The organism is Pelomonas sp. V22 (genome assembly GCF_030014915.1).
Classification (GTDB): Bacteria; Pseudomonadota; Gammaproteobacteria; order Burkholderiales; family Burkholderiaceae_C; genus JAUASW01.
Window position 1 is genome coordinate 224749 of the sequence record NZ_JAGIXS010000006.1, and the last position, 112854, is coordinate 337602.

101 protein-coding genes, 2 tRNA genes and 1 riboswitch (2 of these 104 cut by a window edge) are annotated in these 112854 nt (G+C 67.3%); of the genes, 54 read left to right on the forward strand and 49 right to left on the reverse strand.

What is annotated here, in order from left to right:
* The 9 genes from J7U46_RS18665 to J7U46_RS18705 all read right to left on the reverse strand — a co-directional run.
* On the reverse strand, positions 1 to 1022 hold the 5' portion of the coding sequence (locus J7U46_RS18665) for a GspE/PulE family protein (protein ID WP_282828535.1). 688 nt of this gene lie to the left of the window's left edge; 1022 of the gene's 1710 nt are visible here — the first part of the coding sequence; it begins with the start codon at positions 1020 to 1022; the stop codon falls past the left edge of the window.
* 16 nt (positions 1023 to 1038) lie between these two features.
* Positions 1039 to 2622: a pilus (MSHA type) biogenesis protein MshL gene (mshL, locus tag J7U46_RS18670; protein WP_282828538.1), complete on the reverse strand. Its 1584-nt coding sequence runs from the start codon at positions 2620 to 2622 to the stop codon at positions 1039 to 1041.
* Positions 2619 to 2999 carry an MSHA biogenesis protein MshK gene (locus J7U46_RS18675; protein ID WP_282828540.1) on the reverse strand — a complete coding sequence of 127 codons (381 nt, stop codon included), beginning with the start codon at positions 2997 to 2999 and terminating at the stop codon, positions 2619 to 2621. The genes mshL and J7U46_RS18675 overlap by 4 nt, the downstream gene beginning before the upstream one ends.
* Complete coding sequence (locus J7U46_RS18680) at positions 2984 to 3631, reverse strand: hypothetical protein (protein ID WP_282828543.1); 648 nt, start codon at positions 3629 to 3631, stop codon at positions 2984 to 2986. The genes J7U46_RS18675 and J7U46_RS18680 overlap by 16 nt, the downstream gene beginning before the upstream one ends.
* Positions 3628 to 4236, reverse strand: a complete 609-nt coding sequence (locus J7U46_RS18685; RefSeq protein ID WP_282828545.1) for a PilN domain-containing protein — start codon at positions 4234 to 4236, stop codon at positions 3628 to 3630. The genes J7U46_RS18680 and J7U46_RS18685 overlap by 4 nt, the downstream gene beginning before the upstream one ends.
* A complete protein-coding gene (locus J7U46_RS18690; RefSeq protein WP_282828547.1) occupies positions 4233 to 5168 on the reverse strand; it encodes a hypothetical protein in 936 nt (311 codons plus the stop codon). Before J7U46_RS18690 ends, J7U46_RS18685 begins: the two co-directional genes overlap by 4 nt.
* Before the next feature lie 140 nt (positions 5169 to 5308).
* Positions 5309 to 7549 (reverse strand): EAL domain-containing protein, encoded by a 2241-nt coding sequence (locus tag J7U46_RS18695; RefSeq protein WP_282828549.1) that lies wholly within the window; start codon positions 7547 to 7549, stop codon positions 5309 to 5311.
* A 230-nt stretch (positions 7550 to 7779) separates the two neighbouring features.
* Positions 7780 to 10104, reverse strand: a complete 2325-nt coding sequence (locus J7U46_RS18700) for a YgiQ family radical SAM protein (protein WP_282828550.1) — start codon at positions 10102 to 10104, stop codon at positions 7780 to 7782.
* Positions 10105 to 10192: 88 nt separating this feature from the next.
* The gene (locus J7U46_RS18705; RefSeq protein ID WP_282828552.1) at positions 10193 to 10903 is read right to left on the reverse strand and encodes a TetR family transcriptional regulator; all 711 of its coding nucleotides are present in this window, start codon (positions 10901 to 10903) and stop codon (positions 10193 to 10195) included.
* A 293-nt stretch (positions 10904 to 11196) separates the two neighbouring features.
* On the opposite strand from J7U46_RS18705, the gene J7U46_RS18710 reads away from it, so the two are divergent.
* From J7U46_RS18710 to J7U46_RS18720, 3 genes are read left to right on the forward strand one after another with little or no spacing between them, the layout of a single operon-like run.
* On the forward strand, positions 11197 to 12291 hold the full coding sequence (locus J7U46_RS18710) for an efflux RND transporter periplasmic adaptor subunit (protein ID WP_282828789.1): 1095 nt from the start codon (positions 11197 to 11199) through the stop codon (positions 12289 to 12291).
* A 21-nt stretch (positions 12292 to 12312) separates the two neighbouring features.
* A complete protein-coding gene (locus J7U46_RS18715) occupies positions 12313 to 15462 on the forward strand; it encodes an efflux RND transporter permease subunit (RefSeq protein WP_282828554.1) in 3150 nt (1049 codons plus the stop codon).
* A 1-nt stretch (position 15463) separates the two neighbouring features.
* The gene (locus J7U46_RS18720) at positions 15464 to 16840 is read left to right on the forward strand and encodes an efflux transporter outer membrane subunit (protein ID WP_282828557.1); all 1377 of its coding nucleotides are present in this window, start codon (positions 15464 to 15466) and stop codon (positions 16838 to 16840) included.
* A 76-nt stretch (positions 16841 to 16916) separates the two neighbouring features.
* On the opposite strand, the gene J7U46_RS18725 is transcribed toward J7U46_RS18720, so the two are convergent.
* From J7U46_RS18725 to J7U46_RS18735, 3 genes are all read right to left on the reverse strand, one after another.
* Positions 16917 to 17132, reverse strand: coding sequence for a hypothetical protein (locus tag J7U46_RS18725; RefSeq protein WP_282828559.1), 216 nt, complete (start codon positions 17130 to 17132; stop codon positions 16917 to 16919).
* 194 nt (positions 17133 to 17326) lie between these two features.
* Entirely contained in the window at positions 17327 to 17533 is a 207-nt protein-coding gene (locus J7U46_RS18730) for a cold-shock protein (RefSeq protein ID WP_282828791.1), read from the reverse strand.
* Positions 17534 to 17755: 222 nt separating this feature from the next.
* Positions 17756 to 19957, reverse strand: a complete 2202-nt coding sequence (locus J7U46_RS18735) for a molybdopterin-dependent oxidoreductase (RefSeq protein ID WP_282828561.1) — start codon at positions 19955 to 19957, stop codon at positions 17756 to 17758.
* A 216-nt stretch (positions 19958 to 20173) separates the two neighbouring features.
* Between J7U46_RS18735 and J7U46_RS18740 the strand changes: the two genes are divergently transcribed.
* A complete protein-coding gene (locus J7U46_RS18740; protein ID WP_282828563.1) occupies positions 20174 to 21166 on the forward strand; it encodes a HEAT repeat domain-containing protein in 993 nt (330 codons plus the stop codon).
* 41 nt (positions 21167 to 21207) lie between these two features.
* Here J7U46_RS18740 and J7U46_RS18745 read toward each other — a convergent pair whose 3' ends face one another.
* Positions 21208 to 21741 (reverse strand): protein tyrosine phosphatase family protein, encoded by a 534-nt coding sequence (locus tag J7U46_RS18745; RefSeq protein ID WP_282828565.1) that lies wholly within the window; start codon positions 21739 to 21741, stop codon positions 21208 to 21210.
* 146 nt (positions 21742 to 21887) lie between these two features.
* Between J7U46_RS18745 and J7U46_RS18750 the strand changes: the two genes are divergently transcribed.
* On the forward strand, positions 21888 to 22268 hold the full coding sequence (locus J7U46_RS18750) for a DUF3060 domain-containing protein (RefSeq protein WP_282828567.1): 381 nt from the start codon (positions 21888 to 21890) through the stop codon (positions 22266 to 22268).
* 15 nt (positions 22269 to 22283) lie between these two features.
* On the opposite strand, the gene J7U46_RS18755 is transcribed toward J7U46_RS18750, so the two are convergent.
* The 4 genes from J7U46_RS18755 to J7U46_RS18770 form a co-directional block, all read right to left on the reverse strand.
* Entirely contained in the window at positions 22284 to 23057 is a 774-nt protein-coding gene (locus J7U46_RS18755; RefSeq protein WP_282828569.1) for a LytTR family DNA-binding domain-containing protein, read from the reverse strand.
* 14 nt (positions 23058 to 23071) lie between these two features.
* Entirely contained in the window at positions 23072 to 24148 is a 1077-nt protein-coding gene (locus J7U46_RS18760; protein ID WP_282828571.1) for a histidine kinase, read from the reverse strand.
* Positions 24145 to 25275, reverse strand: coding sequence for a histidine kinase (locus J7U46_RS18765; RefSeq protein WP_282828573.1), 1131 nt, complete (start codon positions 25273 to 25275; stop codon positions 24145 to 24147). Before J7U46_RS18765 ends, J7U46_RS18760 begins: the two co-directional genes overlap by 4 nt.
* A 90-nt stretch (positions 25276 to 25365) precedes the next feature.
* The gene (locus J7U46_RS18770; RefSeq protein WP_282828575.1) at positions 25366 to 26442 is read right to left on the reverse strand and encodes an MBL fold metallo-hydrolase; all 1077 of its coding nucleotides are present in this window, start codon (positions 26440 to 26442) and stop codon (positions 25366 to 25368) included.
* A gap of 77 nt (positions 26443 to 26519) precedes the next feature.
* On the opposite strand from J7U46_RS18770, the gene J7U46_RS18775 reads away from it, so the two are divergent.
* Together J7U46_RS18775 and J7U46_RS18780 are read left to right on the forward strand one after the other, a co-directional pair.
* Complete coding sequence (locus J7U46_RS18775) at positions 26520 to 27176, forward strand: TetR/AcrR family transcriptional regulator (protein WP_282828576.1); 657 nt, start codon at positions 26520 to 26522, stop codon at positions 27174 to 27176.
* Entirely contained in the window at positions 27173 to 27769 is a 597-nt protein-coding gene (locus J7U46_RS18780) for a DUF1134 domain-containing protein (protein WP_282828577.1), read from the forward strand. The genes J7U46_RS18775 and J7U46_RS18780 overlap by 4 nt, the downstream gene beginning before the upstream one ends.
* Before the next feature lie 140 nt (positions 27770 to 27909).
* Here the strand turns inward: J7U46_RS18780 and J7U46_RS18785 are convergent, their stop codons facing one another.
* Together J7U46_RS18785 and J7U46_RS18790 are read right to left on the reverse strand one after the other, a co-directional pair.
* Complete coding sequence (locus tag J7U46_RS18785) at positions 27910 to 29466, reverse strand: sensor domain-containing diguanylate cyclase (RefSeq protein ID WP_282828578.1); 1557 nt, start codon at positions 29464 to 29466, stop codon at positions 27910 to 27912.
* 96 nt (positions 29467 to 29562) lie between these two features.
* Positions 29563 to 30255, reverse strand: coding sequence for a diguanylate cyclase (locus J7U46_RS18790; protein ID WP_282828580.1), 693 nt, complete (start codon positions 30253 to 30255; stop codon positions 29563 to 29565).
* A gap of 101 nt (positions 30256 to 30356) precedes the next feature.
* On the opposite strand from J7U46_RS18790, the gene J7U46_RS18795 reads away from it, so the two are divergent.
* The 7 genes from J7U46_RS18795 (at position 30357) to J7U46_RS18825 (ending at position 47780) form a co-directional block, all read left to right on the forward strand.
* The gene (locus tag J7U46_RS18795; protein ID WP_282828582.1) at positions 30357 to 32945 is read left to right on the forward strand and encodes a diguanylate cyclase; all 2589 of its coding nucleotides are present in this window, start codon (positions 30357 to 30359) and stop codon (positions 32943 to 32945) included.
* Positions 32946 to 33091: 146 nt separating this feature from the next.
* Positions 33092 to 37363: a GAF domain-containing protein gene (locus tag J7U46_RS18800; protein WP_282828584.1), complete on the forward strand. Its 4272-nt coding sequence runs from the start codon at positions 33092 to 33094 to the stop codon at positions 37361 to 37363.
* Positions 37353 to 44627 carry a GAF domain-containing protein gene (locus tag J7U46_RS18805; protein WP_282828586.1) on the forward strand — a complete coding sequence of 2425 codons (7275 nt, stop codon included), beginning with the start codon at positions 37353 to 37355 and terminating at the stop codon, positions 44625 to 44627. Before J7U46_RS18800 ends, J7U46_RS18805 begins: the two co-directional genes overlap by 11 nt.
* A 17-nt stretch (positions 44628 to 44644) precedes the next feature.
* Positions 44645 to 44989 (forward strand): Hpt domain-containing protein, encoded by a 345-nt coding sequence (locus J7U46_RS18810; RefSeq protein ID WP_282828588.1) that lies wholly within the window; start codon positions 44645 to 44647, stop codon positions 44987 to 44989.
* Entirely contained in the window at positions 44982 to 46016 is a 1035-nt protein-coding gene (locus tag J7U46_RS18815) for an adenylate/guanylate cyclase domain-containing protein (protein WP_282828589.1), read from the forward strand. Before J7U46_RS18810 ends, J7U46_RS18815 begins: the two co-directional genes overlap by 8 nt.
* A gap of 70 nt (positions 46017 to 46086) precedes the next feature.
* A complete protein-coding gene (locus J7U46_RS18820) occupies positions 46087 to 46731 on the forward strand; it encodes a cyclic nucleotide-binding domain-containing protein (protein WP_282828591.1) in 645 nt (214 codons plus the stop codon).
* A complete protein-coding gene (locus tag J7U46_RS18825) occupies positions 46728 to 47780 on the forward strand; it encodes a YCF48-related protein (RefSeq protein ID WP_282828593.1) in 1053 nt (350 codons plus the stop codon). Before J7U46_RS18820 ends, J7U46_RS18825 begins: the two co-directional genes overlap by 4 nt.
* Before the next feature lie 3 nt (positions 47781 to 47783).
* On the opposite strand, the gene J7U46_RS18830 is transcribed toward J7U46_RS18825, so the two are convergent.
* Entirely contained in the window at positions 47784 to 49499 is a 1716-nt protein-coding gene (locus tag J7U46_RS18830; RefSeq protein WP_282828595.1) for a hypothetical protein, read from the reverse strand.
* 96 nt (positions 49500 to 49595) lie between these two features.
* On the opposite strand from J7U46_RS18830, the gene J7U46_RS18835 reads away from it, so the two are divergent.
* From J7U46_RS18835 to J7U46_RS18855, 5 genes are all read left to right on the forward strand, one after another.
* The gene (locus J7U46_RS18835; RefSeq protein ID WP_282828597.1) at positions 49596 to 50867 is read left to right on the forward strand and encodes an MFS transporter; all 1272 of its coding nucleotides are present in this window, start codon (positions 49596 to 49598) and stop codon (positions 50865 to 50867) included.
* Positions 50868 to 50926: 59 nt separating this feature from the next.
* Positions 50927 to 51685, forward strand: a complete 759-nt coding sequence (locus J7U46_RS18840; protein ID WP_282828599.1) for an ABC transporter ATP-binding protein — start codon at positions 50927 to 50929, stop codon at positions 51683 to 51685.
* Positions 51682 to 53214: a hypothetical protein gene (locus J7U46_RS18845; protein WP_282828601.1), complete on the forward strand. Its 1533-nt coding sequence runs from the start codon at positions 51682 to 51684 to the stop codon at positions 53212 to 53214. The genes J7U46_RS18840 and J7U46_RS18845 overlap by 4 nt, the downstream gene beginning before the upstream one ends.
* Before the next feature lie 11 nt (positions 53215 to 53225).
* Positions 53226 to 53525: a hypothetical protein gene (locus J7U46_RS18850; protein ID WP_282828603.1), complete on the forward strand. Its 300-nt coding sequence runs from the start codon at positions 53226 to 53228 to the stop codon at positions 53523 to 53525.
* Between the two features lie 98 nt (positions 53526 to 53623).
* Positions 53624 to 54382: a hypothetical protein gene (locus J7U46_RS18855; protein ID WP_282828605.1), complete on the forward strand. Its 759-nt coding sequence runs from the start codon at positions 53624 to 53626 to the stop codon at positions 54380 to 54382.
* 5 nt (positions 54383 to 54387) lie between these two features.
* Here the strand turns inward: J7U46_RS18855 and J7U46_RS18860 are convergent, their stop codons facing one another.
* A complete protein-coding gene (locus J7U46_RS18860) occupies positions 54388 to 54936 on the reverse strand; it encodes a DUF1415 domain-containing protein (RefSeq protein WP_282828607.1) in 549 nt (182 codons plus the stop codon).
* A gap of 142 nt (positions 54937 to 55078) precedes the next feature.
* The gene (locus J7U46_RS18865; protein WP_282828610.1) at positions 55079 to 56263 is read right to left on the reverse strand and encodes a M20 aminoacylase family protein; all 1185 of its coding nucleotides are present in this window, start codon (positions 56261 to 56263) and stop codon (positions 55079 to 55081) included.
* Positions 56264 to 56412: 149 nt separating this feature from the next.
* Here J7U46_RS18865 and J7U46_RS18870 point away from each other — a divergent pair, with 149 nt between their 5' ends.
* From J7U46_RS18870 to J7U46_RS18880, 3 genes are read left to right on the forward strand one after another with little or no spacing between them, the layout of a single operon-like run.
* Positions 56413 to 58449: a molybdopterin oxidoreductase family protein gene (locus J7U46_RS18870; protein ID WP_282828612.1), complete on the forward strand. Its 2037-nt coding sequence runs from the start codon at positions 56413 to 56415 to the stop codon at positions 58447 to 58449.
* Positions 58446 to 59492 (forward strand): aminopeptidase, encoded by a 1047-nt coding sequence (locus tag J7U46_RS18875; RefSeq protein ID WP_282828614.1) that lies wholly within the window; start codon positions 58446 to 58448, stop codon positions 59490 to 59492. The genes J7U46_RS18870 and J7U46_RS18875 overlap by 4 nt, the downstream gene beginning before the upstream one ends.
* Before the next feature lie 22 nt (positions 59493 to 59514).
* Positions 59515 to 59838, forward strand: a complete 324-nt coding sequence (locus J7U46_RS18880; protein ID WP_282828617.1) for a polyhydroxyalkanoic acid system family protein — start codon at positions 59515 to 59517, stop codon at positions 59836 to 59838.
* A gap of 29 nt (positions 59839 to 59867) precedes the next feature.
* Here the strand turns inward: J7U46_RS18880 and J7U46_RS18885 are convergent, their stop codons facing one another.
* On the reverse strand, positions 59868 to 60119 hold the full coding sequence (locus tag J7U46_RS18885) for an acyl-CoA-binding protein (RefSeq protein ID WP_282828618.1): 252 nt from the start codon (positions 60117 to 60119) through the stop codon (positions 59868 to 59870).
* A 139-nt stretch (positions 60120 to 60258) separates the two neighbouring features.
* Between J7U46_RS18885 and J7U46_RS18890 the strand changes: the two genes are divergently transcribed.
* Positions 60259 to 61662, forward strand: coding sequence for a wax ester/triacylglycerol synthase family O-acyltransferase (locus J7U46_RS18890; RefSeq protein ID WP_282828621.1), 1404 nt, complete (start codon positions 60259 to 60261; stop codon positions 61660 to 61662).
* 67 nt (positions 61663 to 61729) lie between these two features.
* Here the strand turns inward: J7U46_RS18890 and J7U46_RS18895 are convergent, their stop codons facing one another.
* The 3 genes from J7U46_RS18895 to J7U46_RS18905 form a co-directional block, all read right to left on the reverse strand.
* Complete coding sequence (locus tag J7U46_RS18895; protein ID WP_282828623.1) at positions 61730 to 62074, reverse strand: hypothetical protein; 345 nt, start codon at positions 62072 to 62074, stop codon at positions 61730 to 61732.
* A gap of 167 nt (positions 62075 to 62241) precedes the next feature.
* Positions 62242 to 63015, reverse strand: a complete 774-nt coding sequence (locus tag J7U46_RS18900; RefSeq protein ID WP_282828624.1) for a hypothetical protein — start codon at positions 63013 to 63015, stop codon at positions 62242 to 62244.
* Between the two features lie 19 nt (positions 63016 to 63034).
* Positions 63035 to 63691, reverse strand: coding sequence for a TetR/AcrR family transcriptional regulator (locus J7U46_RS18905; RefSeq protein ID WP_282828626.1), 657 nt, complete (start codon positions 63689 to 63691; stop codon positions 63035 to 63037).
* A gap of 92 nt (positions 63692 to 63783) precedes the next feature.
* Here J7U46_RS18905 and J7U46_RS18910 point away from each other — a divergent pair, with 92 nt between their 5' ends.
* From J7U46_RS18910 to J7U46_RS18985, 16 genes are all read left to right on the forward strand, one after another.
* Positions 63784 to 64689: an ABC transporter ATP-binding protein gene (locus J7U46_RS18910; RefSeq protein WP_282828628.1), complete on the forward strand. Its 906-nt coding sequence runs from the start codon at positions 63784 to 63786 to the stop codon at positions 64687 to 64689.
* Positions 64686 to 65456 (forward strand): ABC transporter permease, encoded by a 771-nt coding sequence (locus tag J7U46_RS18915; RefSeq protein ID WP_282828630.1) that lies wholly within the window; start codon positions 64686 to 64688, stop codon positions 65454 to 65456. Before J7U46_RS18910 ends, J7U46_RS18915 begins: the two co-directional genes overlap by 4 nt.
* Before the next feature lie 62 nt (positions 65457 to 65518).
* On the forward strand, positions 65519 to 65776 hold the full coding sequence (locus J7U46_RS18920) for a BolA/IbaG family iron-sulfur metabolism protein (protein WP_282828632.1): 258 nt from the start codon (positions 65519 to 65521) through the stop codon (positions 65774 to 65776).
* On the forward strand, positions 65773 to 66411 hold the full coding sequence (gene hisG / locus J7U46_RS18925; RefSeq protein ID WP_282828634.1) for an ATP phosphoribosyltransferase: 639 nt from the start codon (positions 65773 to 65775) through the stop codon (positions 66409 to 66411). Before J7U46_RS18920 ends, hisG begins: the two co-directional genes overlap by 4 nt.
* Positions 66408 to 67715, forward strand: a complete 1308-nt coding sequence (hisD, locus tag J7U46_RS18930; RefSeq protein ID WP_282828636.1) for a histidinol dehydrogenase — start codon at positions 66408 to 66410, stop codon at positions 67713 to 67715. The genes hisG and hisD overlap by 4 nt, the downstream gene beginning before the upstream one ends.
* 80 nt (positions 67716 to 67795) lie before the next feature.
* Positions 67796 to 69343: a methyl-accepting chemotaxis protein gene (locus tag J7U46_RS18935; RefSeq protein WP_282828637.1), complete on the forward strand. Its 1548-nt coding sequence runs from the start codon at positions 67796 to 67798 to the stop codon at positions 69341 to 69343.
* Positions 69344 to 69404: 61 nt separating this feature from the next.
* Complete coding sequence (locus tag J7U46_RS18940; protein WP_282828639.1) at positions 69405 to 69623, forward strand: CopG family transcriptional regulator; 219 nt, start codon at positions 69405 to 69407, stop codon at positions 69621 to 69623.
* Positions 69620 to 70066 (forward strand): PIN domain-containing protein, encoded by a 447-nt coding sequence (locus tag J7U46_RS18945; protein ID WP_282828640.1) that lies wholly within the window; start codon positions 69620 to 69622, stop codon positions 70064 to 70066. The genes J7U46_RS18940 and J7U46_RS18945 overlap by 4 nt, the downstream gene beginning before the upstream one ends.
* Before the next feature lies 1 nt (position 70067).
* Positions 70068 to 71138 (forward strand): histidinol-phosphate transaminase, encoded by a 1071-nt coding sequence (gene hisC / locus J7U46_RS18950; RefSeq protein ID WP_282828642.1) that lies wholly within the window; start codon positions 70068 to 70070, stop codon positions 71136 to 71138.
* Entirely contained in the window at positions 71135 to 71734 is a 600-nt protein-coding gene (gene hisB / locus J7U46_RS18955) for an imidazoleglycerol-phosphate dehydratase HisB (protein WP_282828644.1), read from the forward strand. The genes hisC and hisB overlap by 4 nt, the downstream gene beginning before the upstream one ends.
* A gap of 1 nt (position 71735) precedes the next feature.
* Positions 71736 to 72386 (forward strand): imidazole glycerol phosphate synthase subunit HisH, encoded by a 651-nt coding sequence (gene hisH / locus J7U46_RS18960; RefSeq protein WP_282828646.1) that lies wholly within the window; start codon positions 71736 to 71738, stop codon positions 72384 to 72386.
* An 83-nt stretch (positions 72387 to 72469) separates the two neighbouring features.
* Positions 72470 to 73219, forward strand: coding sequence for a 1-(5-phosphoribosyl)-5-[(5-phosphoribosylamino)methylideneamino]imidazole-4-carboxamide isomerase (gene hisA / locus J7U46_RS18965; RefSeq protein ID WP_282828648.1), 750 nt, complete (start codon positions 72470 to 72472; stop codon positions 73217 to 73219).
* Complete coding sequence (hisF, locus tag J7U46_RS18970; RefSeq protein ID WP_282828650.1) at positions 73219 to 73980, forward strand: imidazole glycerol phosphate synthase subunit HisF; 762 nt, start codon at positions 73219 to 73221, stop codon at positions 73978 to 73980. The genes hisA and hisF overlap by 1 nt, the downstream gene beginning before the upstream one ends.
* Positions 73977 to 74522 (forward strand): 16S rRNA (guanine(966)-N(2))-methyltransferase RsmD, encoded by a 546-nt coding sequence (gene rsmD, locus J7U46_RS18975; RefSeq protein ID WP_282828652.1) that lies wholly within the window; start codon positions 73977 to 73979, stop codon positions 74520 to 74522. Before hisF ends, rsmD begins: the two co-directional genes overlap by 4 nt.
* A gap of 9 nt (positions 74523 to 74531) precedes the next feature.
* The gene (gene coaD / locus J7U46_RS18980) at positions 74532 to 75038 is read left to right on the forward strand and encodes a pantetheine-phosphate adenylyltransferase (protein ID WP_282828654.1); all 507 of its coding nucleotides are present in this window, start codon (positions 74532 to 74534) and stop codon (positions 75036 to 75038) included.
* A gap of 4 nt (positions 75039 to 75042) precedes the next feature.
* Entirely contained in the window at positions 75043 to 75294 is a 252-nt protein-coding gene (locus tag J7U46_RS18985; protein ID WP_282828656.1) for a YfhL family 4Fe-4S dicluster ferredoxin, read from the forward strand.
* Between the two features lie 18 nt (positions 75295 to 75312).
* Here the strand turns inward: J7U46_RS18985 and J7U46_RS18990 are convergent, their stop codons facing one another.
* The 15 genes from J7U46_RS18990 to J7U46_RS19060 all read right to left on the reverse strand — a co-directional run bounded on the left by J7U46_RS18990 (position 75313) and on the right by J7U46_RS19060 (position 90888).
* Positions 75313 to 76875 carry a DUF3369 domain-containing protein gene (locus J7U46_RS18990; RefSeq protein ID WP_282828658.1) on the reverse strand — a complete coding sequence of 521 codons (1563 nt, stop codon included), beginning with the start codon at positions 76873 to 76875 and terminating at the stop codon, positions 75313 to 75315.
* Between the two features lie 67 nt (positions 76876 to 76942).
* Positions 76943 to 78397, reverse strand: coding sequence for a cobyric acid synthase (locus tag J7U46_RS18995; protein WP_282828660.1), 1455 nt, complete (start codon positions 78395 to 78397; stop codon positions 76943 to 76945).
* Positions 78394 to 79707 (reverse strand): cobyrinate a,c-diamide synthase, encoded by a 1314-nt coding sequence (locus tag J7U46_RS19000; RefSeq protein ID WP_282828662.1) that lies wholly within the window; start codon positions 79705 to 79707, stop codon positions 78394 to 78396. The genes J7U46_RS18995 and J7U46_RS19000 overlap by 4 nt, the downstream gene beginning before the upstream one ends.
* A complete protein-coding gene (locus tag J7U46_RS19005) occupies positions 79700 to 80506 on the reverse strand; it encodes an ABC transporter ATP-binding protein (RefSeq protein WP_282828664.1) in 807 nt (268 codons plus the stop codon). Before J7U46_RS19005 ends, J7U46_RS19000 begins: the two co-directional genes overlap by 8 nt.
* Positions 80503 to 81495: an iron ABC transporter permease gene (locus tag J7U46_RS19010; protein WP_282828666.1), complete on the reverse strand. Its 993-nt coding sequence runs from the start codon at positions 81493 to 81495 to the stop codon at positions 80503 to 80505. Before J7U46_RS19010 ends, J7U46_RS19005 begins: the two co-directional genes overlap by 4 nt.
* A gap of 10 nt (positions 81496 to 81505) precedes the next feature.
* Positions 81506 to 82396: a helical backbone metal receptor gene (locus J7U46_RS19015; protein ID WP_282828668.1), complete on the reverse strand. Its 891-nt coding sequence runs from the start codon at positions 82394 to 82396 to the stop codon at positions 81506 to 81508.
* Positions 82397 to 82420: 24 nt separating this feature from the next.
* Positions 82421 to 84319, reverse strand: coding sequence for a TonB-dependent receptor (locus J7U46_RS19020; RefSeq protein ID WP_282828671.1), 1899 nt, complete (start codon positions 84317 to 84319; stop codon positions 82421 to 82423).
* A 78-nt stretch (positions 84320 to 84397) separates the two neighbouring features.
* Positions 84398 to 84636: riboswitch (cobalamin riboswitch) on the reverse strand.
* A complete protein-coding gene (locus J7U46_RS19025) occupies positions 84632 to 85096 on the reverse strand; it encodes a hypothetical protein (RefSeq protein WP_282828673.1) in 465 nt (154 codons plus the stop codon). (Overlaps the previous riboswitch by 5 nt.)
* Positions 85093 to 85758, reverse strand: coding sequence for an aminoacyl-tRNA hydrolase (gene pth / locus J7U46_RS19030; RefSeq protein WP_282828675.1), 666 nt, complete (start codon positions 85756 to 85758; stop codon positions 85093 to 85095). The genes J7U46_RS19025 and pth overlap by 4 nt, the downstream gene beginning before the upstream one ends.
* A gap of 84 nt (positions 85759 to 85842) precedes the next feature.
* The gene (locus tag J7U46_RS19035) at positions 85843 to 86469 is read right to left on the reverse strand and encodes a 50S ribosomal protein L25/general stress protein Ctc (RefSeq protein ID WP_282828677.1); all 627 of its coding nucleotides are present in this window, start codon (positions 86467 to 86469) and stop codon (positions 85843 to 85845) included.
* A gap of 109 nt (positions 86470 to 86578) precedes the next feature.
* Entirely contained in the window at positions 86579 to 87541 is a 963-nt protein-coding gene (locus J7U46_RS19040) for a ribose-phosphate pyrophosphokinase (protein WP_282828679.1), read from the reverse strand.
* A 66-nt stretch (positions 87542 to 87607) separates the two neighbouring features.
* Positions 87608 to 87684 (reverse strand) — tRNA-Gln (locus tag J7U46_RS19045).
* Positions 87685 to 87723: 39 nt separating this feature from the next.
* Positions 87724 to 88605, reverse strand: coding sequence for a 4-(cytidine 5'-diphospho)-2-C-methyl-D-erythritol kinase (ispE, locus tag J7U46_RS19050; protein WP_282828681.1), 882 nt, complete (start codon positions 88603 to 88605; stop codon positions 87724 to 87726).
* A gap of 4 nt (positions 88606 to 88609) precedes the next feature.
* Positions 88610 to 89158, reverse strand: a complete 549-nt coding sequence (locus J7U46_RS19055) for an outer membrane lipoprotein LolB (protein WP_282828683.1) — start codon at positions 89156 to 89158, stop codon at positions 88610 to 88612.
* The gene (locus J7U46_RS19060; protein WP_282828685.1) at positions 89158 to 90888 is read right to left on the reverse strand and encodes a tetratricopeptide repeat protein; all 1731 of its coding nucleotides are present in this window, start codon (positions 90886 to 90888) and stop codon (positions 89158 to 89160) included. Before J7U46_RS19060 ends, J7U46_RS19055 begins: the two co-directional genes overlap by 1 nt.
* A gap of 79 nt (positions 90889 to 90967) precedes the next feature.
* Between J7U46_RS19060 and mutM the strand changes: the two genes are divergently transcribed.
* Genes mutM through J7U46_RS19075 form a run of 3 tightly spaced genes read left to right on the forward strand, consistent with a single transcriptional unit; the run spans position 90968 to position 93141 of the window.
* On the forward strand, positions 90968 to 91783 hold the full coding sequence (gene mutM / locus J7U46_RS19065; RefSeq protein ID WP_282828687.1) for a bifunctional DNA-formamidopyrimidine glycosylase/DNA-(apurinic or apyrimidinic site) lyase: 816 nt from the start codon (positions 90968 to 90970) through the stop codon (positions 91781 to 91783).
* Positions 91784 to 91788: 5 nt separating this feature from the next.
* Positions 91789 to 92817 carry an A/G-specific adenine glycosylase gene (mutY, locus tag J7U46_RS19070; protein ID WP_282828689.1) on the forward strand — a complete coding sequence of 343 codons (1029 nt, stop codon included), beginning with the start codon at positions 91789 to 91791 and terminating at the stop codon, positions 92815 to 92817.
* A 15-nt stretch (positions 92818 to 92832) separates the two neighbouring features.
* Complete coding sequence (locus tag J7U46_RS19075) at positions 92833 to 93141, forward strand: hypothetical protein (protein WP_282828691.1); 309 nt, start codon at positions 92833 to 92835, stop codon at positions 93139 to 93141.
* Between the two features lie 4 nt (positions 93142 to 93145).
* On the opposite strand, the gene rapZ is transcribed toward J7U46_RS19075, so the two are convergent.
* The 3 genes from rapZ to J7U46_RS19090 are packed head-to-tail and all read right to left on the reverse strand — an operon-like array spanning position 93146 to position 96617.
* Positions 93146 to 94066: an RNase adapter RapZ gene (gene rapZ, locus J7U46_RS19080; RefSeq protein ID WP_282828694.1), complete on the reverse strand. Its 921-nt coding sequence runs from the start codon at positions 94064 to 94066 to the stop codon at positions 93146 to 93148.
* Positions 94063 to 95742, reverse strand: coding sequence for a DNA repair protein RecN (recN, locus tag J7U46_RS19085; RefSeq protein ID WP_282828695.1), 1680 nt, complete (start codon positions 95740 to 95742; stop codon positions 94063 to 94065). The genes rapZ and recN overlap by 4 nt, the downstream gene beginning before the upstream one ends.
* Positions 95742 to 96617, reverse strand: coding sequence for an NAD kinase (locus J7U46_RS19090; RefSeq protein WP_282828696.1), 876 nt, complete (start codon positions 96615 to 96617; stop codon positions 95742 to 95744). Before J7U46_RS19090 ends, recN begins: the two co-directional genes overlap by 1 nt.
* Before the next feature lie 68 nt (positions 96618 to 96685).
* Between J7U46_RS19090 and hrcA the strand changes: the two genes are divergently transcribed.
* From hrcA to J7U46_RS19105, 3 genes are all read left to right on the forward strand, one after another.
* Positions 96686 to 97705 carry a heat-inducible transcriptional repressor HrcA gene (gene hrcA / locus J7U46_RS19095; protein ID WP_282828698.1) on the forward strand — a complete coding sequence of 340 codons (1020 nt, stop codon included), beginning with the start codon at positions 96686 to 96688 and terminating at the stop codon, positions 97703 to 97705.
* A 36-nt stretch (positions 97706 to 97741) separates the two neighbouring features.
* A tRNA-Ile gene (locus J7U46_RS19100) sits at positions 97742 to 97818 on the forward strand.
* A gap of 30 nt (positions 97819 to 97848) precedes the next feature.
* Positions 97849 to 98724: a rhodanese-like domain-containing protein gene (locus tag J7U46_RS19105; protein WP_282828700.1), complete on the forward strand. Its 876-nt coding sequence runs from the start codon at positions 97849 to 97851 to the stop codon at positions 98722 to 98724.
* A 49-nt stretch (positions 98725 to 98773) separates the two neighbouring features.
* On the opposite strand, the gene J7U46_RS19110 is transcribed toward J7U46_RS19105, so the two are convergent.
* From J7U46_RS19110 to J7U46_RS19120, 3 genes are all read right to left on the reverse strand, one after another.
* Positions 98774 to 100039, reverse strand: a complete 1266-nt coding sequence (locus J7U46_RS19110) for a 6-phosphofructokinase (protein ID WP_282828703.1) — start codon at positions 100037 to 100039, stop codon at positions 98774 to 98776.
* A gap of 71 nt (positions 100040 to 100110) precedes the next feature.
* Positions 100111 to 100602, reverse strand: a complete 492-nt coding sequence (locus J7U46_RS19115; RefSeq protein ID WP_282828704.1) for a glycine zipper domain-containing protein — start codon at positions 100600 to 100602, stop codon at positions 100111 to 100113.
* 89 nt (positions 100603 to 100691) lie between these two features.
* Positions 100692 to 101249, reverse strand: a complete 558-nt coding sequence (locus tag J7U46_RS19120; protein ID WP_282828706.1) for an HNH endonuclease — start codon at positions 101247 to 101249, stop codon at positions 100692 to 100694.
* Positions 101250 to 101541: 292 nt separating this feature from the next.
* On the opposite strand from J7U46_RS19120, the gene J7U46_RS19125 reads away from it, so the two are divergent.
* From J7U46_RS19125 to J7U46_RS19160, 8 genes are all read left to right on the forward strand, one after another.
* A complete protein-coding gene (locus J7U46_RS19125; protein ID WP_282828793.1) occupies positions 101542 to 102249 on the forward strand; it encodes a TetR/AcrR family transcriptional regulator in 708 nt (235 codons plus the stop codon).
* 27 nt (positions 102250 to 102276) lie between these two features.
* Entirely contained in the window at positions 102277 to 104067 is a 1791-nt protein-coding gene (locus tag J7U46_RS19130; RefSeq protein ID WP_282828708.1) for an acyl-CoA dehydrogenase C-terminal domain-containing protein, read from the forward strand.
* A gap of 87 nt (positions 104068 to 104154) precedes the next feature.
* Positions 104155 to 104589 (forward strand): DUF2147 domain-containing protein, encoded by a 435-nt coding sequence (locus tag J7U46_RS19135; RefSeq protein WP_282828710.1) that lies wholly within the window; start codon positions 104155 to 104157, stop codon positions 104587 to 104589.
* Between the two features lie 32 nt (positions 104590 to 104621).
* The gene (locus J7U46_RS19140) at positions 104622 to 107018 is read left to right on the forward strand and encodes a 3-hydroxyacyl-CoA dehydrogenase/enoyl-CoA hydratase family protein (RefSeq protein WP_282828712.1); all 2397 of its coding nucleotides are present in this window, start codon (positions 104622 to 104624) and stop codon (positions 107016 to 107018) included.
* Positions 107019 to 107044: 26 nt separating this feature from the next.
* Positions 107045 to 108259: an acetyl-CoA C-acyltransferase gene (locus J7U46_RS19145; RefSeq protein WP_282828714.1), complete on the forward strand. Its 1215-nt coding sequence runs from the start codon at positions 107045 to 107047 to the stop codon at positions 108257 to 108259.
* A 27-nt stretch (positions 108260 to 108286) separates the two neighbouring features.
* Positions 108287 to 108808, forward strand: coding sequence for a DUF1569 domain-containing protein (locus tag J7U46_RS19150; protein ID WP_282828716.1), 522 nt, complete (start codon positions 108287 to 108289; stop codon positions 108806 to 108808).
* A 37-nt stretch (positions 108809 to 108845) separates the two neighbouring features.
* A complete protein-coding gene (locus J7U46_RS19155) occupies positions 108846 to 109610 on the forward strand; it encodes an enoyl-CoA hydratase (protein WP_282828718.1) in 765 nt (254 codons plus the stop codon).
* Positions 109611 to 109691: 81 nt separating this feature from the next.
* Positions 109692 to 110429 carry an SGNH/GDSL hydrolase family protein gene (locus J7U46_RS19160; RefSeq protein WP_282828720.1) on the forward strand — a complete coding sequence of 246 codons (738 nt, stop codon included), beginning with the start codon at positions 109692 to 109694 and terminating at the stop codon, positions 110427 to 110429.
* On the opposite strand, the gene J7U46_RS19165 is transcribed toward J7U46_RS19160, so the two are convergent.
* Together J7U46_RS19165 and J7U46_RS19170 are read right to left on the reverse strand one after the other, a co-directional pair.
* Entirely contained in the window at positions 110405 to 111532 is a 1128-nt protein-coding gene (locus J7U46_RS19165) for an FAD-binding oxidoreductase (RefSeq protein ID WP_282828722.1), read from the reverse strand. The genes J7U46_RS19160 and J7U46_RS19165 overlap by 25 nt on opposite strands.
* Positions 111525 to 111926 carry an acyl-CoA thioesterase gene (locus J7U46_RS19170; protein WP_282828724.1) on the reverse strand — a complete coding sequence of 134 codons (402 nt, stop codon included), beginning with the start codon at positions 111924 to 111926 and terminating at the stop codon, positions 111525 to 111527. The genes J7U46_RS19165 and J7U46_RS19170 overlap by 8 nt, the downstream gene beginning before the upstream one ends.
* A gap of 95 nt (positions 111927 to 112021) precedes the next feature.
* Here J7U46_RS19170 and J7U46_RS19175 point away from each other — a divergent pair, with 95 nt between their 5' ends.
* A protein-coding gene (locus J7U46_RS19175) for an ABC transporter ATP-binding protein/permease (RefSeq protein ID WP_282828726.1) crosses the window boundary here: on the forward strand, positions 112022 to 112854 show its 5' portion. Its footprint extends 1012 nt past the window's final position; 833 of the gene's 1845 nt are visible here — the first part of the coding sequence; it begins with the start codon at positions 112022 to 112024; its stop codon lies beyond the right edge, outside the window.

Consider the following 112854-nt stretch of genomic DNA (forward strand, 5'->3'; position numbering starts at 1 on the left):
AGCTCGTTCAGCGCCGCGTACAGCGTGGTGGTCTTGCCGCTGCCGGTGGGGCCGGTGACCAGCACCATGCCGCTGGGTTTGTGGATGGCCCGGTGGATGGCCTGCGCCACATGCGGCGGCAGGTTCAGCGCCGGCAGGCTCAAGAGGCCGCCGCTCTGGCTGAGCAAGCGCATGACGACGGACTCGCCGTACTGCGTGGGCATGGTCGAGAGGCGCACGTCGACCGCGCCGCTTTTGAGCTTGACCGCAAAGCGGCCATCCTGCGGCAGGCGGCGCTCGGAGATGTCGAGGCCCGACATCAGCTTCAGCCGCAGCGCCACAGCGCCGGCGATCTTGGGGTCGGCCTCGGTCTGCACATGCAGCACGCCGTCGATGCGGTAACGGATGCGCAGGTGCTTTTCCTGCGGCTCGATGTGGATGTCTGACGCGCGCACGCGCAGCGCCTCCTCGAACATCGAGAGCAAGAGGCGCACGACCGGCGCGTCTTCGGCGGCGGTTGCGTTCAGCCCCAGCAGGTCGCCGAGGTCCACCTCGACGCTGGCCAGCTCGGTACCCAGCTGCTTGGCGAGGCCAGCGATCTCGCCGGCACCCTGGTAGGCCGCGTCCATGGCGGCCAGCAGCGGTGTCTCGGCCACGACCACGAGGTCGAACTCGCGTTTGAGCAGGCGGCTGAGCTCGTCGTAGGCATTGATGTCGCTCGGGTCGGCCATGCCGACCATCACGATGCCGCCGCTTTCCTGCAAGGGCAGGGCGCGCAGGCGGCGGGCCTGCACTTCGGGCAACAGGCGGGCGATCTCGGGCCGCACGGTGCGGCGCGCCAGGTCGACGAAGGGAATGCGCAGCTGCTTGCCCAGGGCCTGGGCGATCTGCTCCTCGGTGACCCAGCCGTTGTCGATGATGACGCGGCCCAGCTTGCGGCCGCTGCTGCGCTGGGCCGCCAGCGCCTCGTCGAGCTGCTGGGCCGTGATCAGCGCCTGCTGGACCAGCAGGTCGCCGAGGCGGACTCGTTCGGGACGCGGCATGGCGGGGTTCTCTCGCTTACTCGGTCCGGGGCGTGGCGGGCGTGAGCTGCGGCGCCTCGGGCCAGGTGCTGCCGTCGGCCGCGATGATGGTGGGCTTCATCAGGATCACCAGCTCGCGCTTCTTGTTGACGTCGGCGCTCTGGCGGAACAGGCCGCCGATCAGCGGGATCTTTGAGATGCCGGGCATGCCGCTGCGGTCGGTGCTGGTGATCTGCTGCATCAGGCCGCCGATGGCCACGATCTGGCCGTCGCGCACGCGCACGATGGAATCGGTCTCGTTGACCGAGGACGAGGCCAGCGGTAGCCGGTAGGCGCCGAGCGTGCCGAGGTCCAGGTTCTTGGTGCGCTCGGTCACCGTGCTGATGGCCGGATGCACGTGCAGCATCACATTGCCTTCGTCGTCGATCTGCGGTGTCACGTCGAGCGCGATGCCGCTGAAGAAGGGCGTGAGTATCAGCGAGGGCGAGGCGACGGAGTTGCCGTTGTTGCCGGTCTGCGTGGTGGTGGTGGTGAGGCCGGTGACGAAGAGCTCGTCGGTGCCGACCTTGAGCACGGCCTTCTGGTTGTTCAGCGTGGCGATGCGCGGGCTGGAGAGCACATGGGCCTTGCCCTGCGACTCCAGGAAGTTCAGGAGCGAGCTGAAGTTGCGCGTTTGCAGCGCGAGGCCATAGAAGCCCTTGCCGACCGCATTGGTGGTGGCCGTGCCGCCGGCCGTGACCTGGTTGCCCGCGCCGTCGGTGAACACGCCATTGGTGTTGAGCGTGACGCCCGGCGCGCCCACGCCTATGGTGGCGCGCAGCCGGCCGTCGAGCAGGCTGCTGGCGAAGGCGTTCCAGTTGACGCCGGCCTGGGCGTCCTCGTTCAGCTCGACCTCGATGATCTTGGCCTCGATCATCACCTGGCGTTCGATGCTCAGCTGGATGGCCTTCAGGTACTGCTCGACCTGGCGCAGCTCCAGCGGCGTGGCGCGCACCACGATCACGCCGGCGGCCGGGTTCAGCACCACGCTGCGCTTGTCGGCATTGCCCACCAGGGCGTTCAAGGAGCTCTGCACCTCGCGCCAGAAGTCGGCATCGGAGGTGGTGCGCACATGGGCGCTGTCGTCCTGACGCTGGCCGTTCTGGCCGTTCTGCCCATTCTGCGAATTGCCTTGCTGCTGTTGTTGGTTGTTGCCTTGCTGGCCCTGCTGGCCGGTCTGGGCCGAGGTGATGGCGCTGGAGGTGACGCGCAGGTCGCTCGCGCCCTGGCGACGGCCGGGCAGGTAGTTGATCTTGAAGAGGCGCGTCTGCACCGTGTTCGGCTGCACAAAGATGCGCTTGCCGACCACGCGGAAGTCGTAGCCATAGAGCTCACGCAGGCTTTCCAGCGCCTCCAGCACCGTGGTGTCGCGCAGGGTGATCGAAACCTGGCCGCCCAGCTCGGGCGAGATCAGCAGGTTGTAGCCCGTGCCGGCGCCCAATTGCGAGAACACCTGGGCGGCCGGTGCGTTGCTGACGGCGAGGTCGAAGCGCGGCTCGGGATCAGCGGCCAGGGCTTGCAGGCTGGTGGCCAGCAGACTCAGGGCCAGGGCGGCGCTCAGCAGTCTTGTCTTGTTCTTCATTGCTTCTCCTTGGTGGCGCTCGATTTGCGGACACCGGGATTCAGTCGTAGCCATTGATCGGGGCCGCGGCCGACGCGCAGCAGCACGCCGTCCTCGCTGATGGCCAGCACGCTGGCTTCGCCGACGCGGTCGCCGACGCGCACCAGCTTGTCGTCGACCAGCGCAAGCGGCGGCAGTTCGCGGCCCAGGCGCAGGGCCTGCAGCTCGGGGGGTTTGGGCGCGGGCGCGGAGGCCGGCCGTGCGGCGGAGGCCGGCGCGCTGGCGGCCAGGGCGGCGGGCGGGCGGGTCGGGTCGGCCAGCTGGGGCTGAGCCCAGGCTGCTGTGCCGGCCAGCAGCAGGGACAGCAGGGCCAGCCTTGTCATCAGAGTTCCAGCCATTGCTTGTCCTGGCTCAGTGTGTAGACGCGCAGCGTCAGCGCGAGGCGCGGATGCTGTTCGGCATTGAGGCTCATGCCACCCCACAGCAGGCGTTGCGGCAGGGCCTGCAGCGCCTGCACATAGGCCAGCAGCTCGGCATAGCTGCCTTCGACCACCAGCTCCACGCCATGGCGGTAGAGCGGGGCGCCGCCCTTGCCGGCAGCCTCGGCGTTCAGCTCCGTGCGCGGCAGGTTCTGCATGCTGCGCAGCTTGAGGCCGGCGTTCTGGCGTATCACGGCGTCGAGGACGCCGACCATCTCGTTGGCATGCACCAACTGGCCGCCGCGCTGGGCCAGCTTCTCTTCGGCCGTGCGCAGGCGCTGCTGCCAGTCCTGCAACTCGCGGCGCTGGCCTTGCACCAGCTCCTCCAGCTGACGCTGGCGCTGTGCCGAGGTTTCGCGCAACTGGGCGGCGGTCTGCCCGGCCAGGCGGTGCTGTTCCGTCTGGGTCTTCCACTCGCGGTAGGCGGGTGTCAGCCAGAAGCTGTCGGCCAGCAGCAGCAGCACGGCAGCGGCCGCGCCCAGCATCAGCTGGCGCATGCGCAGCGGCTGCGCATCGAAGCGTTCGCGCCAGGCTTTCAGTTGGCCGTTCATGGCTTGGCTCCTTCACCGGCGCCTGCCGAGGCCAGCAGCAGGAATTCGCTGAAGGAATCGCCGGCCTTGACGCTCAGCTGGGCAAAGCTGCGGCCCCGGAACAACGGCTCCTCGTTCAGGCGGCGCAGGTAGTCGGGTAGGGCGCGGGCATCGTTCATGCGGCCCTGCAGTTCCAGCTGGCCATCGGGCATCACCTTGAAGCCGGTGATCCACAGCGCGTTGCCGCCGCGCGCACTCTGGCGCGACAGGGCCAGCAGGTAGTCGGCATAGCCCTCGGTGCGGCCCACGCCGCCGCCGTCCAGCGCCTTCTGCAACTGCTGCAGCGCGGCCTCTTCCTGGCGCAGCGCCGTGAGCTGGCGGGCCTGGTTGTCGGCCGTGGCTTGCAGTGGCAGGGGCGTGTTCAGCTGGGTCTGCAGTCCGGTCAGGCTTTGCTGCAGGGCGAGGGCCTCGCGGGCCTGGCCGGCAGCGGCCCAGCGCAGAGCGAGGCCGGTCACCCCGAGGGCGAGGGCCAGCACGGCCAGCAACGCTGCGCCCTGGCTGGCGGTGTAGCGCGCCTTCGGTGGCAGCAGGCTTGCATCGAGCAGGTTGAGGTGTTGAACGCTCATGCCTCTTCACCCCGCAGGCAGGCGCCGATGGCGACCAGGTACTGCGCCAGCTGCAAGGGATCTGCAACCAGCTCAGGTGCGGCGGCGAGGTCCAGGGCCTGGCCCAGTTCCAGCGCCTGCACCGGCACGTAGAGCAGCTCGCGCACATAGGCCATGAAGTCTTCCAGCAACTGGCCCGGTGCCACCAGCACGCGCGACAGGCTGACATGGGTGAAGCTGCGCTCGAAGCCGTCCAGCGTGCGCTGCAGCTCAAGGCTGGTGCGCTCGAAGGCCTGCTGGCGCAGGTCGGGGTCGGCGTGTGTCAGGCTGGCCAGGTTGGCATCCATCTGGCGCGACAGCAGCAGCTCGCCACCGGCCGTGACCACGAGGCTGCTGTGGCTCTCGCCCACATGCAGGAGGGCCTGGCCGCGGCCGGGTTCTTCCAGCAGGCCCGAGATGTTGCGCAGCGCGGTCTCGGCCACGTCGATGGCGGCGAAGGGCGTGCCGGCCTGGCTGGCTTGCAGCACCAGCGGTTGCAACTGCGCGCGCGGCGCGGCCACGGCGATCAGACCCGGCTTGCGGCGTTGGGCGGCATCGGCGGGGATCTCAAGCACATCGAGCGCGGCCGTGTCGACCGGGAAATCGACCCGCTCCTGCAGCAGCCAGCGCGTGGCGTCTTTCCAGTCGGCGCGCGGCACGTCGGGGGCTTCCATGGTGACGACCTGGTACTGGCCACGCTCCAGCACGGCGACGATGCGGCGCTGGTGCAGCTCACGGCCGGACTTGAGTGCGCGCAGGCCGGCGGCCGCATCGGCGAAGTCTTGCTCCGCGACCCACAGCAGCCGGGGCGGCCGGCCGGACCTGCTTTCTACGCAAGCCAGGCGGGCAATGCCGTGGCCGGGCGCGAGGGCGACCCAGCCGGGATGTTGTCGTTGGCGACCAAAGAGAGACAAGTCAGGGTCCGCGCAGTTGGGTTAACAAGGAATTGTCAAAGGCCGCATGCCGTGGCTCGCACCCAAAAGCAGTGACAAGCCACAGCCGTTGGGGCTCCCGGCCAGCCGGGCAGCCCGGAGTCGTGAACTTCGCACGGCGCTCAAAGAAGCGGCTCTTTGCGCAACCAGCGCTCCAGCTGATCGACCGGCATGGGGCGCGCAAACAGGTAGCCCTGCCCCTCCAGGCAGCCCAGGGCCAGCAGCTGCTGGCGTTGTTCTTCGGTTTCTATGCCCTCGGCGATCACACGCAAGCCGAGGCTGCGGCCCAGGTTGATGACCATCTGCGCAATCGTCGAGCCGGCGCTGGAAACCTGGGCCTCGCGCACGAAGGCGCGGTCGATCTTGAGCCGGTCGACTTCCAGCTGGCGCAGCTGGCTCAAGGACGAGAAGCCGGTGCCGAAATCGTCGATCGCCACGGTGGCGCCGGTGCGCTTGATGGCGGCGAGCAGGCCCATCACCAGATCGGCGTCTTCCATGGCCATGGACTCGGTGATCTCGAGCTCCAGGTTGTTCGGATTGACCTCGGTGTCGCGCAGCGCGGCGTTCAGCGTGTCCACAAAACCGGGGTGGCGGAACTGGGCGAGCGAGATGTTCACGCACATGCGGAAGTCGCTCCAGCCCTGCTCCTCCAGCCGCTTCAGCTGGTGGCAGGCGGTGCGAAGGACAAACTCGCCGATGGAGACGATCAGGCCGCTCTGCTCGGCCAGCGGGATGAACTGGTCGGGCGGCACGAACTTGCCGTCTTCGGTGCGCCAGCGCAGCAAGGCCTCGGCACCGAGAGCGCGGCCGCTGGCCATGTCGACCTGGGGCTGGTAGACCACGAAGAGGCGGTTGTCCTCGAAACCGGCGCGCAGGCCCTTGAGCAGCTTGAAGCGCTCGCGCGCATCGGTGCCCATGGCCGGCGAGAAGTATTGCGAGCTGCCACGGTGCTGCTGCTTGGCGCGCTTCAGCGCGATCTGGGCATCGAGCAGCAGCTCGGAGCCGACCGAGGAGGACTCGGACAGCCGCACCAGGCCGGTGGTGGCCGAGAGCTGCAGCCGCTCGCCATCGACCTCGAAGGGCTCGACGAAGACGGCGGTGATGGCCTCGCCATTGACCGTGTCTTCCGGGCCCATCAGGCCGAAGGCATCGGCCGCCACGCGGGCCATCGAGGTGTTGAGCCCCAGCTCGGCCGACATCCGGGCCACCACGGCCTGCAGGACCATGTCGCCGAAATGGTGGCCGAAGGCGTCGTTGATGTCGGAGAAGTCGTCGATGTCGATCAGGGCCAGGCAGATGCCCACCGGGTCCTTGAGGTTGCGCTCCATCAGCTCGATGAAGCGCGTGCGGTTGGGCAGGCGCAGCAGCTGATCGTTGTAGGCCTGGTCCAGCAGCTGGCCGTAGAGCAGCACGTTCTCGAGGCCGGTGACGATGTTGGCCGAGAAGGCGCGCAGGAGCTGGCGCTCGACCTGGTCGAGTTGGCGGGGCAGGGCGATCAGGGCCACCATGCCGCGGCTGCTCGGGCCGCCAAAGTACAGGCACAGGTTGTCGCCTTCCAGGGTCTCGCGCTGGCTGATGCACAGCTGCACGCGCTCGCGCACCTCGGCAATGGGCACGGCCGCGAGCGCGCAGTCGACCAGGCTCGCATAGGGGCCGGCGGCCGCCACCACGCGCCAGGGGCCCTGTGCGTCGTCGTTCATCTGGGCACAGACTAGGCCGGCCGGCAAGACACCCAGCACATGGCAGAGCTGGGCGAGCACGCCATCGGCGAAATGAGCGAGGCCGCGCAACCGGCTCAGCTCGGTGCTGGCCTGCACGATCATCTCGAGGCCATGGCGCGCCGACTCCAGCGCCTGGATCTGGCGGTAGGAGCGGATGGCGGCCGTGAGCACCGTGTAGAGCCGCGTGCGGGTCAGCTCGGACTTGGTCTTGTAGTCGTTGATGTCGAACGCGCGGACCGTCTCGATCTCGGGCGCGTAGCCCGGCTGGCCGGTGCGCAGCACGATGCGCACCGCATGCTGGTCGAGCTCGTGGCGGATGCAGCGCACCAGCTGCAGGCCTGCATCTTCGCTCTCCATCACCACGTCGAGCAGCACGACGGCCAGATCGCGCTCGCGCGACATCAGCTCGCGCGCCTGCGCGGCCGAACTGGCGTGGAGAAACTGCAGGGGGCGGCCTTCGATCTGGAGGCCTTGCATGGCCAGCTCGGTGGCCTTGTGGACGTCGCTGTCGTCGTCGACGATCAGCACGCGCCAGGGATGGCTGAACTCCGTTGTCGCAAGCGCGTCGTCACCTTCCAGGAACTCAAGCACATCGTCATCGCCAGGACTCTCGCTGATCTCGTTGCTTGGTTGATCGGACATGAGGCTTACCGTTGTCGACCCGGATGGGGGCGAGACTGCTGTCTGTGCCGGGGCCTTGATCCATCAGCCCCGTGCTATTGGCGATTGCGTTGTTATAGACGATATGCGCGATGCCGAGGTCGGCGGCAGAGGGCTTGCCCGCATGAAAGTGCAAATCTGTGCCAGCTGGCACCGGCTTTGATGGGGAAGTTGTGGGCGGGCCGCGACGCTTGGCTCAGCGCCGCGCCGGTTCAGCGCGGCTTCTTGCCGCATGTGCTGCTGCCTGTCTCGCGCGGCGGCAGGCCGGTGTGCGAGGTCAGCATGCGGCCACGCGGGGGGCGGGCCGGCTGCATCGAGGGTTTGCCCGGGGCAGACTTGGCCACCGTGGGCTTGGCCGAGCTGCCGGCCACGGTCGAGTTCTTGCGGCGGGCGCTTTCGTAGGCGCCGTCGGTCGTGGGCTGGTAGGTCGGGATCAGGTGGTGCTTGCCATTGCCGATCAGGTCGGAGCGGCCCATGGCCTTCAGCGCCTCGCGCAGCAGCGGCCAGTTGTTGGCGTCGTGGTAGCGCAGGAAGGCCTTGTGCAGGCGGCGGCGGCGGTCGCCACGGACGATGTCCACGGTTTCGCTGTCGCGGGTGACCTTCCTCAAGGGGTTCTTGTTCGAGTGGTACATGGCCGTGGCGGTGGCCATGGGGCTCGGGTAGAAGGTCTGCACCTGGTCGGCCCGGAAACCGTTGCGCTTGAGCCAGATCGCCAGGTTCATCATGTCCTCGTCCGAGGTGCCCGGGTGGGCGGCGATGAAGTAGGGGATCAGGTACTGCTTCTTGCCCGCCGCTTCGCTCGCGGCCTCGAACAGCTGCTTGAACTTGTCGTAGGTGCCTATGCCCGGCTTCATCATCTTGGACAGCGGGCCGCCCTCGGTGTGCTCGGGCGCGATCTTCAGGTAGCCGCCCACGTGGTGGGTGACCAGCTCCTTGATGTACTCGGGGCTCTTGATCGCCAGGTCGTAGCGCAGGCCCGAGCCGATCAGGATCTTCTTGACGCCCTTCAAGGCCCGCGCGCGGCGGTACATCTTGATCAAGGGGTCGTGGCTGGTGTTCAGGTTCGGGCAGATGCCCGGGTAGACGCAGCTCGGCTTGCGGCAGGCGGCCTCGATCTCGGGGCTCTTGCAACCGATGCGGTACATGTTGGCCGTGGGGCCGCCGAGGTCGGAGACCACGCCGGTGAAGCCCTTGACCTTGTCGCGCATCTCCTCGATCTCGCGGATCACGGAGTCTTCGCTGCGGCTCTGGATGATGCGGCCCTCGTGCTCGGTGATCGAGCAGAAGGTGCAGCCGCCGAAGCAGCCGCGCATGATGTTCACGCTGAAGCGGATCATTTCCCAGGCCGGGATCTTGGTCGCGCCGTCGTGGCTGCCGGCCGCGTCCGCATAGCTCGGGTGGGGCGAGCGGGCGTAGGGCAGGTCGAAGACATGGTCCATCTCGTCGGTCGAGAGCGGGATGGGCGGCGGGTTGATCCAGAGGTCGCGGTCGCCATGCCGCTGGACCAGGGCGCGGGCATTGCCCGGGTTGGTCTCCAGGTGCAGCACGCGGTTGGCGTGGGCGTAGAGCACCGGGTCGCTCTTGACCTGCTCATAGGCGGGCAGGCGGATCACGGTCTTGTCGCGCGGCGGCAGGGCGATTTTCCCGGTGCGGTGGATGGTGATGGGCTTGGAGCCGTCGGGCGCGGTGCCGGTGTTGTCGCCATTCGCAGAGCACGAGCCGCCCTTGTCAGCCGCCGTCTCTTCGATGGTCTGGTAGGGGCTGATCAGCTCGTCGACGCGGCCGGGCGTGTCCACCGTGGTCGAGTCGAGCTGGAACCATTCATGCGAGGTCGGGTCGTCGGTGCGGCGCATGAAGGCCGTGCCGCGGATGTCGGTGAGGCTCTCGACCGGCTTCTTCTGCGCGAGGCGGTGGGCGATCTCGACGATGGCGCGCTCGGCATTGCCGTAGACCAGCAGGTCGGCCTTGGCATCGACGAGGATGGAGCGGCGGACCTTGTCCTGCCAGTAGTCGTAATGCGCAATGCGGCGCAGCGAGGCCTCGATGCCGCCGATCACGATGGGCACGTCGCTCCAGGCTTCCTTGCAGCGCTGGGTGTAGACCAGGGTCGCGCGGTCCGGCCGCTTGCCGCCTTCGCCGCCGGGCGTGTAGGCGTCGTCCGAGCGGATCTTCCGGTCGGCCGTGTAGCGGTTGATCATCGAATCCATGTTGCCGGCGGCCACGCCGAAGAACAGGTTCGGCTTTCCGAGCGCCTTGAAGGGCTCGGCGCTCTGCCAGTCCGGCTGGGCAATGATGCCGACGCGAAAGCCTTGCGCCTCCAGCGTGCGGCCGATCACGGCCATGCCGAAGCTGGGGTGGTCCACATAGGCATCGCCGGTGACGATGATGATGTCGCAGCTGTCCCAGCCGAGCTGGTCCATCTCGGCACGGCTCATCGGCAAGAAGGGCGCCGGCCCGAAGCGCTTGGCCCAGAAGGGGCGGTAAGCGGTCAGGGCCTTGGAGGGCTTGGGCGGGACGATGGCGGGGTGTGCGGACACGGCTGGTTCTTTCGCGTAACCCGCTATTGTCCTTGACCTCGGGCAAACCCGGGTCAAAGACCGTCAAGACCGGCGGGGCGGTCGGTGACTAATTCGACGTCGCGCTGCGCCGGCAGCAACCCTGCAGGCCGAGGCGCGCGGTTTCTTCTGGGGTCATGGCGGGCAGCAGCGGGCTGCTGCGCTGGGCGAGGCTGGTCAGGAATCCCTCGACGGAAGCCTGGCCCACCGCCACCAGGTCGAAGGCGCCGGGCTCCAGGATCCATTGGTGGAGCAGGCCGTCGACCAGGGCCACGAGGGCGATGGCCGCCACCTCGGTATTGGTGCCCGCAGGCAACTGGCCGGCTGCGATGGCCTTCTCGAACGAGGCTCGGTTCTGCGCGCGCCAATCGCGGTGCGCCGTGAGCTTGCGCTCCTGCAGGGCCTGCATCTCGCCGCTGTACTCGACCTTGGTCATCGCGATCTCGAAGACCCGGCGGGTGCGCTCGTTGTGCATGGCCGAGAAGAAGACGTTGACCAAGCCCCAGCGCAGCTCGGCGAGGCTCAGCACCTCGCTGCCCGGCTGGTCAGCCATCGGCTGCATGCCTTCTTCCAGCGGCATGGTGGCCCGGTCCATCATGGCCTCGAACAGCTCGGCCTTGTCCTTGAAGTGCCAGTAGATGGCACCGCGGGTGACTTGTGCCTCTTCGGCAATGTGCTGCAAGGAGGTGCTGGCCACGCCCCGGGCATGGAACAAGCGCTCCGCCGCATCAAGGATGCCGGCGCGCGTTTCCTGCGCTTCCTGTTTGGTCTTGCGTGCCATGGGCCTGGATTCTAAAGGGATTTACATACATACGCGAATGTATGTATATACTCCGGGCCAACCCTAGATTTGAATCAAGACCTTGTCGAAACTCGCAAGGTCTGCCCGTCGTGTTGATCAAGAAGCCTTTAGCCCAGGACACCAAGCACACCATGCAAGCCAGAACTGCACCCCAACAAGCCCTCAGCCTGCGTGCGCAGGCCCTTTATCTGCTGCCGCTGGTCATCGCCGTGGCCGCTGCCCTCACCGGTTGCGGTGGTGGCAATGCCCAGGCCCAGGGTGGAGGCGGCGGCATGCCGCCGGCCACGGTCGGCGTGGTGACCACGGCCTTGCAGCCGGTGGCCCTGCAGACCGAGTTGCCCGGCCGAGTCGAGGCGATCCGCACGGCCCAGGTTCGTGCCCGCGTCAACGGCGTGGTGCTGAAGCGCCTCTTCACCGAAGGTGCCGAGGTCAAGGCCGGCCAGGCCCTGTTCCAGATCGACCCGGCGCCTTATCAAGCAGCGTTTGAAAGCGCCCAGGCCAGCCTGGCCAAGGCGCAAGCCAACCTGAGCCAGGCCGCCGCCCAGGCCGAGCGCAACAAGCCGCTGGCCGAGAGCCGAGCGATCAGCCAGCAGGAATACATCACCAGCGTCGCGGCCGCCAAGGGCGCCGAGGCCGATGTGGCCGCTGCCAAAGCTGCCGTCACGAACGCCAAGCTGAACCTGGACTACGCCCATGTGACCGCCCCGATCTCGGGCCGCATCGGCCGCGCCCTGGTCAGCGAAGGCCAGTTGGTGAGCGCTGCCGAAGCCACGCAACTGGCCCTGATCCAGCAGACCTCGGCCGTCTACGTGAACTTCACCCAGTCGGCGAACGAGGTGCAGCAGCTGCGCCGCTCGCTGGCCAAGGGCTCGGTCCGTGGTGCCGGCGCTGCCTCCGCGCAAGTGCGCGTGGTGCAGGACGACGGCACCGAGCTGGCCAAGCCCGGCAAGCTCTTGTTCACCGATCTGAGCGTCGACGCGAGCTCCGGCCAGGTGCAGCTGCGTGCCGAAGTTCCCAATGCCGAGGGCGCGCTGCTGCCCGGCCAGTACGTGCGCGTGCGCCTGGCGCAGGCCGAAGTGCCGGCCGGCATCCTGCTGCCGCAACAGGCCGTGACCCGCGCCGCGAGCGGCGACTCGGTGCTGGTCGTGGGCAGCGATGGCAAGCCGGCGCCGCGTCCGGTCAAGATCACCGCCGCCCAGGGCAACCAGTGGCTGGTCATCGACGGCCTGAAGCCGGGCGAGCAGGTGATTGCCGACGGCTTCCAGAAGATGTTCGTCCCTGGCGCGCCGGTCAAGACCGTGCCGTGGTCGCCGGCGGGCAGCGCGTCCGCCGCTGCTGCACCCGCCTCGGCTGCCGCTAGCCGCTAAGCCGCGAAGGATTCATTCGTCATGGCACGTTTCTTCATCGACCGCCCAGTCTTTGCCTGGGTGCTGGCCCTGTTCATCCTGGTGTTCGGCGCCGTCGCCATCACCAAGCTGCCGGTGGCCCAATACCCGACGGTGGCACCGCCCTCGCTGGTGATCTCCACCGTCTATCCCGGCGCCTCGGCCAAGACCCTGGACGAGAGCGTCATCTCCGTCATCGAGCAGGAGCTCAACGGCGCCCCCGGCCTCGCCTACCTTGAATCGGTCAGCCAGGCCAATGGCACGGGCGCGATCACCGTCACCTTCGAGCCGGGCACCAACATCGACCTGGCCCAGGTCGAGATCCAGAACCGCCTCGGCCGCGCCACGCCGCGCCTGCCGGCCGCGGTGACCCAGCAGGGCGTGCGCGTCGACAAGGCGCGCAACAACTTCCTGCTGTTCGTCACGCTGTCCAGCAGCGACGGCAAGCTCGACCCCGTGGCCCTGGGCGACTACGCCTCGCGCAACATCATTCCGGAAATCCAGCGCCTGCCCGGCATCGGCCAGGCCCAGCTCTTCGGTACCGAGCGCGCGATGCGCATCTGGCTGGATCCGGCCAAGATGCTCAGCTTCAACATGAGCCCGGCCGAGGTCAATGCCGCGATCCGCGCGCAGAACTCGCTGGTGCCTGCCGGCGCCATCGGTGACCTGCCCAACCTCAGCAGCCAGACCATGTCGGCCACGGTCGTCATCAAGGGCCAGCTGGAGAACGCCGACCAGTTCGCCAACATCGTGGTGCGCTCCAACACCGATGGTTCGGCCGTTCGCCTGAAGGACGTCGCCCGCATCGAGCTGGGCGGCCAGGGCTACGGCAGCTACTCGCGCCTGAACGGCAAGCCGGCCACCGGCATCGGCATTCAGTTGGCGCCCACCGGCAATGCGCTGGCGGCTGCCACCGCAGTGAAGGAGCGCATGGCCGAGCTGAAGCGCTACTTCCCCGAAGGCGTGGTCTATGCCGTGCCTTACGACTCGTCCAAGTTCGTCAATGTTTCGATCGCGCAAGTGGTCGAGACCCTGGTCGAGGCCATCATCCTCGTGTTCCTGGTGATGTTCCTGTTCCTGCAGAACTGGCGCTACACCCTGATCCCGACCTTGGTCGTGCCGATCGCCTTGCTGGGCACCTTTGCCCTGATGCTGGCCAATGGCTTCTCGATCAACGTGCTGACGCTGTTCGGCATGGTGCTGGTGATCGGCATCGTGGTGGACGACGCCATCGTGGTGGTGGAGAACGTCGAGCGCATCATGAGCGAGGAGGGGCTCTCGCCCCGTGACGCCACGGTCAAGGCCATGAGCCAGATCTCGGGTGCCATCATCGGCATCACCGTGGTGCTGGTCTCGGTCTTCGTGCCGATGGCCTTCTTCGCCGGCTCGGTGGGCAACATCTACCGCCAGTTCTCGATGGCCATGGTCTCGGCCATCCTGCTGTCGGCGCTGATGGCGCTGACGCTGACACCGGCCCTGTGCGCCACGCTGCTGAAGCAGGTGGAAGCGGGTCATGCGCATGCCAAGACCGGCTTCTTCGGCTGGTTCAACCGGGGCTTCTCGAGCACGGCCAAGAGCTACGAGGGCTGGGTCGCCAAGCTGCTCAAGAAGAGCGGCCGCATGATGATCATCTACGCCGCCATCTGCGCTGGCGTGGGCTTCCTCTACATGCGCATGCCCACCTCGTTCCTGCCGAATGAAGACCAGGGCTACCTGATCGTCAACGTGCAGCTGCCGCCGGGTGCCACGACCAACCGCACCGAGGCGGCTGTCAAGGCGGTCGAAGACTTCATGCTGAAGCAGCCCGAGGTGGAGAACGTCATCGGCGTGATCGGCTTCTCGTTCTCGGGCCAGGGCCAGAATGCCGCCCTGGTGTTCGTGCCGCTGAAGCCCTGGGACGAGCGCAAGGGACCCGAGCACAGCGCCAGCGCGCTGGCCGGTCGTGCCTTCGGCGCCTTCATGCAGGTGCGCGATGCCTTCATCTATCCGCTGTCGCCCCCGCCCATCCCTGAGCTCGGCACGGCCACGGGCTTCGCCCTGCGCCTGCAGGACCGCGCCGGCCTCGGCCACGAAGCCCTGCTGAACGCCCGCAACCAGCTGATGGGCATGGCTTCGCAGAGCAAGCTGATCACTGGCATGCGACCGGATGGCCTGGAAGACGCGCCGCAGCTGCAGATCGACATCGACCGCGACAAGGCCTACGCCCAAGGCGTCAGCTACGACGCCGTGGCTGCCGTCATCTCGACCCAGCTGGGCTCGTCCTACGTGAACGACTTCCCCAACGCCGGTCGCCTGCAGCGCGTGGTTGTGCAGGCCGATGCTGCTGCCCGCATGCAGCCCGAAGACCTGCTGCGCCTCAACGTGACCAATGCCCAGGGCAAGAGCGTGCCGCTGTCCGCTTTCGCCAGCACGCACTGGATCACCGGTCAGATGCAGGCCACGCGCTACAACGGCTATCCGGCGATGCGCCTGGCGGGCGACGCCGCCCATGGCGCCTCCACCGGCGCGGCCATGGCCGAGCTGGAAGCGATGGTGGCCAAGCTGCCGCCGGGCATTGGTTTCGAGTGGACCGGCCTCTCGCGTGAAGAGAAGCTGTCGGGCTCGCAGGCCATGGTGCTGCTCGTGTTCTCGCTGCTGGCCGTGTTCCTGTGCCTGGCCGCGCTGTACGAGAGCTGGTCGATCCCGCTGTCGGTGATGCTGGTCGTGCCGCTGGGCCTCTTGGGTGCGCTGGCTGGCGTGACGCTGCGCGACATGCCGAACGACGTCTACCTGAAGGTCGGCTTGATCACCATCATTGGCCTGTCTTCCAAGAACGCCATCCTGATCATCGAGTTCGCCAAGGACCTGCAGGCCCAGGGCAAGGGCCTGATCGAGGCAACGCTGGAGGCCTGCCACCTGCGCTTCCGCCCGATCGTGATGACCTCGGTGGCTTTCATCCTCGGCGTGGTGCCGCTGTTCTTCGCTACCGGCGCCGGCTCGGCGAGCCAGCGCGCGATCGGCACCGGCGTGCTGTCCGGCATGATCGCCGCGACCGTGCTGGCCGTGATCTTCGTGCCGATCTTCTTCCTGGTGGTGCGACGCATCTTCAAGGGCAGCGAACGCCAACGCCGCATGTATGCGCATGAAATCGAAGCCAAGGCGGAGGAACACTGATATGACAACCAGAACAACGAAGATCCTCGGCCTGGTCGCAGCCCTGGCCCTGGCTGGCTGCGTCAACCTGGCGCCTGAGCACCAGCGCCCGGCGGCGCCGGTGGCCGAGAGCTGGCCGCTGCCCGCCGCCGCGAGCGGCACCAGCGCGCAGGCCCTGGCCTGGCAGACCTTCTACGGCGCCGACGCCCGCCTGCAGGCACTGATCGAGCTGGCGCTGAAGAACAACCGCGACCTGCGCGTCGCCCTGCTCAACGTCGAGCAGGCGCGTGCCCTGGCTCGCGTGGCGGATGCCAACCGCTGGCCCACCGTGGCTGCCGGCTTTACCAACAGCCGCACGCCGGGCAAGGACGACTCGATCACGGCGTCCTACCAGGCTGGCCTGCAGATCAGCGCCTACGAGCTGGACCTGTTCGGCAAGGTCAAGAACCAGGGCGATGCCGCGACGGCCCGCTACCTGGCCTCCGCCGAGGGCGCCCGTGCGGCCCAGATCGCCCTGATCGCCGGCGTGGCTTCGAGCCACCTGGCCCTGCAGGCCGACGACGAGCTGCTGCAGCTGGCCCGCAGTACGGCCGCTACGCGCACCGACAGCCTGCGCCTCACGCGCCAGAAGTACGACGCGGGTGCGGCCTCGGCGCTGGAGTTGGCCGCTGCCGAATCGGCGCTGGCTGGTGCCCAGGTGGCGCTGGCCGCCGCAGAACGTCAGCGCCTGCAGGACGAGAACGCCCTGGTGCTGTTGGTCGGCCAGCCGCTGCCGGCCACGCTGCCCGCTGCTGCCACCGAGCTGACGGGCTTGTCCGACCTGCCGGGCGGCGTGCCTTCCGAGGTGCTGGCCCTGCGGCCTGACGTGTTGCAGGCCGAGGCGCAGCTGCGCGCGGCCGAAGCCAACATCGGTTCGGCCCGTGCGGCCTTCTTCCCCAGCATCGCGCTGACCACCAATCTGGGCACGGCCAGCAGCCAGTTGTCGGACCTGTTCAGCAACACGGCTTGGAGCTTCGTCGGCCAGGTGCTGATGCCGGTCTTCGATGCCGGCCGCAACCAGGCCAACCTGGCCTCGGCCAAGGCCGCACAAGGCATTGCAGTCGCCCAGTACGAGAAGGCCGTGCAGACGGCCTTCCGCGAGGTGGCCGATGCACTGGCTGGCCGCATGACGCTGAGTGCGCAACTGCAGGCACAAGCCCAGCAGACGCAGGCCGAGCAGCAGCGGCTCAAGCTGGTGGAACTGCGCTTCGCCAACGGCGCTTCGAGCAGCTTCGAACTGCTGGACGCCCAGCGTTCCAGCTTTGCGGCCCGACAGGCCTTGGTGCAGGTGCGCCTCGCGCAGGCGCTCAACAGCGTGCAGCTCTACAAGGCTTTGGGCGGCGGGGCGAGCAAGTCCTGATCGCGGCCAAGCTCTGAAAGCAAAAAAGCGCCTCCTTGGAGGCGCTTTCTCTTTCGGGTTGATGAACTCTGGGTGATCAGTGGGCCAGCGCCCAGGCCTGGCCTTCGCGAACTGCATAGCGCAGCGCAGCGCGGCGGCTGTCGAAGCGCGGCACGAAACGCATGACGCGGTCGTGGCTGGCTTGGCCGTTGCCGGATCGGATCGACACCGCGGCGGTGAAACCACCATCGGTGAGAGGCTTGGTCATCGGTGAGACAAGGTAACGCCCCACCTCAATGCTCTTGTTGTGCATTGTTTTCTTTCTTGAGGTGTGCGCCTTGATCGAGAGAGAAGGCAGGAGAGATTCTTCTGATGCCATCCGTCGTCTTGGCGCGGATTGGTTATTGGTGTTTGCCGCCTACGAGGCCAGCGGCGAGGCCTGGGATGGATGACGCTTGAGCGTCATCCGTTTTTTCAGGTGGCGCTCCCGCGCCACCTCAAGCGCCATTACAGCGGCTTGATGTTCGCAGCTTGCAGACCCTTGGGGCCTTGCTTGACTTCGAACTCGACTTGCTGGTTTTCGGCCAGGGTGCGGAAGCCGCCACCGTTGCGGATTTCGCTGTGGTGGGCGAACAGGTCCTTGCCGCCGTCAGCGGGGGTGATGAAGCCGAAGCCCTTGCCGTCGTCAAACCATTTCACGGTGCCGTTTTGGATCGTCATGATGTGTTCCTTGAAAAAAACAAATGTAGAAAAACACTCCGGGGCCACAACGGCGTCCGGAGACAGAAACACTCAAGAGCAGTCAAACGGGGGAGTTGAAACTGAAGCGAGCCGCGCGTAAGACATGCGGGGCTGCAGATTGAAGACCTTGTAGAAACGGTCTCGTGTGGTTCTATGGGCCCGAATGTACCACAGCAGCCATGCCCCTCCGATCCGTCATGCCGCAGTGACTTCAACCGGCACACCTGACAGCACCGCATTGCCGGAGAGCGGGTCGCGCAGGCCTTCGGCCAGCAGGGCGTTCATGTTGGCACCGGGCCGCTGGGCCGCCAGCTGCAATCGCGCGCCCGGCAGGTCATGGCCCCAGCCATGGGGCAGGCAGACCACGCCGGGGCCCAGGTCCGGCGTGAGGCTCACCGGCACGACGATGCTGCCGGTGCTTGTGCTCACGCGTGCCATCGAGCCCTCGACCAGCGCGCGCCGGGCGGCCTCGTCCGGATGGATCAGCAAGGTGCAGCGCTCCGGCCCCTTGGCCAGCACCGGCAGGTTGTGCATCCAGCTGTTGCCCGAGCGCATGTCGCGTCGGCCAATCAGCAGCAGGCCATCGCTGGTCTCTGGCGGTCGCAGCTGCGAGAGCTGGTCAAGCAGCAGCGGCGGCGCCAGTTCGATGCGGCCCGAAGGCGTGCGCAGGACTTCGGGGATGCGCGGCTGCAAGGCCCCGAGGTCGATGCCGCCGGGTGCGGCCTTGATTTTCGCGAGTGTGAGGCCGTCGGGCTTGAGGCCGAAGCGGTCGCCGTACGGGCCGCTGCGCAAGGCCAGGTCGATCAGGCGCTCGGGGCCGCGCTGATCGCCGAGCGCGCGCAGCACCGCATCGGCTTGCTCGCCGGCAAAGCGCTTCACATCGGCGGCGATGGCCGCGTCGTCGAGCGCCTGCACGTCCACATTGGCGCCACCGCCTTCGACCAGGGCAGCGAGGCGCAGCAGCGTCTCCCATTCCTCCGGCTGGCCCGCCTCGCGCTCGAACACCGGCTCGGAGAAGCGGGCATGGTTGCGGAAGGACAACTGCGGGAAGGCCATGTCGTAATGCAGGTCCTCCAGCGGCGAGAGGCCGGGGAGGATCACGTCGGCATGGCGGCTGGTCTCGTTCAGGTAGATGTCGAGGCTCAGCATGAAATCGAGCCGATCCAGGGCCGTGGACAGCCGTGCGCCGTTCGGGGCCGACAGCACAGGATTGGCCGCCAGGCTGATCAGCGCGCGCACCTGGCCTTCACCCGACGTCTCGATCTCTTCGGCCAGCAGGGTGATCGGCAGCTCACCGAAAACCTCGGGCGCGCCGGACACGCGGCTGCTGCGCCGGCCGGTGCTGACTCCCTTGCCGCTGCCGGGCTTGCCGGCCGTGTTGGCCGCGAAGGCGGCTGCCTTGGGGAACATCATCCCTCCCGGCTTGTCCAGGTGGCCGCTGAGCACGTTCAGCACGTCGACCAGCCAGCTGTTCAGCGTGCCATGGCGCTGCGTGCAGGTACCGATGCGACCATAGACGGCGCCCGCCTTGGCGCTGGCCAGTTCGCGCGCCAGGCGGCGCTGTGTGGCGGCCGAGATGCCGCAGCCGACTTCCGTCAGTTCCGGCGCGAAGGGCTGCACGGCAGCGCGAAGTTCCTCGAGACCATTGAGGTGCTCGGCCAGCCGGCCGGGCCTGACGAGGCCTTCGTCGAACAGCGTGTGGACCATGCCGAGTAGCAGGAACACATCGCCGCCCGGCTTGATGAAAACGTGCTCGTCCGCAGCCGCTGCGGTTTCGGTGCGGCGTGGGTCGATCACACAGATACGGCCGCCGCGAGCGCGCAGGGCCTTGGCCTTGCCGCGATAGTCCGGCACGGTCCAGAGGCTGCCGTTGGAGACCATGGGATTGGCGCCGAGTATCAGCAGCCAGTCGCAGCGCTCGATGTCGGGCACGGGAATGGACAGCCAATGGCCGAACATCAGGCCGCTGGAGAGCTGCTTGGGCATCTGGTCCAGCGTCGAGGCGCTGAACACATTGCGTGTGCCGAGCGCCTTCACCAGGCGCGGGAAATAGGCCAGCAGGCTGATCTTGTGGGCGCTGGGGTTGCCGGCCACGGCGGCCACCGAATCGGGGCCATGCTCGCGCAGCACCGGCAGCAGGCGCCGCCCGATCTCGGCAAAGGCCTCGTCCCAGCTGGCCTCGACGAACTGGCCGTCGCGCTTGATCAGCGGCCTGCGCAGCCGGTCCGGGTCTTCATGCAGGTCTTTCAACGAAGCGCCCTTGGGGCAGATGAAGCCCCGGCTGAACACATCGTGCTCGGCGCCGCGGATGCTGATGATCTGCGAGCCCTCGGTGCGTATTTCCAGCCCGCAGCAGGCTTCGCACAGGGGGCAGATGCGGTAGTGGGAGCTGGGCATGGCGGGCTTCCGTGGCTGTATCGACAAGGGCCTGCCGATTGTGGTCCTGCCGGCGCGCCGACAGGTCGCCTGGGCGACAGCCCGGCTCGAATGATGGAAATCACCGAGCTTTCGAGCCCGAAGCTGCGCCGTATTGCCGCTAGCATCGCGCCCCTGTCCGGCTCCGGGCAGCGATTTCCATCGACACCAACTTCCAAACAGGGAACTCAAGAAGAAATGACTCGAACAAGAGCACGAACGTCCACCCGCCTGCTGCTGGCGCTCTCCATGGTCACGCTGCTGAGCGCCTGCGCACCCAGCAGCTACCTGATCCGCAAACCGGCGCCCAGCGGCATCAGCGGTAGCGCAGCAAGCACGCCGCAGCCGGCCACACTGAACCTGGTGGACGAACGCAAGGAGACCGACCGCACCTTCAGCAGCGGCCTGCTGCCGGCGGCCCTGCGCACCGAGGCGGGTCCGGTCGAGCCGGCTGCGTTCCTGGCCGAGCATCTGCAGGGCGAGCTGGCGTCGCGTGGCATCGCGGTGCGGGTCAGCCAGGGGCAGGCCGGCCAGCCGGGCGTCTACCTGCAGACCTTCAAGATGGTCAATCACCGGGTCAGCGGCTTCTCGCCCTTCGTGACCTTCACCTTCCTGTCGGCCGACGTCGACACGCCCGCAGGCCGCAAGCGCATGAGCGCCTTCGTCAAGCGCGGCAAGGTGCCGGTCTGGAGCTTCGACGAAGTGATCGAGCCGACGCTGAGCCAGCCCCTGGGTCTGGCCGTCAAGGAACTGGCGAGCAAGATTGCTGGCCAGGTCTACGGCTGGCGCGCCAGCGACAGCCAGCTGGCCACGCTGCTGGGCCGTGTCGACGCCGGCATCAAGCTGGAAGGCGATGCCTACCTGAACGTCTATGCGCTGGGCTTCAGCAATCACCCTGGTGCTCAGGAGCGCCTGGTCCAGCTGACCGGCCACGCCGATGAGTATGTGCGCCTGGCTGCCATCTCCTCGCTGGGAACCTTGGGCAGCGCCGAGAAGTTCAAGCTGCTGAAGAGCCTCTACGAGAACCGCGACGGTCTTTGGCAGGACCGGGCGATGGCGATCAAGTCCATCGGCGACCTGGGCACGTCCGAAGCGCGCGCCTACCTCGCCGAGGAACTGAAGCGCTGGGAGGCCAAGGGCGCCGACAAGGAAGCGGCCTGGACCGCCCAGATCATCCGCCTGTTCATCTGAGCCTGGGGGCGGCTGCGCCGGCCGGCACCATCGCCGGCCGCCTAGAACGGATCGAAGGCGATGCCGTTCCTGCGCAGCCGCTCCAGCATCAGCGCTTTCCACGGCCCTTGCGGCGTCCAGACGCCTGCGACCTTGTCCCAGGCTTTTTGCGGGTCGGCCTGTTCGGCCAGCACGCGGTAGAGGAAGGTCAGTGTCGAGGCCCGCATATTGACCTGGCAGTGCACCAGCACCTTCCTGCCGCGTAGCGAGGACAGCAGGGCTGCGAAGGCCTCGTAGTCGGCGTCGGCCGGGCGGTCGAAGCGGATGGGCAGGTTGGCCCAGATCAGGCCCTGGCGTCCGACGATCAGGGGCTCCTCGCGCACGGCATCGCCGACCGTCGGCGGCGCCAGGTAGATCACCGCTTCGAAGCCCTGCTCGGCCAGTGTGGCCAGCCATTCTGCGGACGGTTGGCCGGCCGTCACGAGCTTGGCGTCGATGGCGATCAGATTGGGCGGCGGTTTGGGTGCCTGGGCTTGCGCCGCCTGCCGGACCAGGCAGCACAAGAGGGCCAGCAGGACGGAAAGGCTGCGATGCATGGTGGCGGCTCCGCTGAGGCGAGGGCGCCACTGTATGCGCGATGCGGCGGACGGCCGCCGGTCATGGCTGCGCTTCATGCCGATTTCATGTGCGGGGCGGCAGACTGCGCGGCGTCGAGCACGCTGCTCATACCGGAAGCGATCCCATGCACCTGATTCCCGATTTCTACTGCCGCCGCATCGCCTGTCTTTCGCTCGCCCTGCCCGCCAGCCTGCTGGGCTGCGGCGGCAGCAGCGACGACGGTTCGGTGGTCTATGTCGACGGCCTGCGCGTCAAGACCCGCATCAACAAGGTCAACGTCTATGACGTCGAGGTGACGGGTGGGGACTGCGAGGTCACCATTGCAGCCGACAACACGGTCAAGCGCCTGATCATCAGTGGCATCAGCAACAAGGTGATCGTGGAGGCCGGGGCGAAGATCGAGCTGGTCGACTTTGCCGGCCGCAGCAACCGCGTGTCGGTGCCGGCCGGCTTCAAGACCCGCGTGGTCAACAGCGGTGACGACAACAAGCTGATCGAGCGCTAGACCAGCGCCGCCGGCTCACATCTGCTTGAACAGGTGCACATAGCTCTCGGCCACCAGCAAGACCTCGTCGCGGTGCTTGAGCTTGACCTGCATGCGCCCGCGGAAGTCGCGGGTCACGGCGGCCACGGCCATGGCGTTCACCAGCGTCGAGCGGTGGATCTGCCAGAACTGCTGGGGATCGAGCTCGTCCACCAACTCCTTCAGCGGCTTGCGGATCAGGGCCTCGCCCTCGCGGGTGACGACACGGGTGTACTTGTTGTCCGACTGGAAGTACAGCACCTCGTCCACGGTGATCAGCTTCAGCGCCTGGCCGACCGTGGCATTGATCCAGCGCAGCGGCGCTCGGGCGGCACCCGCCGTGGCGCGGCTGCCGAGCTGCTCCAGCACGCTCCCGAGCTCGGCCGGTGCCTGGCCCTGCTGCAGGCGCTGCTTGAGGCGGCTGATGGCGGTGAACAAGCGGGCGGGTACCAGCGGCTTGAGCAGGTAGTCGACGGCGCCCTGGTCGAAGGCGGCCACGGCGTACTGGTCGTAGGCGGTGACGAAGACCACGTGGCTGCGGCCGGCCACCTGGCGGGCCACGTCGAGGCCGGTGGCGCCGGGCATCTCGATGTCGAGGAAGAGCAGGTCGGGCTGGAACTCGTCCAGCAGGCGCAGCGCCTGCACGCCGTCGGCGGCCTCGGCCACGATGCTCAGCTCGGGCCAGAGCTTGCCGAGCTGTTCGACCAGCTCATGGCGCAGCGTGGCCTCGTCTTCGGCAACGACGGCGGTGGGGTGGCTCAGGCTTCGCATCAGACCCGCTCCCATCAAGGCAGCTCCAGGGTGAACAAGGTGGTGGCAGTGTCGCCTCGGCAATGCAGGCGCGCCTCGGCGCCGGCCAGCAAAGTGAGGCGCTGGTTCAGCTCGCCGAGTTCCTGCGCGTCGCCGCACAGGCCGGGGCGGTCGAAGTCCAGCGTGATGCTCAAGCCCTTGCCCCGGCGTTGCGCTCCCAGTTTGCAGGTGGCGGGCGCTTGTGCGCCAGCGCGCTGCAGCGCCTGCTGCAACAGCGGCAGCAGCAGCATGGGCGGCAAGGCCTGCAGGCCGAGGCCCTCGGGCCACAGGCGCTGCAGGCGAGGGGCCTGCGGCTGCAGGTCGCGCATCACGTCCAGGTAGCTGTCCAGCAGGTCGGCCTCGGCCTCCAGCGTGGTGCCGGTTTCGCGCAGGCGCGGCAGGGCCACGCGCAGATAGCGGATCAGGCGCTCCATGCGCGCTGCGGCATCGGGCTGCTGCTGCTCGTAGGACTGCTCGATGTCCACCAGCGCATCGAACAGCAGCTGCGGCTCGACCTGGGCTTGCAGCGTCGCCAGGCGCGAGGCCATGGCGCGGCGGCGCAGCTGGGCCTGCTCAGCCAGCATCCGTTGCAGGTCTTCGGTGGCGTGGCGCTGGCGGTGCAGCATCTCGCTGGCCACCACCACCAGCGAGGCGGGCAGCAGCACCTGCAGCGTGAAGGACGCAAGCAGCGTGGGCGTCAGCGTCGGCATCGGCAACTGCTTCCGTGCGACGGCCAGGTGGGTGATCGAGGGCCAGGGCAGGTGCAGTGTCAGCTCCCAGATCGTCAGGGCCGCCAACCACGAACCGAGCAGCGTGGCGAGGGCCAGTCGGCGTGTGCGCCGCGGCCCGGTGGCACGGGAGCGGTCGGCCGGCAGCCAGCACAGCGTGATCACGGAAGCGGCGGCCAGCGAGGTCACGAGGTGGTGGGTCACCACGTCCCAGAAATGCGAGCCGGCTTTGAAGCGCAGCAGGTCGCTCAGGTCGATGGCGCTGAACATCAGGCTGAGGCCCAGGATCAGCAGCGCTTCGGAACTGCTCAAGGAGCGCCAGGCGGCCAGCAGCTGGCGCATCATGTGCCTGCTCCGAGGATGGGCATGCGCAGCCGGGCCACGACGCCGCGCGGCTGGGCCGCCTCCAGCTCGAGGGCCGCCGCGTCGCCGAACAGCGCCGACAGGCGGGCCCGCGTATTGGCCAGGCCCACGCCGCTGCCGCCGCTGCCGCTGAAGCCCTGGCCGTTGTCGCGCACTTCAACGACCAAGGCGCCCGCGCCTTCCCGCCTTGCCTGGATCTCGATGCGTCCGCCCTCGGGCAGCGGCGCCAGGCCATGCTTGATCGCGTTCTCCACCAGAGTCGGCAGCACCATGGGCGGCAGCCGGGCCTGTTGCAGCTCGGCGTCGCTGGCGATGCCGAAGGAAAGCCGCTCGCCCATGCGCATCTGCAGGATGGTCAGGTAGTTGCTGACCAGGTCCAGCTCCTGGCCGAGCGTGGAATCGGGGCTGCGCATGCTCGGCAGGGCGGCGCGCAGGTAGGCAATCAGGCTGCGCAGCATGTCGCGGCCGCGTTCGGGGCTGGTCTCGAACAGCCGCTTCACATTGGCCAGGGTGTTGAACAGGAAATGCGGCTCGATCTGGGCGTTCAGGGCCGAGACCTGGGCCTCCAGCTGCTGGGCCTGCAACTGCTCATGGTCGCGCTGCACGCGTTGCAGCTCGGCCCGGGTGGCGCGCTCGCGTTGCTGCAGCAGCAACACGGCGTAGCTGATGCAGCCCAGCGCAAACCACAGGCCCGAGGCGGCGACGAACCAGCTGACGACCAGCTCGGGCATGGGCTCGCCGCGTCCCCAGCTGTAGACCAGGCGGCGTACCCAGGTGCCGGCAAGGGCACCGAAGGCCACAGCCAGCCCCCGAAGCAGCAGGCGCGGTGCGCCGCGCAGCCGCCAGCGGGCCAGCAAGGCCTCGGACAGGGCGATGGCCAGCAGCACCGTGAAACCGGCCAGCAGCGACTGGCGCAGGTACAGCGGCAGCATCAGCAGCCATTCCCAGAGGGGCATTTCCTCGGAGGCGCTGGTGGGCAGCATTCTCGACAGCGTGTGCACGAAGCAGATCGCGAACACCGCCAGGCTGGTGGGCAGGTTCACCACCCCCCGGAACGCCGCAACCGGGCTGATCGGTGTGGCGAGCGGCGACGAGGCTGGGAAACTCATGGGGCGCATTGTGTCGTGCCCCAGGGCGGTGCAGTCCGGCATGCGACGAAGCCGGCTGCAAGGCGACGAATCCGGTCTGGTGGGCCGGCTTCAGCGCCACCAGCGGCTGCCGGCCGTCGGCGCCTGGATGGCGATGCGCTCGCCGATCTGCGGCGTGCTGAGCGCCACGCCCCGCTCTTGAGCCAAGGCCGAGATCCGCTCGAAGGGCTCGGTCCAGCCATGCAGCGAGAGGTCGAAGGTGCCGTTGTGGATGGGCAGCATGTGGCGGCCGCGCAGGTCCAGGTGGGCCTGCAGGCTTTGCTCCGGCAGCATGTGGATGTCGGCCCAGTCCTCGTTGTAGGCGCCGGTCTCGACCATCGTCAGGTCGAAGGGGCCGAAGCGTTCGCCGATGGCCTTGAAGCCAGCGAAGTAGCCCGTGTCGCCGCTGAAGAACACGCGGGCCTCGCGGCCCAGCATCACCCAGGAGGCCCACAGCGTGCGGTTGCCGTCGCTCAGGCTCCGGCCCGAGAAATGCTGGGCCGGCGTGGCCACGAAGCGGGTGGCGCCCACGGTGATCTCCTGCCACCAGTCGAGCTGGCGGACCTTGGCCTTGTCCACGCCCCAGTGCACCAGGCGGTCGCCCACGCCCAGCGGCGAGAGAAAGAGCTCGGTCTTGCCGGTCAGGGCCAGGATGGCGGCCTTGTCCAGGTGGTCGTAATGGTCGTGCGACAGGATCACGGCCTTGATGGGCGGCAGCTCCTCGATGCCGATCGGCGGCGCATGGAAGCGCTTCGGGCCCATGAACTGCACCGGCGAGGCGCGCTCGGCGAACACCGGGTCGGTCAGCCAGAACTCGCCGTCCAGCTTCAAGAGCAGGGTCGAGTGGCCGAGGCGCCAGAGGCTCTGGTCCGGCGCGGCCAGCAGCTCGGCGCGGCTCAGGGCCTGGACGGGCACCGGTTGGTCGGGCCGGGTATTGGCCGGCTTGTCGACCAGGAACTTCCAGAACACGGCCAGGGTCTTGCCCAGGCCCATGGCCTGGCGTGGCACGGCATTGCGGAAGCGCCCCTCGACCTGCTGCGGCGAGCCGCTGTGATCGGCAAACAAGGGCGAGAGGGTCTGGCAGGCGGTCAGCAGGGTCATGGTGCTCAGCAGGACAAAGAGGAGGGCGAAGAGCAAACGGCGCTTCATGGACGGATTCAATAAGTACACTGCACAGTGTAGTATCGAATTCAGAAAAGTAAACCCCGCGGTGTAAAGTTCTGTCCATGTCGAGAATTCCTGACCCCAGCGCCGTCTCCGAGGACGAACCCCAGCGCCTGACCGACCGCAAGCGCGAGGCCATCGTGGCGGCCGCGACGGCGCAGTTCCGCCAGCATGGCTTCCAGCGCGCCAGCATGGATGCGATTGCGGCGGCGGCCGAGGTGTCCAAGCGCACCGTCTACAACCATTTCCCCAGCAAGGACGAGCTGTTCGCGGAGATCCTGCTGCAGCTCTGGAAGCGCAGCGCGGCCCTGGGCCAGCTGGCCTACCGCCCCGAGCGGCCCTTGCGCGAGCAACTGCGCGAGCTGCTCGCCGCCAAGCTGGGCTTACTCACCGATACAAGCTTCCTGGACCTGGTGCGGGTGGCGGTGGCCGAGATGATGCACAGTCCCGACAGGGCCCGGCACATGGTGGACCGCCTGGGTGAGAAGGAGCAGGGCCTTGCTGATTGGCTGAGGGCCGCCCAGCAGGACGGGCGCTTGCAGCCGGTCGATCCGCAGTACGGCTCGGCGCTGCTGCAGGGCATGCTCAAGTCGCTGGCCTTCTGGCCGCAGCTCACCATGGGCCAGCCGCCGTTGACGCCCGCTGAGGGTCAGCAGCTGCTGGACGACTGCGTGGAGATGTTCCTGGGTCGCTTCGCCAAAAAGGAGAAATGCGCATGACGAGCAAGCAAGACAACAGCCATCAACCGAACCGCCGTGAGGCCCTGCAACTGCTGGCCGCCGTGCCGGCCCTGGCCGCCGCGCCCGTCTGGGCCGGCAACGACGAGGCCTCGACCTATGACCAGGACACGGTGCTCAGCGCTGCCTTGGAGTTCTTTGGCAATGGCGCGGCCGGCATCGCCAAGGTGATCGAGAAGGCCTTCAAGGAGCAGGGCCGTCCCAATGGCTATATCAAGGGCGAGGAAGGCAGCGCCGCGCTGACCGTGGGCCTGCGCTACGGCGAGGGGGAGCTGCTGATGAAGGGCGGCGGCTCGGCCAAGGTCTACTGGGCCGGCCCCTCAATCGGCTTCGACGCCGGCGCCAACGCGGCCAAGGTCTTCACCCTGGTCTACAAACTGCCCAACATCGGCGCCATCTACCGCCGCTATCCGGGCGTGGACGGCAGCTTCTATTACGTCGGCGGCGCCGGCATCAACTACCAGCGCGCCGGCGGCGTGACCCTGGCGCCGATCCGCCTGGGCGTGGGCCTGCGGGCCGGCGCCAGCGTGGGCTATCTGCGCTACAGCAAGGAAAAGACCATCAATCCGTTCTGACCCGCTCTGACGCCGCCTTTCGCGGGTCGAGCGCAGGGCCGCTCCCAAGCCGGCCCGCCATGACGATGCCTGCGGCTCGAAGCCGCAAGCATCGGCGTCCCCTCGGGGGACCGTCCGCGTACCCGCGGGCGAGGGGCTCGTCAAAAACTCCAGCGGTTCTTGCCGGCCTTCTTGGCCTTGAACATCGCGCCATCGGCATCGGCCAGCAGCGCCTCGATCTCGAAGGGCGGCTGTTCGGCCACCGCGATGCCTATGCTGCAGCCCAGGCCGTCGGGCAACTGGCCCACGCGGCTGACCAGGCGGGAGCTGACCGCCATGGCGATGTGCCGCAAGGCCGAGGCCGGTGCGCTCAGGAAGACGCCGAACTCGTCGCCACCAAGGCGGCCGGCGCAGTCTTCGCTGCGGATGCAGTCCTTGATCAGCGCGGCCACGCGCACCAGGGCGGCGTCGCCGGCGGCATGGCCGCGGCTGTCGTTCAAGGCCTTGAAGCCGTCCAGGTCGATGTAGAGCGCGGCCACGCAATGGCGGCGGCGCAGCGCCTCGGCCGCGATGCGCTGGCCGCTGCTGATGAACAAGGGCCGCCGCGCCAGGCCGGTGAGTCCGTCGAGCTGGGCGCGGGCCGCCTGGTCGCTGGCGGCCCGCTCGTTCTCGGCCGCATTGGCCAGCGCATGGGCCACCACATGCAGCTCGCGCACATTGAAGCTGGCGCTCTCGCTCGCCAGGTCGGCCGGGCCGGTGCTGTGGAAGGCCGCCACTTTGCGCATTTGCCGGCCGAGGTAGAGGCCGAGGGCCAGCGAGCAGGCGATGCTCAGTGCGATGCAGATGGCACCTAGCAGGGCGAGCTGCAAGAGCGTGCTGCGCTCGGCCTCCTGCAGCTGCGCGCGCGGCACGCCGGCCACCACGTGCCAGGGTGCGCCGGCCACCGCCACCTGGGCCATGCGCATGTCGCGTCCGCTCAGGCCCAGCGTGTCGATCACGCTGCCGCTGTTGAGCTTGAGCAGGGCGCGCACGCTCTCGGTGGCCTGCTGGCCGACGTAGCGCTGCGCCTCGCTGCTGCGGGCCAGCACCAGGCCGCTGTCGTCGACCAAGGCGGCGCGCAGCTCACCGCTGAGCGCCGTGTGAGCCAGGTGGGCCGACAGCGTCTGGCTGCGTATGGTCAGCCGCAGCTCGTGCATGCCGAGCTGGCCCAGCTGCAGCGGCACGGACAATGCCACCTCGTGCTGCTTGCCGGCCGGCTCGATGTAGAGCGATGAAACGACCATTTCGCCCTTTTGCAGCTGTTCGGCCGCGCCCTGCATTGCAGGAGGGGGAGGCAGGTCCGCTCCCAGTGCCTGGCTGGTGCAGAACAGGGGCCGGCCCTCGATACTGATCAGGCAGATATCGGCCGCATCGGGGTGCAGGGGCCGCGTGGCAACGGCTAGCTCATGCAGGCCGGCCAGGTCGCCCAGTTGCGCAGCCTTGGAGACGGTCAGCACACGCAGCAGCGTCTGGGCCTTGTGCAGCAGCAGCTGGATCTCGCCGGCCCGGTCTTGCGCGACCGAGAGCAGGTAGCGGTCGCGGTCGGCACTGCCTTCGCTCAACATGCGCTGGCCGGCATAGATGGCGAAGCCGAGAAAAGGCAGCAGCGTGAGCAGCGAAATGACCAGCATCCACTGGCTCATGCTCAGCCGGAAGGCTCGGGTCCTGAGCGCAAACATGGTCCTCTCGCGTTGAGCGGCCCCTATGAAGTCAGGCCATGGTAGGCGGGGCCCATGGCGGCGCCTATGGCGGCAATCCCTGGGGCAGGGCAGACCCTAGCCGGGCAGCAGTCCGGCGCGCACGCAGTTGCGGCCTTCGCGCCGCGCCGCCTGGAGGCCGGCTTCGGCGCGCGCCTGCAGCTTGTCCAGCGCCTCGGCCCCGCGCAGCGCGCTCAGGCCTATGCTGACGCTGAGCCCGCCCGGCGCCACCGCCAGGCCCGGCCAATCGTGGGCCTGGATGACGCGCCGCACGCGTTCGCAGGCCTGGCGGGCCGCGGACAGCTCGATGTCCAGCAGCACCAGCAGCAGGCGATCGGGTTCGTGCCTGAGCGTCAGGTCATGGGCCCGGCATTGGCCGCGCTGCAACTGCACCATCTGCAGCAGCGCCGCCTCCAGCGTCTCGCCGGCCAGCGGCTGGTCGGGGGCCAACAAGGCCAGGCAGAGGGGGCGGCCGGCTTGCAGCAGGCTGGGCCAGCGGGCTTCAAGCGCCGGACGCTCGCTCAGCGACCCTAGCGACCAAGCTTCACGGCCGAGTCGATGGAAGGCCTGGTACAGGCGCAGCGCCAGTTCGAAGTCGCCGCAGCGCTCGGCCAGGGTGCTGAGCCTCTCGGCCAGCGGCGCTGCAGCAGCATCCTGCAGCTGCGGCAGCATGGCCCTGATCTGCGCCAGCGCTGCCGCGACGTCGCCTTCCAAGGCGCTGAGTTCGGCCGCCTGCACCGCCGGCAGCAGGGGCTTGATCCGCTCGTCCATCGCGCAAGAATAGCCCTCTGCAAGGCCGCCAACCAGGCCCGCCCCACCTATACACTCAGCGACCCTCAACGCACCGCCCCCGGCTCTCCCCTCGTTCTCCCATGCCTGCCAAGTTCGACCTGGCCACCTGGCGCAACCGGCTCAATTCGTCGCCGGGCCGCATTGCCATTGCGGCGGGTCTGCTGCTCCTGCTGCTGGGGCTCAACGTGCAGTCGCTGCTGCGCCTGGAGTACCAGGCCGAGGTCGAGCAGATCCAGACCGAGGCCGACCGCAGCGCGCAGAAGCTGGCAGCCCACGCGAGTGCCGTGCTGGACCGCGCCGCGCAAAGCCTGGAGCTGCTGGTCAAGCTGAATGAGGCGGCCAGCACCAGCCCGGGGCTTTCGCAGGCCGCGCACTTGCTGGGCAATGAGGGCCTGCAAGCCTGGCTGGTGACCGATGCCAGCGGCCGCATGATCGAGGCGAGCAGCCGCAAGCTGCCCGCCGTGGTGGCAGGCAGCGAGTTCTTCCACCGTGCCAGCCGGCTGGCGCCTGGCGCGCTGGACCTCGGTGTTTCCGAGGTGGTGGCCGGCATGGGCCCACAGCCGCTGCTGCCGCTGACCCGCCGCCTGAACGGCCCCCGTGGCGAGTTCATGGGCTGCGTCACCGCGCTGATAGGCCTGCCACAGCTGATCTCGGCTGGGGGCGGCAGCGAGGCCCGCGGCACGGCGCTGAGCCTGGTCGGCCATGACGGCCGCGTGCGCGTGCGCCGCCGCGACGATCAGCTCAGCCACGGCGAGCTGATCGACATGGACAATCTGCGCGAGCGGCTGGCCACGGCGCAGCAGCGCATGGAGCCCTTGCCCAGCCGCATCGATGGCGAGTTGCGCTTCCTCGCACGGGCCGAGCTGGCCCGTTATCCGGCCAGCGTCCTGGTGGGCCTGCGGGCCGAGACCGTGCTGAGCACCTACCAGGGGCATCGCCAGCGCATCCTGCTGCAAGCGGCGGGTGTGGGCCTGCTGATGCTGGCGGCGGCCGTGCTGTTGTTCCTGCAGTCCCGCCGGCTGGCCGCCAGCCGCCAGCGCTTGCGTGCCACCGAGGCGCGGCTGCGTGCCACGCTGGATGGCAGCCTGGATGCCGTGCTGGTGATGCGCGCCGAGCTCGATGCCAAGGGCGGCCTCGTGGACCTGCTGGTGGTCGATGCCAATGCCCGAGCCAAGGCCTTGCTGAACGTGACCGAGCCGGTGGGCCAGCGCCTCAGCGAGCTGTTGCCGGGCGCGCGTGAAAGCGGCATCGTCAGCGAGATCGAGCTGGCCATGGCCAGCGGCCAGACCATGCTGAGCGAGCGCCTCGGGCATTCGCCCCACCTGCGTGAACACTGGCTGCAGCACCAGATCGTGCCGCTGGACGATGGCCTCGCCCTGTTCAGCCGCGACATCAGCGAGCGCCACAACGCCCAGCGTGCCGAGGCCGAGCAGCAGCGCTTCCTGCAGAACCTGCTGGACGTGCTGCCGCTGGCCGTCTATGCCAAGAGCGCGCGGCCGGCCACCATGGGCCGCTACCTGTTCTGGAACCACGCGGCCGAGCGCTGCTTCGAGCTGAGCGCTGACCAGGTGGTGGGCCGCACGGTGCACGAGCTGTTCGAGCCGGCCGATGCCGCCCGCTTCGATGCCCAGGACGCCCAGGTGCTGGCCGAGCAGCGGCCGCGCCGCTTCCCCGACCAACTGCGCATCACGTCCAGCGGCCGCCAGTACTTCGACACCCTCAAGGTGCCGGTGATGGGGGACGACGGCCGCATCGACCACCTGCTGGTCGTGGCCGAGGACGTGACCGAGAAACGCGGCAGCGCCGAGCGGCTGCGCCTTGGCTCGCGCGTGCTGGCCGAGACGGCCGACGCGGTGCTGATCTGCGATGCCGAGGACTGCATCATCGATTGCAACCCGGCCTTCAGCCATCTCACCGGCCATGCGATCGCGGCGCTGCAGGGCCGACCGGTCAGCGCCGCCGGGCTGCCGCCCTTTGATGGCGGCCCGGATGGCGACGCCTCGCGCTGGGTCGGCGAGTCGCGCCTCGTTTGCGCGGATGGCCGGGTGCTGGACATCTGGCTCAGCAGCAACCGCATCCACGACGGCGAGGGCCGGCTCACCCACCATGCCCGCGTGTTCAGCGACATCTCGGCGCTCAAGCGCCATCAGCAGGAGCTGGACGAAATGGCGCGGCTGGACAGCCTGACCGGCCTGCCCAACCGCCGCAGCTTCGACGAGCGCCTGCCCGAGGCCCTGGCCCGCGCCGGCCGCCACAAGCAGCTGATGGCCCTGCTCTTCGTCGACCTGGACGGCTTCAAGAAGGTCAACGACACCCTCGGCCACGCGGCGGGCGACCAGTTGCTCTGCGGCGTGGCCGAGCGGCTCAAGGCCTGCGTGCGCACCGTCGATGCGGTCTGCCGCCTGGGCGGCGACGAGTTCACCGTCATCGTCGAGGACGCCGGCAGCCAGGCCGATGTGGGCCGGCTGTGCGAGCGCGTCCTCGAGCTCTTGAGCCAGCCCCACCTGCTGGCCGCGGGCCGCCCGGTGGTCACCCCGAGCGTGGGTGTGGCCCTGGCCACGCCGGGCGAGGCCCCCGACAGCCTGCTGCGCCGCGCCGACGACGCCATGTACGCCGCCAAGCGCGCCGGCAAGGCGCGCTACTGCGTTGCCCGGCCGCTGGACGCCTGAGCCTCCGCCCTCTGACCATCCCCAGCTTGGCTAGGGGTCTACGCCAAGTGGGCAAGCGCCGGGGGCGGGCATAGACTCGTTCGGTTCCCGTGGCGGCCCCGTGCCGCGCGGGCCCGTTGGCTGCGACCGAAGACGTTGTTGAGTCCATGCCGGGATCGAACCAGAACCTTGCTTCCGACGATCCAGACCCGACCGCCCAGGTGGCCGGGCTTGCGGCGCAGCTTCAGGCCACGCAAGCGCAGCTGGCCCGCCGCGATGCCGAGCTCTCGGTGATCAGCAGCATCCAGCAGGGCATCGCCGGCTCGCTGGACTTCCTCGGCATCGTGGAGCTGGTGGGCGAGAAGCTGCGCCAGGTGCTGGGCAGCGAGGACATCGGCATCCGCTGGCTCGACCACGATCGCCATGCGGTGCACTACCTCTACGAGCTTGAGCATGGCCAACGGCAGCATTTCCCGGTGTCGCAGCCAAGCGCCGAGCGCTGGGTGGCCCTGACCGCGTTGAGCGCGCCCGTGGTCCTCAACACGGTGGCCGAGCAGGTCGCCGCCGGCCAGGGCGCCATCGCCGGCACCGATCAGGCCAAGTCCGTTCTTCGAGTGCCCATCCTGGGCAAGGACCGCCTGCTCGGCTCCATCGTGATGGAGAACCACGAGCGGGAATACGCCTTCGGCGAGGCCGAGGTGCGCCTGCTGTCCACCGTGGCCGCGAGCATGGGCGTGGCCTTGCTGGGCGCCCGCTCGTTCGATGAAACCCAGCGCCTCTTGCGCGAGACCGAGCAACGCAATGCCGAACTGGCCATCATCAACAGCGTGCAGGCGGGCCTCGTCGCCAAGATGGACATGCAGGCCATCTACGACCTGGTGGGCGACAAGATCCGCGACATCTTCGATGCCCAGGTGGTCGACATCGGCCTGCTCGACCCGGCAGCAGGGCTGCTGCACTTTCCCTACATCATCGAGCGCGGCCAGCGCTTCCCGGACGAGCCCATGGTGGTGCGCGGCTTCCGCAAGCACGTGATGGAGGCTCGCGATCCCATTCTGGTCCCGGTCCATTCCGAATCGGTCAACCAGCAGTACGACAACCCCAATGTCATTGCCGGCGAAACCGCCCGGTCCAGCCTGTTCGTGCCCATGGTCGTGGGCGACCAGGCCAAGGGCGTGATCTCGCTGCAGAACCTGGACCGCGAGCATGCGTTCGGCGAGGCCGATCTGCGGCTGCTGCAGACCCTGGCCAACAGCATGAGCGTGGCGCTGGAGAACGCGCGCCTGTTCGATGAAACCCAGCGCCTCTTGAAGGAAACCGAGCAGCGCAATGCCGAGCTGGCGGTGATCAACAGCATCCAGCAGGGCATTGCGGGCTCGCTGGATTTCCAAGGCATCGTCGACCTGGTGGGGGAGACACTGCGCCGCGTGCTGGGCAGCGAGGACATCGCGATCCGCTGGTTCGACGAGCCCAGCGGCCTGCTGCACTGCCTCTACGAGATCGAGCACGGCCAGCGGCTGCAGATCGCGCCGGCCCGGCCCATCCCCAACGGCATGTGGGACCGCATCTCCCGCAGCCGCCAGCCCTATCTGCGCAGCACGCCGATGCAGGACCTGGAGACCGGTGTGATGCCGGGCACCGACCGCGCCAAGTCGGTCGTCTACGTGCCCATCGTGGCCAGCGACCGCGTGCTGGGCTTGCTGGGGCTCGAGAACCATCTGAAGGAGCACGCCTATGCAGACGCCGAGCTGCGCCTGCTGCAGACCATCGCCTCCTCGATGGGCGTGGCGCTGGAGAGCGCCCGCCTGTTCGACGAGACCCAGCGCCTCCTGAAGGAAACCGATGCCCGCGCGGCCGAGCTGGCCGTCATCGCCGACGTGCAGCAGGGCCTCGGTGACAAGCTCGATGCGCGCTCCATCTTCGAGCTGGTGGGCGAGAAGCTGCGTCAGCTGTTCGACAGCCAGGCGATCAGCATCGCCGTGGTCGATGCCGAGGCGGGCACGCGGCACTTTGCCTACATGCATGAGCGCGGCCAGCGGCTCGAGGTGCCGGACGGCGAAATCTCGCCCCTGCTCTGGCATGTGCTGCGCCACCCGCAGCCGCTCCTGATCAACGAGAAGCTGAGCGAAACGCTGGCGGCCCTGGGCATACAGCGCACCATCATTCCCGGCACCGAGGTCAGCCTGAGCCTCTTGCGCATGCCGGTGCTGCAGGGCGGGCGCGTGGTGGCGGTGATCGGCCTGGACAACGTGGACCGCGAGCACGCCTTCAGCGACAGCGACCTGCGCCTGCTCTCCACGCTGGCCGGCAGCCTCAGCGTGGCGCTGGAAGGCGCGCGCCTATTCCAGCAGACCGAGCAGCGCGCCAACGAGCTGGCCACGGTCAATGCGCTGGGCCAGGCGCTCTCGAGCAAGATCGACCTGGACGAGCTGATCCAGACCGTGGGCGAGAAGCTGCGCGAGACCTTCGCCGCCGACATCGTCTACGTGGCCCTGCTCGACGAAGCGGCCGGCCTGGTCCGCTTCCCCTACACCCACGGCGACGAGTTCTCGCCGCTGCAGCCCGGCGAAGGCCTGACCGGCAAGATCATCGAGACCGGCCAGGCCTTGCTGCTCAACGAAGACGTGGACGGGGCGGCCGATGCCCTGGGCGCCACCCAGGTGGGCGCGCAGACGGCCTCCTACCTCGGCGTGCCGGTCTTCGTCGAGGGCCGGGCCATCGGCGTGATCAGCGTGCAGAGCACCCGGCAGAAGGGCCGCTTCACGGCCGCCGACCAGAGCCTGCTGGCCACGCTGGCGGCCGGCGTCAGCGTGGCCATACGCAATGCCCAGCTGTTTGCGGAAGCGCGCGAGGCCCGGGCGGCGGCCGAAGGTGCGAACGAGGCCAAGAGCGCCTTCCTGGCGACCATGAGCCACGAGATCCGCACGCCGATGAATGCCGTGATCGGCATGAGCGGCCTCTTGCTGGACACGGCCTTGAGCGAGGAACAGCGCGACTACGCCGCCACCATCCGCGACAGCGGCGATTCGCTCTTGACCATCATCAACGACATCCTCGACTTCTCGAAGATCGAGGCCGGCCGCATGGACATCGAGGCCCAGCCCTTCGACCTGCGCGACTGCGTGGAGTCGGCGCTGGACCTGGTCAGCAGCCGCGCCGCCGACAAGCACCTGGACCTCGCCTACGTGTTCGAGGGCGAGTTGCCGGCCGCCGTCCAGGGCGATGTGACGCGGCTGCGCCAGGTGCTCCTGAACCTGCTGTCCAACGCGGTCAAGTTCACCGAGTCCGGCGAAGTGGTGCTGAGCATCAGCGCCACGCTGGAGGGCAAGGAAGCCCACCTTGCCTTTGCCGTGCGCGATACCGGCATCGGCCTCAGCCCCGAGGCCATGGGCCGCCTGTTCCAGAAATTCAGCCAGGCCGATGCCAGCACCACGCGCAAGTACGGCGGCACGGGCCTCGGCCTCGCCATCAGCAAGCGCCTCGTGGAGCTGATGGGCGGCACGATGGGGGTCGAGAGCTCGGGCGCGGGCTGTGGCTCGGTGTTCCGCTTCACGATCAAGGCGCCGGTGGCCGAGCGGCCGGCGGAAGGCCGCCGCGAGTTCCTCGGCCAGCAGCCGGGCCTGAAGGACCACCGGCTCCTGATCGTCGACGACAACGGCACGAACCGCCGCATCCTCAGCCTGCAGACCGAGCGCTGGGGCATGCTGCCGCGTTCCACCGGTGTGCCCGAGGAGGCCTTGCAATGGGTGGCGGCGGGCGAGAACTTCGACCTCGCCATCGTCGACATGCACATGCCCGGCATGGACGGCCTCGCGCTGGCGCGGCGCCTGCGCGAGCACTCGCCCAAGCTGCCCCTGGTGCTGTTCAGCTCGCTCGGCCGGCGCGAGGCGGGCGACACCGAGGGCCTGTTCGCCGCCTACCTGGCCAAGCCCTTGCGGCAAAGCCAGCTGCACGACACGCTCGTCAACCTGCTGGCGCTGGAACGCCTGCCGGCCCGCGCGGCCCAGCCCCGCCCGGCGGCCGTCGATGCCCAGCTGGCCTCGCGCCATCCGCTGCGCATCCTGCTCGCCGAGGACAACGCCGTGAACCAGAAGCTGGCGCTGCGCCTGCTCTCGCAGATGGGCTACCGCGCCGACGTGGCCGGCAATGGCCTGGAAGCGGTGGAGAGCGTGGAGCGCCAGGCCTATGACCTGATCCTGATGGACGTGCAGATGCCGGAGATGGATGGCCTGGAGGCCAGCCGCCGCATTACCACGCGCTGGGGCGATGGCGACCGACCCCGCATCGTCGCGATGACGGCCAATGCCATGCAGGGCGACCGCGAGGAATGCCTCGCCGCCGGCATGGACGACTACATCACCAAGCCGATCCGGGTCGAGGCCCTGGTGCAGGCGCTGGAGCAAACCCGCTGGCGCGGGGAGGTGCGTGATGGCAACTGAACAGGATCTGCTGCAGGCCCAACTGGCGCTGTACCGAGCGGGCTCCGCAGCCGAGCTGCCGGGCTTGATCGACGAGGCGCTGCAGCGCCTGCTGGCGCCGCGTCGCAGCCTGGTCCTGCTGATGGGCGACGAGGGCCTGCAGCTGGCGGCGGGCCGCGTGCCCCGCGGCGAACGCACGACGGCGGTCCAGCAGGCGATCAGCGCCTGGCTCGACGAGGGCCTGCGCACCCGCAAGCCGCGCCTGCGGCACGGGCCGGACGGCGTGCCGCCGCGCGAGCAACGCAGTTGCCTGCTGGCACCCATGCTGCATGAGCGCAGCCTGGTCGGCCTGCTCTATGCCGACATCGAGGGCCGCATCGGCCGCTATGAGAAGGACGACCTGGCCCTGCTTGCGCGCTTCGCCGATGGAGCCTGCGAGGCGCTGCTGCGGGCCCGCGTGACGGAGCGGGCCCAGACCGAGTCGGACCAGCGCGCGGCCGAGTTGTCGGTCATCGGCAGCGTGCAGCAGGCGCTGGCAGCCGAACTGAGCATCGAGCAGATCTACGACCTGGTCGGCGACACGGTGCACAAGATCTTCGACGCCCAGGTCGTCAGCTTTGGCCTGATCGAGCCGTCCACCGGCTTGCTGGCCAGCAAGTACCTGCGCGAGCGCGGCCGGCGGCTGACCCCTTCCGCGCCGCGACCGCCCTATGGCTTCCGCAAGCATGTGCTGGAAACGGGTCAGCCGCTGCTGATCAACCGCGATGCCGAGGCCGCTGCAAAGCGCTATGGCAATCCGGTGCTGGTCGGCGAGATGCCGCGTTCGGTGCTGTTCGTGCCCATGACGGTCGGCGCTCAGCGCATCGGCGTGCTGTCGCTGCAGAACCTGGACCGCGAGGATGCGTTCCGCGAACCGGATGTCCAACTGCTGCAGACCCTGGCCAATAGCATGGGCGCAGCGCTGCACAACGCGGGGCTGATGGCCGAGACCCAGCGCCTGTACCGCGAGAGCGAGCAGCGCGCCGCCGAACTGGCCGTGGTCAACAGCGTGCAGCAGGCGCTGGCCGCCGAGCTGAGCCTGCAGGGCATCTACGACGCCGTGGGCGACAAGGTGCGGGAGATCTTTCAAGGCCGCGACGTCAACATCCGCATCCTCAACCCGAGCACGGGCAAGGTCGAGTTTCCCTACCTGATCGAGAAGGGCGAGCGCTTGCGCGTCGATCCCCAGCCGCTGCACGGCATCACGGCCCATGTGGTCAATACCGGCCAGCCGCTGCTGATCAACGAGAACTTCGACGAGTCCTGCCGGCGCCTGGGCGCGCCACCGCTGCCGGGCACCAGCTCGGACGAGAAGTCAGCCGTCTGGGTGCCTTTGCACTGGGGAGGGCAGGTGCGCGGGCTGCTGAGCCTGTTCGACTGCGACCAGGAAAAGGCATTCAGCCAGGCCGACGTGCGCCTGCTGCAGACCATGGCTGGCGCGATGGGGGCGGCCCTGCAGAACGCGCGCCTGTTCGACGAAACCCAGCGCCTGTTCCGCGAGGCCGAGCAGCGTGCTGCAGAGCTGGCCGTGGTCAGCAGCGTGCAGCAGGCGCTGGCGGCACGGCTGGACATGCAGGGCATCTACGACGCGGTCGGCGACAAGCTGCGCGAGATCTTTCCGCAGGCCGAGGTGGCCATCCGCATCGTCGACCGCCAGGCCGGCCTGATGAGCTATCCGTACACGCACGAGATGGGCCAGCGCGTCAAGGTGCCGGCGCGGCCCTTGCGCGACACGGGCATCAATGCCCATGTGATGCGCAGCCGCCAGCCGGTGGTGATCAACAAGGACCTGGAGACCACGGCCAAGGCCTATGGCAGCACCCTGCTGCCGGGCACGCAGCAGGAGCGGTCGGGCGTCTACATGCCACTGCTGTCGGGCAACGAGGTGCTGGGCCTGATCGTGCTGACCGACATGCAGCGCGAGAACGCCTTCAGCGATTCCGACGTGCGCCTGCTGCAGACGGTGGCCGGGGCGATGAGCGCGGCCCTGCAAAGCGCCCGCCTGTTCGACCAGACCCAGCACCTGCTGGCCGAGACCGAGCAGCGCAACAGCGAGCTGGCCATCATCAACAGCGTGCAGGCCGGCCTCGCGGCCAAGCTCGACATCGAGGGCATCTACGAGCTGATAGGCGAGAAGATCCGCGACATCTTCGATGCCCAGATCGTCAGCATCACCACGGTGGACACGGTGGAGCGGCAGATCCAGCACCGCTACCTGATCGAACGCGGCGAGCGCCAGCACATCCCGCCCACGCCGCTGGTGGGCTTTCGCAAGCATGTGGCCGACACCGGCCGCAGCCTGCTGATCGCCGAGAACTCGCTGGAGGCGGCGCGCCGCTTTGGCAACCCGGTGCGGTTGACGGGCGAGATGCCGAAGTCGGCGGTCTTCGTGCCCATGTCGGCCGGCGCGCGCGTGATCGGCGTGATCTCGCTGCAGAACGTGGACCGCGAACATGCGTTCAGCGACGCCGATGTGCGCCTGCTCGAGACCCTGTCCAACAGCATGGGCGTGGCGCTGGAGAACGCCCGCCTGTTCGATCAGAGCCAGCGCCTGCTGGCCGAGACCGAGCAGCGCAACAGCGAGCTGGCCATCATCAACAGCGTGCAGGCCGGCCTCGTGGCCAAGCTGGACATGCAGGGCATCTATGAGCTGATCGGCGACAAGATCCGCGACATCTTCGATGCCCAGGGCGTCAACATCACCTTGCTGGACGCTGCGGGCGAGATGCTGGAGGTGGCCTACATCATCGAGCGCGGCGAGCGCCTGCAGCTGCCGCCTATCCCGGTGATCGGCTTCCGCCGCCACGTGCTCGCCACCGGCCGCAGCCTGCTGATCAAGGAGGGCATGGAAGCCGCCTTCGAGAAGTACGGCAACCCGCGCGCCATCGCCGGCGATGTGCCTCAGTCCACGCTGTGGGTGCCCATGCTGCAGGGCGGCCGCGCCGTGGGCGTGATCTCGCTGCAGAACATGGACCGCGAGCAGGCCTTCAGCGAGTCGGACCAGCGCCTGCTCGAGACCCTGTCCAACAGCATGAGCGTGGCGCTGGAGAACGCCCGCCTGTTCGACCAGGCCCAGCGCCTGCTGGCCGAGACCGAGCAGCGCAACAGCGAGCTGGCCATCATCAACAGCGTGCAGGCCGGCCTCGTGGCCAAGATGGACATGCAGGGCATCTACGACCTGGTGGGCGACAAGATCCGAGACATCTTCGATGCCCAGGTGGTCGACATCACGATTCAGGACAGCGAGAGCGGCCTGCTGGTCCATGCCTACACGATAGAGCGGGGCCGGCGCCACCGTACGCCGCCGCAGGCGCCTTTCGGCTATCGAAAGCATGTGATGGAGACCGGCGAGAGCTTGCTCGTCAATCAGGATACGGAGGAGCACTCGGCCCGCTACGGCAACCCGCCGGTGATTGAGGGCGAGTCGCCCAAGGCCACCCTGTGGGTACCCATGGTGCAGTCCGGTCGCGCGATCGGCGTGATCTCGCTGCAGAACCTGGACCGCGAGCACGCCTTCAGCGAGGCTGACGTGCGCCTCTTGCAGACGCTGTCCAACAGCATGAGCGTGGCGCTGGAGAACGCGCGCCTGTTCGATCAGACCCAGCGCCTGCTGGCCGAAACCGAGCAGCGCAACAGCGAGTTGGCCATCATCAACAGCGTGCAGTCGGGCCTCGTCGCCAAGCTGGACATGCAGGGCATCTACGACCTGATAGGCGACAAGATCCGCGACATCTTCGATGCCCAGGTGGTGGATATCGGCTTGTACGAGGCGGACGCCAAGCAGCTGCGCCATGTCTACCTGATAGAGCGCGGCCAGCGCTTCGAGATCGAACCCACGCCCTTGATCGGATTCCGGCGCTATGTGATGGCTTCGAGCGAACCGCTGCTGATCCCCATGCACACGGATGCGCTGGACCTGCAGTACGGCAACCCCAAGGCGATCGCCGGCGAGGCAGCATGCTCCTCGCTGTGGGTGCCCATGCTCCAGGCCGGACAGGCCATCGGCGTGATCTCGCTGCAGAACCTGGATCGCGAGAACGCCTTCGGCGAGGCCGACCTGCGCCTCTTGCAGACCCTGGCCAACGGCATGAGCCTGGCGCTGGAGAGCGCACGCCTGTTTGCCGAGACCCAGCGCCTCCTGAGCGAAACCGAGCAGCGCAACAGCGAGCTGGCCATCATCAACAGCGTGCAGGCCGGCCTCGTCGCCAAGATGGACGTGCAGGGCATCCACGACCTGATCGGCGAGAAGATCCGCGAGATCTTCGATGCACAGGTGGTGGTGATCTCGCTGCTCGACCAGCAGACGCGCCTGCTGCACCACCCCTATGCCATCGAGCGCGGCCAGCGCCTGGACCTCGCGCCCTTCAAGGAGGTGGTGGGATTTCGCAAGCATGTGATGGACAGCGGCCAGACCCTGGTCATCAACACCGGCATGGCACGGTCGCTGAAGGCCTATGGCCAGCCGGCCTCGCTGGCCGGCGAGGCGCCCAAGGCCTCGCTGTGGGTGCCCATGATCCAGGGCGGCCGCGTGATCGGCGTGATCTCGCTGCAGAACCTGGACCGCGAGAACGCCTTCAGCGAGGCCGAGGTGCGGCTCTTGCAGACGCTCTCCAGCAGCATGAGCCTCGCGCTCGAGACCGCCCGCCTGTTCGCCGACAACCAGCGCCGCACCCGCGAGAGCGCGGCCCTGGCCGAGGTGGGCCGCGACATCTCCTCGACGCTGGACCTGGTGGTCGTCATGGACCGCATCTCGCGCCATGCCCGCGAGCTGCTGGGCGGCGACTACAGCGCGGTCTTCCTGCCCACCGACGACAGCGAGGCGGCCGGCTACCGCGCCATTGCCGCCCAGGGCGAGGTGGCCGAGCAGATCCTGCAGATGGATGTGCAGACCGGTGTCGGCATCATCGGCAGTGTGATCGCGAGCGGCCAGGCCGAGTTCGTCAACGATGCCAATGCCGATGCACGCGCGGTGCAGATCGCCGGCACCGACAAGGAGGACAACGAGCGCCTGATGGTCGCCCCCTTGCTGGCCGGCGAAACGGTGCGTGGCGCCATGGTGGTGTGGCGCAATGGCGGCCAACCCTTCCGGCCGCACGAGCTGGAGTTCCTGGCCGGCTTGTCGATGGCGGCCTCGGTGGCCATGCGCAACGCCCAGCTGTTCGCAGAGAGCCAGCAGCGCGCGGCCGAGCTGGACACGGTCAACACCGTCTCGCAGCAGCTGGCCGGCAAGCTGGACCTCGCTGCGCTGATCGAACTGGTGGGCGAGCAGAGCCGCCAGCTCTTCAAGGCCGACCTGGCCTATGTGGCCCTCTTGGACCGCAACACCGGCATGATCAATTTCCCCTACCAGTACGGCGACGTGATCCAGTCGCGGCCGCTGGGCGAGGGCCTGACCAGCCGCATCATCGAGACCGGCGAGGCCCTGATCATCAACTCCGACATCGACCGCCAGGCTGAGGCGCTGGGCACGGTGCGCATGGGCCGCCAGACGCGCAGCTACCTCGGCGTGCCGGTGATGGTGGAGGGCCATGCCGAGGGCGTGATCAGCGTGCAGAACACCGAGCGCGAAGGCGTGTTCGACCAAGCCGACCAGCGCCTGCTCTCCACCATCGCGGCCAATGTGGGCGTGGCCCTGCGCAATGCCCGGCTGTTTGCCGATGCGCAGGAGGCGCGGGCGGCGGCCGAGGGGGCGAACGAGGCCAAGAGCGCCTTCCTTGCCACCATGAGCCACGAGATCCGCACGCCGATGAATGCCGTCATCGGCATGAGCGGCCTCTTGCTGGACACGCCGCTGAACGAAGAGCAGCGCGACTTCGCCGCGACGATCCGCGATTCGGGCGATGCGCTGCTGAGCATCATCAACGACATCCTCGACTTCTCGAAGATCGAGGCCGGCCGCATGGACATCGAGGCCCAGGCCTTCGACCTGCGCGACTGCGTGGAATCGGCGCTGGACCTGGTCAGCAGTCGCGTGGCCGAGAAGCACATCGACCTGGCTTACCAGTTCGAGGGCGAGGTGCCGGCTGCCGTCTCGGGCGACGTGACGCGGCTGCGCCAGATCCTCCTGAACCTGCTGTCCAACGCGGTCAAGTTCACCGAGGCGGGCGAGGTGGTGCTGACGCTGTCGGCACAAGCCAAGGGCTCGGGCGTGCAGTTGCTCTTCAGCGTGCGCGACACCGGCATCGGCCTCAGCCCCGAAGCCATGGGCCGCTTGTTCCAGAAGTTCAGCCAGGCCGATGCCAGCACCACGCGCAAGTACGGCGGCACGGGCCTCGGCCTCGCCATCAGCAAGCGGCTCGCCGAGTTGATGGGTGGCCGCATGTGGGTGGAGAGCGCGGGCCCGGGCCAGGGCTCGACCTTCTGCTTCACCATCCAGGCGCCGCTGGCCGAGCTGCCGCGCGAGGGCCGGCGCGACTTCATCGGCGCCCAGCCCGACCTGCTGGGCCACCGCATGCTGGTGGTCGACGACAACGCCACCAACCGCCGCATCCTCACGCTGCAGGCCCAGCGCTGGGGCATGGTGGTGCGCGACACCGAGCTGCCCGAGACCGCCATCGCCTGGGTGGGCGGCGGCGAGCAATTCGAGCTGGCGGTGATTGACATGCACATGCCGCAGATGGATGGTCTCGAGCTGGCGCGGCGCCTGCGCAAGCTTGCACGCAAGCTGCCCCTGGTGCTGTTCAGCTCGCTGGGCCGGCGCGAGGCGGGGGACACCGAAGGCCTTTTCGGCGCCTACCTGGCCAAGCCGCTGCGCCAGAGCCAGCTGCACGACACCCTGGTGACCATGCTGGCGCTGGACCGTGCCACGGCCCGGCCGTCCGCGCAGCCCGCCAAGTCGCAGATCGACCCGCAATTGGCCGAGCGCCATCCGCTGCGCATCCTGCTGGCCGAAGACAACGCGGTGAACCAGAAGCTGGCCCTGCGCCTGCTCTCGCAGATGGGCTACCGCGCCGACGTGGCCAGCAACGGCCTGGAGGCCATCGAATGCGTGGCCCGCCAGCCCTATGACCTGGTGCTGATGGACGTGCAGATGCCCGAGATGGATGGCCTCGAGGCCAGCCGCCGCATCAACGAACGCTGGCGCAATGGCGAGCGGCCGCGCATCGTGGCGATGACGGCCAATGCCATGCAGGGGGATCGCGAGATGTGTTTGGCGGCCGGCATGGACGACTACGTGACCAAGCCGATCCGGGTCGAGGCCCTGGTCTCCGCCCTGATGCGCACCGAGATGCGGAACGCGTTGTGAGTGAGAAGGAGCCTGAGATGAGCGACAGCAGTACCGCCATCGACCTCGAGGTGTTCGGCGACTTGCAAGCCAATACCGGTGCCGACTTCGTGGTCGAGCTGGTCGACACCTTCCTCGACGAGGCGCCGCAGCTGCTGGCCCAGCTGCGCAGCGCCCATGCGGCGGGCGAGGCCGACAACTTCCGGCGTGCCGCTCATTCGCTCAAGTCCAACGGCAACACCTTCGGTGCGCTGGGCTTCGCCGCCCAGGCCCGCAGCCTGGAGCTGGCGCCGCTGCCCGAGGTGGGCCTCGCGTCGATAGAGCGGCTGGAGCAGCTGTTCCAGCAGGCGGCGGCGCGGCTGCAGGAGCTCTGCCATGGCTGACGCGAACCATGCGGCGCAGATCCTCTTGGTCGAGGACAACCGCGTGAACCGGTTGCTGCTGGCCCGCCAGGTCGAGCAACTGGGCCATGCGGTGCGCTCGGTGGACGACGGGCTGCAGGCTCTCAACTCGCTGCGCGAGCAGCGCTTCGACCTGATGCTGCTCGACATCGAGATGCCCGGCATGAACGGCTTCCAGGTGCTGGAGCAGCTGACGGCCGACCCCGAGCTGCGCGAGCTGCCGGTGATCGTGACCTCGGGCCTCGACGGCCTGGCCAATGTGGTGCGCTGCATCGAGCTCGGCGCCGAAGACTATCTGCACAAGCCGGTCAACCCGGTGCTGCTGCGCGCGCGCATCGCCGCCAGCTTCGAGAAGAAGCGCCTGCGCGACCAGCAGCGCGAGCTGGTGCGGCGCTTTGCCACCAGCGCCGTGGCCCAGGACGTGCAGCGCTCGGGCTTTGCGCTCGGCGGGCATCTGGTGCCGGCCTCGGTGCTGTTCTGCGACATCCGCGGCTTCACCACGCTCACCGAGGCGCTGCCGCCCGAGGAGGTGATCGAGCTGCTCAACACCTATTACACGCTGATGTTCGACGCCATCGGCAGCCATGGCGGCGTGGTCAACCAGATCATCGGCGATGGCCTGATGGCCATCTTCGGTGCGCCGCAGCCGCTGGAGGGTCATGCCAAGTGCGCAGTGCGCGCCGGCCTCGAGATGGTGGAGATGGCGGCCCAGTTCAGCCTGGACCAGCGGGCCGCTGGTGGGCCCGAGATCCGCGTCGGCGTGGGCATCGCCAGCGGCGAGGTGGTGGCCGGCTACACCGGCACGCAGGACCGCGCGACCTATACCTGCGTGGGCGACACGGTCAACCGCGCGGCCCGGCTGGAGGCCTGCACCAAGGGGGCGCAGCGGGCCGTGCTCATCGATGGTGCGACGCGTGAGCATCTGGGCGCGGGCTTCGAGGTCGAGCCGCTCGGCGCCATGCAGCTGAAGGGCAAGACGCAATCGGTCGAGGTCTTTGCTGTCGCCTAGTTCGGGTTCGCACGCTGGCTTTGTCACACCGCTTCTCTACAGTCGGCTCAGGACTTGCTTCGCGGACTTCATGAGCACGACCCTGCAGATCGCCTACGTCTTCGGCTTCATCGGCGCGGCGCTGATGGTCACCAGCTACCTGATGAAGAGCATGCTGCCGCTGCGCCTGGTGGCCCTGGTCGCCTGCCTGTGCCTGGTGCTCTACGGGTACCTGAGCGCCGCGATACCGACGCTGATCCTCTACGCGGCGCTGATACCGATCAACATCAAGAAAACGCTGCAGATCCAGCGCCTGGTGCGCGCCATCAAGAACGCCAAGGACGACACGCCGGTCTCCGAATGGCTGCTGCCGCACATGACGCGGCGCACGGCCAAGGCCGGCGCGCTGCTCTGGAGCCAGGGCGATCATGCCGAAGAGATGCTGTACCTGGAGAGCGGCCGGCTGCGCCTGCTCGAGATCGACGAGCCGCTCGAGCCCGGCGCCCTGGTCGGCGAGATCGGCCTGTTCACCGACGAGCACCAGCGCACGCTGAGCCTGCGCTGTGAAACCGACTGCGTGCTGTTCAGCCTCTCCAGCGAGGCCATGGCCAAGCTCTACTACCAGAACCCCAAGCTCGGCTTCCATGTGATGCGCCTCGTGGTGAACCGCTTGATGCGCGACGTGCAGCGCTCGCGCGTGCCGAGCGTGCCCAGCGTGGATACTGCGGGCCCATGAAGACCCTCAAGCCTTTGCTTCTCCTCGCGCTGTGCGGCGCTGCCCTGGCGCAGCCTGCGAACTGGACGCCGCAAGCCAGCGGCGTGGCCGCCCGGCTGCGCGGCATCAGTGCGGCCAGTGCCCAGGTGGCCTGGGCCAGCGGTGCTGACAACTCGCTGCTTCGCACGGCGGATGGCGGCGCCAGCTGGTTGCGCCTCACGCCGCCGGCGGATGCCGACAAGCTGGACTTCCGCGACATCGACGCCATCGACGGGCGCACGGCCTACGCGCTCAGCATCGGCCCGGGCACGGCCTCGCGCATCTACAAGACCGTCGACGCTGGTGCGAGCTGGCTGCTGCAGCACGTCAACCAGGAGCCCAAGGGCTTTCTCGATGCGATGACGTTCTGGGATGCGGACCATGGCCTGGTGGTGGGCGATTCGGTCGACGGTCGCTTCCAGATCCTGCGCACCGACAACGGCGGCAAGACCTGGGCCGCCGTGCCCGATTCAGCCCTGCCGCCGGCCTTGCCGGGCGAGGGCGCCTACGCGGCCAGCGGCTCCAATATCGCCGTGGCCGGCCAAGGGCGGGCCTGGATCGCCACCAATGCTGGCAACAAGAGCCGGGTGCTGCACACGGCCGATGGGGGCAAGAGCTGGAGCGTGGTTGAGACGCCGCTGGCGGCCGGCCCTTCGGCCGGCATCTTCTCGATCACGTTCCGCGATGCGCTGCATGGCGTGATCGTCGGTGGCGACTACAAGCAGGAGCAGGCAGCCGTGGACAACGCCGCCATCACCAGCGATGGTGGCAAGACTTGGACCCTGGTGACGGGCGCCAAGGGTCTGTCCGGCTTCCGTTCGGTGGTGAAGTACCTGCCGGGCCGCGAGCGCACGCTGATCGCCGTGGGCCCGCAGGGTGCGGACCGCTCGGACGACGATGGCAAGACCTGGCACCCCGTGCCACTGCCCGCTGGCATGGCGGGCTTTGACACGCTGAGCTTTGCGCCCGGTCAGACTAAGGCCTGGGCCAGCGGCGCGGCCGGCGCGCTGGCGCGGGTGGAGTTCAAGTAAGCGTCAGCGGGCCGCGCGCAGGCCGGCATCCGCCAGCGCCCAGCTCTTCTGCAGCTCGGCCTGCACCGTGTCCACCGGCTTGCCCTGGGCCTTCAGCGCCTGCATGAGGCCCTGCAGGGCCCAGCCGCTCTTGGGATGCTCCACCAGGTCGGCGCGGAAGCTTTGTTCCGCCTCGGCATAGCGCTGCAGCTTCAGCTGCATCTGGCCGAGTGACAAACGCGTGCCGGCGGCCAGCATGGGTGGCTCGGTGCCATCGGCGTCGTAGGCGGCCTTCACGGCTGCGGCCTGGCTGGTCAGCGCCTCATCGGCTTTCTGCCCGGCCAATGCCAGCTCGGCCCGCAGCTGTGCCTTGGCAGTGAGCGCGATGCTGCGGATCATCTTGGGGATGTAGTCGCTGCCGGTGTGCTTCTTGAGCAGCGCGTCGGCGCTGGTGTCCAAGCGCTGCAGGCGGGCCTCGGCCTGATCGGCCTTGCCGCTGCGCGCTTCGGCGATGCCTTGGGCCATCTCGCCGAGCACGCTGGCAATCCCGCGCTCGCCCTTGGGCAGGGGCTCCTTCAGCAGCTCGTCCCAGCGCTGCAGGCGCAGGAGGGTCAGCGAAGGCAGGCTGCGCACGTACTCGCCGTATTCATGGTCGCCGGTGGCCCATTTGGCGGCATTGCGGGCCGTGGCCAGGGCCAGCTCGCCGCGGCCTTCCATCAGCGCGCCGTACCACTGGAAATGGCCGTTGTGGCCACGCCAGTCCTTGGTGACGCTGAAGTTCTGCGCCTTGAGATTGGCCATCATGCTTTCGTCGGCGGCCAGGGCCTGCTGGTTGACGCGCGTGGCGTCGGCATAGCGGCCGATCTGCACATAGGTGTGGGCCGGCATGTGCAGCAGATGCGGCGACTTGGGCGCGAGCGCACCCAAGCGGTCGGCAGCGGCTTCAGCGCGCGAGGCCACCTGCAGCGCGTCGACCGAATGGATCATGTAGTGGTTGAGGCCGGTGTGCTGCGGCTGCAGCTTCAGCGCGGCTTCGAGCTTGTCGGCCACCTCGCCCATGCGGCCGCCGGGCTTGCCGGTCTGGCGGTCCCACCAGTCGTCGCGGGTGGCGATCATCTCGGCCTCGGCGTAGAAGCTCATCAGGTCGGGATCATTCGGGAAGCGCTCGACCAAGGCGCGCATCCGCTCGGCATAGGCCACGTCCAGCGGGTCTGCCTTCTCACCCCCCTTGCTGCCGGTGCCGCAGACATTGGCCTGCAGCGGCGCTATGTTGCGGGCTTCGCTGCCATGGGCATAGCGCAGGGCCAGCGATTCGATCAGCGCGCGGTCGCGCAGTGTGGATTGGCTGCTGTGCTTGAGCGCGTAGTCCACGTAGCGCAGCGCCTCGGAGAGATCGCCGCGCTGGCTGTTGTTGATGTTGGGGCCCAGCTGCCAGGCCACGCCCCAGGCGCACAGCGCGCAATCGGCATCCTGGGCCAGCGCGGCCTTGAAGGCGCGTACCGCTTCCACCTCGTTGAAGCCATAGGCCTGGGCCATGCCCTGCTCGAACAGCGCCTGGGCTGCTGGCACCTGGCTGCCCGAGGCCATGCCCACATGGCCAAAGCCGTCGAGCTGCGGCGCCCGGGCATTGCGGTCAGGCATGAAGGGCAGGGCGGCACAAGCGCCGAGCACGGCGACGGCCGTGGCCAGCAGCGAGAGGCGCAGGGCGCGGCGGGGGAGGTGGGAGGACGGCAGGCGCACGGGGTCTCCTGGATCTTGTTGCTTTCGTGCCGGGCATTTTGCTTGATGCCGATGCTGCCGCCGCACAATGCGCGCAGTTTCTAGAAGGATCTTTCCATGACAGCCAAGACTCCCAGCCGCGCCCTTGCCTGGCTGGTTTGCCTGCTGGTGGCGGCCGCGCTCTACGGCAACTACTACGTCTACGACTCGGTTGGCCCGGTGGCCGATCTCTTGCAGCAGCAGCGCGGTTTCAGCGACACCCAGGTCGGCCTGCTGAACGCGATCTACAACCTGCCGAACATCGTGCTGATCCTGGTCGGCGGTGTGCTGGTGGACCGCTTTGGCGCCGCGCGCATGACGCTCTGGACCGGCGCCATCTGCCTGGCCGGCGCGGCGTTGACGGCGCTGAGCCCAAGCTTCACCGGCATGGCGGCCGGCCGCTTGCTGTTCGGCATTGGCGCCGAGACCTTCAGCATCGCCACCCTGGTGGCGGTGGCCGACTATCTGTCGGGCCGCCACCTGGCCTTTGCCATCGGGCTCACGCTGTCGGTCGGGCGCCTCGGTTCCTACTCGGCCGACATGTCGCCGACCTGGTTCGCCAGCTCCTATGCGGAGGGCTGGCAGCCGCCGCTGCTGATCGCCACGGTCTTCGCCGCGTCGTCCTTCCTCGCGGCCCTGGTCTATTGGTGGATAGACCGGGCACCGGCGCGCGAGCGCGCGGCCCAGGGCATTGCGTCCAGCAAGGCTGACGAGGGCTTTGCCTGGCGCGACCTGCTGCATTTCGGCAAGGCCTACTGGTATTTGCTGCTGCTGTGCGTGCTCTGGTACTCGGTGATCATGGCCTTCCGCAGCACCTTCTCGATCAAGTACTTCCAGCATGTGCATGGCCTGGACCTGGCCACGGCCGGCGAGATGAACAGCTATGTCTTCCTCGCTGCCGTGTTCGCCACGCCGGCCTTTGGCTGGCTGTGCGGCCGTGTGGGGCGCTATGCACCGTTCCTGGCCTTTGGTGCGCTGCTGCTGCCGATTGCCATGGCGGTGATGGCGCTGACGCACTGGAGCCTGTGGTGGTCCACCGTGCTGATCGGCGTCAGCTTCTCGCTGGTGCCGGCCGTGATGTGGCCGCTGACCAGCAAGCTGGTCAAGCCCAACCGCTTCGGCACGGCCATCGGCCTGATGTGGGTGGCGCAGAACGCCGGCATAGGCGGCGCCAACTTCCTCGCTGGCTGGTTGAACGACCGGGCCGGCGCCAGCGCGCAGAACCCGGCCGGCTACGAGGCCATGATGGCGTTCTTCGGCCTGTGCAGCCTCGCTGGCCTCGCTTGCGCGCTGCTGCTGTGGTGGACCGCCGGCCGCCGTGAGCAGGAGGCGGCGACACACCAGGGCTGAGGCCGCGGTGGTCTCGATATAGTGCCGCGCAACTTGATCACCATTCGGATCTCTCCAAGATGAACACAAACGCCACCGCCGCGCTGGAAATCGCTGGTCTGGTCAAACAGTTCGGCGGCAAGCCGGCCGTTGACGGGCTGAACCTCAGCATCCCGCGGGGCGAGTTCCATGCGCTGCTGGGGCCCAACGGTGCGGGCAAGACCACCACGCTGCGCATGGTGGCCGGCCTCTTGAAGCCCGATGCCGGCACGGCCCGCATCCTTGGCCACGACATCACGGCGGACCCGGTGGCGGCCAAGCGGGTGCTGGCCTTTCTGCCGGACGATCCGCTGCTCTACGGCAAGCTGCGTCCGCTGGAATACCTGGAGTTTGTGGCCGGCTTGTGGGGCATTGATCCCGGCGTGGCCGCACCGCGTGCCGAGGAGCTGCTGCGCTGGCTGGACCTGTGGAAGCACACGGGCGAGCTGGTCGAGGGCTTCTCGCGCGGCATGCGCCAGAAGCTGGCCCTCGCGGGCGCGCTGATCCACGATCCGCAGCTGCTGATCCTCGACGAACCACTGACCGGCCTCGACGCTGCCGCCGCCCGCCAGGTCAAGGACCTGCTGCTGGAGCGCGTGGCGCAAGGCAAGTCGGTGGTGTTGACCACCCACATCCTGGAAGTGGCCGAGCGGCTGGCCCAGCGCATCAGCATCATCCAGCGCGGCCGCATCATTGCCGAGGGCACGCTGGACGAGTTGCGCGGCCATGCCGCCGCAGCGGGTGGTCCCGGCGCGACGTTGGAGGAAGTGTTCCTGCAGCTGACGGCGAGCGCCGCATGAGCGGGTTCCTCAAAGGGCACCCCGGCTCGGCGCTGTGGTTGATCCATCATGAGCTGCGCCTCGCCTGGCGCGGCGTGGGGGGCAAGGGCATCCGCCTGCTGCTCTTGCTGCTCTTGCTGCTGGGTCTTGCCGTGCACATGGGCGCCTATGGCCTGCTCTCGAAATGGCCGCAGGGCGAGGCACCGGCCTGGGTGCTGTTCGCGCTGGGCGGCGCGGCCTGGGTGGTCATCAGCCTGATGCTGTCCCAGGCCATCCTGCAGTCGGTGACGGCCTTGTTCGACCGCGGCGACCTGGACCTGCTGCTGGCCTCGCCGCTGCCCACGCGCAGCGTCTTCATCGCCCGCGGCCTGGGCATCGCGATCAGCGCGGTCGGCCTGTACCTGTTCCTGCTCGCGCCGCTGGCCCATGTCGGCCTGTTCACTGGCCACGCCCATCTGCTGGCCATCTACCCGACCCTGCTGTCGCTGGCGCTCGGCGTCACGGCGCTCGGCATCTGGCTGACGCTGCTGCTGGTGCGCTGGCTCGGAGCGCGCCGCGCCCGGACGGTGGCCCAGGTGATGGGCAGCCTGGTGGGCGCCGCCATGTTCCTGGCTTCGCAGGCGCACAACCTGCTGGGTGACGCACAGCGCAAGCACTGGAACGCGGTGCTGATGGGCTGGCTGGCGCCGGGCGGGCCGCTGTCGGAAGACAGCCTGATCTGGCTGCCGGCCCGCGCCTTGCGCGGCGAGCCGCTGCCTTTGCTGGCAGTGGTGCTGGTGGGTGTGGGCGCCTTCTGGGCGGTGGTGAACCTCGCGCATCAGCGCTTCCTGGCCGGTACGCAGGAGTCGGTCAGCGGCAGCGCGCAGCGCGGCGCCGCCGCACCGCGCGCCGGCAGCACGCGCTTCAAGGGCGGCCTGTTCCGCACGGTGCTGAGCAAGGAATGGCGCCTGATCCTGCGCGACCCGCAGCTGATCACGCAGACGCTCTTGCAGGTGCTCTACCTGATCCCAGCGCTGGCCTTGGCCCTTCGCGGCGACGGCCGCATGGCCTTCATGCTGGTACCGGCCGTGGTCTGGCTGGCCGCCTCGCTGGCCGGCGGCATGGTCTGGATCACCGTGGCGGCCGAGGAGGCGCCCGAACTGCTGGGTACCGCCCCGGCCTCGCTGACGCGGCTGCGCTGGTACAAGCTGCTGGCGGCCCTGATTCCCGTCTGGCTGCTGGTGTCGCCGATGCTGTTCTATGTGGCGAATCAGGGCCTGCTGATCAGCCTGATCTTTGTGTGCTGCCTGGCCGGCAGCACGCTCTCCGTGGGCATGGGCCAGATCTGGTACCCGCGCCAGGGCAAGCGCGCCGACATGAAGACGCGCATGAAGGGCCACGGCGCCGTCGGCATGCTGGAGGCGCTTAGTACCTTCAGCTGGGCTGGCCTGGCCTACTGCCTGCAATCCAAGCTCGGCTTCGCGCCGCTGGCCTTGCTCGGCATCGCGCTCGGCACCGGCGTGACCTGGTACCTCGGCCGTTCGCGGCGCGAGGACGGGGCCCTGGTCTGACGCATCGCGCCATGCAGTACCTGCACTTCGAACTCAGCGAGGGCGACGACGGCGTGCTGACGCTGGACGCGATGGCCTCCACGCGCGCCGACAGCCATGCCGCCGTGATGGCCGAGGCGCAGCAGGTGCTGGACTGGGCCTGGCGGGAGTTCCCTGGCCAGCATGGCCCCGTCGAAGAGGGCATGGCTTGGGACCATGAGCTGCTGGTGCAGGAAGAGGCTGGGGGCTGGCGTACGGTCACGCTGACGTTGAGCGCTGCCGCCCATTTCGTCGAGGCCTTCGTCAGGAAATTCGGCGAAGACCCGGGCTGAGGCCGGGAAAGTCACGGCCGTAGTCGGGGTCAACCGCGTGGCCAGCAGGCGCTGGCTGCTCCTATGATCGCCTGCAATCAAACGGCGTCCTGGGAGGGATGATGGTGAAGCTGTCGCTCAAGCAAGGGCTGGCAATTGCCGGCCTGCTGGAAGTGGTCTTGCTGATCGTCGCGGCAGGCGGTTTGGTGGCCGACGCCGAGGTCGCGGAGCGAAGGCTGGACCGAACCGCCCAAGTGCAGGCGCGATTGCTGCGGGAGCAGGCGGAAGCAATCAACGAGCTGATCTTGCTCCGTCCGGTGACTGAGCCTGGAGCCGCGCAATCGCGTCGGGAGAAGGTTCAAAGGCGGCTGAACCAGCTTCAGTCCCAGGCGCGGACCCTGGGCATCGACGCAACGATCGAGGTCCGGCTTGAGGGCGAGGCGGGACTTGCGGTGCCACCACCCCGGACGGCGAGGCTGGGGTTCTCCGTCTACCAGACTGGCATGGTTGGCGTCGTGGATGTCAGGCCTGCCGAGGTGCCTGGCTTGCTCGCGATGATGGGCGAGAGTGAGACCGCGAAGCGGCTCCTGTGGGTGAGTCTGCTCATCCCGCTGACCTTCGCGGCTCTGGTGGCCCACCAGCATCTGGGGAATCGACGCACGGACAAACGGGTGCCGGCAGGGCTCAACGAACTGGTGCAAGGGCTGATCGATGCCAGCCGGGCAAGCGATGAGGCCAGGCTGTGCAAGCTGCTGGAAGAAAACGCAGCGCTCATCAGCGAAATCAACCAGTCCGCTGTGGGCCTGGAGTCCAACACCAAGCATCTCCGCGAGACCCGCCTGGGCCTGACCCGGACGCCGGGCGACGCCAGGGCCTAGCGACCTCAGGCCCGCAGCCCCAGCGCCAGCCAGCCGGCCAGCCCCAGTTTCTCCAGCGTCGCGATATTGGCCTCGAAGATGGCGTCGGTGTCGGCCATGGTCTCGGTCGCCCGCTCGATGCTGCTCTCGCGCAGCAGGTGCAGCGTGGGATAGGGCGAGCGGTTCGTGTAGTTGGTGATGTCGTCCAGCTCGGTGCCGTCGAATTGGAACTGCGGATGGAAACTCGCGATCTGCAACTGGCCGTCGAGCTCCAGGTCTTCGACCAGCGCATCGGCTGCGCCTATGAAGTCGTTGAAATCGAGGAAGTCCTGCAGCACGCCAGGATGGATCACGAGCGTGGTCTCGATCTCCTCCGGGTCGGCGCGGTTCAGCGCCAGCAGCTCGTGGGCCAGCTCCTTCAGCAGGGCCTCGGGCTCGCTGGCTTCGCTGACCACGTAGCGGATCCGCTGGTTCACATGCACGCTCTTTGCGAACGGGCAGAGGTTGAGGCCGATCACGGCCTTCTCGAGCCAGGCGATGATGTCGGCCTGGACTTGGGTTTTGTCGATGGTCATAGCGTTCGCATGTGTTTTTCGGGCCGAGCGCAGGGCCGCTCCCAAGCCGGCCCGGTATGGCGATGTGCTTGGCAGTCAATCCGGCAAGCATCGCCGTCCCCTCGGGGGACCGGCCAAGGTACGCCTTGGACGAGGGGCTCCATCATTTCAGCCACGATTCCACCAGGCGCACCCACATGGAGCCGCCGAGCGGGATCAGCTCGTCGTTGAAATCGTAGCTGGGGTTGTGCAGGGTGCAGGGGCCGAGTCCATGGCCGCCGTGGCGGTGCGTGCCGTCGCCATTGCCAATCAGGAAATAGCAGCCGGGCTTCTCGAGCAGGAAGTAGCTGAAGTCTTCGGCGCCCATCGTCGGCTCGAACTCCTGCACCTGCTCGGCCCCGACCATCTCGGTCAGCACGCGGCGGGCGAACTCGGTCTCGGCCGGATGGTTGATCGTGGGCGGGTAGTTGCGGCGGAACTCGAAGTCCACCGAGCACTCGAAGGCCGCCGCCGTGGCCTCGGTCATGGTCTTCATGCGCTGCTCGATCAGGTCCAGCAGCTCCAGCGTGAAGGTGCGCACCGTGCCCTGCAGCTCGCAGCTCTCCGGCACCACGTTGGTGGCCTCGCCGGCATGGATCATCGTCACCGAGATCACGCCCGCGTCCAGCGGCTTCTTGTTGCGGCTGATGATGGTCTGGAAGCCCTGCACCAGTTGGCAGGCCACCGGCACCGGGTCAATGCCCAGGTGCGGCATGGCGCCATGGGCACCCTTGCCGCGCAGCGTGATCTTGAATTCGTTGCTGGAGGCAAAGACCGGTCCGCTCTTCAGGGCAAAGGCGCCGGCCGGCATGCCGGGCCAGTTGTGGGCGCCGAAGATGGCTTCCATGGGGAACAGCTTGAACAGGCCGTCCTTGATCATCTCGCGGGCACCGCCGCCGCCTTCTTCAGCCGGCTGGAACACCAGGTAGACCGTGCCGTCGAAATTGCGGTGCTGGGCCAGGTGCTTGGCGGCCGCAAGCAGCATGGCCGTGTGGCCATCGTGGCCACAGGCGTGCATCTTGCCGGGGAAGGTGCTGGCGTGCGGGAACTTGTTGTGCTCGGTCATCGGCAGGGCGTCGATGTCGGCGCGCAGGCCCACCGCGCGGTTCGACGTGCCGTTCTTGATGATGCCGACCACGCCGGTGGTGCCAAGGCCCCGGTGCACCGGGATGCCCCAGGATTCCAGCGTCTTGGCGATCAGCTCGGAGGTGCGCTCCTCCTTGAAGCACAGCTCGGGATGGGCATGGATGTCGCGGCGCAGCGCCTGGATTTCCGGGGCGGTGGCGACGATGGAGTCGATCAGCTTCATTGCGTCCTGCGGGGAGCCGAGGGGAGGGTCAAGTTTAGTTCCGACTCACATCCCGAGGTGATCTGGGTCTGCTCTGAAGTGCAAGCGCCTGGGTTCCGACTTGGCCCTGACGTCCGGCCTGCTTTCCGCCCTGTGCAATAGTTCGCTCCATGCAAGATTCAGCCGCTGCCATCCGCATCGTCAAGGGCGCCTGCCCCCATGACTGCCCCGACACCTGTGCCCTGAAGATCACCGTCGAGAACGGCCGGGCCATCAAGGTCCAGGGCGCGGCCGAGCATGCCAGCACCCACGGGGCGCTGTGCACCAAGGTTTCGCGCTATCCGGAGCGCACCTACCACCCCGAGCGCATCCTGCGCCCGCTGAAGCGCGTCAGCGGCAAGTCCGAGGCGCCGCGCTTCGAGCCGGTCAGCTGGGACGAGGCGCTGGACGATATCGCCGCGAGGCTCAAGACCATCGCTGCACGCAACCCCGAAGCCATCCTGCCCTACAGCTATGCCGGCACCATGGGCCTGATCCAGGGCGAGGGCATGGCCGCACGCTTCTTCAACAAGCTGGGCGCCTCGCAGCTGGAGCGCACCATCTGCGCCTCGGCCGGCGCCGAAGGCCTGAACCGCACCTACGGCCATCGCCTCGGCATGCACCTGCGCTTCTTCGCCGAGGCGAAATTGATCCTGATCTGGGGCAGCAACTCCATCGCCTCCAACCTGCATTTCTGGACCTACGCCAACCAGGCCAAGCGCGCTGGCGCCAAGCTGATCTGCATAGACCCGCGCAAGACGGAGACGGCCGACAAATGCCATCAGCACATCGCCCTGCTGCCGGGCACCGACGGTGCCCTGGCCCTCGGCCTGATGCATGAGCTGATCCAGAACGGCTGGTTGGACCCCGCCTATATCGATGAACACGTCGATGGCTGGGACGAGCTGCGCGAGCGCGCCCTGCAATGGCCGCCCGAGCGCGTGGCCGAGGTTTGCGGCATCACGGCCGACGAGGTGCGCGGCCTGGCCCGCGACTACGGCACGACCAGCCCCGCCGCCATCCGTCTGAACTACGGCATGCAGCGCGTGCGCGGCGGCGGCAATGCGGTGCGCCTGGTGGCCTTGCTGCCCTGCCTGACGGGCGCCTGGCGGACCCGTGCGGGCGGCATGCTGCTCTCGGCCTCGGGCTGGGCGGCCCCCTTCAAGAACATCGCTGCGCTGGAGAAGCCCGAGCTGCTGGCCGGCCGCAATCCGCGCACGATCAATATGTCGACCATTGGCGACGAGCTGCTGCGCGAGAGCTCGGCCGAGTTCGGCCCCCAGGTCGAGGCGCTGATCGTCTACAACAGCAATCCGGTGGCGGTGGCGCCCGAGTCGCCCAAGGTGGTGAAGGGCTTCCAGCGCGAGGACCTGTTCACCGTGGTGCTGGAGCACTTCATGACCGACACGGCCGACCTGGCCGACTACGTGCTGCCGGCCACCACCCAGCTGGAGCACCTGGATGTGCACACCAGCTACGGCCATACCTCGGTGCTGATCAATGAGCCGGCTGTTGCGCCGGTGGGCGAGGCCCGACCCAACACCGAGTTTTTCCGCGAGCTGGCACGCCGCATGGGCTTCGACGAGCCTTGTTTTGCGGAGACGGATGAGCAACTGGCTCGCCAGGCCTTCACCTCGGCCATCGACTTCGAGGCCTTGCGCGAGCAGGGCTGGCAGGACCTGCCACTGCCCGAGGCGCCGTTTGCCGATGGGGGCTTCCGCACCACCAATGGCAAGGCGCAGGCGGCCGGCGCCGATTTCGTGCCCAACTACGAGAGCCGCGCTTCCAGCCCCGAACTGGCGGCGCGCTATCCGCTGGCCATGATCTCGCCGCCCGCGCGCAACTTCCTCAACTCGAGCTTCGTCAATGTGAAGAGCCTGCGTGATATCGAGGGCGAGCCGCTGCTGGAGATGCATGAGTCCGACGCCGCTGCCCGCGGCATCGCCGATGGCAGCATGGTGCGCGCCTTCAACCAGCGCGGCAGCTACCTCTGCAAGGCCAGCATCAGCGCCCGGGCCCGGCCTGGCGTGGTCAACGGCCTCGGCGTCTGGTGGCGCAAGCTCGGTGCCGGTGGCAGCAATGTGAACGAGGTGACGCACCAGGGCCTGACCGACATGGGCCGCGCGCCGAGCTTCTACGACTGCCTGGTCGAGGTGGCGCCGGCGTGAGGCGCTGGCGGTCGCTACTGCTGCTGCTGGCGCTTCCACTGGCCGGTTGCGGCCAGCTCGGCTATCTGAGCCAGTCGCTCGGCGGGCACCTGCGCCTCGTGGGCGCGGCCAAGCCGGTGGACGAGGTCTTGCAACAGCAAGACCTGACCCCGGTGCTGCGCGAACGCCTGCTGCTGAGTCAGCGCATCCGTGATTTCGCGGTCAGCGAGCTGAAGCTGCCCGACAACAACAGCTACCGCCGCTATGCCGACCTGCACCGCAAGGCGGCGGTCTGGAACGTTGTGGGCACGCCTGAGCTGTCGCTGGAGTTGAAGACCTGGTGCTTCCCCATCATGGGCTGCGTCGGCTATCGCGGCTATTTCGCCGAGGCGGATGCCAAGGCGCTCGCCGTTGAATTGAAGGCCGAGGGCCTGGAGACCATGGTCTACGGTGTGCCGGCCTACTCGACGCTGGGCTGGGGCCGCGTGCTGGGCGGTGACCCGCTGCTCAACACCTTCATCGGATATCCGGAAGGCGAGCTGGCGCGCATGGTCTTCCATGAGCTGTCGCACCAGGTGGCCTATGCGAGCGACGACACCGGCTTCAACGAGGCCTATGCCACGGCCGTGGAGCGGCTCGGCGGCGCGCAGTGGCTGCGCCAGCATGCGAGCCCTGAGGAGCAGGCCCGCGATGCGCTCGGGCAGGTGCAGCGAGCGCAGTTCCGCAAGCTGGTCGGCGGCTACCGCGACCAGCTGCAGTCGCTGTACGGCGATGCCGGCACCGACAAGCGCGAGCGCAAGGCCGCGATCTACGCCGCACTGCGCGCCGACTATCAGCTGATGAAGCGTGAGCAGTGGGGCGGCGACGCCCGCTACGACCGCTGGTTTGCCGAGGCCAACAATGCGAGCTTCGCCATCATGTCGGCCTACGACGAGCTGGTGCCGGCCTTCGAGGCGCTGTTCCATCGCCTGGGCGACGACTGGCCGCGCTTCCATGCCGAGGCGCAGCGGCTGGCGGCCTTGCCCAAGGCCGAGCGGCGTGCCGCGCTGGCCGCATCACAATAGCCGCCACAAGGAGAGCATTCAGATGGCCGACATCCACATCCACCGCGACCACAGCCTGGGCCTGGCCAAGGCCCGCGAAATCGCCTGGGCCTGGGCCGAGCAGGTCGAGGCCAAGTTCGACATGGAATGCACGGTACTGGAAGGCAAGACCAGCGACACCGTCGAGTTCACCCGCTCCGGCGTCAAGGGCGAGCTGACCGTGGCGGCCGACCACTTCGAGCTGACCGCCAAGCTCGGCTTCCTGCTCGGCGCCTTCAAGTCCACGATCGAGGGCGAGGTTCAGAAGGAGCTGGACAACTTGCTGGCCAGCGCCGACAAGAAGCCTGGCAAGAAAAAACCCGCCTGAGCGGGTTTTTCTCGGGCCGCTCTCGCGGCTTACTTCAGTTCTTCGATCAGGTCGACGTACTGCTGCATCGCGTCGTCGGTGCTCGTGCCCTTGAGGCCGTCCCAGGCGTCGAACTTGGCGCGGGCCACCATGTCGGTGAAGCCGGGGCGCTTGCCTTCGCAGTCGCCTTCGCTGGCCTGCTTGAAGAGCGCATAGATCTTCAGCAAGGTCATGTTGTCGGGGCGCTCGGGCAGTTGCTTGGATGCTGCAACAGCGGCGTCGAATTGGTCTTTGAGGCTCATCTCGTCTCCTGCAATACGTGGACTGGTGACAATCGGGATGGACGGCAGCGATGTTAACCAGCATCGTCTGGTGAAGCGACTCTAGAACCGCAGATCAGATCAGGACAGGAGACAAGCCTTGGCCCCAGCGATTGAACGGATGTCAAAGGTCGACACGGCCTGGCTGCGCATGGACACCGAGTCCAACCTGATGATGATCGTCGGGGTCTGGACCATACGCCCGGCCATCAGCCTTGCCGCGCTGCGCGATCGCGTGGAGCAAAGGCTGCTGCAGTACGGCCGCTTCCGCCAGAAGGTGGTGGAAGACACGCTGGGCGCGCAGTGGGTCGAAGACGACGACTTCGACATCTCGCGCCACGTGATCGAGGAGGTGCTGCTGCCCCTGCGCGGCCAGAGCCAGCAGGAAGCCTTGCGCGAGCGCGTGGGCGAGCTGGCGGCCCAGCCGCTGGACCCGCGCTATCCGCTCTGGCAGTTCCAGCTGATCAACGATGGCGAGGGCGCCAGCATGCTGATCGCCCGCATCCACCACTGCATCGCCGACGGCATCGCCTTGATCTCGGTGATGCTGAGCATCGTCGATGGCGGCAAGGCGCCGCCCAAGCGCCAGCAGCAGCCGCGCGACGACCAGGACTGGCTGACAGACACGCTCCTGAAGCCGCTGTCCGACATGACGGTCAAGGCCATAGGCCTGGCCGGCGCCGGTGCCGGCAAGTCGATAGAGAAGGTGATCAATCCGCCGCATCCGCTCGACAGCTCGGTCGAGATGGCGCGAATGGGCTACCAGGCCATCAGTGACGTGGCCGCCTTCGCCCTGATGCCGGACGACTCGCACACCCGCCTCAAGGGCAAGCCCGGCACCAGCAAGCGCGTGGCCTGGGACGAAGGCCTGCCGCTGGACCAGGTCAAGGCCGTGGGCAAGGCGCTGAATGCCTCGATCAACGACGTGCTGCTGAGCTGCGTGGCCGGTGCCATCGGCGCCTACCTGCGCGACAAGGGCGACAACCCCGATGGCCAGGAAATCCGCGCCATGGTGCCGGTCAATCTGCGGCCGATGGAGAAGGCTTACCAGCTTGGCAACCGCTTCGGCCTGGTACCGCTGGTGCTGCCGATCGGCATTGCCAACCCGGTGGAGCGGCTCTACGCGGTGCGTGCGCGAATGCAGGAGCTGAAGGGCAGCTTCCAGCCCATCATGGCCTTCGGCCTTTTGTCGGTGGCGGGCTTGCTGATCAAGCCCGTGCAGCACGCGATGCTGAACATCTTCGCCAAGAAGGCCACGGCGGTGATGACCAATGTGCCCGGCCCGGCCGAGGCCCTGAAGTTCTGCGGCTCGACGGTGGAGCGGGTGATGTTCTGGGTGCCGCAGTCGGGTGACATCGGCATGGGCGTCAGCATCCTGACCTATGCCGGCCGCGTGCAGTTTGGCCTGATCACCGACAGCCTGCTGTGCCCCGACCCCGAAGCCATCATCGCCAAGTTCGCGCCGGAGTTCGAGAAGCTCACCTGGCTGGCGCTGATGCTGCCTTGGGGTGAAGAGGCGGCCTGACGAAGAGCAGGTGGCTGAAACAAAAAAGCCGACCTTGCGGTCGGCTTTTTCTTGAGCTGAAGTCCGTTTACTTGGCGGGCTTGGCTTCAGCCTTCTTGACCGTGGGGCGGCCGGCGGCGGTCGGGTAGGCGTTCATCACGCGGACCGGATCGGCCTTGTCCAGGTAGGCGGCGTATTGGTTCTCGGTGCAGGCCAGCATCTTGCCGGGCTGAGCTTCACCCTTGTACTTGCCGCTCGAGTAGACGAACTGGTATTCGTTCGAGGCAGCGGGCGTGCCCTTGCTGTAAGCGGCGCTGTACTGGGCTGCGCATTCACCCTTCAGGGCGGCGATTTCGGCGCTCGGGGCGGTACCGGCTTGGGCCAGGGACACGGCGCCCACGGCGGCCAGGGCGATGAACAGATTGCGCTTCATGGTGAAACCTTTCGCTTGATCAAATCGGGTGTGACTGCGGACGCTGGGCCGGTGCTTTTTGGTGCTGCACGCTGGCCTTGTGGGAACGAAGCTTAAGCCCGAACGGGGCCCTTTTCCAACCGTGACTGAGGGGGGCAAAGACCCGGGTTTGGTCCGAATTCCGTGACTTATTCCTCGAGTTCTTCCCTCGCCAGCTCCACATCCAGGCATTCCATGGCGTCCATCGGCTCGCAGGCGGCGGCGTCCGTGTAGAGCGCCTCGGCCTGCTTCATCCGCTTATCGCCCTCCAGCATCACCAGGCCGTTCGCTTGTTCGATCATCGCAATCGCGCTGGTCGGATTCAGCTTGCGGGCCTGCTCGAACATCTTGAGGCCGGTGGCGGTGTCAGCGCCTTGCGTTTTACCGAGCAGCTTGCCAACCTTGTCGATCACCTCGGCATGGAAGGCGCCGAGCGCGATGTGGGCGTCGGCATGCTTGGGCGCAAGGGCGATGGTCTTCTCGAGCGAGCCCTTGACCTTGCTGCCAAGGCCTTGCGCCAATGCCTTGGCCACGCTGATGCCCTGGCCGTAGCGGCCGATGGCGTAGGCCTGCCAGTAGTAGGCGTTGGCGTTCTTGGGTTCCTCGGCCTGCTGGGCCTCGGCGCGCTCGGCCACTTCGAGGAACATCTCCAGCTTCACCTTCTCCTTCTTCTCGAGGTAGTTGGCGTAGATGGCCTGGGCCTTGTTGGCCACGGTGATGCCGGCACCACCTGCGGCCAGGCCGGCCTCGTAGGCGGCCTGGAATTCACCGGCATGGAAATGGATCCAGGCCTGAACCACGGCCGCGTCCTTGGGGAAGGGCTCGGCGTCGCCGGCATGCAGGCGGGCCCAGTGCTTCTTCAGCGTTGCCGCGTCGTACTGGAAGGCATCGTTCTCATAGGGAAAAGCGGTCCACTTGGCCATGCTCAGCACTCCTTGCTCGTCACGATTGTTGATACTTTCCGGCAAGCGCAAACAGATGCTCGCGTGAAGCGCCTTCCAGATAGGGCAGCAACAGGCTCAGCACATGAAAAGCCCCGCGCATCAGGGCCGCCCCGGCCTTTTCGGGCTCCAGGGCATGGCGCGGATCCCGAACATACTCGAAGCTGAGCCAGTAGCTCAACAGGACGACCATGGAGGAGGCGACAGGCGCGGCTTCGCGCGGGTCCATCTTCAGGGCGCCGCCCTGCTGCAGCCCGGCCAGGATCTGGCGCATGGCCTGGCCTTTGTGCTCGAGCACGGCCTGGAAATGCGTCTCCAGCCGGCGGTTCTTGCTCAGCAGGTCATTCAGGTCGCGGTAGAGGAAGCGCTGCTTCCAGATCAGCTCGAACAGCATGTGGAAGAACAGCCAGGCGTCCTCCACATTGCGCACGCCCTCGGCGGCGGCCAGCAGCGTGGCGAGCTCCTGCTCGTAGCGGCCGAACAGCGAGTTGATCAGCTCGTCCTTGGCCGGGTAGTGGTAGTAGAGATTGCCCGGGCTGATGCCCAGCTCGGCCGAAATCAGCGTGGTCGAGACATTGGGTTCACCGAATCGGTTGAACAGGTCCAGCGTGACTTCGAGGATGCGCTCCGCCGTGCGGCGCGGCTTTTTTGTGACCATGGGCTAGAACTCCTGGGCCGATTCTGGCATCAGGGAGGCAAGGAATGGCCCCAGCCAGCGCAATTGGAGCCAGCTTCCTACAATCGCCGCCCATGCAGCCTGCCATCTCCTTCCAGAACGTCAGCAAGACCTACAAGGGAGGGCGGACGCCCGCTCTCGACGGTGTCTCCTTCGATATCGAGCCGGGTGAATTCTTCGGCCTCCTGGGCCCCAACGGTGCCGGCAAGACCAGCCTGATCAGCATCCTCGCCGGGCTCTCGCAGGCCAGCGGCGGCTCGGTCAGCGTGATGGGCCACGACGTGGTGAGCGACTATGCCGCCGCCCGCAAGGCCCTCGGCATCGTGCCGCAGGAGCTGGTGTTCGACCCCTTCTTCTCGGTGCGCGAGGCGCTGGAGATTCAGAGCGGCTACTTTGGCGTGCGCAACAACGGCGCCTGGATCACCGAGCTGCTGGAGAACCTCGGCCTCGCAGACAAGGCCAAGGCCAATATGCGCCAGCTCTCCGGCGGCATGAAGCGCCGCGTGCTGGTGGCGCAAGCCCTGGTGCACCGCCCGCCGGTGATCGTGCTGGACGAGCCCACAGCCGGCGTTGACGTGGAGCTGCGCCAGACGCTGTGGCAGTTCGTCGCCCGGCTGAACAAGGAAGGCCACGCCGTCCTGCTGACGACGCATTACCTGGAAGAAGCGGAGGCCCTGTGCCAGCGCATCGCCATGCTGAAGCTGGGCCGCGTCGTGGCGCTGGACACGACCACCAGCCTGCTGTCGGGCCGGGCCTCGACGATGCTGCGCTTCAAGACGGATGCGGTGCTGCCCCCGGCCTTGCTGGAGCAGGCCCGCGTGACCGGCCGCATCGCACAGATCAAGGCCCATGACGCCGCCGAGGTCGAGACCATCCTTGCCAGCCTGCGCGCCGCCCAGGTGCCGGTGGAAGACCTGGAGATCGGCCGTGCCGACCTGGAAGACGTGTTCCTTGAAATCATGAACGGAGCCGCCCAATGAGCGCGATTCGATTGGCCGGCGCGCGGACGCTGTTTTACAAGGAGATCCTGCGTTTCTGGAAGGTCAGCTTCCAGACCGTGGCGGCACCGGTGCTCACCGCCGTGCTGTACCTCTTGATCTTCGGCCACGTGCTGGAGAACCACGTCAAGGTCTACGGCACGGTGGGCTACACCAGCTTCCTGATCCCGGGCCTCGTGATGATGAGCGTGCTGCAGAACGCCTTCGCCAATTCCTCCAGCAGCCTGATCCAGAGCAAGATCACCGGCAACCTGGTGTTCCTCCTGGTCACGCCGCTGTCGCACTGGGCCTGGTTCCTCGCCTATGTGGGCGCCTCGGTGGTGCGCGGCCTGGCGGTGGGCACGGGCGTCTTCCTCGTGACCTGCTGGTTCGCCTGGCCGGGCCTGGCGGCGCCGCTGTGGATCATTGTCTTCGCGGCGCTCGGTGCCGGCATGCTCGGCGCGCTGGGCCTGATTGCCGGCCTGTGGGCCGAGAAGTTCGACCAGATGGCGGCCTTCCAGAACTTCATCATCATGCCGATGACCTTCTTGTCGGGCGTGTTCTATTCGGTGCATTCGCTGCCGAGCTTCTGGCAGGCGGTCAGCCACCTGAACCCGTTCTTCTACATGATTGACGGCTTCCGCCATGGCTTCTTCGGCGTCAGCGACGTGTCGCCCTGGCTGAGCCTGTCCATCGTGGCGACCAGCTTTGTCGTCGTGTCCGGCATCGCGCTGGAGCTGCTGCGCCGCGGCTACAAGATCCGCGGCTGAATCTGCGGCTGATGACTTGCGAAGGCTGGTGTTTTCCCGGGCCTCATAGAATGACGGCCACCATGGCCGATCCCACTCCCGTCGAAGTCCAGTCCTTCATCGCCGCCGGCCTGCAATGCGAAACGCTGCAGGTCGAGGGCGATGGGCGCCACTTTTTTGCCACCATCGTCTCGAGCGAATTCGAGGGCCTGAACCGGGTGCGCCGCCATCAGCGCGTCTACCAGGCGCTCGGCGACCGCATGCGCGAGCAGATCCATGCGCTGTCGATGAAAACGCTCACGCCAGCCGAGTTCGCGGCCGCCCCCGAGGCCGCGCAATGATCACGCTGGCGCTCTCCAAGGGCCGCATCTTCGAAGAGACGCTGCCGCTCTTGCGCGCGGCCGGCATCGAGGTGCTGGAAGACCCCGAAACCTCGCGCAAGCTCATCCTCACGACCAACCAGCCCGAGGTGCGCGTGGTGCTGGTGCGCGCGAGCGACGTGCCGACCTATGTGCAGTACGGTGGCGCCGATCTCGGCGTGGCCGGCCGCGACGTGCTGCTGGAACACGACGGCGAAGGCCTCTACCAGCCGCTGGACCTGAACATCGCCCGCTGCCGCATGAGCGTGGCCACGCGCGACGACTTCGACTACGCCGCCGCCGTGAAGCAGGGCTCGCGCATCCGCGTGGCCACCAAGTACACGGCCATCGCCCGCGATCACTTCGCCAACAAGGGCGTGCACGTGGACCTGATCAAGCTCTACGGCTCGATGGAGCTGGCGCCCTTGACCGGCCTGGCCGAAGCCATCGTCGACCTGGTCTCGACCGGCAGCACCTTGAAGGCGAACCGCCTGGTCGAGGTCGAGCGCATCATGGACATCTCCTCGCGCCTGGTGGTCAACCAGGCCGCTCTCAAGCTCAAGCGCGAACCGCTGCGCCGCTTGATCGAAGCCTTCGCCTCCGCCAGCCCCAAATGAACTTGCGCCAGCTCAGCACCACCGCTCCCGACTTCGAAGCCGAGTTCCAGCGTGTGCTGCACTGGTCCGCGGAAACGGACGGCGCCATCGAGAACCGCGTGGCCGAGATCTTGGCTGACGTGAAAGCCCGTGGCGATTCTGCAGTGCTGGAGTACACGGCGCGTTTCGACCGCCTGGATGCCAAGAGCGTCGCCGCACTTGAGCTCACGCGCGAAGAATTGAAGGCTGCCTTCGAGCAGATCACGCCCGCCCAGCGCGATGCCTTGCAAGCCGCTGCGGCTCGCGTGCGCAGCTATCACGAGCGCCAGCTGGAGGCCTGCGGCCGCAGCTGGAGCTACCGCGACGAAGACGGCACGCTGCTCGGCCAGAAGGTCACGCCGCTGGACCGCGTGGGCATCTATGTGCCCGGTGGCAAGGCGGCCTATCCGAGCAGCGTCCTGATGAACGCCATTCCGGCCCATGTGGCGGGCGTGCCCGAGATCATCATGGTCGTGCCCACGCCGGGCGGCGAGAAGAATCCGCTGGTGCTGGCCGCTGCCTATGTGGCCGGCGTCAGCCGCGCTTTCACCATCGGCGGTGCGCAGGCCGTGGCCGCGCTGGCCTATGGCACGGCGACCGTCCCCAAGGTCGACAAGATCACCGGCCCCGGCAATGCCTATGTGGCCAGCGCCAAGAAGCATGTGTTCGGCCAAGTCGGCATCGACATGATTGCGGGGCCCAGCGAGATTCTGGTGCTGGCCGACGGGACGACCGACCCGGATTGGGTCGCCATGGACCTGTTCAGCCAGGCCGAGCACGACGAGCTGGCGCAGAGCATCCTGCTGAGCCCCGATGCCGACTACATCGCCAAGGTGCGCGCGTCGATAGACAAGCTGCTGCCGAAGATGCCGCGCAAGGACGTGATCCAGGCCTCGCTGGAAGGCCGTGGCGCCCTGATCCTCACGCGCTCCATGGACGAGGCCTGTGAGATCAGCAACCGCATCGCGCCCGAGCATCTGGAAGTCAGCAGCAACGAGCCCCATCGCTGGGAGCCGCTCTTGCGCCATGCCGGCGCGATCTTCCTCGGCGCCTACACGAGCGAGTCGCTGGGCGACTACTGTGCCGGGCCCAACCATGTGCTGCCCACCTCGGGCACGGCGCGCTTCTCCTCGCCGCTGGGGGTCTACGACTTCCAGAAGCGCAGCAGCCTGATCGAGGTCAGCGAGGCGGGCGCGCAGAAGCTGGGCCCCATCGCTGCCGAGCTGGCCTATGGCGAAGGCCTGCAGGGCCATGCGCGTGCGGCCGAGATGCGACTGCGTCGCTGAGGGACTGACAGCTTTCTGCAAGGTACGGCGGGCGCGATCTTCCTACCATTGCTCTCAACCTCTGGCGTTGGGAGCTGTCGATGAAGCTGTCTGACTTGTCTGTCGGGGCCCGTATCGGGCTGAGTTTTGCCATCGTGTTGCTGATGTCGGCTTTGTTGGGCTTGACGGCGATGAACCGCGTGGCCGTCATCCAGTCGTCGGCCGATGATCTCGCCACGAACTGGATGCCCAGCATCTCGGCGATTGGCGACCTCGACAATCGGTTCCAGGAAATCCGGCGCATCGAGCTGCGGCTGTGCATGGTCGAGTCTCAGGCGGATCTGGACTCAGCGCTGCAGGAACTGGGCAGCTTGCGCAGCAAGGACCTTGCCCAGTCCATCAAGAAGTACGAACCGCTGATCACGCAGGGCGCCGAGGCTGAGACCTGGGCCAAGGCGCGTCCGCGCCTCGACGAGTATCTGGCCTCGCTGGATCGCACCATGGCCTTGCGTCAGAAGGGCGATCAAGCGCAGGCTCAGGCCAATGCCGTTGGGGATTCGCTGCGTCTGTCCAAGGAGGTCAGCAAGCTGCTCGACGACATCGTGAGCATCAATGAGAAGGGTGGCGAGGCCAGCCATGCCACCTCGCTGGCCACCTATGCCCAGGTGCGCTGGCTGATCGGCACGCTGATCGTTGTCCAGATCGTGGTTGGCGCTGGCGTCGCCATGTTCCTGACGCGCAATACCGTGCAGCCGCTGCAGCGCATGGTGCGTCTTGCAGAACAGGTGGCGGCCGGGGACTTGCGTGTCGAGGCCGACACCGCCCGCCGCGACGAGTTCGGCCGCCTGGCCGTGGCGCTCGAGGCCATGAGTGCCGCCTTGAACCGCTCGATCGGCGTGGTGCGGGTCAGTGCAGAGAACATCGCCACCTCCAGCCGCGAGGTGGCTTCGGGCTCGAGTGATTTGTCGGCCCGTACCGAGCAGATGGCCTCCAGCCTGGAGCAGACCTCGGCGACCATGCAGACGCTGACCGAGACGGTGAAGCAGAACGCCGATGCCACGCGCCAGGCCAGCGGCCTGGCCCATGACGCCAGCAGCGTTGCGACGCAGGGCGGCGAGATGGTCAAGCGCGTCGTCGGCACCATGCAGGACATCAATGCCAGCTCGCGCAAGATCGCCGACATCATTGGCGTCATCGACGGCATCGCCTTTCAGACCAACATCCTCGCGCTCAATGCGGCGGTGGAGGCCGCGCGGGCCGGTGAGCAGGGGCGTGGCTTTGCGGTCGTGGCCGGCGAGGTGCGCAGCCTGGCGTCGCGCAGCGCCGAGGCGGCGCGCGAGATCAAGAACCTGATCGGCAGCTCGGTCGAGAAGGTCGAGGCCGGCAGCCAGTTGGTCGAGGAGGCGGGCCAGACCATGTCGGAGCTGGTGCAGGCCGTGCAGCGTGTGACCCGGCTGATCGAGGACGTCAGCAGCGCCACGCAGGAGCAGAGCCTCAGCCTGAACGAGGTGGGGACGGCGGTCCGGCACCTGGACGAGGTGACCCAGCAGAACGCGGCCCTGGTCGAGCAGTCGAGCGCCGCTGCGGAAAGCCTGCGGGACCAGGCCGGGCGGCTGAGCGAGGCGGTCGCTGGCTTCCGACTGAACTAATGGCGATCCCGTAATTAACACGAAGTTCGTGTTACACGAACTTCGTGGTACTCTCGCGGTCATGAAAAACGTGACCGTCAGCATGGACGACAGCGTGGCCGACTGGGCCCGGCTGGAGGCGGCGCGCCGCAACACCAGCGTGTCGCGCCTGCTCGGTGAGCTGCTGGCCGACAAGATGCGCCACGACGACGCCTATGAGCGCGCCCTGCAGGACTGGCTGCACCGCGAGCGCAGCTGGGCGTCCGACGGCCAGCCCTATCCGCAGCGGGAGACTCGGTGAGCGCCCGGCTGGTCTTCGTCGACACCTCGGTGCTGATACTCAGCGAGGACGGTGCCGATGCGGCACAGCGTGAGCGTGTGCTCGCTTGGCTGCGTGAGCTGTGGCAGCGCCGCTCGGGCCGCATCTCCACCCAGGTGCTGAACGACTTCTACCGCTGGGTCACGACCCGCATCCAGCCGGCCATGCCCAATGGCGATGCCCGGGCCGAGGTGCGCCGCTACCAGCACTGGCAGCCCTGGGCCATCGACCATGCGACGGTGGAGAGCGCCTGGTCCATCGAGAGCCGCTTCGGCCTGGTCTATGCGGACGCGCTGATCGTGGCCGCCGCCAAGGCCCAGGGCTGCGAGCTGCTGCTGAGCCTGGACCTGGCCCACGGCCTGCAGCTGGACAGTGTGCAGATCATCAACCCGCTCCAGGCCGAGCCTGGCCTGTTGGACGCCTGAAATGAACAAAGGACTGGCCGTCATCCGCGACGACCTGCGCTCGGTCAAGGCCTACGCGGTGCAGCCCAGCACCGGCCTGATCAAGCTGGACACGATGGAGAACCCGTTCCGCCTGACCGAGGCGCTGCAGCGCGAGCTGGGCGAGCGGCTGGGCCGGGTGGCCATCAACCGCTACCCTGCCGAGCGCACTTTCGAGCTGGCCGCCGCGCTGGCCCAGGCCGCCGGCATGCCCGAGGGCTGCGCCATCACGCTCGGCAATGGCTCGGATGAGCTGATCACCATGCTCTCCATGGCCATCAGCAAGCCCGGCGCCACCGTGCTCTCGCCGCTGCCCAGCTTCGTGATGTACGAGATCTCGGCCCGCTACCAGGGGCTGAAGTTTGTGGGCGTCGACCTGCGCTCCGACTTCGAGCTCGATGAGCCGGCCATGCTGGCGGCGATGGCCGAACACCAGCCGGCCCTGATTTATCTCTCCTACCCGAACAACCCGACCGCCAACCTGTGGGACGCCGACGCCATCGAGCGCATCGTCGCCGCCGCCCCCGGGCTCGTGGTGATGGACGAGGCCTACCAGCCCTTCGCCGAGCGTGACTCGATGGACCTGCTGCGCCGCCATCCCCATGTGCTGGTGATGCGGACGATGAGCAAGTTCGGCCTGGCCGGCGTGCGCATTGGCTACCTGATTGGCCGCGCGGAGCTGGTCGGCGAGATCGACAAGCTGCGCCCGCCCTTCAACATCGGCGTGCTGAATGCCGAGGCCGGCCTGTTCGCGCTGGAGCATGCCGAGGTCTATGCCCGCCAGGCGCAAGTGCTGCGCGCCGAGCGCGACCAGCTGATCGCCGACCTGGACGAGATCGAGGAGGTGCAAGCCTTCTCCAGCCAGGGCAATATGGTGCTGGTCCGGGTGCCCGATGCCGCCGCCATGTTCGAGGGCATCAAGCGCCGGGGCGTGCTGGTCAAGAACGTCTCGGCGCTGCATCCGCTGCTGCACAACTGCCTGCGCCTGACCGTGGGCACGCCCGAGGAAAACATGGCCTTGCTGGCCGCCTTCACCGAGAGTCTTCCGTCATGAGCAACACGCAACGCATCGCCGAAGTCAGCCGCAATACCAAGGAAACCCAGATCCGCGTGCGCGTCAACCTGGACGGCTCGGGCGAAGCCAAGCTGAATACCGGCATTGGTTTCTTCGACCACATGCTGGACCAGATTGCCCGCCACGGCCTGATCGACCTTGAGATTGAAGCCCAGGGCGACCTGCACATCGACGGCCATCACACGGTGGAAGACGTGGGCATCACGCTGGGCCTGGCTGTGGCCAAGGCTGTCGGCGACAAGAAGGGCCTGGCCCGCTACGGCCACAGCTATGTGCCGCTGGACGAGGCGCTGTCGCGCGTGGTGATCGACTTCTCCGGCCGCCCTGGCCTCGAGATGGACGTGAAGTTCACATCCGGATCCATTGGTGCCTTCGACACGCAACTGGCCTACGAGTTCTTCCAGGGCTTCTCCAACCATGCGCTGGTGAGCCTGCACATCGACAACCTCAAGGGCCACAACGCCCACCACCAGTGCGAAACCATCTTCAAGGCCTTCGGCCGCGCGCTGCGCATGGCGATGACCCTGGACCCGCGCTCGGCCGGCGTGATTCCGTCGACCAAGGGCAGTCTCTGAGATGAGCAAGCGGACGGTTGCCGTGGTCGACTACGGCATGGGCAATCTGCGCTCGGTGTCGCAGGCGGTCCTGCATGTGGCCGGCGACACAGGGCTGGAGGTCGTCATCACCTGCAAGCCCGACGAGGTTTACGCCGCCGAGCGCGTCGTGCTGCCGGGTCAGGGCGCCATGCGCGACTGCATGCGCGAACTGGCCGATTCCGGGCTCAAGGAGGCCGTGCTCGATGCTGCAGCGCGCAAACCGCTGATGGGCGTCTGCGTCGGCATGCAGATGTTGCTCGACCACAGCGAGGAGCAGGACACGCCGGGCCTCGGCCTGATCCCGGGCCAGGTCCGCCGTTTTCAGCTGGAAGGTCGCCTGCAGGACGACGGCAGCCGCTTCAAGGTGCCGCAGATGGGCTGGAACCGCGTGCACCAGCGCGGCGCGCATCCGGTCTGGGCCGGCGTGCCCGACCAGAGCTGGTACTACTTCGTCCACAGCTATTACGCCGAGCCGTCGGATGCGAACCACAGCGTCGGCGAGACCGACTACGGCGCCCGCTTTACCTGCGCGGTGGCCCGGGATAATATTTTTGCCACCCAATTCCATCCCGAGAAAAGTGCTGCGCTGGGGCTTGCCCTCTACCGTAACTTCCTGCTCTGGAAGCCATGACGAGAATCCTCCGCTCGTTCTAACTGCGCTTTTCCACGCCTTTTCCTCCCTGCTTCCTCCACCTCTTTACCTGCACTTCGGCCATGCTGCTGATACCCGCGATTGACCTCAAGGACGGACGCTGCGTGCGTCTTCAACAGGGGGACATGAATGTGTCCACCACCTTTGGCGAGGACCCCGCTGCCATGGCCCGACGATGGGTCGAGGCCGGCGCACGGCGCCTGCACCTGGTCGACCTGAACGGCGCCTTCGCCGGCAAGCCCATCAACGAGGGTGCGATCAAGGCCATCCTGCGCGAGGTGGGCGACGAGATCCCGGTGCAACTGGGTGGCGGCATCCGCGACCTCGACACCATCGAGCGCTACCTCGACGACGGCATCTCCTACATCATCATCGGCACGGCCGCGGTCAAGAGCCCGGGCTTCCTGAAAGACGCCTGCTCGGCCTTCGGCGGCCACATCATCGTGGGCCTCGATGCCAAGGACGGCAAGGTCGCCACCGACGGCTGGAGCAAGCTGACCGGCCATGAGGTGATCGACCTGGCGAAGAAGTTCGAGGACTACGGCATCGAGGGTGTGATCTACACCGACATCGGCCGCGACGGCATGCTCACGGGCATCAACATCGAGGCCACGGTCAAATTGGCCCAGGCACTCACGATCCCGGTGATCGCGTCGGGCGGCCTCTCCAATATCAAGGACATCGAGGCGCTCTGCGCCGTCGAGCATGAGGGCGTTGAGGGCGTGATCTGCGGTCGCTCGATCTACACCGGCGACCTCGATTTCGCCGCCGGCCAGGCCCGCGCCGACGAACTGAGCGAACAAGAAGACTGATGCTGGCCAAACGCATCATCCCCTGCATGGACGTCACCGGTGGCCGCGTGGTCAAGGGCGTCAACTTCCTGGAACTGCGCGATGCCGGCGACCCGGTCGAGATCGCGGCCCGCTACAACGAGCAGGGCGCCGACGAGCTGACCTTTCTCGACATCACCGCCACCAGCGACGGCCGCGACCTGATCCTGCACATCATCGAGGACGTGGCCTCTCAAGTCTTCATCCCGTTGACAGTGGGCGGAGGCGTGCGCGAGGTGGCCGATGTGCGGCGCCTCCTGAACGCCGGTGCCGACAAGGTCAGCTTCAACTCGGCCGCCGTGGCGCGGCCGGAGCTGATACGCGAAGCGTCCGACAAGTACGGTGCTCAATGCATCGTCGTGGCGATTGACGCCAAGCGGCGCGCGGACGGTTCGGGCTGGGATGTCTACACCCATGGCGGCCGCAAGAATGTGGGCCTGGACGCCGTGCAATGGGCGCGCCAGATGACCGAGTACGGTGCCGGTGAAATCCTGCTCACCAGCATGGACCGCGATGGCACGCGCAGCGGTTTCGATCTTGAGCTGACACGTGCGGTCAGCGATGCGGTCAGCGTGCCGGTGATTGCCTCCGGTGGTGTGGGCTCGCTGGATGACCTGGCCGATGGCATTCAGAAAGGCGGCGCCGATGCGGTGCTGGCCGCCAGCATCTTTCACTACGGTCAGCACACGGTGGGCGAGGCCAAGGCCTTGATGGCGGCGCGCGGAATCCAGGTGCGTCAGTGAGCGAGGTTCGGATCGTCGGTGGCTTGTGGAAGCGTTCCAAGCTGCCCGTGGCCGACAAGCCCGGCCTGCGCCCCACGCCGGACCGCGTCCGTGAAACCCTCTTCAACTGGCTGGGCCAGGACCTGGACGGCTGGCGCGTGCTCGATGCCTTTGCCGGCAGCGGCGCGCTCGGCTTCGAGGCGGCCTCGCGCGGTGCCAGCGAGGTGCTGCTCTTGGAGCGTGATCGCGACCTGGCGCGCAGCCTGCAGACCAGCAAGACCAGGCTGAAGGCCGAGAACCTGCGCGTGGAACAGGCCGATGCCATTGCCTGGATGTCGCGCTCCGCGCCCGGCCGCTTTGAACTCGTGATGCTGGACCCGCCCTTTGACGGCGGCTTGTTCGAGCCTGCGATCAAAGCGGCCGCGCCCTTGCTGGTGGCTGGCGGCTATCTCTATGTCGAATCGCCGGAGCCCATCGAACCGGCAGCCGATCTGCCGCTAGAAGCCCATCGAAATGGGCGCGCCGGCAGTGTCCATTACGCGCTTTTCCGCCGCAACGGATAATCCCGGCCCATGACCTCAGTGACCCGCCTCACCGCCGTCTATCCCGGCACCTTCGACCCCATGACCCTCGGGCATGAGGACCTGATGCGCCGTGCCAGCCGCTTGTTCGAGCGCCTGGTCATTGCGGTGGCCGCTGGGCATCACAAGCGCACCATGTTCTCCATCGAGGAGCGCCTGGAAATCGCCACCGAGCTGGCGTCCAGGTACCCCAATGTCGAGGTGATTCCCTTCCGGGGCCTGCTGCGCGACTTCGTCGTGCAGCATGGCGGCAAGGTGGTGGTACGGGGCCTGCGGGCCGTGAGCGACTTCGAGTACGAGTTTCAGATGGCGGGCATGAACCGCAAGCTGATGCCCGAGGTGGAGACCGTGTTCCTGACGCCCTCCGACCAGTTCCAGTTCATCTCCGGCACCTTTGTGCGCGAGATTGCCACCCTGGGCGGTGATGTTTCCCAGTTCGTGTCACCCTCGGTGCGCGAGCGGCTTCAGGAGCGCATCAGCAAGGGCCGCGCGGAGTAAAGCCATGGCCTTGATGATTACGGATGAGTGCATCAATTGCGATGTCTGCGAGCCCGAGTGCCCGAACAACGCGATCTCGATGGGCGAGGAGTTCTACCAGATCGAGCACAGCAAGTGCACCGAATGCGTGGGCCATTTCGATGAGCCGCAATGTGTGCAGCTGTGCCCCGTGGCCTGCATCCCGGTGAATCCTGCCCATGTGGAAAGCCGCGAGATGCTGATGCAGAAATACCTGCGGCTTACCGCCGCGGCCTGAGCCTCAACAGGCTCGCGATCAGGTTCCGGCCTCGCGGTCCGGGAAACGCTCGTAGATGCCCATCACCGCGTCCATGCGCTCGAACAGCAGGCGCACGAGGTTGGGATCGAACTGCAGGCCCGACTGGTCGCGCACATAGGTCAGCGCTGCCTCGAACTGCCAGGCATCCTTGTAGCAACGCCGGCTCACCAGCGCGTCCAGCACATCGGCCAAGGCCACGATGCGGCCGGCGATGTGGATCTGCTCGCCGGCCAGCGCGCGCGGGTAGCCGCCGCCGTCCCAGCGCTCATGGTGCTCGTGCGCAATGATGGCGCCCAGCTGCAGGATGCGCTTGTCCGACTTGTTGAGCAGCTCGTAGCCGATGCGGGCATGGGTCTTCATGACCTCCCACTCCTCTGCATCAAGCTTGCCGGGTTTGTTCAGCACCCGGTCCGGGATGCCAATCTTGCCCACGTCGTGCAGCGGGGCCGCCTGGCGCAGGAACTCCACGTCGTTGCTGCGCAGGCCGGCGGCCTCGGCCAGCAGGGCGGACAGTTCGCCGACGCGGCGCACATGGGCGCCGGTTTCCTTGCTGCGCTTCTCGACCGCCTCGCCAATGATGTAGACGGTGGAGCGCTGCGTCTCCTGGATCTCCTCGCGCAGCAAGAGGCTCTCGTAGGTGATGGCCACGTTGGCGCAGAAGATCTCCAGCAGCTCGCGCGCATTGGCGTCTACCGGTTCGGAGAACACCATGTAGAGCAGGCTCTCGTTGCCCGAGCTTGAGCGGTAGTAGCCGACGCAGCGGTGCGGCTCGAAGAAGCTCTGCTGCTCTTTCAGGGCCCGCTCCAGTGCCTCGCGCACATCCTCGGGCAGGGTGTTGAGCTCCTCGTCGACCAGGAGGCGCGAGTACTCGGCCGTGGCGGCCAGCACCTTGAGGTGGCCTTCCATGTGCGAGGCCGCATAGGCCGAGACGCGGCTGGCGCACAGGCCCTGCGCCTCGTAGCCGAGCAGGTGGGCCACCTGCTCCAGCACGGCCGAGGCGAAGCGGCGCAGGTTGTGGGAGTCGTAGACCTTGGTGATCGCGTCTATCGAGCGGCGCAGCGCCAGGCGCGACTGCTCGATGATCATGATGTCGCGGTAGCTGCGCAGCGCGGTGTAGAAGACCGTGATCAGCTTGCGCTTGGTGAGCTCGGTCTTTTCCTTGTAGTCGTTGATGTCATAGCTCTTGATGACATGCTCTTCCGGCGCCTGGCCCGGCTGGCCGGTGCGCAGCACGATGCGCACATGGTGGTTGTCCAGCTCGCCACGGATGTAGCGGGCGAGGTCGAGGCCGGCATGCTCGGTCTCCATCACCACGTCGAGCAGGATCAGGGCGATGTCGTTGCGCGTGCCCAGCAGCTCGCGTGCTTCGGCGGCGCTGTAGGCATCGAGGAACTGCAGGCGGCGGCCGGAGAACTCGAAGTCCGACATCACCAGCTGGGTGACCTGGTGCACGGCCGGATCGTCGTCGACGATCATGACGACCCAGGGGTCCAGCACTTTCACGGAAGCATTGCCAGCAGCTGCCTCAGGGGCTTCGTCGGCAAACACCATATCGGTCATCGTGACTCCCATCGTGGTGCGGTGATTATTACCACAGCAGCGGCGGGCCGGATGAAAGTGCCCAGCGCTATTTCAGCAACTGCAACAGGCTGCCGGGCTCGAAATGACGCTCCACATAGCCGGCCAGGCCCTCGAACACGGCATCGAGATCGCCTACCGCCTGGCCGAACAGGGCCTGCATCACCGCACGCTGCTCGAACAGCCCATGGGCATAGCAGCCCAGCACCGAGCCCTGCTGCCAGCCTATCGTCTCGCCCTCGGCGGTCTGCAGTGCAGGCAAGGCAGCGGCCAGGTCGGGATGCTGGCAGGTGCGGCCTTGACGAATCTCATAGCCCTGGGCAGACAGGCCGGAGAGCGCCTGCCAGGGTGCGCTCAGCGCGGGCGCGAAGCGCAGCTCGGCCGGGCGCAGCAGTTTGTCGCGCTCGTACTGCGTGACCAGGGGCAGGAGGCCGAGGCCCGGCGCATTGCCATCCAGGCCATGCGGGTCCAGCAGGGCCTCGCCCAGCATCTGCAAGCCGCCGCAGATGCCCAGCACGGGCTTGCCAGTGGCGGCGTGCTGATTGATCACCGCATCGAGCTTTTGTCCGCGCAACCAGGCCAGGTCGGCGGCCACCGACTTGGAGCCGGGCAGGATGATCCAGTCGGCCGCCTGCAGCTGTCGGGGCTCGCGGGCCCAGACGAGGCGCACGCCCGGTGCGTTGCGCAGCGGCTGGAATTCGTCGAGGTTGGAGATGCGGGGATAGGCGACGACAGCGATCGTCAGGCCTTCGCCCGCAGCGGCATCGTCAAAGACGCCGTCTTCCTCGGGCAGGCCATGGCCTCGCCACATCGGCAGCACGGCCAGCGTTGGCACGCCGGTCAGCGCCTGCAATTGCTCGGGCCCCGGCGCCAGCAGGGCGGCATCGCCACGGAAGCGGTTCAGCACGAAGCCACGCAGCAGCGCTCGCTCGTTCGCCGGCATCAACTGGTGCGTGCCATAGAGATGGGCGAAGGCGCCGCCGCGGTCGATGTCGGCCACCAAGAGGCAGGCGGCATTCACCTCGAGGGCGGTGCGCATGTTGACGAAGTCTGAGGCATGCAGATTGATCTCGGCCGGCGAGCCGGCGCCTTCGATCACGACCACATCGTTCTCTGCCATCAGCTCGTGCAATGCCGGCCGCGCGGCGCGCCACAGCTGTTCGCTGCGCTCGCGCCAGGGCATGCGGCTCAAGGCGTCGTCCACTTCGCCCAGCAGTACCACCTGCGAGGCGGTCTCGGCTTCCGGCTTCAAGAGCACCGGGTTGTGCCGGACCTCGGGCATGCAGCGCGCCGCCAGCGCCTGGAAATACTGGGCGCTGCCGATCTCGCCGGCCCGGCCCTCGCGGCCTTGCACGACGCGGGCGTTGTTGCTCATGTTCTGCGCCTTGAATGGCGCGACCTTGAGTCCCTGGTTCGCGTAGAAGCGGCACAGCGCCGTGGCCAGCCAGCTTTTGCCGGCGCCACTGGTCGTGCCCAGCACCATCACCGCTTTTGCGCGGCTCATGGCGCCGCTCCTGCTAAGAAAGCGGCCACCGCAGCCGGGTTGGACGGGAAGTAGTGGTGCAGATAACTCGCCCGCAGGCTGCCGCGCTGGTAGAGCGCCTCGGTCGTGGGGCCGCCGTTGGGATTGCTGGCCCGGGCCAGCGGTGGTTCGGCCGTGGTGAGCGAGGAGAAATGGAAGCTGTGGCCGCGCAGCTCGCCTTCCGGCCAGGCGATGGCCTGCAGGCCCAGCGCGGCGAAGCGTGCCTGCAGGGTCACGGTGCCGGGCAGCAGGCCGGCCATGGCATGGCGGTGGCCTTCGAGGGTGATCAGTTCGTCCACGAGCGCCATCATGCCGCCGCATTCGGCCAGCAGCGGTTTGCCCGCTTCCACATGGGCACGCAGACTGGCGAAGAAACCGGGGGCCTGGCCCAAGGCCTCGACATGCAACTCGGGATAGCCTCCCGGCAGCCACACCGCGTCGCAATCAGGCAAGACCTGACCCTGCAGTGGCGAGAAGCAGCGCAGCTCGGCACCGAGGGCGCGCAGGCAGTCCAGATTGGCCGGGTAGATGAAGCCGAAGGCGGCATCGCGGGCAATGGCGATACGGTGGCCGCGCAGCAACAGCGGCGATTCAGTCGGTGGCTTGGCCGTGAAGCTCACCGTATCGAAGACGAAGCCTGGCTGCATCGCGGCGCCCCAGGCGTCCGCCCAGGCATCCAGCTGTGCATCGAGTGCCGGCAGCTCGGCGGCCTGTACCAGGCCCAGGTGGCGCTCTGGCAGGGCCAGGTCTGGCATGCGGGGCAGGGCGGCCACCAGGGGCAGATCGGCGGGCAGGCCCTCGGCCAGCATGCGGCCATGGGCGGCGCCGCCCACGCGGTTGGCCACCACGCCGCACAGGCGGACATCGCTGCGGAAGTTGCGCAGCCCGAGGGCGATGGCGGCAAAGGTCTGGGCCATGGCACTGCCGTCGATCACGGCCAACACCGGCAGCCCGAACGCGACCGCCAGGTCGGCGCTGGACGGTGCGCCGTCGAACAGGCCCATCACGCCTTCAACCAGGATCAGGTCGGCCTCGGCCGCCGCCTCGGCCAGCAAGGCACGGCAGTGCTCCAGGCCGCCCATGAACAGGTCCAGCTGATAGACCGGCGCGCCGCTGGCCCGCTCGAGGATCATCGGATCCAGAAAGTCCGGCCCGGTCTTGAACACGCGCACCTTGCGGCCCTGCCTCGCATGCCAGCGTGCCATGGCGGCGGTGACGCTGGTCTTGCCGGCGCCGGAATGCGTGCCACTGATCAAGGCGGCAGGGACGTGCCGGGCTTGTGATTCAGTCATGGCGGCGGCCGTGCAGCGGCAGCACATTGCTGCTGGCGGCCGGCGGCGCGGCCGCAGGCAGGGTCAGCCATTGGCCCCGCCATTCGATCAATTGCAGCCGGCCCTGGAAGACCTGCTGCAGCGCGGCGCGCGTGATGGCCTCGGTGGGCGGACCCAGATGCACGGTGCGGCCAGCGTCCATCACCAGCAGGGCATCGGCCTGCAGCGCGATGTTGAGCTCATGCAGCACCGAGACCACGGTCACGCCCGCAGCGGCGCGTTCGCGCACCAGCGCCAGCCAATCGGCCTGATGTGGCGGGTCGAGGTGGGCCAGCGGCTCGTCCATCAAGAGCAACTCGGATTCGGTGGCGAGGGCGCGGGCCAGCAGCACCCGTTGGCGCTCGCCACCCGAGAGCTGGTTGAGCGGCCGCGTGCGCCATTCCCAGCATTGCGTCTGCCGCATCGCGCGCTCCACAGCCCCTGTATCTGCTGCCGTGGGCGGTGCCAGCCAGGCCTGGTGCGGCAGTCGGCCCAGCATCACCACTTCCTGCGCCAGCAATTCGTCTGTAGCGGCCTCGTTCTGGCCCAGCCAGGCGAGGGCGCGCGCACGTTCCCGGCGGGGCCAGGCACTCAGCTCGCGGCCCAGCAGTTCGACCCGCCCCTCGAAGGGCAGCAGGCCGGCGATCGCTTTCAGGAGCGTGGATTTGCCGGCGCCGTTGGGGCCGACGATGGCGGTCCAGCCGCCGGCCAACTGCAGCTTGCAGTCGCCGAGGATGGTCTTGTCACCGAGGGCCAGGTGGCGGATTTCAGCCTTGATCATGCCCGCGCCCCGGCAAAGTTCTTGCGCCGCATCAGCCGCAGCAGATAGGCGCCGCCCAAGAGCGAAGTGACGATGCCCACCGGCAGCTCCTGCGGCGCCACGAGCCAGCGCGCGATGATGTCGGCCGACAGCAGCAGCGCACCGGCGGTGCAGGCTGAGAGGCCCAGCAGCCAGCCATGGCTGCAATGCAGTCGGCTGCGCACCAGATGCGGCGCGACCAGGCCGACGAAGGCGATCAGCCCCGCCTGCGCCACCGCCGCGCCGGTGCACAGCGTGAGCGTGGCGATCAGGATCAGCCGGATCAGGGAGAGGCGCACGCCGAGGCTTTGCGCCGTGTCGGCGCCCAAAGTCAGCGCGTCCAGCGCGCGTGCGGCGCCGAGCCCGACCAGCAGCGCCACCAGCAGCACCGGCGCCATCACGCCCACGCTTTGCCAGCTCAGGAAACCGGTACTGCCCAGCATGAAGGCCTGCATGGAGCGCAGCACGTCGGCCGCCGTCAGCGTCAGCATCGAGGTGATGGCACCCAGCACGACGCCGACGATGACGCCCGCCAGCAGCAAACGCATCGTCTGCTCCAGGCCCTTGGCAAGCACCATCGTCAGGCTCACAGCCAGCACGGCGCCACCGAAGGCTGCGCTGGTCATGCCGATCTTGTGGCCCCAGGCGGCCGCCGTCGGCGACCAGCCCAACGCCACCAGCAGCAGGGCCACGCCCAGCGAGGCGCCACTGGAGGCACCGAGCAGATAGGGGTCGGCCAGCGGGTTGCGGAACAGGCCCTGGGCCACCGCACCGGCCAGGCCCAGTAGGGCGCCGGTCAGCCAGGCGCCTACCGAGCGCGGCAGGCGGATCTCCCAAAGGATCTGGCGGCCCACGGCATCGTCGGCCGCCGGCAGGGCGAGGCCCTGGCTGCCCACGGCCATGCCTAGCACCAGCAGGGCAGCGCCAAGCAGCAGCAGCGTGGTGAGCAGGAGCAGGGCCTTGCGGTTCATCGATGCCTTCTTACTTCTTCGCCGCCGCCAGTTCCTGCAGGCAGCGCAGCACGGCTTGCGCGCCTTCGCCCATACGGGGGCCAGGTCTTGCCATCAGGTCACCCTCGGCCGATGTGAAGCGGCAGACGTGCTGCTCGCGCAGGGCGGCGATGCGCTCCCAGCCGGGTCGGTCGGTCAGCTTCTGCGCATTGCGCTGCGACACGAGGATCAGCTGCGGGTCCGCCCGCACGACGAACTCCGGATTGAGCTTGGGGAAGGGCCCGAGCGCGGCCGGCACGATGTTGCGCAGGCCGAGGCGGGCCAGGATCTCGCCGCTGAACGAGATCTCGCCGGCGGCATAGGGCGCGCTGTCGACCTCGTAGTAGACGCGCAGGCCCTTCATAGACTCGGGCACCTGCGCAGCGGCGGCAGCCAGCTGGCGTTCGATGTTCTCTTTGATCTGCGGGCCGGACTTGCTTTCCAGCAGGCGCGAGAGCGTGTCGATGTGGCGGCGCACATCGGCCAGGTTCAAGGTGTCCAGCACCAGCGTCTTGACGCCCAGCGCGCCGAGGCGGTCGTGCAGGCGCGAGGCGGGGCTCAGTATCACCACATCGGGCCGCAGGGCCACGATGGCTTCGACCGAGGCATCGTCCATGGCACCGAGCTTGGGCAGCTTGGCGATGCTGGCCGGGAAATTCGCATAGCGGTCCACGCCGACGAGACGCTCGCAGGCGTCCAGCGCGCAGACCAGCTCGGTCAACGAGGGCAGCAGGGAGACGATGCGCCGGGGCGATTCGTTCCACTGCTGCTTGCGACCGAGGTCGTCTGTGAGGCTGATGTCGGCGGCCCGCGCGGGGCCACCGGTCAGAAGCAGCCCGCTCAGCAGGGCCAGAAGAAGGTGAATCTTGCTGCAATGCTTCACGGGCTGCGTCCTCTTCTTCAGTGCTTAGAGCGAAGGGCTCCAGCGCAGGCCCACGAAGGCCTGGCGCGGACCGGTGGCATAGCCATTGGCGAACTGGTACTGGCGGTCGAAGGCATTGTCCAGCTTCAGCTGCAGGCGCAGCTCCTTGGTGATGCTGTACTGCGCATCCAGCGTCAGCAGGCCGTAGCCGCCCAGGCGCACTGTGTTGGCCGCGTTGTCGTAGCGCTGGCCGCTTGCGAGCACCTGCGCGCCCAGCTCCCAGCCGGCGAGCGTGTAGTCGGCACGCAGCTTCAGCTGCTCATGGGTGCGGCGGGCCAGCAGCTTGCCGTAGGTGCTGCTGTTCTCGCTGACGTCCTTCGGCGCTTGCAGGTCCAGCGAGCCCGACAGGCGCAGGCCGGCAAATGTGCTGGCGGCCGTCAGGCTGATGCCTTGCAGGCGGGCCAGGCTGACGTTGTCGTAGCAACCGAACTGGTTCGGGCACTTCTTGGGATCGGCCGCGCCGAAGATGATCAGGTCGCGGATCTGGTTGCGGTAGGCGGTGATGCCGAAGCTGGTGCCGGCGTCTTCGTACTGCAGCGAGAACTCTCGGTTCAGGCCATGCTCGGCCTGCAGCAGCTGGTTGCCGTAGGGGCTGAAGCGCTGGTAGAGCGTGGGTGCGCGGAAGGCCGTGCCGATCGAACCCTGGACGCGCCATTGCGGCGTCAGCTTGTAGCCAGCGGCCAGGCTCTCGGTGGTGCTGCCACCGAACTCGCTGTCCTGGTCATGGCGCAGATGCGCCTGCACCGACAGCGGGCCCGAGCCCCACACGTAGCCCGCGCCAAAGGCGTTCTGGTGACGGTCGGCGCTGCCCGGTGTGGGGCTTTGCGGCAGGCTGGTGTTGAGCAGCTTGTCTTCGCGGCGTTCCAGCAGCGTGTTCAGCTGGCCTTCGCCCAGGCGCAGGCTGGCGTTGAAGGCATAGGCGCGGATGCGGGTTTCGGTCAGGTAGACACTGGGGCTGGTCTCGTAGCGGTCCATCGATTCGCCGACCGAGAACTCGCTGTTCAGGTCCTTGCTCCACTGGGCCGACCAGGCGGCGCGCAGGGCGCGCATGTCATTGCGCGTGCGGTCGTCGGTCTTGGGCTTTGCGGTCGCGTCGTACTGCGCGTCCATCTTGTTCTTGAGGCCCAGCAGCTCGATGCGGTGCTGCTTGTTCAGCTGCAGGCCGAGGCGGGCGCTGCCGCTGGTGGTCTTGTAGCCGTCGTCGTCGGGCGTGTAGGTTGCATCCGTCGTGGGGCGCGAGTTGAAGCCATCGCTGCGTTCGCTGGACAGCGAGATTGCATAGTCCAGCATGCCGGTGGCGCCGAAGACGCTGCCGTCGACCTTCTTCAGGCCCATGTTGCCGGCACCAACGCCCAGTTCGACCTGCGGCTTGCCGTCGCCCTTGCGGGTGAAGACCTGCACCACGCCGCCGACGGCGTCGGAGCCATAGACCGCCGCGCCGGGGCCGCGGATGATTTCAACGCGCTCGATCTGGGCCAGTGGGATGGCGTTCCAGCTGGCACCGCTGCTGGCTTGCGAGTCGAAGCGCACGCCGTCGATCAGCACGGTCGTGTGGCGCGTCTCGGCGCCGCGCAGGAACATCGAGGTCTGCGCGCCGGGGCCGCCGGTGCGGACCATCTCGAAGCAGGCCTGGCCGCGCAGCAGGTCAGCCAGCGTGCCGAGGGCCTGACGCTCGATGTCGGCGCGGGTCAGCACGGTCACGTCGGCCAGCACATCGGCAAGGCGCTGCGGACTGCGGGTGGCGGTGACGACCACCGAATCCAGCTTGTTGGCGCTGCTTTGAGCGGCGGCGGGCAGGCTGGCGATGAGGGCGAGCGCAAGGGGAGTGGCGCGCGTGCACGCGGCCAGCAGACGACGCTCTTGGCGTCGGGTCGTGGAAGTCATGAGAAAGGGATCCGAATTACAACCAGTGGCCAGCTTCCCCGCAGGCCCCTGTGAATCGGTGCTGTGCCGCTTTTGGGCGAGCGCGCACCACCTGTTGGCCGGTATCCGGGCTGGTGGCACGCATTCCTGAATCCTTCCCAGCGCGGCTGCGCCAGTGGATGTGTCGTTCAGAAACTGGAAGCCGGGCGGCTTCGTCCACTTACCGTTGCGGGGACAGCTCAGGTTGACCTTGCTCCGCTGGAGCTTGACCTTCTGATTCCCGTTTAACTGCCCTGGCTTGAATGCCAAAGGCGAGCACCAACGGGCTGGATTCTAGCGGGGTGCCGAGGCCGCGCCCTGCGCGGGCGCGGCTTTGTTGCGCTGGGGCAAGACCTTGGGTGTCTTGAGTGGCTTCTTGGTCGGCTGCTTGGCATGCGGCCCCGACGCTGGCTCGGTGGCGGGCGAGGCCAGGCCATCGATGTGGCCAGCTCCCATTTGCTGCTTGCGCTGCAAGGCCTCGGCCTGCAGGCGCTCGCGTTCCATTTTGTCGGCCTGGCGCTCAATGGCCTTGGCCTGCTCGCGCGCGGCCTGTTGTTGGGCGCTGGCGGGTTGATCGAAGCGTATGGCCTGGGCGGGTGCCGAAGCCTTGTCGGCACAGGGGCTGTCCTGCAGCTGGCGACCATCGGGGCCGCAGCGATAGACCGGCACCTCGCGCGGACGGGTCTGCGCCGGGGCGCTGCCGCTGAGGACTGCGAGAAGCAGGGGGTACAGCAGAGCAACAACCGGCGGCTTGTTCATGGCGTGGTCTCTGGCGTGGAAGGAGAGGGCGAAGAGGGCGGCGTCGCGTCTGCCTTTGGCGGCTTGGGCGGCTTTGGGCGAGGTGGCTTGGCGTGGATCTTGGTCAAGGCCTTGGCCATGTCGCCGGCCAGCATCAGCGGCAGGGCTTCGTAGGACTTGGCGATGCAGTCTTCCACCGCCTGGCGCTCGGCCAGCGGCGGCTTGCGCAGCACGAAGTTGGCCACCTCGGCCTTATGGCCCGGATGGCCAATGCCGAGGCGCAGGCGCCAGAAATTGCCGCTGCCGAGCTGGGCCTGCATGTCCTTCAAGCCGTTGTGGCCGCCGGTGCCGCCGCCTTGCTTGAACTTCATTTCACCGGGCGGCAGGTCGAGCTCGTCGTGGATGGCGAGGATCTCTTCGGGTGCGATCTTGAAGAAGCGCGCCAGCGCCGCAACCGACTTGCCCGACACATTCATGTAGGTCATCGGTTCCAGCAGCCAGATCGGGCCCGGCGCGCTGGGCGCGTTGTTCACGCGGGCAACGAGGCCGTGATAGTTGCGGTCCAACTGCAGCGAGGTGCCGAGGCCACGCGCCAGTCCATCAATCCACCAGAAGCCGGCGTTGTGGCGGGTGTCTTCGTATTCGGAGCCCGGGTTCCCGAGGCCTACAAGCAAGCGAATCATGGGCAGGGATTATCGTGGTGGCAGGAACGAAAAAGGCCCTGCATTGCAGGGCCTTCCTCAGGAGAGCTGAAGCTCGGGCAGGAATTACTTCTTGCCCTTCTTGCCCTTCTTGTCGTCGGCGGCCGGAGCGGCGGCGACAACGATCACTTCTTCCGCTGCCGGTTCCACCGGGGTGGCGACGACCGGGTTCGGCTTGCCGTGCGTCACGACCTTGATGCCTTCCGGCAGCTTGATGTCGTTGACGTGCAGCGAGTGACCCTTGGTCAGGCCGCTCAGGTCCACTTCGATGAACTCAGGCAGTTGCTGGGCCAGGCAGGTGATGGCCAGCTCGGTGATCACGTGGTTGACCGTGCACTTGTCGGTCTTGACGGCGACCGAGTTCTCTTCACCGATGAAGTGCAGGGGCACCTTCTTGGTGATCTTGGTCGTGCTGTCGACGCGCTGGAAGTCGATGTGCAGCACTTGCGGCTTGTACGGGTGCATCTGGAAATCACGCAGCAGCACCTTGGACACGACGCCGTTCAGTTCCATGTCGAGGATGGAGCTGTGGAAAGCTTCCTTCTTCAGGGCGTGGAACAGTGCGTTGTGATCGAGTTCGATCATGGCGGGTTCGCCGGCACCAAAAACAATACCGGGGACCTTGCCCGCGATACGCAGGCGGCGGCTCGCTCCGGTCCCCTGCAGCTTGCGCTCAAAAGCGACAAAGTTCATAACAGACTCCAAACAATGGATGGGCACCCGCGACCAGGTTTGCCCGTGAATTGCAGCGTTGCCGCTGCGGCTTTACGGCCACCCCGGCTTGCGCCGAGGCGACAGATTCTTAGAAATTGTTGTTCTGCTCGCTAAACAGAGAAGTGACCGACTCGCCGTCAGAGATGCGGCGGATCGTCTCGGCGAACAGGAAGGCCACCGACAGCTGGCGGATCTTGCCGCAGGCCTTGGCCGCGTCATTCAGCGGAATGGTGTTGGTGATCACGACTTCGTCGAGCTGCGACTTCGAGATGCGCTCAATGGCCGGGCCCGACAGGATGGGGTGGGTGCAATAGGCGAACACGCTCTTGGCGCCGCGGTCCTTCAGCACCTCGGCCGCCTTCACCAGCGTGCCGGCGGTGTCGATCATGTCGTCCATGATCACGCAGTTGCGGCCGTCGATCTCGCCGATCACGTGCATCACTTCGGAGACGTTGGCGGCCGGACGGCGCTTGTCGATGATGGCCAGGTCGCAGCCGAGCTGCTTGGCCAGTGCACGGGCGCGCACCACGCCGCCGACGTCGGGGCTCACGACCACCAGGTCGGAATAGTTGCGGGCCTTCAGGTCCGACAGCAGGACCGGCGAGGCATAGATGTTATCGACCGGAATGTCGAAGAAGCCCTGGATCTGGTCAGCGTGCAGGTCCATCGTGAGCACGCGCTCGACGCCGACGGTTTCCAGCAGGTTGGCCACGACCTTGGCCGAGATCGGCACGCGGGTGGAACGCGGGCGGCGGTCCTGGCGGGCATAGCCGAAGTAGGGGATCACGGCGGTGATGCGGCGAGCGCTGGCGCGCTTCAGGGCATCGACCATGATCAGCAGTTCCATCAGGTTTTCGTTGGTCGGCGCGCAGGTGGGCTGAACCACGAAGACGTCGCGGGCGCGGACGTTCTGCTGAATCTCGACCGTCACCTCGCCATCGGAGAAGCGACCGACCACGGCCTTGCCGAGTTCGAGCCCCAGATGGGTGGCGATTTCTTGGGAGAGGACCGGGTTGGCGTTACCCGTGAAGAGGACGGTGTTGAGCAGCACGAGCGGGCCATCCTTTAGGTCAGTGGCCCCGCGGCCAGCCCTGCGGGTCCCGGAGATGAAAAAATTTGGCAGGGGCGGAAGGATTCGAACCTGCGCATGTCGGAATCAAAATCCGATGCCTTAACCAACTTGGCGACGCCCCTACACAGGACACTGCAGAGCTGCAGCACCCTATAACTTGCTCAGTTGTCAGCCCAACCGCGTAGCGGGTGAACCTTCAAACTGCGGCACATTCTAGCAACCCATCCAGAGGGTAGACCCTCTGCGAACGTCATGGGCTGACGGTCCGTACCTTCTTTCCCATCCACTCTGGCAAACACCGCGCTGCCCGATCCGGTCATCCGGCTGTTGCCGAATTTGCTCTGCAAAATCTGCAGGGCCTGAACCACTTCGGGGCAGAGTGCTTCGGCGGCTGGTTGCAAGTCATTGCGACCGAAATTCTTGCCTTGAAGCTCGCTGCTGTTGTGTGCAGGAAAGCCCGCTACTATAGCCACAGAATTTGATCTTGCCAAGAGGGGGCTCGAAAAAATCTCCTTGGTGGCGATGCTCTGGGGTGGTTTCACGACCGCGTACCGCTGCTCGGGCAGCGAGATCGGATGCAGCACCTCGCCTATGCCTTCGACGAAGGCGTGTGTGCCACCCAGGAAGAAGGGCACGTCCGCGCCGAGGCTCAGGCCCAGCGACAGCAGCTTTGACAAAGGCCAGTTCAGTCCCCACAGCCGGTTCAGCGCCAGCAGCGTGGAGGCGGCGTCGGAGGATCCGCCGCCCATGCCAGCGCCGGCGGGCAGGCGCTTCTCGATGTGGATGTCTGCGCCTATCGTGCAGCCGCTCTGCGCTTGCAATGCACGAGCGGCGCGCAGGCAGAGATCGTCCGGCGGCAGGGTGTCGCCGCTGTCGTGCCGGTGCAGGGCGCCATCGTCGCGGCGCTCGAAATGCAGAGTGTCGGCCCAGTCGATCAAGGCGAAGATCGATTGCAAGAGGTGATAGCCGTCGGGGCGCTTGCCGACCACATGCAGGAACAGGTTCAGCTTGGCCGGAGCCGGGACGTCATAGATCGCGCGCATGGCCTCATTGTCCCGTGCCGGGCGATTCGAGCCGGGCGCGCAGCACCACCTCGCTGGGCTCGCCGCGTCGCGCGACGATCAGCCCCTTCTCTGCAAAGCCGCCCAGGTCTACGGTCCAGCCCAACTGCCTGAAGCCCTTGGTATCGCCTTCCAGCGCCTGGCTCGGCGCATCGGGCCAGGGCCGTCCACGCAGCCAGTCGAACAGCGCGGCCACCGGAATAGCCTCGCCCAGCAGGTCTTGCGTGAGGCTGTCCAGGTCGGGGTAGCGGCGCTGCTCCTTGGGCGTCTGAAGCAGTACCGATTGGCCGTCCCATCGGGCGCGGGCGATCAACTGCCCCAGTGGGCTGCTGAGCTCCAACTGGCCGGCGCGTGGCGTGCCTTGCAGATCGAAGCTGCCGCTGCCGCCCTGGTCGCGCCCGGTGACCTTGACGCTGAGCTTGCCGCTGAACTGCAGGGCATCGGCCTGCGCGGGCAGCGGCGGGGGCTTGTCGTCGATGCTGGCGCAGCCGACCAGGGCTGCGGCCAGCGCCGCAGCGATCAGTCGACGCAGCATCAGGGCTTGGCCTTGAGCCGGGACTGCGTCTCGCGCAGCGCCTCGTTGCCAGGGTCGCGCTTAGCGCCCTCGGCCCACACGCGGCGCGCCTCGTCCTGCTGTTGGGTGACCCACAGCAGCTCGCCCAGATGGGCGGCGATCTCGGCGTCGGGGCGCGACTGGTAGGCCTGGCGCAGGAATTTCAGCGCCGCCTCGTGGTTGCCCATGCGGTATTCGATCCAGCCCATGCTGTCGACGATGAAGGGCTCGTTCGGCGCGTACTCCAGGGCCTTGGCGATCAGCTCCCGCGCCTCCGGCAGGCGCTCAGCCCTATCGGCCAGCGAATAGCCGAGGGCGTTGTAGGCGTGATAGTGCTCAGGCTTCAGCTCGATCACTCGGCGCAGCAGAGCTTCCATCTGGTCCACTCGCCCCAGCTTCTCGGCGGCCATCGATTGCTCGTACAGCAGGTCCACATCACCGTCGAAACGCTTGTTGGCCTGCTCCAGCACCTCGTAGGCGAGCTTCCATTGCTGGGCTTCGCGCAGCAACTGGGCCTCGGCGATGAACTTCGCGCGGGCCTCTTCGTCGCGGGTCTCGGGCAGGGCCTGGATCAGCTTGCGGGCCTGATCGATCTTGCCCTGGCGGGCCAGCAGCGAGGCGCGGCGGTACTGCGTCTCGGTGAGGCGCTGCGGGTTGTCGACCTTGGCCAGCCAGGCCTCGGCGGCCTTGTAGTCGCGGCGCATCTCGGCCGCCTGGGCGAGCTGCAGCCAGGCCTGCTGCTGGGCTTCCTGGACGTCGGATTCCTTGGCGTTGGGCGATTGCTCGATGCGCTTGAGGAACTCGGTCAGCGCGAGTTCTGCCGCCTCCGGATGGTGCAGGTCCAGCTCCAAGGCGCCGAGCGCGTACCAGGCCGAAGACAGCTCGGGCGAGCGCTGCGTGACGACGCGGAACTCGCGCGCCGCATCGGCGCTGCGCTGTGAACGGGCGAGCGCGCGGCCATAGGCCTGGCGCAGCGAATGGCTGTCGGGATGGCTGGCCAGGTAGTCGGTGACCACCCCCTCGGCCTCCTTGCTCGCCTGCATCAGCTCCAGGGCCAGCAGCGAGGGCTCGTCGGCGTCCGGCGCCACCTTGGATGCCTCGCGCAACAGTTCCAGGGCCCGCCCGGTTTCGGCGGCCACCGAAGCGAGCCGGCCGTTGACCAGCAAGGCCATCAGCCGCGTGGCTGGCACACGGGCTTGTTCTTGCAGCACAGGCTCCACGGCGGCCAGCACCTTTTTGGGTTCGGGTGAGCGTTGGAACAGCCGCGGCAGCGAGGCCAGCACGCCCACGCGCTGGTCTTCCGGTGTCAGGGCCAGCAGCGACCGCAGCGGGGCCGTGGCATCGGCTGGGCGATTCAAGAGGGTCACCAGTTGCAGCGTCATCTGCTGCGCTTCCATCGACTCGGGCACGGCATCGGCCCAGGCGCGAGCCGCCTGCAGCGCTTCGTCGCCGGCGCGGGCCTGCAGAGCAATGTCGACGACGCGGCGGAACAGCGCCTCGTCGCCGGTGCGGCGGGCGGCGTCCAGCAGCACCTGGAAGGCCACGCCAGGCTTGCCCGAACGCAGCTCCATCTCGCCGACCAGCAGCTGATAGAACAGCGGCGCATCCATGTCGGAGTTCGGCGGCGGCACGGTGTTGGCGCGAGCCGCGAAGCTGCTGGCGAGCAGGGCGGTGCACAGGGCGAGCTTGTGCAGGGCGGGAGTCTTGGGCATTGCTGGATGCTCCTCAGGGAGGCCGGGTTGCGACCCATTCTAGGGACGCTCTGTAAAGCCGACATTTATCATGCCCGCCATGCCTGAATTGCCCGAGGTTGAAGTCACCCGCCGTTCGTTTGCCGACGCCATTGCCGGTGCGCGGGTCGAGTCTGTGCGCCTCGGAAAGCCGCTGCGCTGGCCACTCGGCATCGAGCCTGCACAGCTGCGCGGCGAGTGGGTCGGGCAGGCTCAGCGCAGGGGCAAGTACCTGTGGCTGCCGCTGGGGCAGGGCGGTTTGCTGATGCACCTGGGCATGTCGGGCTCGCTGAATTTCTCGGCCACGGCGGCCGAGCCGGGGCCGCATGACCATTTCGATCTGCGCACCGATCGGGGCGTGTTGCGCCTGACCGATCCGCGCCGCTTTGGCGCCGTCGTGTGGTCGCCCTCGCTGGAAGATGACCCTGCCGCCAAGCTGCTTTCCAACCTGGGCCTGGAGCCCTTCGACGCCCGCTTCGACGGCGCCCACCTGCATGCCGGCCTGGCCGGCCGCAAGGTGGCGGTGAAGCTGGCGCTGCTGGCCGGAGACATCGTCGTCGGCGCCGGCAATGTCTACGCCTGCGAAGCCTTGTTCCGCGCCGGCATCGACCCTCGCACCCCTGCCCACAAGCTCAGCCGCCCCCGCTGCGCCCGCCTGGCCGATGCGGTGCGCGCCGTGCTGGCGCAGGCGCTGGAGGCCGGCGGCACCACGCTGCGGGACTTCAAGGATGCCCATGGCGTGGCCGGCAGCTTCCAGATGCAGGCCGAGGTCTACGGCCGCGAAGGCCTGGCCTGCCTGCGCTGCGGGAGCAAGATCAAGCGCATCGTCCAGGGCCAGCGTTCCACCTTCTTTTGTCCCTCATGCCAGAAACGCTGAAACCGATGACGACGACGAACCTGCCGCTGGACTTCGGCCCCTTGCTGGTGGCCTGGCAGCGCAAGCACGGGCGGCATGAGCTGCCCTGGCAGAACACGCAGGACCCCTACCGCGTCTGGCTCAGCGAAATCATGCTGCAGCAGACCCAGGTGACGACGGTGCTGGCCTACTACCAGCGCTTTCTGCAGCGCTTCCCCACGGTGGCTGACCTGGCTGCTGCTTCGCTCGACGAAGTACTGGCCATGTGGCAGGGCCTCGGCTACTACAGCCGGGCGCGCAACCTGCACCGCTGCGCCGTGGTGGTGGCGGCGCGGGCCGATGGCGCCTTTCCGCGGACGGCGGCGGAGCTGGCTGAGTTGCCCGGCATCGGGCGTTCTACCGCTGCCGCCATCGCCGCCTTCTGCTTCGGCGAGCGCGTGGCCATTCTCGATGGCAACGTGAAGCGGGTGCTGTCGCGCCTGCTGGCTTTCGATGGCGACCTGGCCAGCAGCGCGCAGGAGAAGCTGTTGTGGCGCCACGCCGAGGCCTTGCTGCCGACGGAGGGCATCACGGCCTACACGCAAGGCCTGATGGACCTGGGCTCCAGCATCTGCTCGACCCGCTCGCCTCAATGCCTGCTGTGCCCGGCCTCCGAGCTCTGCGCCGCGCGCGCGGCCGGCGAGGCCGAGCGCTACCCGGTCAGGACCCGCAAGCTCAAGCGCGGTCGGCGCGAGAACTGGTGGCTGTGGCTGGAGAACCCGGCCGGCGAGGTGCTCTTGCAGCAGCGGCCCGAGACCGGCGTTTGGGCCGGGCTGTGGACGCTGCCGCTGTTCGATGACGAGGCTGCGCTCAAGCAGGCCACGCGAGACCTGGAGGGCGAGCCCGAAGTGCTGCCGCGCATCGAACATGCGCTGACGCATTTCGACTGGGTGCTGCATCCTCGCCGGGCGATGCTGACCAATGGCCATGCCGCCATGGCCGAAGGACAATGGGTGGCGCGTGAGCGGCTGGCGAGCTATGCCCTGCCGGCGCCGCTGAAGAAATTGCTGGCCTGAGGAGACGAGCGAGCCATGAATCCTGCCCTGAAGAATGCGGTTGAGTGGGCCCTGATCGCCCTGCTGGTGGCCGGCGCGTGCCTGGGCCTGCTGGTGGTCGCGAATGGTGGCGATGAAGAGATCTCGGCCGTGAAAGCCACGATGCTGAGCCTCGGCATTGCGGGCGGCTGGCTCGCCCATCTGGTCTTCATGGCCCAGTGCCTCAAGATCAGCGGCCGGCGCATGATGCCCTGGCTGCTGCTGCTCATCGTGTTCACGCCCATCGCCTCCGCGGTCCTGCTGGCGATGCTGTTCTCGGGCGCGCAGTCGCGGCAGGCGGGCTGAGCCTTTAGCGGTAGTCCAGTTCGCGGTGCCGCTTGAGCACCTGGCCGTGATAGGCGAACTGGCGCGTCAGCGTCTCCACCAGATAGACCGAGCGGTGCTGGCCTCCGGTGCAGCCGATGGCAATGGTCAGGTAGCTGCGCTGGTCGGCCGCAAAGGCCGGCAGCCACTGGCCGATGAAGGCGCCGATCTGTGCCAGCATCAATCGCACCTCGGGCTGGTCTTCCAGGTACTCGGCCACCGGTTTGTCGCGGCCGGTGAGTGGCCGCAATTCGCGGTCGTAGTAGGGGTTGGGCAGCACGCGCACGTCAAAGACGAAATCGGCGTCGCTCGGCACGCCGTGCTTGAAGGCGAATGATTCGAACACCAGGGTCAGCGATTCGCCCTTGACCGCCACCAGGTCTCGCACCCATGCGCGCAGCTGGGCTGGGCGCAGGAGGCTGGTGTCGATGACGGTGGACTCGACCCGCAGCGCGGCCAGCAGTTCGCGCTCCAGCTGAATGGCGTCGAGCAGGGCGCGGTGGTTGTCGTCCAGCGAGTTCTCGTCCTGACGCAGCGGATGAGGGCGGCGCGTCTCGGAGAAGCGCCGCATCAGCGCCTCGGTGTTGGCATCCAGGAAGATCGAGCGCACGGCCGTGCCCTCGCTGCGCAACTGCTTGATCAGCGGCAGCAGATGCGGCAGCGAGCCCGCGCTGCGCACGTCGACGGCAATCGCCACGCGGCGCTTGCCGCGGCGCTCTTCCAGCATCAGGAACTGCGGCAGCAGCTCGGGCGGCAGGTTGTCCACGCAGAAGAAACCGGCGTCTTCCAGCGCATGCATGGCCACGGACTTGCCGCCACCCGACATGCCGGTGAGCAGCACCAGGTCGGCCGCGCCGGTGGGGCTCACGCCGATGTCGATCAAGGGAGCGGGGCTGGTGCTGATCATGATTTGGCGGCCTTGGCCGGCTTGGCGGAGAGCGTCAGCATCTCCTGCGCATGCGCGAGGCTGGTGGAAGAAAGACGTTCGCCGCCCAGCATGCGGGCGATCTCGGCCACGCGGGCCTCGCCGGCGACCGGCTGCACATCGCTGCAGGTGACGCCCTGGTGCAAGGCCTTGGACACCACGTAATGCTGGTCGGCACAGGCGGCAACCTGGGGCAGGTGGGTGACGGCCAGCACCTGGGACGAGCGGCCCAGCTGCTTCATCAGCCGGCCCACAGTCTCGGCCACGGCGCCGCCGACGCCGGCATCGATTTCGTCAAAGATCAGCGTGCCGGCGGCCTGGCCATCGAGCTGGCAGGTGGTGACGGCAATGGCCAGCGCGATGCGCGAGAGCTCGCCGCCCGAGGCCACCTTGGCCAAGGGCCGCGGCGTGCTGCCCGCATGGCCCGCGACCAGGAATTCCGCCGATTCGAGACCGAAGCTCTGCGGCTGCTCCTGCGGCAGCAGCGCGATCTCGAAGCGGCCGCCCGCCATGCCCAGCTGCTGCATGGCCTGACTCACGGCAGCCGACAGCTGCGGTGCCGCCTTGGCACGTGCCACGCTGACCCGCTTGGCTTCCTGCTCGAAGGCCTTGCGCGCGGCCGCCTGGGCCTGCTCCAGTGCGGCCAGGTCGGTGGCAGCTTCGAGCTGCTGCAGCTCGGACTTCCATTCATTCAAGAGCGCGGGCAACTCGGCCGGCGGCCGGCGGTAGCGGCGTGCCATCTGCATCCAGGCCGACAGGCGCTCGTCCAGCTGCTGCAGCCGCTCGGGCTCCTGCTCGGCGCCATGCAGGTAGGAACTCAGGGTGTGGACGGCGTCCTGCATCTGCGCCTGTGCGCCTTGCAGGGCCTCGACGGCGCCTTGCAGGCGTGGGTCGTAGCCCAGCACGGCTTGCAAGCCATCTAGCGCGCGCTCGGTCAGGCGCTCGGCGCTGGTGTCGGCTTCGCTCAGCGCATCCAGCGCGCCGCGCGCGGCATCCATCAGCGAGGCGGCGTGTGACAGGCGCTGGTGCTCGCCATTCAGCTCTTCCCATTCCTGCTCGCCCGGCGCGAGTCGGTCCAGCTCGGTGATCTGCCAGGCCAGGCGCTCATGTTCGCGTGCGAGCTCGGCCGAGCGGCTCTGCGCCGCTTCCAGCTTCTCGCTGGCGGCGCGCCAATCACCGTAGGACTTGCCAAGTGCTGCGGTGCTCAAGCCGGCGTAAGCATCGAGCAGCGCACGCACTGAAGGCGCGCGGGTCAGGCCTTGCCAGGCATGCTGGCCGTGGATGTCCACCAGGTGATCGGCCAGCTCGCGCAGCTGGGCCACGGTGGCGGCGCTGCCGTTGATCCAGGCGCGGCTCTTGCCTTGCGCATCGATCACGCGCCGGAAGAGCAGGCTGTCGGATTCGGCATCGAAGCCGGCTTCATCGAGCCAGACGAAAAGGCTGGCCGGGCGGTCGAACTCGGCGGTGATCTCGGCTCGGGCCGCGCCCTCGCGCACCACGCCTGCATCGCCCCGGCTGCCTAGCGCCAGCTGCAATGCATCGATCAGGATGGACTTGCCGGCGCCGGTCTCGCCGGTGAGCGCGGCAAAGCCGGCGGCGAAGTCCAGCTCGAGGCTGGGAACGATGACGAAATCTCTGAGCGACAGGCGGCGCAGCATCAGGCCACTCCCTCATACCAGCGCAGCTTGCGACGCAGCGTGGCGTAATAGCTCCAGCCCTTGGGATGTAGGAAGCAGACCTGGTGCTCTGAGCGGCGCACGCTGATGCGGTCGCCGTGCAGCAGACTGGCGAGGCTCTGCATGTCGAAGTTCACACTAGCGTCGCGGCCAGCCACGATCTCGAGCAGCACGCCGCCCTGGTCGGGCAACACGATGGGGCGGTTGGACAGCGCATGCGAGGCGATGGGCACCAGCACCCAGCCAGCGATGCTCGGATGCAGGATGGGGCCGCCGGCCGACAGCGAGTAGGCCGTGGAGCCGGTGGGCGAGGAGACGATCACGCCGTCTGCCCGCATATTGGCCACGAATTCCTCGCCGACCTGGACCCGCAGCTCCACCATGCTGGCGGTGGCGCCGCGGCTCACCACCACGTCGTTGAGCGCCAGGCCTTCGAAGATCGATTCGCCATCGCGCCAGACCGCGCCTTCCAGTACAGCGCGTTTCTCCATTTCGTAGTCGCCGGCGAGGATGGGCGCCAGCGCTTCGCGGAAATGCTCGATCGAGATGTCGGTGATGAAACCCAGGCGGCCCTGGTTGATGCCGACCAGCGGGGTGCCATGTCTTGCCATCTGGCGGGCAAAGCCGAGCATGGTGCCGTCGCCGCCGACCACGATGGCCAGGTCGCAATCCGCACCAAGCTGGTCGGGGCTGAGCGCCTCATAGTCGGTGATGCCGGTGTTCTCGGCCGTCTCGAGCTCCAACGAGACGTCGAGGCCCAGGTCGGTCACGAACTCGGCAATTTCCTCAAGCAGCGGGCGTATGCCACGCGCCTGATGTTTGCCCACGATTGCCACATGTCGAAAACGCTTGGCCATGGGAGGAATTACACCACAGGGGCTTGTCCCGAAGAGGCGGCGTGGCGAGGGTCCGTACAATCGAAAGCATGCTGGACGAGCGCTCCAAATCCCTGCTGAAAACCCTGGTCGAACGCTATATCGCGGACGGCCAGCCCGTGGGTTCCCGCACCCTGTCCAAGGCCTCGGGTCTGGAGCTTTCGCCGGCCACCATTCGCAACGTGATGGCCGACCTCGAGGAGCTGGGCCTGATCGCCAGCCCGCACACTTCGGCCGGCCGCATCCCAACGGCGCGCGGCTACCGACTCTTCGTCGACACCATGCTGACGGCCCAGCCCGGCCTGATGGAGGCGAAGCCGCTGGAGCAGCAGCTGCAGCCGGACCAGCCGCAGCGCGTGATCACCAGCGCGGCCAATCTGCTGTCCAACCTTTCCAGTTTTGTCGGCGTCGTGACCGCGCCGCGCAAGGCCAGTGTTTTTCACCACATCGAGTTTTTGCGCCTGGGCGACCGCCGCGTGCTGGTCATCATGGTTTCGCCCGACGGCGATGTGCAGAACCGCGTGATTTTCACCGCCCAGGACCTGAGCCAGATTGAGCTGGCCGAGGCCAGCAATCGTCTGAATGCCCATTACGCCGGCCTCACGCTGGAGGCGGTGCGCGAGCGGCTGAAGAACGAGGTGGACGAGCTGCGGGGCGAGATTGCCCTGCTGATGCAAGCCGCCGTCCAGGCCGGCACCGACGCCATGGCTGGCAGTGAGGAGCATCTGATCATCTCTGGCGAGCGCAATCTGCTGACCGTGCAGGACTTCAGCAATGACCTCGGCAGCCTGCGCCGGCTGTTCGGCCTGTTCGAGGAGAAGACCCAGCTGATGCGCCTGCTCGACGTCTCTAGCCGTGCCGAGGGCGTGCGCATCTACATCGGCGGCGAGAGCCAGGTCGTTCCCTATGAGGAACTGTCGGTCGTCTCTGCGCCCTACGAAATCGACGGCCAGGTGGTCGGCACCCTCGGCGTGATCGGCCCCACCCGCATGGCCTACGACCGCATGATCCAGATCGTCGACATCACCTCGCGCATGGTCAGCCAGGCCTTGTCGGCCCACAGCAAGTAGGCCTCGCCCGCCCTATACAATCGCGCGCTTCCCCGGGGGCCGTTAGCTCAGTTGGTTAGAGCAGAGGACTCATAATCCTTTGGTCGCAGGTTCAAGTCCTGCACGGCCTACCAAAGATTTCCTGCTTTCAGGCCGCCGCGCCCATGCCAACGATGAGATTTGCAGCTCTGACCGTGATGTGCCTGGCGGGCCTGTCGTTGTCGTCCCTGGCCTCGGCACAGTTTTCCCAGCCCAAGTTCCCTCCACAGCTTCCCGAGGTTGCGAAGGAGGGCTATTTCAAGCAGTTCGTGCCCGCAGCTGAGCACAAGGCTTTCGTCGTCAGCGCCGACGGTCAGCGCTTCTCGGCGGTGTTTGGGCGGAACTCGGTTGATGAGGCTGCCCGCGTTGCGTCGTCGGCTTGCCTGGCGGAGCACAAGGTGCCTTGCCGTATCTGGCTTGCGGACAAGACCGAGATGTTTGGCAGCTATGCCAAGACAGCTCAGGAGTCTGCAAGGGCCGTGGCCAAGCTTCCCGCAGGACTTGGTGGCAAGCGCTTTGCGGACGAAGCGGTCGACTATCAGGTCGCCACCCCGGCGGGCTTGCGCCCGGGGAAGGAAGTCCATGGCCTCACGCCGCTGGCAGCGCCTGACGGTGCCGAGCGGATCGAGACGGATGCCCTGGTCAAGCTCTACAAGTCCGAGAAGCGCCTGGTTGTCTTGGACGTTCTGCACTCCAGGAGCCTCACCCGCAGCACGCTGCCCAAGGCGACCTGGATCTATGGCGGTGGCTGGGAGCAGGGCGAGCTGAACAAGGTGATAGACAGCCAGTTCCTGCTTGCCATGCGTAGCCTGGCGCCACGCAAGGACACGCCCATCGTCAGCTATTGCTCGAACCGGGAGTGCTGGCTGTCATGGAATGCAGCGCTGCGCTTGAAGCAGGCGGGCTACGAGCACGTTTACTGGTACCGGGGCGGTGTTGACGCTTGGCATGCGGCCGGCCTCCCGCTGGTCGAGACGCCGCTGTTCGCACACATGTGGTGACCGATTGGAGCCAGGTGCCGCTGTCTGGGCGCATGGTTTGCGGTCGCTTCTAGGCTGATCCTTTGCTTTGGCCCTGAGGGTCGCTCCCAGCCAGCACCTTTGACACCGGATTCGACCGCAGCCGGAATGCCTCCGGCATGCCCGACCCCAGCAGTGGACGCAGGTACATGCGGAAGGCATCGGTCACGTCGGTGCCGCTCTCGCTGATGAAGGCGTCTTCCATGGTGCGAGTCTTGCCGGCCACGGCATCCAGCGGCAGCAGCTCGTAGTCGACCGAATAGAAACCGGTGCGCTTGATGGCGATCGAGCCTGAGGTGCGCCCGCTTGCATCACCCCACATCGCGTATTGCACAGCCTTCTCGCCGACTTCGCGGGCCTCGCGCTGATCCACGTCCGACACGCAGCCGACAAAGCTGCGCTGCAAGTAGCCAAAGGTGTCGCCGCGCACGCGCTTGATCTTCAGCTTGCTCTTGATCTCCTCGCACAGCAGATCGGCGAGCGCGCCCGAGCCCGAGAGCTGCACGTTGCCGTGGGCATCGCGTTCCAGGTCCTTGGCGAGCTGAGCGGCAATCGGCTCGCCGGAGGCGTCGTGGATGCCTTCCGAGACCGCGATCACGCAGCGGCCGTAGCGCTCGTATGTCGCTTTCACATCAGCCAGGAACTTCTCCAGCGAGAAAACGCGCTCGGGCAGGTAGATCAGGTGCGGGCCGTCATCGGGGAATTTCTTGCCCAGGGCCGAGGCCGCAGTGAGGAAGCCTGCGTGGCGGCCCATCACCACGGCGAGGTAGATGCCGGGCAGGGAGGCGTTGTCGAGGTTGGCACCGGCAAAAGCCTGGGCCACGAAGCGCGCCGCCGATGGGAAGCCGGGCGTGTGGTCGTTGCCGACCAGGTCGTTGTCTATCGTCTTCGGGATGTGGACGCAGCGCAGTGGGTAGCGGGCCTTGGCCGCCTCCTCGCTGACGATGCGCACGGTGTCCGACGAATCGTTGCCGCCGATGTAGAAAAAGTAGCCGATGCCGTGCGCCTGCAGGACCTTGAAGATCTGCTGGCAGTAGGCGATGTCGGGTTTGTCTCGCGTCGAGCCCAGCGCGGAGGAGGGCGTGGCGGCGATCAGCTCCAGGTTGTGGCTGGTCTCGGAGGTGAGATCGACGAAGTCTTCATTGATGATGCCGCGCACGCCGTGGCGGGCGCCATAGACCCGTTCGATGCCAAGATGCCGCCGCGCTTCAAGCACGACGCCGGCCAGGGACTGGTTGATCACCGCCGTCGGGCCGCCACCTTGTGCGACCAGAACCTTGTTTGCGCCTGCTGCCATGGTGAAAGCCGCTCCGTCTTTGCTGAGGGAGCGGCCATTCAACCATGAGGCGCCTTCTCGGCGCCTGCTGATTAACGAGCGGGCGTGGTGGCGCTTTGCTGCACGACCGGGGCCCGAGTGACGCGTGTCTTGCCACCGGTGGTGGTGAGGATCACCGGCTCGCCGGGGGCGAAGTGCTCTTCGCCCTTGGCCTGGACCACCGAGCGGCGCTCGCCGTTGCGCATCTGCAGCAGGATCTCGATGGCTTCTTCTCGGGTGGCATTGCGTTCAATGGCATTGCCGATGACGGCTCCGGCCACGGCGCCGATCACGCCAACGATCTGGCCTTCACGGCGGCCACCGACTGAGGAGCCGGCTATGGCGCCGGTCACTGCGCCGGCTGTGCCGCCGATGCCGCTCTGCGTGCCATCGACAACAACAGGGCGTACCGACAGCACGGTGGCGTCCTGCACCAGCGATAGGCGCTGCGCGTCGCCGCGCTGGACCACGTCCGGATTGGTCGTCGAGCAGGCCGAGAGCGTGGCTACGGCGGCAAGCGTCAGGGCGGAAATGAGGAATTTCATGGGAGAGCTCCGAGGGGTCACGCGCCCCCAACGGCACTCATTTTGCGCCCGTTGACCGACTTACAAGTCTTTACGGATGCGCCATGACTTCAGGCATAGAGCCGGCTGGAGCGCGGCACGCTGGCCAGCAGGAACTCCATCTGATCGGCCAGGATGCGGCGGCCACGCAGGATCATGTCCTCGTGCAGACTGGGCACATAGGGCAGGTAGAGCAGGCTCATATGAGCCTCTTCGGGCAGGCGCGCACCCTTGCGTCCGTTGCAGCCTCGGCAGGCGGTGATGCAGTTCATCCAGCTGTCCGCGCCGCCGCGCGAGGTCGGGATGATGTGCTCACGGGTCAGGTCTTCGCTGTGGTGGCGGTGGCCGCAGTAAGCGCAGACCTGGCGGTCGCGTGTGAAGAGCTTGGGATTGGTCAAGGCCGGCGTCTGGCGCCAGGCCCGGCTGGGGACGGCCCCGCGCACCGCGATGATGGGGTGCACCTCGATGCGGGACTGCATGCCCGTGCGGCGCTGCAGGCCGCCGCGCATCACCTGGCAGGGGTCGCCGAGCGTCCAGGCAATGCCATCGCTGGCATAGATCACGGCGGCTTCCTTGGTCGTGATCCAGGCCTGCGGACGGCCCGAGACATCCAGTTGCAGAACATCCACAGCGTGAACCTCCTGGGCCGCAGCGTACTGCAAGAGTGCGCGCTGACTCAATAGCAGCAGCCATGAGCATGCGGCCTGTCGTGCCGCTGCAAATGCCACGGCCCGGGGTCATCAAATGGTCAAGAGCGGCCGGGGCATGTGCGCCTGGGCTGGGCCCGGCTAGGCGCCATCCCCTAAAAAATGCACGGATTCCATGCGGCAGCTTGATCGGCTTTCTGCAAAATAGAACGACCGTTCGTTTTATTATTCGGGCCCGAGCCCCGCTTCCCGGATCCATCCTGCCGTGTCAGCCCTGCCGTCCAACCCGCCCAAAGCCGCCAGCGCCCCGCGTCGCGTGGCCCGCTCGCTGCAGAAGGGCCAGCAGACCCGTGCCGCCATCCTGGAGGCTGCGCTGGGCCTGGCCTCGCACATGGGGCTGGAGGGCCTGTCGATCGGCGCCCTGGCCGATGTGACCAAGATGAGCAAGTCCGGCGTGTTTGCCCATTTCGGCTCGCGCGAGGAACTGCAGATCGCCGTGGTGCGCGAGTATCACGCCAAGTTCGAGGAAGAGGTGTTCTTTCCGGCGATCCGCGAAGTGCGTGGCCTGCCGCGCCTGCGTGGGCTCTATGAGCGCTGGGTGCGCCGCGTCTCGGTGGAAATCGATTCGGGCTGCATCTATATCAGCGGCGCCGTCGAGTTCGACGACCGGCCCGGCCCGGTGCGCGATGCCCTGGTCACCATGGTCCAAGCCTGGCACGGCGCTCTGCACAAGGCCATTGTGCTGGCCAAGCAGGTCGGTCATCTGCAGGAGGCGGCCGACGTCGAGCAGATCCTGTTTGAACTGCACGGCCTGATACTTTCCCTTCATCACGATGCGCGCTTCATGCGCAGCCCGGGCGCCTTGCCGCGTGCCGGTGTGGGCTTCGAGCGCATCGTCCAGTTCTATGCAACGCCGGCCGGCCTGAAAGCCGACGCCGCCGCGCAAAAGTCCGAACCGACCGCCGGCAAAAAGCGGTCCTGACCCCCAGATTCAAACCGAGGAGCCACCATGCCCCAGTACAACCCGCCACTGCGCGACATGCAGTTCGTGATGCACGAAGTGCTGAACGTCGTCGACGAGCTGAAGCTGCTGCCGGCTCATGCCGATACGGATGCGGACACCATCAACGCCATCCTGGAAGAAGGTGGCAAGTTCGCCGCCGAGGTGCTGATGCCCTTGAACCTCTCCGGCGACGCCGAAGGTTGCAAGCTGGACAAGACCACGCACGAAGTGACCCCGCCCAAGGGCTTCAAGGAAGCCTATGCCAAGTACGTGGAAGGTGGCTGGGCGGCTCTCGGCTGTGATCCGGAGTACGGCGGCCAGGGCCTGCCAGTCATCGTGAATCAGGCCTTCTACGAGATGCTGAATTCGGCCAACCAGGCCTGGACCATGTATCCGGGCCTGAGCCACGGCGCCTATGAAGCCCTGCATGCCCACGGCACCCCGGAGCAGAAGGCCACCTACCTGCCCAAGCTGACCAGCGGCGAATGGACCGGCACCATGTGCCTGACCGAGCCGCATTGCGGCACCGACTTGGGGCTGCTGCGCAGCAAGGCCGAGCCGCAGGCAGACGGCACCTACAAGATCACCGGCGCCAAGATCTTCATCTCGGCTGGCGAGCACGACATGGCCGCCAACATCATCCACCTGGTGCTGGCCCGCCTGCCGGACGCACCGGCCGGCTCCAAGGGCATCTCGCTCTTCGTCGTGCCCAAGTTCAATGTGAATGCCGATGGCTCGCTGGGCGAGCGCAATGGCATCTATTGCGGAGGCCTCGAGCACAAGATGGGCATCCACGCCAACTCGACCTGCCAGATGGTGCTGGACGGCGCCGTGGGCACGATGGTCGGCCAGCCCAACAAGGGCCTGGCAGCGATGTTCGTGATGATGAATGCAGCCCGTCTGGGCGTGGGCAACCAGTCGCTGGGCCTGACCGAAGTGGCGTATCAAAACGCCGTGGCCTACGCCAAGGACCGCATCCAGATGCGCTCGCTGTCGGGCCCGAAGGCGCCCGACAAGGCAGCCGACCCCATCATCGTGCACCCCGACGTGCGCAAGATGCTGCTCACCGCCCGTGCCTACGCCGAAGGCGGCCGCGCGCTGAACACCTATGTCGGCCTGCAGCTGGACAAGGCCCTGAGCTCGGACGACGAAGACGAGCGCAAGGAATGCGAAGCTGAAGTCGCCCTGCTGACGCCCATCATCAAGGCCTTCATCACCGACAACGGCTGGATCGCCACCTCGCACTGCATGCAGGTGTTCGGCGGCCATGGCTACATCCACGAGTGGGGCATGGAGCAGTTCGTCCGTGACGCCCGCATCAACATGATCTACGAGGGCACCAACACGATCCAGTCGCTGGACCTGCTGGGCCGCAAGATCCTCGGCAACAACGGCGCCACGCTGAAGAAGTTCGGCAAGAAGATCGCCACCTTCGTGGAAGACGAGGGCACCGATGAAGCCATGCAGGAGTTCATCAACCCGCTGGCGGACCTCGGCGACAAGGTCACCAAGCTGACCACCGAGATCGGCATGAAGGCCTTCGGCAACCCGGATGAAGTCGGCGCCGCCGCCGTGGACTACCTGCGCGTGGTGGGCCACCTGACGTTCGCCTACTTCTTTGCCCGCATGGCCAAGGTGGCCCTGCAAAAGAAGGACAGCGGCGACCCGTTCTACACCGCCAAGCTCTCGACGGCTCGCTTCTATTTTGCGAAGCTGCTGCCGGAGACGGCATCGCTGATTCGCAGCTGCCGTGCCGGCCTCAACCCGCTGATGGAGATGGACGAAGCGCTGTTCTGATCCTTGCGCAAGCTTTTTGCGTCCTTGCCTCATTGATCCCAGGCCCGCCACAGATGCGGGCCGCTACAACACCAGGAGACACCACCGATGAAAGCACTGATCACCGCCGCCGCTCTGAGCCTCCTGAGCAGCCTCGCTGCCGCCCAGGCCACGCCCGTGGGCCTGTGGAAGACCATAGACGACGACGGCAAGACCGAGAAGTCACTGGTGCGCATCACTGAGAAAGACGGCGTTTACACCGGCACCATCGAAAAGATCTTTGATGCCGCAAAGGCCGATGGCAAGTGCGACCAGTGCAAGGACGACCGCAAGGACAAGCCGGTGGTGGGCCTGCAGATCATCCGTGGCGTCAAGCAGGACGCAGACGACAAGAGCTTGTGGGGCGGTGGCGAGATCCTCGACCCCAACAACGGCAAGACCTACAAGACCCGGCTGAAGCCGGTCGATGGTGGCAAGCGCATGGAGATGCGCGGCTATGTCGCTTTCATCTACCGCACCCAGGTCTGGGTGCGCGTCGAGTAAAGAAAGCCTTTCAGAATTTCAGGAGAACTTCCGTGAGTCGATTCCAAGTCCGCAAAGTCGCCGTGCTCGGCGCTGGCGTGATGGGCGCGCAGATCGCTGCCCATCTGGTCAATGTCAAGGTGCCGGTCGTGCTGTTCGACCTTCCCGCGAAAGAGGGGCCGAAGAACGGCATCGTCACCAAGGCCGTCGAGGGTTTGAAGAAGCTCAAGCCGGCGCCGCTCGGCGTGCCCGAGAACGCCGCGCTGATCCAGCAGGCCAACTATGAAGAGCACCTGGAGCTGCTGAAAGACTGCGACCTGATCATCGAGGCCATCGCCGAGCGCATGGACTGGAAGCTCGATCTGTATACCAAGATCGCTCCCTTCGTCGCACCGCATGCCATCGTGGCCTCGAACACCTCGGGCCTGTCGATCACCAAGCTCAGCGAAGTGCTGCCCGAAGCAATCAAGCCGCGCTTCTGCGGCATCCATTTCTTCAACCCGCCGCGCTACATGTACCTGGTGGAGCTGATCAACACGCCGACCACGCGTCCGGAAGTGATCGATCAACTCGAGAGCTTCGTGACCACGGCCGTGGGCAAGGGCGTCGTGCGCGCCAACGACACGCCCAACTTCGTGGCCAACCGCGTCGGCATCGCCGGCATGATGGCCACGATGATCGAGGCCGAGAAGTTCGGCCTGTCCGTCGACGTGGTCGACGACCTGACGGGCAAGAAGCTCGGCCGCGCCTCGAGTGGCACCTTCCGCACCGCCGACGTGGTGGGCCTGGACACCATGGCCCACGTCGTCAAGACGATGCAGGACAACCTGAAGGACGACCCCTTCTACAGCACCTACGCCACGCCCAAGGTGCTGGCCGGCCTGATCGAGAAGGGCGCCCTCGGCCAGAAGAGCGGCGCCGGCTTCTACAAGAAGGTCGGCAAGGACATCCAGCGCCTGGACTTCGCCACCGGTGAATATGTCGCCGGCGGCAAGAAGGCCGACGAGATCGTGGCCCGCATGCTGAAGAAGCCCGCGGCGGATCGCATCAAGCTGCTGCGCGAGTCGACCAACCCGCAGGCCCAGTTCCTGTGGTCCATCCTTCGCGATGGCTTCCACTACGCCGCCGTGCACCTGAACACCGTGGCCGACACCGCGCGCGAGATCGACTTCGCCATGCGCTGGGGATTCGGCACCAGCCAAGGCCCGTTCGAGCTGTGGCAAGCGGCTGGCTGGAAGCAGGTCGCCGAATGGATTTCGGCTGACATCGCCGATGGCAAGACGCTTTCGAGCGCACCGCTGCCCGCTTGGGTGACGGAAGGCCCGGTGGCCGAGAACGGTGGTGTGCATTCCAAGGAAGGCTCCTGGAGCGCTGCGGAAGGCAAGTTCAAGCCGCGGGCCAAGCTGCCGGTCTATGAGCGTCAAGCGTTCCCCGAATCCCTCGTGGGCGAAGGCGCGGTCGAGCCGCTGAAGGCCGGCACCGAAGAGTTCAAGAACGACGAGGTGCGCGTCTGGACGCTGGACGGCGAAGTGCTGATCGCCTCGATCACCGCCAAGCTGCACCTGATCAGCCCGACTGTGACCGAAGGCCTCTTGAAGGCTGTCGAGATCGCTGAAGCCAAGTACAAGGGCCTGGTGATCTGGTCGCCGGACGATGTGTTCTCGGCTGGCGCCAACCTCGAGGCCCTGATGCCCGTCTTCATGAGCAAGGGCTCCAAGGGCATCGCCCCGGAAGAGAAGAAACTGCAGGACGCGATGCTGAGCATCCGCTATGCCAATGTGCCGGTGGTTGCCGCGATGCGCGGCCTGGCCCTGGGCGGTGGCTGCGAGCTGGCTGTGCATTGCGCCCGCCGTGTCGCGCACATGGAAAGCTATGTGGGCCTCGTGGAAGTGGGCGTGGGCCTGATACCGGGCGCTGGCGGCCTGACCTACATCGCCCGCCGCGCGGCCGAGATGGCCAACGCGGGCAATGCGGCTGCGGACATCTTCGCCTTCCTGAAGGACGGCTTCACCACCGCCGCCACGGCCAAGGTGGCCACCTCGGCCCTGGAAGCACGCAAGAACGGCTTCCTGCTGGACAGCGACATCATCGTGGCCAACAAGGACGAGCTGCTGCACATCGCCACCGCGCAGGCCAAGGGCCTGTACGAGTCGGGCTACCGTGCGCCGCAGAAGGCCTTGTTCCCGGTGGCCGGCCGTTCGGGCATCGCCACGATCAAGGGCCAGCTGGCCAATATGCGTGACGGCGGCTTCATCAGCCAGCACGACTTCCACCTGGCTGCGCTGATCGCTGACGTGGTCTGCGGCGGTGAAGTGGAGGCTGGCTCCCTGGTCGACGAGGAATACCTGATGTCGCTGGAGCGCAAGCATTTCTGCTCGCTGCTGGACCACCCCAAGACCCAGGAACGCATCATGGGCATGCTGCAAACCGGCAAGCCGGTGCGCAACTGATCCGGCGGCCCCGAAGGAAACACATCATGAGCAAGCAAGTTCAAGAAGCCTATATCTGCGCCGCCACCCGTCTGCCCATCGGCAAGTCGGGCCGTGGTTATTACAAGAACACCCGACCGGACGAGATGCTGTCGCGTGCCATCCAGGCCGCGCTGGCCCAGGTGCCAGGTCTTGACCCCGCCGCCATCGAGGACGCCATCATCGGCTGCTCCTTCCCCGAGGGCGAGCAGGGCATGAACATCGCCCGCGTGGCGGCAGTCCTCTCCGGCCTGCCGAATACGGTCGGCGGTGTGACGGTGAACCGTTACTGCGCTTCGGGCATCACGGCCCTCGCGATGGCAGCGGACCGCATCCGTGTCGGCGAAGCCGAGGTGATGATCGCCGGCGGCGTGGAATCGATGTCCATGGTGCCCATGGGCGGCAACAAGCCCTCGCTGCCGCCGGCCATCTTCACCCGCGACGAGAACATCGGCCTGGCCTACGGCATGGGCCTGACGGCCGAGAAGGTCGCCGAGAAGTGGAAGGTCTCGCGCGAAGACCAGGACGCGTTCTCGCTGGAATCTCACCGCCGCGCGCTGGCCGCCATCGAAGCTGGCCACTTCGCCGCCGAGATGACGCCGTTCGAGATCATCGAGCGCTCGCCCAATCTGGCGGACGGTTCGATCAGCGAGAAGAAGCGCACCGTCTCCATCGATGAAGGTCCGCGCAAGGACACCTCCATCGAAGGCCTGGCCAAGCTGAAGCCGGTGTTCGCCGCCAAGGGCAGCGTGACCGCCGGCAACAGCTCGCAGACCTCTGACGGCGCCGGCGCCCTGATCGTGGCTTCTGAAGCCGCCGTCAAGCGCTTCGGCCTGACGCCGCTGGCCCGTTTCGTTTCGTTCACCGTGCGCGGCGTGCCGCCCGAGATCATGGGCATCGGCCCGATCGAGGCCATCCCCGCCGCGTTGAAGCTGGCTGGCATCAGCGCCGCCGACCTGGGCTGGATCGAGCTGAACGAAGCCTTCGCCGCGCAATCGCTGGCCGTGCTGAACGACCTGGACAGCAAGGGCATCGTGCTCGACCGCAGCAAGGTCAACCCGAACGGCGGCGCGATTGCCCTCGGCCACCCGCTGGGTGCGACCGGTGCGATCCGCGCGGCCTCGGTGGTCCACGGTCTGCGCCGCACCGGTGCCAAGTACGGCATGGTCACCATGTGCGTCGGCGCCGGCCAGGGCGCAGCTGGCATCATTGAGCGTCTGTAAACAAGAACTCAACCGGAAAGTGGCGCGATGAAACGTCGGCAGTTGCTCAAGACCGGGGCGCTGCTGACAGCGCCCACCCTGCTCACTGGCTGCCAGGGAGATCTGGTGGCACCGTTCAGCAATTGGCGTGAGGCCCAGAAGGCCGTGCTGGAACTGCGCTTTCGCGAGCCCAAGCCGCAAGGCACGAGCTGGGCGTTGACGCAGATCCTGCAGCACTTGGCGCAGAGCATCGAGTATTCGATGAGCGGCTTCCCGGAGCCCAAGTCGCGCTTCTTCCAGGTCACGGCCGGCAACACGGCTTTCGCCTTCTTCGATGCTCGCGGCAAGATGAGCCATTCGCTCGAAGAGCCCATCCCCGGCGCGCCGGCGCTCGATGCCAATCACAGCGTCAAGGGTTCCATCCAGCGCCTGCTCGATGCGATGGACGCCTTTGCATCCTTCAAGAGCGAGCTGAAACCGCACTTCGCCTACGGCCCGCTGACGCGCGCGCAGTACGAGCGCGCCCATTTGATGCACCTGGCCAACCACTGGCAGCAACTCGGGGGCTGAGCCTGGCCCCGCATTCCCGATTCAGGAGACAAGCAAGATGAGCATCAAGACCGCCACCGTCAACGGTGTTGCCACCATTGAAATCGCCCGCCCCGAGAAGAAGAACGCGCTGACCCGCGCGATGTACCAGGCCATGGCCGACGCCCTGGTCGCCGTGAACGCCGACAAGGCCGTTCGCGCCGTGCTGATCCAGGGCCAGCCTTCGATCTTCACGTCGGGCAACGACATCGAGGACTTCATGGGCAGCCCGCCGCGCGACACCGATGCGCCGGTCTTCCAGTTCATGCGCGCGCTGCTCGGTTGCGAGAAGCCGGTGATCGCCGCCGTGAACGGCGCCGCCATCGGCATCGGAACCACGATGCTGCTGCATTGCGACTTCGTCTATGTGGCCGACGATGCCCGCCTGGCCATGCCCTTCGTGAGCCTGGGCCTCGTGCCCGAGTTCGCTTCCAGCCTGGTGGTGCCGAGCCTGATGGGCAACCGCCGCGCGGCCGAGAAGCTGCTGCTCGGCGACCCCTTCACCGGCGAGCAGGCCGTGGAATGCGGCATCGCCAACGCGGTGTTGCCGGCTGCCGAGGTCGTCGCTCACGCACGCCGCGTGGCCGAGCGCTTCAACAACCTGGCGCCTAGTGCCGTGCGCGAAAGCAAGCGTCTGATGCGCAGCCACAGCGCCGAGCAGGTGCGTGCGGCGCTTGAAAAGGAAGCCGAGATCTTCGCAGCCCGTCTGCGCAGCCCTGAGGCCACCGAGGCCTTCCAGGCCTTCTTCCAGAAGCGCGCGCCGGACTTCTCCAAGTTCGACTGAGATGATGCTGCCCCCACGTTCGCTCCGCTCTCTGCCCCCCGAGGGGGCGCCAGCGCCCTTGGGGCGGCCCTGCGGGCGCTGATGCTGACATTTGCCAAGATCGCGCTGGCGCCGCTGCTGCTGTGGCAGGGCGCTCGCGTGCGCCGCCAGGCGCTGCGCCTGCCTGAGGCCGAGGGCGCGCGCGCCGGCATGGCCGGCAGCGGCGAGCTGAAGCTCAGGCTGCTGATCGTTGGCGATTCCTCAGGGGCTGGCGTTGGCGCGGCGACGCAGAGCGAGGCGCTGGCTGGCCGCTTGTCGGCTGCATTGGCCAAGCGCCTCGACGGCAGCGTGCATTGGCAATTGCTGGCCCGCACCGGCAACCGCACGGCCGACAGCCTTCAGCAGCTGCGGGTCGCCACGCTGGAGCCGGCCGATCTGATGGTCACGGCCCTGGGCGTCAACGATGCGGTGAGCCAAGTCGGCGCCCGACTCTGGGCTCGACAACTCGATGAGCTGCATCAGTTGGCCGCGCAGCGCTGCGGTGTTCGCTTCACGCTGCACAGCGCGGTGCCGCCCATGCATGCCTTTCCCTTGCTGCCCCAGCCCTTGCGTTGGCTGCTCGGTGCCCATGCCCTGCGCCTGAACCGAGCGCTGGCCCGCAGCGTGCTGGGCAGCGTCGAGCGGGGCGTGCAGGCCTTGCCGCCGCATCTGCACCTCTCCGATCAGGCGGCCCTCCTGATGGCGCGGGACGGCTTCCATCCCAATCCCGAGGGCTACCGGCTCTGGGCCGACACGCTCGCCGACCGCATCGCCCGTCAGATCACGTTGAGCTCGCGGTAGGGTTGGTTGGCCGCGATGCGGTCCGGCGAGAGCGGACTCAAATCCAGGCTCTGATAGTGGCCGGCGGCGATCAACTCGGCGAGCCCCCGGCCCACGCCCGGCGCATGTTGCAGGCCATGACCAGAGAAGCCGCAGGCGAGGAACAGGTTGGGGCAGGCGGCCATCGGGCCGACCAGGCCGTTGTGGTCGAAGGTGTTCATCTCGTAGTAGCCGGCCCAGGCGCGCTGCAGGCGCAGCGACTCGAAGCCGGGCACGCGCTCGGCCAGGGCAGGCCAGAGCCGTTCTTCAAACAGGTTCGCTTCCGGGTCCAGCGGCAGGTCAGGGCTGTCGTCGAGCGGCTCGCCGCCGCAAATGAACTGCCCCTCGCCCTCGGGCCTGAACCACAGGCCGGACGGATCGATGACCAGCGGGCTGCCCGGCGCCCATTCGGGGCTGCGGAAGACGTAGACGCTGCGGCGCCTGGCCTCGACCGGCACCTGCAGGCCGGCCGTGGCCGCGAGCTTGCCAGACCAGGCACCGCAGGCCAGCAGGTAGAGATCGGCTTGCAACACGCCGGCCTCGGTGCGCACGCCGCCGATGCAGCCCTTGCCGTCGCGCAGCAACTCCAGCGCTTCGCCGCTCAGGTATTCGGCGCCGGCCGCCAGGGCCTGGCGGCGCAAGGCCATCAAGAGGCCCCAGCCGTCGAACCAGCCTTCGCCGCTGCGGCCGAAGGCGCCGAGGGCCAGGTCTTGCGTGGCAAGCCAGGGCCAGCGTGTCTGCAACTGTGCCGGTTCCAGCAACCCGATGTCGGCGCCGCAGCGGGCCTGTACCTCATGCAGCTCGCGCAGCTGCTGCGGCTCACGCGCCAGGTACAGGTAACCGCCTTCGACGAATTGGGCTTCGTCGCCCAGGCTGCGCAGGAATTGCAGTCCGTACTGCGACAGCGCGATGTTCAGCGGGCTCGTGAACTGCTGGCGTATCGAGGCGGCGGAGAGGGCGGAGGAGGCCCGTGCATAGCTCGGGTCGCGCTCCAGCACGCGCACCCGCCAGCCCTGCTGCGAGGCCAGCTTGGCGGCGACGGCCGAGCCCATGGCCCCGCCGCCAATCACCAGCAACTCAGGCATGCTGGTCGATCTGGCGCGGCTTGCCTTCCTTGTCGATGGCCACGAAGGTCAGGTTGGCCTCGGTGACCTTGACCACATGTGGGTTGGCCGGATTGCGCTCGGCGATGACCTCCACATGCACGGTGATCGAGGTGCGGCCCACGCGCACCACCGAGGCATAGAAGGACAGCAGGTCGCCGATGGACACCGGCTGCTTGAACACGAACTCGTTCACCGCCACCGTGGCCACGCGACCGCGCGAGATGCGGGCCGGCAGCACCGAGCCGGCGATGTCGACCTGGGCCATGATCCAGCCGCCGAACACGTCGCCGTTGTGGTTGGCGTCGGCCGGCATGGGCATCACGCGCAGCACCAGTTCGCGCTGATCGGGGATGGTGCTGGGCGTGTCAGTCATGGCGGTGCTTGGATCGAAAGTGAGAACGGCCTGATTGTCGATCAGCCAAGCCTGACAATGGCTCTCTGCAGTTTCAGCTCAGCCCCACGCCGCCCATGTCTTCACGCCAGCCCGCCCTGCCAGCCATCGCCCCGCCTGCGAGCAGCGCCGCCCCGCGCTCCGACTGGTCCACCATAGGCAAGCTGCTGCCCTACCTCTGGCAGTACCGCTGGCGCGTCAGCCTGGCCCTCGCGTTCATGGTGGCGGCCAAGCTCAGCAATGTGGGCGTGCCGCTTTTGCTGAAGCGGCTGATCGACAGCCTGACGATCAAGCCAGGCTCGGTGGAATCCATGCTGGTGCTCCCGCTGGGCCTCTTGATCGCCTATGGCGGCCTGCGGCTCTCGACCTCGCTGTTCACCGAACTGCGCGAGCTGATCTTCGCGAAGGCCACCGAGGGCACTTCGCGCAGCATCTCTCTGCAGGTGTTCCGCCATCTGCATGACCTGAGCCTGCGCTTCCACCTGGAGCGCCAGACCGGCGGCATGACACGCGACATCGAGCGTGGCACGCGGGCCGTGCATTCGCTGATCTCCTATTCGCTCTACAGCATCTTCCCCACGCTGATCGAGGTGGCCCTGGTGCTGGGCCTGCTGTCCACGCAGTTCGATCTCTGGTTCGCCGGCATCACGGTGGCGGCCCTGGTGCTCTACATCGCCTTCACCGTCACGGTGACCGAGTGGCGCACCAAGTTCCGCAAGACCATGAACGAGCTCGATTCGACGGCGCACAGCCGGGCCATCGATTCGCTCTTGAACTACGAGACGGTCAAGTACTTCAACAACGAGGACTTCGAGGCCCGCCGCTACGACGAGAGCCTGGAGAAACTGCGCCGCGCCCAGCTGAAGTCTCAGAGCACGCTGTCCATGCTCAACACCGGCCAGCAGTTGAT

Excerpts from the sequence above, each read along its gene's own strand:
- mshL (WP_282828538.1), bottom strand. The coding sequence starts at position 2,622 with ATGAAGAACAAGACAAGACTGCTGAGCGCCGCCCTGGCCCTGAGTCTG.
- J7U46_RS18675 (WP_282828540.1), bottom strand. The coding sequence starts at position 2,999 with ATGGCTGGAACTCTGATGACAAGGCTGGCCCTGCTGTCCCTGCTGCTG.
- J7U46_RS18680 (WP_282828543.1), bottom strand. The coding sequence starts at position 3,631 with ATGAACGGCCAACTGAAAGCCTGGCGCGAACGCTTCGATGCGCAGCCG.
- J7U46_RS18685 (WP_282828545.1), bottom strand. The coding sequence starts at position 4,236 with ATGAGCGTTCAACACCTCAACCTGCTCGATGCAAGCCTGCTGCCACCG.
- J7U46_RS18695 (WP_282828549.1), bottom strand. The coding sequence starts at position 7,549 with ATGTCCGATCAACCAAGCAACGAGATCAGCGAGAGTCCTGGCGATGAC.
- J7U46_RS18705 (WP_282828552.1), bottom strand. The coding sequence starts at position 10,903 with ATGGCACGCAAGACCAAACAGGAAGCGCAGGAAACGCGCGCCGGCATC.
- J7U46_RS18710 (WP_282828789.1), top strand. The coding sequence starts at position 11,197 with ATGCCGCCGGCCACGGTCGGCGTGGTGACCACGGCCTTGCAGCCGGTG.
- J7U46_RS18715 (WP_282828554.1), top strand. The coding sequence starts at position 12,313 with ATGGCACGTTTCTTCATCGACCGCCCAGTCTTTGCCTGGGTGCTGGCC.
- J7U46_RS18720 (WP_282828557.1), top strand. The coding sequence starts at position 15,464 with ATGACAACCAGAACAACGAAGATCCTCGGCCTGGTCGCAGCCCTGGCC.
- J7U46_RS18725 (WP_282828559.1), bottom strand. The coding sequence starts at position 17,132 with ATGCACAACAAGAGCATTGAGGTGGGGCGTTACCTTGTCTCACCGATG.
- J7U46_RS18735 (WP_282828561.1), bottom strand. The coding sequence starts at position 19,957 with ATGCCCAGCTCCCACTACCGCATCTGCCCCCTGTGCGAAGCCTGCTGC.
- J7U46_RS18740 (WP_282828563.1), top strand. The coding sequence starts at position 20,174 with ATGACTCGAACAAGAGCACGAACGTCCACCCGCCTGCTGCTGGCGCTC.
- J7U46_RS18745 (WP_282828565.1), bottom strand. The coding sequence starts at position 21,741 with ATGCATCGCAGCCTTTCCGTCCTGCTGGCCCTCTTGTGCTGCCTGGTC.
- J7U46_RS18750 (WP_282828567.1), top strand. The coding sequence starts at position 21,888 with ATGCACCTGATTCCCGATTTCTACTGCCGCCGCATCGCCTGTCTTTCG.
- J7U46_RS18755 (WP_282828569.1), bottom strand. The coding sequence starts at position 23,057 with ATGCGAAGCCTGAGCCACCCCACCGCCGTCGTTGCCGAAGACGAGGCC.
- J7U46_RS18760 (WP_282828571.1), bottom strand. The coding sequence starts at position 24,148 with ATGATGCGCCAGCTGCTGGCCGCCTGGCGCTCCTTGAGCAGTTCCGAA.
- J7U46_RS18765 (WP_282828573.1), bottom strand. The coding sequence starts at position 25,275 with ATGAGTTTCCCAGCCTCGTCGCCGCTCGCCACACCGATCAGCCCGGTT.
- J7U46_RS18770 (WP_282828575.1), bottom strand. The coding sequence starts at position 26,442 with ATGAAGCGCCGTTTGCTCTTCGCCCTCCTCTTTGTCCTGCTGAGCACC.
- J7U46_RS18775 (WP_282828576.1), top strand. The coding sequence starts at position 26,520 with ATGTCGAGAATTCCTGACCCCAGCGCCGTCTCCGAGGACGAACCCCAG.
- J7U46_RS18780 (WP_282828577.1), top strand. The coding sequence starts at position 27,173 with ATGACGAGCAAGCAAGACAACAGCCATCAACCGAACCGCCGTGAGGCC.
- J7U46_RS18785 (WP_282828578.1), bottom strand. The coding sequence starts at position 29,466 with ATGTTTGCGCTCAGGACCCGAGCCTTCCGGCTGAGCATGAGCCAGTGG.
- J7U46_RS18790 (WP_282828580.1), bottom strand. The coding sequence starts at position 30,255 with ATGGACGAGCGGATCAAGCCCCTGCTGCCGGCGGTGCAGGCGGCCGAA.
- J7U46_RS18795 (WP_282828582.1), top strand. The coding sequence starts at position 30,357 with ATGCCTGCCAAGTTCGACCTGGCCACCTGGCGCAACCGGCTCAATTCG.
- J7U46_RS18800 (WP_282828584.1), top strand. The coding sequence starts at position 33,092 with ATGCCGGGATCGAACCAGAACCTTGCTTCCGACGATCCAGACCCGACC.
- J7U46_RS18805 (WP_282828586.1), top strand. The coding sequence starts at position 37,353 with ATGGCAACTGAACAGGATCTGCTGCAGGCCCAACTGGCGCTGTACCGA.
- J7U46_RS18810 (WP_282828588.1), top strand. The coding sequence starts at position 44,645 with ATGAGCGACAGCAGTACCGCCATCGACCTCGAGGTGTTCGGCGACTTG.
- J7U46_RS18815 (WP_282828589.1), top strand. The coding sequence starts at position 44,982 with ATGGCTGACGCGAACCATGCGGCGCAGATCCTCTTGGTCGAGGACAAC.
- J7U46_RS18820 (WP_282828591.1), top strand. The coding sequence starts at position 46,087 with ATGAGCACGACCCTGCAGATCGCCTACGTCTTCGGCTTCATCGGCGCG.
- J7U46_RS18825 (WP_282828593.1), top strand. The coding sequence starts at position 46,728 with ATGAAGACCCTCAAGCCTTTGCTTCTCCTCGCGCTGTGCGGCGCTGCC.
- J7U46_RS18835 (WP_282828597.1), top strand. The coding sequence starts at position 49,596 with ATGACAGCCAAGACTCCCAGCCGCGCCCTTGCCTGGCTGGTTTGCCTG.
- J7U46_RS18840 (WP_282828599.1), top strand. The coding sequence starts at position 50,927 with ATGAACACAAACGCCACCGCCGCGCTGGAAATCGCTGGTCTGGTCAAA.
- J7U46_RS18845 (WP_282828601.1), top strand. The coding sequence starts at position 51,682 with ATGAGCGGGTTCCTCAAAGGGCACCCCGGCTCGGCGCTGTGGTTGATC.
- J7U46_RS18850 (WP_282828603.1), top strand. The coding sequence starts at position 53,226 with ATGCAGTACCTGCACTTCGAACTCAGCGAGGGCGACGACGGCGTGCTG.
- J7U46_RS18855 (WP_282828605.1), top strand. The coding sequence starts at position 53,624 with ATGATGGTGAAGCTGTCGCTCAAGCAAGGGCTGGCAATTGCCGGCCTG.
- J7U46_RS18860 (WP_282828607.1), bottom strand. The coding sequence starts at position 54,936 with ATGACCATCGACAAAACCCAAGTCCAGGCCGACATCATCGCCTGGCTC.
- J7U46_RS18865 (WP_282828610.1), bottom strand. The coding sequence starts at position 56,263 with ATGAAGCTGATCGACTCCATCGTCGCCACCGCCCCGGAAATCCAGGCG.
- J7U46_RS18870 (WP_282828612.1), top strand. The coding sequence starts at position 56,413 with ATGCAAGATTCAGCCGCTGCCATCCGCATCGTCAAGGGCGCCTGCCCC.
- J7U46_RS18880 (WP_282828617.1), top strand. The coding sequence starts at position 59,515 with ATGGCCGACATCCACATCCACCGCGACCACAGCCTGGGCCTGGCCAAG.
- J7U46_RS18885 (WP_282828618.1), bottom strand. The coding sequence starts at position 60,119 with ATGAGCCTCAAAGACCAATTCGACGCCGCTGTTGCAGCATCCAAGCAA.
- J7U46_RS18890 (WP_282828621.1), top strand. The coding sequence starts at position 60,259 with ATGTCAAAGGTCGACACGGCCTGGCTGCGCATGGACACCGAGTCCAAC.
- J7U46_RS18895 (WP_282828623.1), bottom strand. The coding sequence starts at position 62,074 with ATGAAGCGCAATCTGTTCATCGCCCTGGCCGCCGTGGGCGCCGTGTCC.
- J7U46_RS18900 (WP_282828624.1), bottom strand. The coding sequence starts at position 63,015 with ATGGCCAAGTGGACCGCTTTTCCCTATGAGAACGATGCCTTCCAGTAC.
- J7U46_RS18905 (WP_282828626.1), bottom strand. The coding sequence starts at position 63,691 with ATGGTCACAAAAAAGCCGCGCCGCACGGCGGAGCGCATCCTCGAAGTC.
- J7U46_RS18910 (WP_282828628.1), top strand. The coding sequence starts at position 63,784 with ATGCAGCCTGCCATCTCCTTCCAGAACGTCAGCAAGACCTACAAGGGA.
- J7U46_RS18915 (WP_282828630.1), top strand. The coding sequence starts at position 64,686 with ATGAGCGCGATTCGATTGGCCGGCGCGCGGACGCTGTTTTACAAGGAG.
- J7U46_RS18920 (WP_282828632.1), top strand. The coding sequence starts at position 65,519 with ATGGCCGATCCCACTCCCGTCGAAGTCCAGTCCTTCATCGCCGCCGGC.
- hisG (WP_282828634.1), top strand. The coding sequence starts at position 65,773 with ATGATCACGCTGGCGCTCTCCAAGGGCCGCATCTTCGAAGAGACGCTG.
- hisD (WP_282828636.1), top strand. The coding sequence starts at position 66,408 with ATGAACTTGCGCCAGCTCAGCACCACCGCTCCCGACTTCGAAGCCGAG.
- J7U46_RS18935 (WP_282828637.1), top strand. The coding sequence starts at position 67,796 with ATGAAGCTGTCTGACTTGTCTGTCGGGGCCCGTATCGGGCTGAGTTTT.
- J7U46_RS18940 (WP_282828639.1), top strand. The coding sequence starts at position 69,405 with ATGAAAAACGTGACCGTCAGCATGGACGACAGCGTGGCCGACTGGGCC.
- hisC (WP_282828642.1), top strand. The coding sequence starts at position 70,068 with ATGAACAAAGGACTGGCCGTCATCCGCGACGACCTGCGCTCGGTCAAG.
- hisB (WP_282828644.1), top strand. The coding sequence starts at position 71,135 with ATGAGCAACACGCAACGCATCGCCGAAGTCAGCCGCAATACCAAGGAA.
- hisH (WP_282828646.1), top strand. The coding sequence starts at position 71,736 with ATGAGCAAGCGGACGGTTGCCGTGGTCGACTACGGCATGGGCAATCTG.
- hisA (WP_282828648.1), top strand. The coding sequence starts at position 72,470 with ATGCTGCTGATACCCGCGATTGACCTCAAGGACGGACGCTGCGTGCGT.
- hisF (WP_282828650.1), top strand. The coding sequence starts at position 73,219 with ATGCTGGCCAAACGCATCATCCCCTGCATGGACGTCACCGGTGGCCGC.
- coaD (WP_282828654.1), top strand. The coding sequence starts at position 74,532 with ATGACCTCAGTGACCCGCCTCACCGCCGTCTATCCCGGCACCTTCGAC.
- J7U46_RS18985 (WP_282828656.1), top strand. The coding sequence starts at position 75,043 with ATGGCCTTGATGATTACGGATGAGTGCATCAATTGCGATGTCTGCGAG.
- J7U46_RS18990 (WP_282828658.1), bottom strand. The coding sequence starts at position 76,875 with ATGACCGATATGGTGTTTGCCGACGAAGCCCCTGAGGCAGCTGCTGGC.
- J7U46_RS18995 (WP_282828660.1), bottom strand. The coding sequence starts at position 78,397 with ATGAGCCGCGCAAAAGCGGTGATGGTGCTGGGCACGACCAGTGGCGCC.
- J7U46_RS19000 (WP_282828662.1), bottom strand. The coding sequence starts at position 79,707 with ATGACTGAATCACAAGCCCGGCACGTCCCTGCCGCCTTGATCAGTGGC.
- J7U46_RS19005 (WP_282828664.1), bottom strand. The coding sequence starts at position 80,506 with ATGATCAAGGCTGAAATCCGCCACCTGGCCCTCGGTGACAAGACCATC.
- J7U46_RS19010 (WP_282828666.1), bottom strand. The coding sequence starts at position 81,495 with ATGAACCGCAAGGCCCTGCTCCTGCTCACCACGCTGCTGCTGCTTGGC.
- J7U46_RS19020 (WP_282828671.1), bottom strand. The coding sequence starts at position 84,319 with ATGACTTCCACGACCCGACGCCAAGAGCGTCGTCTGCTGGCCGCGTGC.
- J7U46_RS19025 (WP_282828673.1), bottom strand. The coding sequence starts at position 85,096 with ATGAACAAGCCGCCGGTTGTTGCTCTGCTGTACCCCCTGCTTCTCGCA.
- pth (WP_282828675.1), bottom strand. The coding sequence starts at position 85,758 with ATGATTCGCTTGCTTGTAGGCCTCGGGAACCCGGGCTCCGAATACGAA.
- J7U46_RS19035 (WP_282828677.1), bottom strand. The coding sequence starts at position 86,469 with ATGAACTTTGTCGCTTTTGAGCGCAAGCTGCAGGGGACCGGAGCGAGC.
- ispE (WP_282828681.1), bottom strand. The coding sequence starts at position 88,605 with ATGCGCGCGATCTATGACGTCCCGGCTCCGGCCAAGCTGAACCTGTTC.
- J7U46_RS19055 (WP_282828683.1), bottom strand. The coding sequence starts at position 89,158 with ATGCTGCGTCGACTGATCGCTGCGGCGCTGGCCGCAGCCCTGGTCGGC.
- J7U46_RS19060 (WP_282828685.1), bottom strand. The coding sequence starts at position 90,888 with ATGCCCAAGACTCCCGCCCTGCACAAGCTCGCCCTGTGCACCGCCCTG.
- mutM (WP_282828687.1), top strand. The coding sequence starts at position 90,968 with ATGCCTGAATTGCCCGAGGTTGAAGTCACCCGCCGTTCGTTTGCCGAC.
- mutY (WP_282828689.1), top strand. The coding sequence starts at position 91,789 with ATGACGACGACGAACCTGCCGCTGGACTTCGGCCCCTTGCTGGTGGCC.
- J7U46_RS19075 (WP_282828691.1), top strand. The coding sequence starts at position 92,833 with ATGAATCCTGCCCTGAAGAATGCGGTTGAGTGGGCCCTGATCGCCCTG.
- rapZ (WP_282828694.1), bottom strand. The coding sequence starts at position 94,066 with ATGATCAGCACCAGCCCCGCTCCCTTGATCGACATCGGCGTGAGCCCC.
- recN (WP_282828695.1), bottom strand. The coding sequence starts at position 95,742 with ATGCTGCGCCGCCTGTCGCTCAGAGATTTCGTCATCGTTCCCAGCCTC.
- J7U46_RS19090 (WP_282828696.1), bottom strand. The coding sequence starts at position 96,617 with ATGGCCAAGCGTTTTCGACATGTGGCAATCGTGGGCAAACATCAGGCG.
- hrcA (WP_282828698.1), top strand. The coding sequence starts at position 96,686 with ATGCTGGACGAGCGCTCCAAATCCCTGCTGAAAACCCTGGTCGAACGC.
- J7U46_RS19105 (WP_282828700.1), top strand. The coding sequence starts at position 97,849 with ATGCCAACGATGAGATTTGCAGCTCTGACCGTGATGTGCCTGGCGGGC.
- J7U46_RS19110 (WP_282828703.1), bottom strand. The coding sequence starts at position 100,039 with ATGGCAGCAGGCGCAAACAAGGTTCTGGTCGCACAAGGTGGCGGCCCG.
- J7U46_RS19115 (WP_282828704.1), bottom strand. The coding sequence starts at position 100,602 with ATGAAATTCCTCATTTCCGCCCTGACGCTTGCCGCCGTAGCCACGCTC.
- J7U46_RS19130 (WP_282828708.1), top strand. The coding sequence starts at position 102,277 with ATGCCCCAGTACAACCCGCCACTGCGCGACATGCAGTTCGTGATGCAC.
- J7U46_RS19135 (WP_282828710.1), top strand. The coding sequence starts at position 104,155 with ATGAAAGCACTGATCACCGCCGCCGCTCTGAGCCTCCTGAGCAGCCTC.
- J7U46_RS19145 (WP_282828714.1), top strand. The coding sequence starts at position 107,045 with ATGAGCAAGCAAGTTCAAGAAGCCTATATCTGCGCCGCCACCCGTCTG.
- J7U46_RS19150 (WP_282828716.1), top strand. The coding sequence starts at position 108,287 with ATGAAACGTCGGCAGTTGCTCAAGACCGGGGCGCTGCTGACAGCGCCC.
- J7U46_RS19155 (WP_282828718.1), top strand. The coding sequence starts at position 108,846 with ATGAGCATCAAGACCGCCACCGTCAACGGTGTTGCCACCATTGAAATC.
- J7U46_RS19160 (WP_282828720.1), top strand. The coding sequence starts at position 109,692 with ATGCTGACATTTGCCAAGATCGCGCTGGCGCCGCTGCTGCTGTGGCAG.
- J7U46_RS19165 (WP_282828722.1), bottom strand. The coding sequence starts at position 111,532 with ATGCCTGAGTTGCTGGTGATTGGCGGCGGGGCCATGGGCTCGGCCGTC.
- J7U46_RS19170 (WP_282828724.1), bottom strand. The coding sequence starts at position 111,926 with ATGACTGACACGCCCAGCACCATCCCCGATCAGCGCGAACTGGTGCTG.